Origin of the sequence: Actinacidiphila yanglinensis (assembly GCF_900107965.1) — a bacterium.
In the GTDB taxonomy this organism is placed as follows: domain Bacteria; phylum Actinomycetota; class Actinomycetes; order Streptomycetales; family Streptomycetaceae; genus Actinacidiphila; species Actinacidiphila yanglinensis.
The window spans coordinates 1-113,542 of the sequence record NZ_FNVU01000001.1 but is presented as its reverse complement, the minus strand read 5'-3'; the positions used below and the strand labels follow the sequence as shown (position 1 = coordinate 113,542).

The 113,542-nt window shown below is 72.9% G+C and carries 96 protein-coding genes and 3 tRNA genes (1 of these 99 cut by a window edge); 46 read left to right on the top strand and 53 right to left on the bottom strand.

What is annotated here, in order from left to right; genetic code table 11:
* The 3 genes from aceE to C4U44_RS00490 form a co-directional block, all read left to right on the top strand.
* Window positions 1–1,536 carry the 3' portion of a pyruvate dehydrogenase (acetyl-transferring), homodimeric type gene (gene aceE, locus C4U44_RS00500; RefSeq protein ID WP_103883541.1) on the top strand. It extends 1,212 nt beyond the left edge of the window, so the window shows 1,536 of its 2,748 coding nt (coding positions 1,213–2,748); its start codon lies off the left edge, out of view; the stop codon is at window positions 1,534–1,536.
* A gap of 348 nt (window positions 1,537–1,884) precedes the next feature.
* A complete protein-coding gene (locus C4U44_RS00495) occupies window positions 1,885–3,039 on the top strand; it encodes an alpha/beta hydrolase (RefSeq protein WP_235031776.1) in 1,155 nt (384 codons plus the stop codon).
* 93 nt (window positions 3,040–3,132) lie between these two features.
* Window positions 3,133–3,855: a DUF4429 domain-containing protein gene (locus C4U44_RS00490; RefSeq protein ID WP_103883540.1), complete on the top strand. Its 723-nt coding sequence runs from the start codon at window positions 3,133–3,135 to the stop codon at window positions 3,853–3,855.
* Between the two features lie 48 nt (window positions 3,856–3,903).
* Here C4U44_RS00490 and C4U44_RS00485 read toward each other — a convergent pair whose 3' ends face one another.
* Window positions 3,904–4,938, bottom strand: coding sequence for an aldo/keto reductase (locus C4U44_RS00485; protein ID WP_103883539.1), 1,035 nt, complete (start codon window positions 4,936–4,938; stop codon window positions 3,904–3,906).
* Window positions 4,938–5,402, bottom strand: a complete 465-nt coding sequence (locus tag C4U44_RS00480) for a MerR family transcriptional regulator (protein ID WP_103883538.1) — start codon at window positions 5,400–5,402, stop codon at window positions 4,938–4,940. The genes C4U44_RS00485 and C4U44_RS00480 overlap by 1 nt, the downstream gene beginning before the upstream one ends.
* A 353-nt stretch (window positions 5,403–5,755) precedes the next feature.
* Here C4U44_RS00480 and C4U44_RS00475 point away from each other — a divergent pair, with 353 nt between their 5' ends.
* The 7 genes from C4U44_RS00475 (at window position 5,756) to C4U44_RS00445 (ending at window position 12,376) form a co-directional block, all read left to right on the top strand.
* On the top strand, window positions 5,756–6,577 hold the full coding sequence (locus tag C4U44_RS00475) for a serine hydrolase domain-containing protein (protein ID WP_103883537.1): 822 nt from the start codon (window positions 5,756–5,758) through the stop codon (window positions 6,575–6,577).
* Window positions 6,574–7,281 carry a pirin family protein gene (locus C4U44_RS00470; RefSeq protein ID WP_103883536.1) on the top strand — a complete coding sequence of 236 codons (708 nt, stop codon included), beginning with the start codon at window positions 6,574–6,576 and terminating at the stop codon, window positions 7,279–7,281. Before C4U44_RS00475 ends, C4U44_RS00470 begins: the two co-directional genes overlap by 4 nt.
* Before the next feature lie 148 nt (window positions 7,282–7,429).
* Window positions 7,430–8,569, top strand: a complete 1,140-nt coding sequence (locus C4U44_RS00465) for a PucR family transcriptional regulator (protein WP_235031775.1) — start codon at window positions 7,430–7,432, stop codon at window positions 8,567–8,569.
* A 90-nt stretch (window positions 8,570–8,659) separates the two neighbouring features.
* Complete coding sequence (locus C4U44_RS00460) at window positions 8,660–9,655, top strand: ACP S-malonyltransferase (RefSeq protein WP_103884126.1); 996 nt, start codon at window positions 8,660–8,662, stop codon at window positions 9,653–9,655.
* Window positions 9,652–10,686, top strand: coding sequence for a ketoacyl-ACP synthase III (locus C4U44_RS00455; protein ID WP_103883534.1), 1,035 nt, complete (start codon window positions 9,652–9,654; stop codon window positions 10,684–10,686). Before C4U44_RS00460 ends, C4U44_RS00455 begins: the two co-directional genes overlap by 4 nt.
* A gap of 67 nt (window positions 10,687–10,753) precedes the next feature.
* Window positions 10,754–10,999 carry an acyl carrier protein gene (locus tag C4U44_RS00450; protein WP_103883533.1) on the top strand — a complete coding sequence of 82 codons (246 nt, stop codon included), beginning with the start codon at window positions 10,754–10,756 and terminating at the stop codon, window positions 10,997–10,999.
* Window positions 11,000–11,107: 108 nt separating this feature from the next.
* Window positions 11,108–12,376, top strand: a complete 1,269-nt coding sequence (locus C4U44_RS00445) for a beta-ketoacyl-[acyl-carrier-protein] synthase family protein (protein WP_103883532.1) — start codon at window positions 11,108–11,110, stop codon at window positions 12,374–12,376.
* A gap of 179 nt (window positions 12,377–12,555) precedes the next feature.
* Here C4U44_RS00445 and C4U44_RS00440 read toward each other — a convergent pair whose 3' ends face one another.
* Window positions 12,556–13,437, bottom strand: a complete 882-nt coding sequence (locus C4U44_RS00440) for an NAD(P)-dependent oxidoreductase (RefSeq protein WP_103883531.1) — start codon at window positions 13,435–13,437, stop codon at window positions 12,556–12,558.
* A 50-nt stretch (window positions 13,438–13,487) separates the two neighbouring features.
* On the bottom strand, window positions 13,488–13,982 hold the full coding sequence (locus C4U44_RS00435; RefSeq protein WP_103883530.1) for a DUF3145 domain-containing protein: 495 nt from the start codon (window positions 13,980–13,982) through the stop codon (window positions 13,488–13,490).
* A 258-nt stretch (window positions 13,983–14,240) separates the two neighbouring features.
* Between C4U44_RS00435 and C4U44_RS00430 the strand changes: the two genes are divergently transcribed.
* Complete coding sequence (locus C4U44_RS00430) at window positions 14,241–15,158, top strand: SGNH/GDSL hydrolase family protein (protein WP_103883529.1); 918 nt, start codon at window positions 14,241–14,243, stop codon at window positions 15,156–15,158.
* A gap of 50 nt (window positions 15,159–15,208) precedes the next feature.
* On the opposite strand, the gene C4U44_RS00425 is transcribed toward C4U44_RS00430, so the two are convergent.
* Window positions 15,209–17,701, bottom strand: a complete 2,493-nt coding sequence (locus tag C4U44_RS00425) for a glycoside hydrolase family 3 protein (protein ID WP_103883528.1) — start codon at window positions 17,699–17,701, stop codon at window positions 15,209–15,211.
* A gap of 118 nt (window positions 17,702–17,819) precedes the next feature.
* On the bottom strand, window positions 17,820–18,248 hold the full coding sequence (locus C4U44_RS00420) for an organic hydroperoxide resistance protein (RefSeq protein ID WP_103883527.1): 429 nt from the start codon (window positions 18,246–18,248) through the stop codon (window positions 17,820–17,822).
* 110 nt (window positions 18,249–18,358) lie between these two features.
* Here C4U44_RS00420 and C4U44_RS00415 point away from each other — a divergent pair, with 110 nt between their 5' ends.
* Both C4U44_RS00415 and C4U44_RS41030 read left to right on the top strand, forming a co-directional pair.
* A complete protein-coding gene (locus C4U44_RS00415) occupies window positions 18,359–18,778 on the top strand; it encodes a MarR family winged helix-turn-helix transcriptional regulator (protein ID WP_103883526.1) in 420 nt (139 codons plus the stop codon).
* Window positions 18,779–19,001: 223 nt separating this feature from the next.
* Window positions 19,002–19,265, top strand: a complete 264-nt coding sequence (locus tag C4U44_RS41030; protein WP_146088172.1) for a hypothetical protein — start codon at window positions 19,002–19,004, stop codon at window positions 19,263–19,265.
* Window positions 19,266–19,314: 49 nt separating this feature from the next.
* Here C4U44_RS41030 and C4U44_RS00405 read toward each other — a convergent pair whose 3' ends face one another.
* Complete coding sequence (locus C4U44_RS00405) at window positions 19,315–19,887, bottom strand: DUF1707 SHOCT-like domain-containing protein (RefSeq protein ID WP_103883524.1); 573 nt, start codon at window positions 19,885–19,887, stop codon at window positions 19,315–19,317.
* A gap of 20 nt (window positions 19,888–19,907) precedes the next feature.
* Window positions 19,908–20,573 carry an SCO2400 family protein gene (locus tag C4U44_RS00400; RefSeq protein ID WP_103883523.1) on the bottom strand — a complete coding sequence of 222 codons (666 nt, stop codon included), beginning with the start codon at window positions 20,571–20,573 and terminating at the stop codon, window positions 19,908–19,910.
* Window positions 20,574–20,911: 338 nt separating this feature from the next.
* Here C4U44_RS00400 and efeU point away from each other — a divergent pair, with 338 nt between their 5' ends.
* From efeU to efeB, 3 genes are all read left to right on the top strand, one after another.
* On the top strand, window positions 20,912–21,760 hold the full coding sequence (efeU, locus tag C4U44_RS00395; protein ID WP_103883522.1) for an iron uptake transporter permease EfeU: 849 nt from the start codon (window positions 20,912–20,914) through the stop codon (window positions 21,758–21,760).
* Window positions 21,761–21,902: 142 nt separating this feature from the next.
* Window positions 21,903–23,084 carry an iron uptake system protein EfeO gene (gene efeO / locus C4U44_RS00390; RefSeq protein ID WP_200823094.1) on the top strand — a complete coding sequence of 394 codons (1,182 nt, stop codon included), beginning with the start codon at window positions 21,903–21,905 and terminating at the stop codon, window positions 23,082–23,084.
* Between the two features lie 3 nt (window positions 23,085–23,087).
* Window positions 23,088–24,413 (top strand): iron uptake transporter deferrochelatase/peroxidase subunit, encoded by a 1,326-nt coding sequence (gene efeB / locus C4U44_RS00385; protein ID WP_322973521.1) that lies wholly within the window; start codon window positions 23,088–23,090, stop codon window positions 24,411–24,413.
* A 29-nt stretch (window positions 24,414–24,442) separates the two neighbouring features.
* On the opposite strand, the gene C4U44_RS00380 is transcribed toward efeB, so the two are convergent.
* Window positions 24,443–25,597 (bottom strand): helix-turn-helix domain-containing protein, encoded by a 1,155-nt coding sequence (locus C4U44_RS00380; RefSeq protein WP_103883521.1) that lies wholly within the window; start codon window positions 25,595–25,597, stop codon window positions 24,443–24,445.
* A gap of 346 nt (window positions 25,598–25,943) precedes the next feature.
* On the opposite strand from C4U44_RS00380, the gene C4U44_RS00375 reads away from it, so the two are divergent.
* The 3 genes from C4U44_RS00375 to C4U44_RS00365 all read left to right on the top strand — a co-directional run bounded on the left by C4U44_RS00375 (window position 25,944) and on the right by C4U44_RS00365 (window position 28,839).
* Window positions 25,944–26,942 carry an esterase/lipase family protein gene (locus C4U44_RS00375; RefSeq protein ID WP_103883520.1) on the top strand — a complete coding sequence of 333 codons (999 nt, stop codon included), beginning with the start codon at window positions 25,944–25,946 and terminating at the stop codon, window positions 26,940–26,942.
* Window positions 26,943–27,149: 207 nt separating this feature from the next.
* A complete protein-coding gene (locus C4U44_RS00370; RefSeq protein ID WP_103883519.1) occupies window positions 27,150–27,926 on the top strand; it encodes an SDR family NAD(P)-dependent oxidoreductase in 777 nt (258 codons plus the stop codon).
* Window positions 27,927–28,002: 76 nt separating this feature from the next.
* On the top strand, window positions 28,003–28,839 hold the full coding sequence (locus tag C4U44_RS00365; RefSeq protein ID WP_103883518.1) for a helix-turn-helix transcriptional regulator: 837 nt from the start codon (window positions 28,003–28,005) through the stop codon (window positions 28,837–28,839).
* A 7-nt stretch (window positions 28,840–28,846) separates the two neighbouring features.
* On the opposite strand, the gene C4U44_RS00360 is transcribed toward C4U44_RS00365, so the two are convergent.
* The 7 genes from C4U44_RS00360 to C4U44_RS00330 form a co-directional block, all read right to left on the bottom strand.
* Window positions 28,847–30,115: an ABC transporter substrate-binding protein gene (locus tag C4U44_RS00360; RefSeq protein ID WP_103883517.1), complete on the bottom strand. Its 1,269-nt coding sequence runs from the start codon at window positions 30,113–30,115 to the stop codon at window positions 28,847–28,849.
* Window positions 30,112–31,062, bottom strand: coding sequence for a hypothetical protein (locus tag C4U44_RS00355; protein ID WP_103883516.1), 951 nt, complete (start codon window positions 31,060–31,062; stop codon window positions 30,112–30,114). Before C4U44_RS00355 ends, C4U44_RS00360 begins: the two co-directional genes overlap by 4 nt.
* Window positions 31,059–32,771, bottom strand: a complete 1,713-nt coding sequence (locus C4U44_RS00350; protein ID WP_235031705.1) for a VWA domain-containing protein — start codon at window positions 32,769–32,771, stop codon at window positions 31,059–31,061. Before C4U44_RS00350 ends, C4U44_RS00355 begins: the two co-directional genes overlap by 4 nt.
* An 85-nt stretch (window positions 32,772–32,856) precedes the next feature.
* Window positions 32,857–35,523 (bottom strand): serine/threonine-protein kinase, encoded by a 2,667-nt coding sequence (locus tag C4U44_RS00345; protein ID WP_103883515.1) that lies wholly within the window; start codon window positions 35,521–35,523, stop codon window positions 32,857–32,859.
* On the bottom strand, window positions 35,520–37,598 hold the full coding sequence (locus C4U44_RS00340) for a serine protease (RefSeq protein WP_146088171.1): 2,079 nt from the start codon (window positions 37,596–37,598) through the stop codon (window positions 35,520–35,522). Before C4U44_RS00340 ends, C4U44_RS00345 begins: the two co-directional genes overlap by 4 nt.
* Before the next feature lie 153 nt (window positions 37,599–37,751).
* Entirely contained in the window at window positions 37,752–38,201 is a 450-nt protein-coding gene (locus C4U44_RS00335) for a nitroreductase family deazaflavin-dependent oxidoreductase (protein ID WP_103883513.1), read from the bottom strand.
* A gap of 131 nt (window positions 38,202–38,332) precedes the next feature.
* Entirely contained in the window at window positions 38,333–39,229 is an 897-nt protein-coding gene (locus tag C4U44_RS00330; RefSeq protein ID WP_103883512.1) for a class I SAM-dependent methyltransferase, read from the bottom strand.
* Between the two features lie 112 nt (window positions 39,230–39,341).
* Here C4U44_RS00330 and C4U44_RS00325 point away from each other — a divergent pair, with 112 nt between their 5' ends.
* Window positions 39,342–39,950 (top strand): TetR/AcrR family transcriptional regulator, encoded by a 609-nt coding sequence (locus C4U44_RS00325; RefSeq protein ID WP_103883511.1) that lies wholly within the window; start codon window positions 39,342–39,344, stop codon window positions 39,948–39,950.
* A gap of 168 nt (window positions 39,951–40,118) precedes the next feature.
* On the top strand, window positions 40,119–40,358 hold the full coding sequence (locus C4U44_RS00320; RefSeq protein ID WP_103883510.1) for a hypothetical protein: 240 nt from the start codon (window positions 40,119–40,121) through the stop codon (window positions 40,356–40,358).
* Window positions 40,359–40,627: 269 nt separating this feature from the next.
* On the opposite strand, the gene C4U44_RS00315 is transcribed toward C4U44_RS00320, so the two are convergent.
* The 3 genes from C4U44_RS00315 to C4U44_RS00305 all read right to left on the bottom strand — a co-directional run bounded on the left by C4U44_RS00315 (window position 40,628) and on the right by C4U44_RS00305 (window position 41,015).
* A tRNA-Ile gene (locus C4U44_RS00315) sits at window positions 40,628–40,701 on the bottom strand.
* Window positions 40,702–40,865: 164 nt separating this feature from the next.
* Window positions 40,866–40,938, bottom strand: a tRNA-Asn gene (locus C4U44_RS00310).
* A 4-nt stretch (window positions 40,939–40,942) separates the two neighbouring features.
* Window positions 40,943–41,015: transfer RNA gene (locus C4U44_RS00305), tRNA-Asn, on the bottom strand.
* Window positions 41,016–41,195: 180 nt separating this feature from the next.
* Here C4U44_RS00305 and C4U44_RS00300 point away from each other — a divergent pair.
* The 4 genes from C4U44_RS00300 (at window position 41,196) to C4U44_RS00285 (ending at window position 47,095) form a co-directional block, all read left to right on the top strand.
* Window positions 41,196–41,492 carry a YtxH domain-containing protein gene (locus tag C4U44_RS00300; protein ID WP_103883509.1) on the top strand — a complete coding sequence of 99 codons (297 nt, stop codon included), beginning with the start codon at window positions 41,196–41,198 and terminating at the stop codon, window positions 41,490–41,492.
* Window positions 41,493–41,630: 138 nt separating this feature from the next.
* Window positions 41,631–43,079, top strand: coding sequence for an FGGY family carbohydrate kinase (locus C4U44_RS00295; protein ID WP_103883508.1), 1,449 nt, complete (start codon window positions 41,631–41,633; stop codon window positions 43,077–43,079).
* 300 nt (window positions 43,080–43,379) lie between these two features.
* On the top strand, window positions 43,380–45,116 hold the full coding sequence (locus C4U44_RS00290; RefSeq protein ID WP_103883507.1) for an ABC transporter ATP-binding protein: 1,737 nt from the start codon (window positions 43,380–43,382) through the stop codon (window positions 45,114–45,116).
* Between the two features lie 62 nt (window positions 45,117–45,178).
* A complete protein-coding gene (locus tag C4U44_RS00285) occupies window positions 45,179–47,095 on the top strand; it encodes an ABC transporter ATP-binding protein (protein ID WP_103884122.1) in 1,917 nt (638 codons plus the stop codon).
* Between the two features lie 70 nt (window positions 47,096–47,165).
* Here C4U44_RS00285 and C4U44_RS00280 read toward each other — a convergent pair whose 3' ends face one another.
* Both C4U44_RS00280 and dnaG read right to left on the bottom strand, forming a co-directional pair.
* Entirely contained in the window at window positions 47,166–48,209 is a 1,044-nt protein-coding gene (locus C4U44_RS00280) for an RNA polymerase sigma factor (RefSeq protein ID WP_407642756.1), read from the bottom strand.
* Between the two features lie 203 nt (window positions 48,210–48,412).
* The gene (gene dnaG / locus C4U44_RS00275; RefSeq protein ID WP_103883505.1) at window positions 48,413–50,356 is read right to left on the bottom strand and encodes a DNA primase; all 1,944 of its coding nucleotides are present in this window, start codon (window positions 50,354–50,356) and stop codon (window positions 48,413–48,415) included.
* 229 nt (window positions 50,357–50,585) lie between these two features.
* On the opposite strand from dnaG, the gene C4U44_RS00270 reads away from it, so the two are divergent.
* On the top strand, window positions 50,586–52,532 hold the full coding sequence (locus C4U44_RS00270) for a glycoside hydrolase family 9 protein (protein WP_200823093.1): 1,947 nt from the start codon (window positions 50,586–50,588) through the stop codon (window positions 52,530–52,532).
* 24 nt (window positions 52,533–52,556) lie between these two features.
* On the opposite strand, the gene C4U44_RS00265 is transcribed toward C4U44_RS00270, so the two are convergent.
* The 3 genes from C4U44_RS00265 to C4U44_RS00255 form a co-directional block, all read right to left on the bottom strand.
* Window positions 52,557–53,000 carry a GNAT family N-acetyltransferase gene (locus tag C4U44_RS00265; RefSeq protein WP_103883504.1) on the bottom strand — a complete coding sequence of 148 codons (444 nt, stop codon included), beginning with the start codon at window positions 52,998–53,000 and terminating at the stop codon, window positions 52,557–52,559.
* Window positions 53,001–53,028: 28 nt separating this feature from the next.
* Window positions 53,029–54,291, bottom strand: a complete 1,263-nt coding sequence (locus tag C4U44_RS00260; RefSeq protein ID WP_103884120.1) for an NAD(P)/FAD-dependent oxidoreductase — start codon at window positions 54,289–54,291, stop codon at window positions 53,029–53,031.
* Window positions 54,292–54,636: 345 nt separating this feature from the next.
* Complete coding sequence (locus C4U44_RS00255; protein WP_103883503.1) at window positions 54,637–55,374, bottom strand: SDR family oxidoreductase; 738 nt, start codon at window positions 55,372–55,374, stop codon at window positions 54,637–54,639.
* A gap of 145 nt (window positions 55,375–55,519) precedes the next feature.
* Between C4U44_RS00255 and C4U44_RS00250 the strand changes: the two genes are divergently transcribed.
* Window positions 55,520–56,092 carry a TetR/AcrR family transcriptional regulator gene (locus tag C4U44_RS00250; RefSeq protein WP_103883502.1) on the top strand — a complete coding sequence of 191 codons (573 nt, stop codon included), beginning with the start codon at window positions 55,520–55,522 and terminating at the stop codon, window positions 56,090–56,092.
* A 174-nt stretch (window positions 56,093–56,266) separates the two neighbouring features.
* On the opposite strand, the gene C4U44_RS00245 is transcribed toward C4U44_RS00250, so the two are convergent.
* From C4U44_RS00245 to C4U44_RS00235, 3 genes are all read right to left on the bottom strand, one after another.
* Complete coding sequence (locus C4U44_RS00245; RefSeq protein WP_103883501.1) at window positions 56,267–57,523, bottom strand: deoxyguanosinetriphosphate triphosphohydrolase; 1,257 nt, start codon at window positions 57,521–57,523, stop codon at window positions 56,267–56,269.
* Window positions 57,524–57,629: 106 nt separating this feature from the next.
* On the bottom strand, window positions 57,630–58,460 hold the full coding sequence (locus C4U44_RS00240) for a sirohydrochlorin chelatase (RefSeq protein ID WP_103883500.1): 831 nt from the start codon (window positions 58,458–58,460) through the stop codon (window positions 57,630–57,632).
* A gap of 111 nt (window positions 58,461–58,571) precedes the next feature.
* The gene (locus tag C4U44_RS00235; RefSeq protein WP_103883499.1) at window positions 58,572–59,069 is read right to left on the bottom strand and encodes a winged helix-turn-helix transcriptional regulator; all 498 of its coding nucleotides are present in this window, start codon (window positions 59,067–59,069) and stop codon (window positions 58,572–58,574) included.
* A 133-nt stretch (window positions 59,070–59,202) separates the two neighbouring features.
* On the opposite strand from C4U44_RS00235, the gene C4U44_RS00230 reads away from it, so the two are divergent.
* A complete protein-coding gene (locus tag C4U44_RS00230) occupies window positions 59,203–60,654 on the top strand; it encodes an MFS transporter (RefSeq protein ID WP_200823092.1) in 1,452 nt (483 codons plus the stop codon).
* 168 nt (window positions 60,655–60,822) lie between these two features.
* On the opposite strand, the gene C4U44_RS00225 is transcribed toward C4U44_RS00230, so the two are convergent.
* Entirely contained in the window at window positions 60,823–61,827 is a 1,005-nt protein-coding gene (locus C4U44_RS00225) for an RNA polymerase subunit sigma-70 (protein ID WP_235031704.1), read from the bottom strand.
* Window positions 61,827–62,714 carry an alpha/beta hydrolase gene (locus tag C4U44_RS00220; protein WP_103883497.1) on the bottom strand — a complete coding sequence of 296 codons (888 nt, stop codon included), beginning with the start codon at window positions 62,712–62,714 and terminating at the stop codon, window positions 61,827–61,829. The genes C4U44_RS00225 and C4U44_RS00220 overlap by 1 nt, the downstream gene beginning before the upstream one ends.
* Before the next feature lie 239 nt (window positions 62,715–62,953).
* Here C4U44_RS00220 and C4U44_RS00215 point away from each other — a divergent pair, with 239 nt between their 5' ends.
* Together C4U44_RS00215 and C4U44_RS00210 are read left to right on the top strand one after the other, a co-directional pair.
* Entirely contained in the window at window positions 62,954–63,724 is a 771-nt protein-coding gene (locus C4U44_RS00215; protein ID WP_103883496.1) for a SanA/YdcF family protein, read from the top strand.
* 100 nt (window positions 63,725–63,824) lie between these two features.
* A complete protein-coding gene (locus tag C4U44_RS00210; protein ID WP_103883495.1) occupies window positions 63,825–64,307 on the top strand; it encodes an OsmC family protein in 483 nt (160 codons plus the stop codon).
* A gap of 35 nt (window positions 64,308–64,342) precedes the next feature.
* Here the strand turns inward: C4U44_RS00210 and C4U44_RS00205 are convergent, their stop codons facing one another.
* Complete coding sequence (locus tag C4U44_RS00205) at window positions 64,343–65,062, bottom strand: hypothetical protein (RefSeq protein ID WP_103883494.1); 720 nt, start codon at window positions 65,060–65,062, stop codon at window positions 64,343–64,345.
* Window positions 65,063–65,245: 183 nt separating this feature from the next.
* Between C4U44_RS00205 and nirB the strand changes: the two genes are divergently transcribed.
* Complete coding sequence (gene nirB, locus C4U44_RS00200; protein WP_103883493.1) at window positions 65,246–67,870, top strand: nitrite reductase large subunit NirB; 2,625 nt, start codon at window positions 65,246–65,248, stop codon at window positions 67,868–67,870.
* Window positions 67,867–68,199: a nitrite reductase small subunit NirD gene (nirD, locus tag C4U44_RS00195; RefSeq protein ID WP_103883492.1), complete on the top strand. Its 333-nt coding sequence runs from the start codon at window positions 67,867–67,869 to the stop codon at window positions 68,197–68,199. The genes nirB and nirD overlap by 4 nt, the downstream gene beginning before the upstream one ends.
* A gap of 26 nt (window positions 68,200–68,225) precedes the next feature.
* Here nirD and C4U44_RS00190 read toward each other — a convergent pair whose 3' ends face one another.
* Both C4U44_RS00190 and C4U44_RS00185 read right to left on the bottom strand, forming a co-directional pair.
* Window positions 68,226–69,644, bottom strand: a complete 1,419-nt coding sequence (locus C4U44_RS00190) for an endo-1,4-beta-xylanase (RefSeq protein ID WP_103883491.1) — start codon at window positions 69,642–69,644, stop codon at window positions 68,226–68,228.
* Window positions 69,645–69,972: 328 nt separating this feature from the next.
* Window positions 69,973–71,052, bottom strand: coding sequence for a LacI family DNA-binding transcriptional regulator (locus C4U44_RS00185; RefSeq protein ID WP_103883490.1), 1,080 nt, complete (start codon window positions 71,050–71,052; stop codon window positions 69,973–69,975).
* Between the two features lie 286 nt (window positions 71,053–71,338).
* Here C4U44_RS00185 and C4U44_RS00180 point away from each other — a divergent pair, with 286 nt between their 5' ends.
* Entirely contained in the window at window positions 71,339–72,076 is a 738-nt protein-coding gene (locus C4U44_RS00180) for a DUF4230 domain-containing protein (protein ID WP_103883489.1), read from the top strand.
* Here the strand turns inward: C4U44_RS00180 and C4U44_RS00175 are convergent.
* On the bottom strand, window positions 72,062–72,928 hold the full coding sequence (locus tag C4U44_RS00175) for a nitroreductase/quinone reductase family protein (protein ID WP_103883488.1): 867 nt from the start codon (window positions 72,926–72,928) through the stop codon (window positions 72,062–72,064). The genes C4U44_RS00180 and C4U44_RS00175 overlap by 15 nt on opposite strands.
* A 94-nt stretch (window positions 72,929–73,022) precedes the next feature.
* Here C4U44_RS00175 and C4U44_RS00170 point away from each other — a divergent pair, with 94 nt between their 5' ends.
* Window positions 73,023–73,559: a MarR family winged helix-turn-helix transcriptional regulator gene (locus tag C4U44_RS00170; protein ID WP_103883487.1), complete on the top strand. Its 537-nt coding sequence runs from the start codon at window positions 73,023–73,025 to the stop codon at window positions 73,557–73,559.
* A gap of 99 nt (window positions 73,560–73,658) precedes the next feature.
* On the opposite strand, the gene C4U44_RS00165 is transcribed toward C4U44_RS00170, so the two are convergent.
* Together C4U44_RS00165 and C4U44_RS00160 are read right to left on the bottom strand one after the other, a co-directional pair.
* Window positions 73,659–74,186, bottom strand: coding sequence for a MarR family winged helix-turn-helix transcriptional regulator (locus tag C4U44_RS00165; protein WP_235031703.1), 528 nt, complete (start codon window positions 74,184–74,186; stop codon window positions 73,659–73,661).
* Window positions 74,183–75,604: an MFS transporter gene (locus tag C4U44_RS00160; protein ID WP_103883486.1), complete on the bottom strand. Its 1,422-nt coding sequence runs from the start codon at window positions 75,602–75,604 to the stop codon at window positions 74,183–74,185. Before C4U44_RS00160 ends, C4U44_RS00165 begins: the two co-directional genes overlap by 4 nt.
* A 115-nt stretch (window positions 75,605–75,719) precedes the next feature.
* Between C4U44_RS00160 and dusB the strand changes: the two genes are divergently transcribed.
* Together dusB and ppdK are read left to right on the top strand one after the other, a co-directional pair.
* Window positions 75,720–76,919 (top strand): tRNA dihydrouridine synthase DusB, encoded by a 1,200-nt coding sequence (dusB, locus tag C4U44_RS00155; RefSeq protein WP_103883485.1) that lies wholly within the window; start codon window positions 75,720–75,722, stop codon window positions 76,917–76,919.
* 494 nt (window positions 76,920–77,413) lie between these two features.
* Window positions 77,414–80,176, top strand: a complete 2,763-nt coding sequence (gene ppdK, locus C4U44_RS00150) for a pyruvate, phosphate dikinase (RefSeq protein WP_235031769.1) — start codon at window positions 77,414–77,416, stop codon at window positions 80,174–80,176.
* Between the two features lie 379 nt (window positions 80,177–80,555).
* On the opposite strand, the gene C4U44_RS00145 is transcribed toward ppdK, so the two are convergent.
* From C4U44_RS00145 to C4U44_RS00135, 3 genes are read right to left on the bottom strand one after another with little or no spacing between them, the layout of a single operon-like run.
* Window positions 80,556–81,407, bottom strand: coding sequence for a helix-turn-helix domain-containing protein (locus C4U44_RS00145; RefSeq protein ID WP_103883483.1), 852 nt, complete (start codon window positions 81,405–81,407; stop codon window positions 80,556–80,558).
* A gap of 24 nt (window positions 81,408–81,431) precedes the next feature.
* Window positions 81,432–81,959 (bottom strand): DUF6879 family protein, encoded by a 528-nt coding sequence (locus tag C4U44_RS00140; protein WP_200823091.1) that lies wholly within the window; start codon window positions 81,957–81,959, stop codon window positions 81,432–81,434.
* On the bottom strand, window positions 81,940–82,191 hold the full coding sequence (locus tag C4U44_RS00135) for a hypothetical protein (RefSeq protein ID WP_103883481.1): 252 nt from the start codon (window positions 82,189–82,191) through the stop codon (window positions 81,940–81,942). Before C4U44_RS00135 ends, C4U44_RS00140 begins: the two co-directional genes overlap by 20 nt.
* A 222-nt stretch (window positions 82,192–82,413) precedes the next feature.
* Between C4U44_RS00135 and C4U44_RS00130 the strand changes: the two genes are divergently transcribed.
* Entirely contained in the window at window positions 82,414–82,707 is a 294-nt protein-coding gene (locus C4U44_RS00130; RefSeq protein WP_103883480.1) for a hypothetical protein, read from the top strand.
* 785 nt (window positions 82,708–83,492) lie between these two features.
* Window positions 83,493–84,080: a lamin tail domain-containing protein gene (locus C4U44_RS00125; RefSeq protein WP_235031702.1), complete on the top strand. Its 588-nt coding sequence runs from the start codon at window positions 83,493–83,495 to the stop codon at window positions 84,078–84,080.
* A gap of 97 nt (window positions 84,081–84,177) precedes the next feature.
* Here the strand turns inward: C4U44_RS00125 and C4U44_RS00120 are convergent, their stop codons facing one another.
* On the bottom strand, window positions 84,178–85,197 hold the full coding sequence (locus tag C4U44_RS00120) for a helix-turn-helix transcriptional regulator (RefSeq protein WP_103883478.1): 1,020 nt from the start codon (window positions 85,195–85,197) through the stop codon (window positions 84,178–84,180).
* 155 nt (window positions 85,198–85,352) lie between these two features.
* Here C4U44_RS00120 and C4U44_RS00115 point away from each other — a divergent pair, with 155 nt between their 5' ends.
* Window positions 85,353–86,783 carry an MFS transporter gene (locus C4U44_RS00115; protein ID WP_407642764.1) on the top strand — a complete coding sequence of 477 codons (1,431 nt, stop codon included), beginning with the start codon at window positions 85,353–85,355 and terminating at the stop codon, window positions 86,781–86,783.
* Window positions 86,784–86,952: 169 nt separating this feature from the next.
* Here the strand turns inward: C4U44_RS00115 and C4U44_RS00110 are convergent, their stop codons facing one another.
* Complete coding sequence (locus C4U44_RS00110; RefSeq protein WP_103883476.1) at window positions 86,953–87,915, bottom strand: NAD-dependent epimerase/dehydratase family protein; 963 nt, start codon at window positions 87,913–87,915, stop codon at window positions 86,953–86,955.
* Between the two features lie 155 nt (window positions 87,916–88,070).
* Window positions 88,071–92,444 (bottom strand): carboxypeptidase regulatory-like domain-containing protein, encoded by a 4,374-nt coding sequence (locus C4U44_RS00105; RefSeq protein WP_103883475.1) that lies wholly within the window; start codon window positions 92,442–92,444, stop codon window positions 88,071–88,073.
* Between the two features lie 155 nt (window positions 92,445–92,599).
* Here C4U44_RS00105 and C4U44_RS00100 point away from each other — a divergent pair, with 155 nt between their 5' ends.
* Entirely contained in the window at window positions 92,600–93,580 is a 981-nt protein-coding gene (locus C4U44_RS00100; RefSeq protein WP_160144956.1) for a helix-turn-helix domain-containing protein, read from the top strand.
* Window positions 93,581–93,650: 70 nt separating this feature from the next.
* Here the strand turns inward: C4U44_RS00100 and C4U44_RS00095 are convergent, their stop codons facing one another.
* The 3 genes from C4U44_RS00095 to C4U44_RS00085 are packed head-to-tail and all read right to left on the bottom strand — an operon-like array spanning window position 93,651 to window position 95,401.
* Window positions 93,651–94,439, bottom strand: coding sequence for a class I SAM-dependent methyltransferase (locus C4U44_RS00095; RefSeq protein WP_103883473.1), 789 nt, complete (start codon window positions 94,437–94,439; stop codon window positions 93,651–93,653).
* A gap of 4 nt (window positions 94,440–94,443) precedes the next feature.
* Window positions 94,444–94,929: a GNAT family N-acetyltransferase gene (locus tag C4U44_RS00090; protein WP_103883472.1), complete on the bottom strand. Its 486-nt coding sequence runs from the start codon at window positions 94,927–94,929 to the stop codon at window positions 94,444–94,446.
* 31 nt (window positions 94,930–94,960) lie between these two features.
* Window positions 94,961–95,401, bottom strand: coding sequence for a Fur family transcriptional regulator (locus C4U44_RS00085; protein ID WP_103883471.1), 441 nt, complete (start codon window positions 95,399–95,401; stop codon window positions 94,961–94,963).
* Window positions 95,402–95,623: 222 nt separating this feature from the next.
* On the opposite strand from C4U44_RS00085, the gene C4U44_RS00080 reads away from it, so the two are divergent.
* Window positions 95,624–97,006 carry a glycine--tRNA ligase gene (locus tag C4U44_RS00080; RefSeq protein ID WP_103883470.1) on the top strand — a complete coding sequence of 461 codons (1,383 nt, stop codon included), beginning with the start codon at window positions 95,624–95,626 and terminating at the stop codon, window positions 97,004–97,006.
* A 220-nt stretch (window positions 97,007–97,226) separates the two neighbouring features.
* Here C4U44_RS00080 and C4U44_RS00075 read toward each other — a convergent pair whose 3' ends face one another.
* On the bottom strand, window positions 97,227–98,636 hold the full coding sequence (locus C4U44_RS00075; protein ID WP_103883469.1) for an MFS transporter: 1,410 nt from the start codon (window positions 98,634–98,636) through the stop codon (window positions 97,227–97,229).
* Window positions 98,637–98,920: 284 nt separating this feature from the next.
* Between C4U44_RS00075 and C4U44_RS00070 the strand changes: the two genes are divergently transcribed.
* Window positions 98,921–99,685: an ArsR/SmtB family transcription factor gene (locus tag C4U44_RS00070; protein WP_103883468.1), complete on the top strand. Its 765-nt coding sequence runs from the start codon at window positions 98,921–98,923 to the stop codon at window positions 99,683–99,685.
* Window positions 99,686–99,709: 24 nt separating this feature from the next.
* On the opposite strand, the gene C4U44_RS00065 is transcribed toward C4U44_RS00070, so the two are convergent.
* From C4U44_RS00065 to leuA, 7 genes are all read right to left on the bottom strand, one after another.
* Complete coding sequence (locus C4U44_RS00065) at window positions 99,710–100,507, bottom strand: isoprenyl transferase (RefSeq protein WP_103883467.1); 798 nt, start codon at window positions 100,505–100,507, stop codon at window positions 99,710–99,712.
* A gap of 82 nt (window positions 100,508–100,589) precedes the next feature.
* Window positions 100,590–101,336 (bottom strand): DNA repair protein RecO, encoded by a 747-nt coding sequence (gene recO, locus C4U44_RS00060; RefSeq protein ID WP_103883466.1) that lies wholly within the window; start codon window positions 101,334–101,336, stop codon window positions 100,590–100,592.
* Between the two features lie 49 nt (window positions 101,337–101,385).
* The gene (locus tag C4U44_RS00055) at window positions 101,386–102,078 is read right to left on the bottom strand and encodes a response regulator (protein ID WP_103883465.1); all 693 of its coding nucleotides are present in this window, start codon (window positions 102,076–102,078) and stop codon (window positions 101,386–101,388) included.
* Window positions 102,075–103,454: a sensor histidine kinase gene (locus C4U44_RS00050; protein WP_407642755.1), complete on the bottom strand. Its 1,380-nt coding sequence runs from the start codon at window positions 103,452–103,454 to the stop codon at window positions 102,075–102,077. Before C4U44_RS00050 ends, C4U44_RS00055 begins: the two co-directional genes overlap by 4 nt.
* A gap of 334 nt (window positions 103,455–103,788) precedes the next feature.
* Window positions 103,789–104,490, bottom strand: coding sequence for a TerB family tellurite resistance protein (locus C4U44_RS00045; protein ID WP_103883464.1), 702 nt, complete (start codon window positions 104,488–104,490; stop codon window positions 103,789–103,791).
* Window positions 104,491–104,646: 156 nt separating this feature from the next.
* Window positions 104,647–105,345, bottom strand: a complete 699-nt coding sequence (locus C4U44_RS00040) for a hypothetical protein (RefSeq protein WP_103883463.1) — start codon at window positions 105,343–105,345, stop codon at window positions 104,647–104,649.
* 142 nt (window positions 105,346–105,487) lie between these two features.
* Window positions 105,488–107,260, bottom strand: a complete 1,773-nt coding sequence (gene leuA, locus C4U44_RS00035; RefSeq protein WP_103883462.1) for a 2-isopropylmalate synthase — start codon at window positions 107,258–107,260, stop codon at window positions 105,488–105,490.
* Between the two features lie 301 nt (window positions 107,261–107,561).
* On the opposite strand from leuA, the gene C4U44_RS00030 reads away from it, so the two are divergent.
* Together C4U44_RS00030 and C4U44_RS00025 are read left to right on the top strand one after the other, a co-directional pair.
* Entirely contained in the window at window positions 107,562–108,686 is a 1,125-nt protein-coding gene (locus C4U44_RS00030) for a M4 family metallopeptidase (protein ID WP_103883461.1), read from the top strand.
* A 5-nt stretch (window positions 108,687–108,691) separates the two neighbouring features.
* Window positions 108,692–108,955 carry a protealysin inhibitor emfourin gene (locus C4U44_RS00025; protein ID WP_103883460.1) on the top strand — a complete coding sequence of 88 codons (264 nt, stop codon included), beginning with the start codon at window positions 108,692–108,694 and terminating at the stop codon, window positions 108,953–108,955.
* Between the two features lie 8 nt (window positions 108,956–108,963).
* On the opposite strand, the gene C4U44_RS00020 is transcribed toward C4U44_RS00025, so the two are convergent.
* The gene (locus C4U44_RS00020; protein ID WP_103883459.1) at window positions 108,964–110,655 is read right to left on the bottom strand and encodes a serine/threonine-protein kinase; all 1,692 of its coding nucleotides are present in this window, start codon (window positions 110,653–110,655) and stop codon (window positions 108,964–108,966) included.
* A 282-nt stretch (window positions 110,656–110,937) separates the two neighbouring features.
* Between C4U44_RS00020 and C4U44_RS42215 the strand changes: the two genes are divergently transcribed.
* Together C4U44_RS42215 and C4U44_RS00005 are read left to right on the top strand one after the other, a co-directional pair.
* Complete coding sequence (locus C4U44_RS42215) at window positions 110,938–111,768, top strand: helix-turn-helix domain-containing protein (RefSeq protein ID WP_235031701.1); 831 nt, start codon at window positions 110,938–110,940, stop codon at window positions 111,766–111,768.
* Between the two features lie 314 nt (window positions 111,769–112,082).
* Window positions 112,083–113,525 carry an NF041680 family putative transposase gene (locus tag C4U44_RS00005; RefSeq protein ID WP_103884115.1) on the top strand — a complete coding sequence of 481 codons (1,443 nt, stop codon included), beginning with the start codon at window positions 112,083–112,085 and terminating at the stop codon, window positions 113,523–113,525.
* Window positions 113,526–113,542 lie beyond the last annotated feature (17 nt).

Below are 113,542 nucleotides of genomic sequence, written 5' to 3'. Positions count from 1 at the left end.
ACCATCAAGGGCTGGACGCTGGGGCCGAACTTCGAGGGCCGCAACGCGACCCACCAGATGAAGAAGCTCACCGTCGACGACCTGAAGCGCTTCCGGGACCGGCTGCACCTGCCGATCACCGACAAGCAGCTCGACGAGGGCTACCCGCCGTACTACCACCCGGGCCGGAACTCCGAGGAGATCCAGTACATGCACGACCACCGCAAGGCGTGCGGTGGCTACGTGCCGACCCGGATCGTCCGCGCCAAGCCGCTGCCGCTGCCCGACGACAAGGCGTACGCGGCCGCGAAGAAGGGCTCCGGACAGCAGTCGATCGCCACCACCATGGCGTTCGTGCGGGTGCTGAAGGACCTGATGCGGGACAAGGAGATCGGCAAGCGGTTCGTGCTGATCGCCCCCGACGAGTACCGCACCTTCGGCATGGACGCGTTCTTCCCGAGCGCGAAGATCTACAACCCGCTCGGCCAGCAGTACGAGTCGGTCGACCGCGAGCTGCTGCTCGCCTACAAGGAGTCGCCGACCGGCCAGATGCTGCACGACGGCATCTCCGAGGCCGGCTGCACCGCGTCGCTGATCGCCGCGGGCTCGGCGTACGCCACCCACGGCGAGCCGATGATCCCGGTCTACGTCTTCTACTCGATGTTCGGCTTCCAGCGCACCGGCGACCAGTTCTGGCAGATGGCCGACCAGCTCGCCCGCGGCTTCGTGCTCGGCGCGACGGCCGGCCGGACCACGCTGACCGGCGAGGGCCTCCAGCACGCCGACGGCCACTCCCAGCTGCTGGCCTCGACCAACCCGGCCTGCGTCGCCTACGACCCCGCGTACGGCTTCGAGATCGCGCACATCGTCAAGGACGGCCTGCGCCGGATGTACGGCGAGACCGCGGACGGCAAGCCGGGCGAGGACGTCTTCTACTACCTCACCGTCTACAACGAGCCGATCCAGCATCCGGCCGAGCCGGCCGACGCCGACGTCGAGGGCATCCTCAAGGGCGTGCACCGGTTCCGGCCGGGCACCGCCGGCGAGATCCCGGCGCAGATCCTCGCCTCGGGCGTCGCGGTGCCCTGGGCGCTGGAGGCGCAGCGCATCCTCGCCGAGCAGTGGAACGTCCGCGCCGACGTCTGGTCGGCCACCTCGTGGAACGAGCTGCGCCGCGAGGCCGTCGCGGTCGAGGAGCACAACCTGCTGCACCCCGAGGAGGAGCAGCGGGTGCCGTGGGTGACCCGCAAGCTGTCCGGCGCGCAGGGCCCGTTCGTGGCCGTGTCGGACTGGATGCGCTCGGTGCCGGACCAGATCGCCCGCTGGGTGCCGGGTCGGTACACGTCGCTGGGTGCGGACGGCTTCGGCTTCGCCGACACCCGAGGTGCGGCCCGCCGCTTCTTCCACATCGACGCGGAGTCGGTGGTGCTGGCGGTGCTCACCGAGCTGGCCGCCGAGGGCAAGGTGGACCGCTCCGCGCTCAAGCAGGCGGTGGACCGCTACCAGCTGCTGGACGCCTCCGCGGCCCACCCGGGCGCGGCGGGCGGCGACGCGTAGCCAGGACGGTGGTGCCGCGCGGCACCCACGGCACGGCACGGGCCGACCGGCCCGTGCCGTGCCGTAGTATCCCGGGCATCCCCATCTGACGCGAGGTCAGCCGCCTCTCCGCCCCGGGAATTCGGGACCCTGGACGGACCGACCGGGCAGGAGCGCGTGATTCCGCTTTCCGCACGTCCCGTCCCGTCCCCCGCCCGTCCGGACCGCGCGTTACCCGGCGCCCGCCCCGCAGGCCCGCCGCGCCCCCGCCGGGCGGTCGGCACCGTGCCCGCGCACCGCAGTCCGGCCGCGGCACCGGCTCCCGCCCGCGCCCCGGCCCGCCGGCCCCGTCCGGCCGTCGTACGTCCGCTGCTGGCCCTGGCCGTCGCCTTCGTGCTGCTGGCCACCACGGGCTGGACGGCGGCGCTGCGGCCGCACGCGGCGAAGGACGCCATGGCCGCCGCCCTCGCCGCCTGGGCCCGCGGCAGCGTGGGCGACCGCCGGCTGCCCGACCCGGGCGCGGCCCCCGCCACCGTCACGCGCTTCTTCGCCGCGCTGACCGCCCCCCAGCGGCTCGGCCTGGTCCGGCGCTACCCCCTGGTGGTGGGGAACCTCGACGGCGTGGACCCGGCGCTGCGCTACCGGGCCAACCGGTTCGCGCTGACCCGCCAGCGGACCTCCGACCTCGCCCGCGAGCGCAGCGACCAGCTCACCGCGGCCGGCCACGCCGACGCGACCGACCTCGCCGACCTGGACACGTCCCTGCTCTCCGGCGACCGGCAGATCCTCGCCTACGACCCGACCGGTGACGGCCGCGTCGCGGAGGTCCTCGGCGACCTGCGCACCGCGACCCGGATCGCCGTGGTGGTCCCGGGCGTCGGCACCGACCTGTCCAGCTTCGAGCGCGACGACGCCAAGGCGTACTCCGTGACCGACGGCATGGCCCGCGCGCTGTACGGGGCGGAGCTGGCGGCCCGGCCGGGGGCCCGCACCGCGGTGATCGCCTGGGCGGACTACGACACGCCGCACGGGCTCGGCCTGGAGGCGTCCACCGGCACCCTGGCCGCCCGCGGCGCGCTGCGGCTGGAGTCCCTGCTCGCCTCGCTGCCCCGCCGCCGCGACGTCGCGCTGTTCTGTCACTCGTACGGGTCCGTGCTGTGCGGGCTGGCCGCCCCGCACCTGCCGCCCGGCCGGGTGCGGGACATCGCCGTCATGGGCAGCCCGGGGATGCGCGCCGACGACGTCGCCGACCTGCGCACCACCGCGCACGTCTGGGCCGCCCGGGACGCCGGGGACTGGATCGCCGACGTGCCGCACGTGGAGTTCGCCGGGCTCGGCCACGGCCCCGATCCGATTTCCGGCGGCTTCGGCGCCCGGGTGGTCAGCGCCGCCGGCGCCGACGGCCACGCGGGCTATTTCGTACCCGGGACGACCAGTCTCGCCAATTTCGCGGACATCGCTCTCGGCGACTATTCAGCGGTCATCTGTCCCACGGGACACACCTGCACCAGCGGTCTTGTCTGAGCCGCCGACCGCCCCGAAAAGCCGCCGTCCTTTCGATGACGCGCGTAGCGGGTAAGGGGCGCAGTCGGCCGAACCACCCATAAGCTGAGCCTTATGGGTGAAGTGCTGGCCGGGAACAACGCCGTATGGGACTGCGAACCCGACGCCGTGGTGATCCGGTACAGCAGGGGCCTGCGCGGCTCGCGGCTGCTCCAGGCGCTCGGTGAGCGGCGCGTGCCGTACGAGGCGCTCGAGGACGTCGAGCTCGCCGACGGCCGCCCCGGCTCGCTGATCCTGCGCGCGGCGCCCCGGCCCGGCTCCGACCCGCTGATCGAGGCCGCCGACGGCCAGCTGCGGGAGAGCGCCGACCCCTACCGGCTGGTGCTGCCCGAGCAGAGCCGCGCGGACGCCGAGACCTTCCGCGACCTGCTGCGCGACGCGATCCGCAGCGCCGAGGTCACCGCGAAACCGGCCGGCCGCTTCCTCGTCCCGGCACCGGCGGTACCCCGCTCCTTCAAGGCCTACGACGCGAAGGCCACCTTCGACGGCCGCGCGGTGGGCTTCCACTGGTTCCGCACCGGCGCGTCCACCGCCAAATGGAACTCCGGCGACCGGACGTTCCCGGTCGAGGACCTCGCCGGCGTCGACTGGCACTCACCCGAACGGGTCAACGGGCACCTGCGGCTGCTGCTGCGCGAACCGGTCACCCCGCTGCCGCCCGCCGACCAGGACCCGGCCAGCGTGATCTTCGGCCTCGGCTACGGATCGGTGCACGAGTCCCTGCCCTTCGCCGCGGCGGTGCTCGCCGCGATCCGCACCGCCCGGGTCAGACCCTGACCCGGGCGGTGCGCCGCCTCACCCCGCTCGCCGGCCGCCGGCTCCCGGCTACTCCCGGGCCGCGGAGGTGCCGCTCATGTCGGGGTAGCGGTCCCCGGCCACGTTCGCGGCGATCGGCTCCAGCGACGCCAACTCGGCGTCGGTCAGGGTGATCCCGGCGGCCGCGGTGTTCTCGAGGACCCGCGTCGCCTTCCGGGTGCCGGGGATCGGCACGACCGCGACGCCGTGCACGTCGGCGCGCTGGTGCACCCAGGCCAGCGCGATCTGGCCGAGCGTCGCGCCGTGCGCCGCCGCCGCCTCGCGCACCGGGGCGAGCAGGTCCGCGTTGTGCTGCGCGTTGGCGCCGGTGAAGCGCGGCTGGTGGCGGCGGAAGTCGCCCTCGGACAGGTCGCTGCCGGCGTCCTGGAACAACCCGGTCAGGAAGCCGCGGCCGAGCGGCGAGTACGGCACGACGGCCACCCCGAGGTCGGCGGCGGCGCCGGCCACGGACAGCTCCACGTCCCGGCTGAACAGGGACCACTCCGACTGGACGGCCGCGATCGGGTGCACCGCGTGCGCCTCGCGCAGCTCCGCCCCGGTCACCTCCGACAGGCCCAGGTGGCGGACCTTGCCCGCGGCCACGAGGTCGGCCATCGCGCCCACCGACTCGGCGAGCGGCACCCCCGGGTCCCGGCGGTGCATGTAGTACAGGTCGATCACGTCGGTGCCCAGCCGCTTCAGGCTCGCGTCGATCGACTTCGCGATGTACGCCGGGTCGTTGCCGACGGCCCGGTACGACGGGTCCTCCGGCTTGCGGACGATCCCGAACTTCGTGGCCAGGGTGATCTCGTCCCGGTGCGCGTGGACGAAAGGCGCCAGGAACTCCTCGTTGGCGCCGTTGCCGTAGATGTCCGCGGTGTCGAAGAGGGTCACGCCGCGTTCGAGCGCGGCCTCCAGGGTGGCGCGGGCGGCGGCCTCGTCGGTGTCACCGTAGAACTCGCTCATGCCCATGCAGCCGAGGCCCTGGATTCCCACCACGGGTCCGTCGGTGCCCAGCCGCTCCGTGCCCAGCCGCCCCGCGCCGGCCTTTTCCCCGCCGTTCATCACGCTGTCCTCTCCGGCGCCCGGTGGGCGCATGCGTACGTACTGATCTTGTGGTCCAGCACCGTCAGGGTGTCCTGGAGTTCGGCGATCCTGTTCACCACGTCCACCCGGGTCGACTCCAGCAGCGCCTGCCGCGCGGCGAACGTCTGGTCGCCCGCGCGCACCAGTTCCGCGTACGTCACCATGTCCGCGACCGGCATCCCGGTCAGCCGCAGCTTCCCGACGAACGCGAGCCAGTCCAGGTCCTTGTTGCTGAACCGGCGCTGGCCGGTGTGCGAGCGGTCCACGTGCGGCATCAGCCCGATCCGCTCGTACCAGCGCAACGTGTGGGCGCTCAGGCCGGTGAAGTCCGCGACCTCGCTGATCGTGTACTGGTCCTGGCCGTCGGGACGCAGATGCGTCTCGCTGTCGGCGCAATTCACTGTGTTGCTGGGCTTGCTCTTCGCCACCTGCGCGACCGTCATGCCCCCACGCTAAGACCTTCGAGTGCGCTCGAAGCAAGCGGGACCGCCCGGGTTGCCCGGCTGAGGAAGCACCCGGACCTTGCGGCCCGTGGGTGGCTTGTCGCGCAGTTCTCCCCCAGCCTGGCGGCTGGGTGGTGCCCCCACGCGCCCCTGGGTATGTGCGGCTCCTTCCGCGGAAAGAAGGCCAACCCGCGCCCGTGGGTGGCTGCGGCTCTTTTCGCGGAAACAGGGCAATCGACCAGGGACGCGTGGGGGCACCCAGCCTCCAGGCTGGGGGAGAACTGCGCGAGCAACCGGCCACCGACAGGTGGTCCCTCGACCGACAGGACGGGGCACCCCGTAGGGTCGGCCCCATGGAGAGCCTCGCGACGATCGCTGAATGGCCGGTGCCCAACGCCTCCGCGGGCGTGGTCCGGGCGGACGGCACCGTGGCCGGAACCCACGGCGCCCTCCACCGGAGGTACCCCCTGGCATCGGTGACCAAGCCGCTCGCGGCCTACGTGGTGCTGGTGGCCTGGGAGGAGGGGGTGTTCGAGCTGGACGACCCGGCGGGCCCGGCCGGCTCGACCGTACGCCATCTGCTCGCCCACGCCTCGGGCCTCGCCTTCGACGCGCCCAGGCCGATGGCCGCGCCCGGCACCCGCCGGATCTACTCCAACGCCGGCTTCGAACTGCTCGGCGAGACGCTGGAGAAGGCGGCCGGGATGCCGTTCGCGGAGTACGCCCGCCAGGCACTGCTGGAGCCGCTGGGCATGGCGGACACCGCGCTGGACGGCTCGCCCGCGTACGGCGGCGTCTCCACCGTCGGGGACCTGCTGCGGTTCGCCGCGGAGTTGCAGGCGCCGCGGCTGCTGCACCCCTCCACCGTCGCGACCGCGACCTCCGTGGCGTTCCCGGGCCTGAAGGGCGTCCTGCCCGGGTACGGCCGGCAGGACCCGAACGACTGGGGCCTGGGCTTCGAGATCCGCGGCACGAAGTCGCCGCACTGGACCGGCGCGGGCTCCTCCCCCGCGACCTTCGGCCACTTCGGCCAGTCCGGCACCTTCCTGTGGGTCGACCCGGCCGCGGGCGCGGCCTGCGTGACGCTGACCGACCGCGCCTTCGGCGACTGGGCGCTGCCGCTGTGGCCGCGGCTGACCGACGCGGTCCTCGCCGAACTGCGGGCGGCCGGATGACCGTCGGGGACACGGTGTGGCGCGCGGAGCACCGCTACCCCGGCGGCGACCCGCCGGCCGGGGTCGAGACGCTGCACGCGTTCTCCTTCGCGGGCTTCTACGACCCGGCGAACGTACGGTTCGGGCTGCTGCTGGCGTGCAACGAGGAACGGCTCGCGCCCGGCGCGGGCTTCACCGAGCACGCCCACCGCGACACCGAGATCGTCAGCTGGGTGATCGAGGGCGAGCTGGAGCACCGCGACGCCGACGGCACCGCGACCCGGCTGCGCGCGGGCGACGCCCAACTGCTCAGCGCGGGCGGCGGTGTCCGCCATGTCGAGCGCAACCCCGGCGCCGGACCCGCCCGTTTCCTCCAGATGTGGCTGCATCCGGAACCGGCCGGCGGCCCGCCCGCGCACACCGTGGCGACCGGCGCCGCACCGTCCGGACCGGGCCTGCACCTGCTGGCGTCCGCCGCGCCGGACGCCCCGCTGCCGCTGCGCCAGCCGCACGCGGTGCTGTACCTGGCCCGCGGCACGGTGCCGCTGCCCGGCGCCCCCTTCCTCTACCTGCACGTGCTGCGCGGCACCGTCCGCGTCGGCGACGCCCGGCTGGGCCCGGGCGACGCCCTGCGCGCCGCCAACTCCCCCGCCCGGCAGGCGGAAGCGGCCGCCGACGCCGAGTACCTGGTGTGGCTGATGTCCGCCGAACCCGCGTACGGATAGCGGAAACGGACAACCCGCTCCGCGCGCGGCCGGGCCCATAAGGCAGGCTTGGACCGTGCCCCATCCCGCGCAGGACCCGCAGAACCCGCAGAACCGGCGACCGCCGCACCCGTCCGCGGAGCCGCCCCGCGGCGACCATGCCGCGACCCTGCGGCGGCTGGAGAAGTCGGCCGGACGGCTGGCCGCGCACGCCATCGCGCGGATGGACGAGCAACTTCCGTGGTACCGGGCGATGCCCCCGGAGAACCGCAGCTGGATCGGGCTGGTCGCGCAGGCGGGTATCGCCGCGTTCACCGAGTGGTTCCGCCACCCCGAGGCGCCGCAGGCGATCAGCACCGACGTGTTCGGCACCGCACCGCGCGAGTTGACCCGGGCGATCTCGCTGCGCCAGACCGTCGAGATGGTGCGCACCACCATCGAGGTCATGGAGTCGGCGATCGACGAGGTCGCGGCGCCGGGCGACGAGGGCGTGCTGCGCGAGGCGCTGCTGGTCTACGCCCGGGAGATCGCGTTCGCCACCGCCCAGGTCTACGCGCAGGCCGCCGAGGCGCGCGGCGCGTGGGACGCCCGGCTGGAGTCGCTGGTGGTCAACGCGGTGCTGTCCGGCGAGGCGGACGAGGGCGTGCTGTCGCGGGCCGCGGCGCTCGGTTGGAACTCGCCGGACAAGATCGTGGTGGTGCTCGGGACCGCGCCCAACGGCGACAGCGAGTTGACCGTGGAGGCGATCCGGCGGGCCTCCCGGCACGCGAAACTCCAGGTGCTCACCGGGGTGCTCGGCGAGCGGCTGGTGGTGATCGCCGGCGGCGACGACGATCCGATCCGGGTGGCGAAGGCGCTGATCGGGCCGTTCGCCCCGGGTCCGGTGGTGGCCGGCCCGGTCGTCGGCGACCTGCTGTCGGCGACCCGGTCCGCGCAGGCGGCGGCGGCCGGATTGAAGGCGTGCCGGGCCTGGCCGGACGCGCCACGCCCGGTACTCACGGACGATCTGCTACCTGAGCGTGCGATGGCGGGCGACCGCTATGCTCGGAGTCAACTGGTGGAGGAGATCTACAGGCCGCTGGAAGAGGCGGGCTCTGCGCTACTGGAGACTCTGAGTGTCTACCTGGAGCAGGCATCCTCGCTCGAAGGTGCCGCACGGATGTTGTTCGTGCACCCCAATACCGTGCGCTACCGGCTGCGACGTGTGACCGATGTCACCGGTTGGTCACCCTCCGACGTACGTTCGGCGTTCACCCTGCGCATCGCGCTGATCCTGGGACGACTCTCGAACGGCGACCGGCCGCGCTGACACCTTTGTTGGACACCCACAAATCGGCTGACAGTTCTTCGTCCTTGTCCCCACGGGCGGTGATACCCGCTCGCGAGAGAGAGTGTGAACGTGCTCGTACTCGTCGCTCCCGGCCAAGGCGCCCAGACGCCCGGCTTCCTGACTCCCTGGCTCGAACTGCCCGGCGCCGCCGACCGCCTTGCCGGCTGGTCCGAGGTGGTCGGCCTCGACCTGGTCCACTACGGCACCAAGGCGGACGCGGACGAGATCCGCGACACCAAGGTCGCACAGCCGCTGCTGGTCGCGGCCGGCCTGCTGTCGGCCGGTGAGCTCGGCCTGTTCGGCAACGGCGGCACCGGACGGCCCGACGCGGTCGCCGGGCACAGCGTCGGCGAGATCACCGCCGCGGTGCTGGCCGGTGTGCTCTCCGAACAGGACGCGCTGACCTTCGTGGCCGCCCGCGGCCGGGCGATGGCCGACGCGGCCGCGATCACCGAGACCGGCATGTCCGCGCTGCTCGGCGGTGACCAGGACACGGTGGTCGCCCACCTCAACGGTCTCGGCCTCAGCCCGGCGAACATCAACGGCGCCGGCCAGATCGTGGCGGCCGGCACCAAGGACCAGCTCGCCGCGCTCGCCGCCGACGCCCCGCAGGGCTCCCGGGTGCGCCCGCTGAGCGTGGCCGGTGCCTTCCACACCACGCACATGGCCCCCGCCGTGGCCACGCTGGAGGCGCTCGCGCAGACCCTGACCGTCGCGGACCCGTCCTTGCCGTATGTCTCGAACGCGGACGGGCAGACGGTGAACGAGGGCGCCGAGGTCGTGCGCAGGCTCGTCGCCCAGGTCTCGCATCCGGTGCGCTGGGACCTGTGCATGGAAACGTTCCGGCAGCTCGGGGTCACCGCGATCATCGAGGTGGCGCCGGGCGGCACGCTGGTCGGGCTGGCCAAGCGGGCGCTGTCCGGGGTCCGCACGCTGGCGCTGAAGACACCGGAGCACCTGGCGGCAGCCCGCGAGCTGGCCGCCGAGGCGGCGGGCGCGACGCCGGCCGCCCGACCGGAAGACTCCATCCCGCAGGACGCGACAGAGGAGCACCCGCAGCGATGACAGCGAAGATCAACCCCAGCAAGGGTGCCCCGCACGCGCGGATCGTCGGTGTGGGCGGCTACCGCCCGGTCCGGGTGGTCCCCAACGAGGTCATCCTCGAGCACATCGACTCCAGCGACGAGTGGATCAGGTCGCGCTCCGGGATCGCGTCCCGGCACTGGGCCGGTCCGGAGGAGACCGTCGCCGAGATGTCGATCGAGGCGGCCGGCAAGGCGATCGCCGACGCGGGCATCGACGCCTCCGACATCGACGCGGTCGTGGTCGCGACCGTCTCGCACTTCAAGCAGACCCCGGCGGTCGCCACCGAGATCGCGCACCGGATCGGCGCGGGCAAGCCGGCCGCGTTCGACATCTCGGCCGGCTGCGCGGGCTTCACCTACGGCCTGACCCTCGGCAAGGGCATGATCACCGACGGCACGGCCGGCCATGTCCTGGTGATCGGCGTGGAGCGGCTGAGCGACCTCACCGACAAGGAGGACCGGGCGACCGCGTTCCTCTTCGGCGACGGCGCGGGCGCCGTGGTGCTCGGCCCGTCGAAGGAAGCCGCCATAGGCCCGACGGTCTGGGGCTCGGAAGGCGACAAGTCGCAGACGATCACGCAGACCGTGGCCTGGGACGAGTTCCGGAGCGGCGACGTCTCGCAGCTCCCGGTGGACTCGAAGGGCGAGGTCAAGTTCCCGGCGATCACGCAGGAGGGCCAGGCGGTCTTCCGCTGGGCGGTGTACGAGATGGCACGGGTGGCCCAGGAGGCGCTGGACGCCGCCGGGATCACCTCGGCCGACCTGGACGCGTTCATCCCGCACCAGGCCAACATGCGGATCATCGACTCGATGATCAAGGCGCTCAAGCTGCCCGAGCACGTCGCGGTCGCACGCGACGTCGAGACCACCGGGAACACCTCGGCCGCGTCCATTCCGCTGGCGATGGAGCGGCTGCTCGCCTCCGGCGCGGCCAAGAGCGGCGACACCGCACTGATCATCGGTTTCGGGGCGGGGCTGGTCTACGCGGCCACGGTCGTTACTCTCCCCTAGTCACACCTCGCGGCGCCGCAGTCCCGCACGCCGCATCGACAGCGAAACATCAAGGAGCGCCGTACACATGGCCACCAAGGAAGAGATCGTCGCGGGTCTCGCCGACATCGTGAACGAGATCGCCGGCATCCCCACCGAGGACGTCCAGCTCGACAAGTCCTTCACCGACGACCTGGACGTCGACTCGCTGTCGATGGTCGAGGTCGTCGTGGCTGCCGAGGAGCAGTTCAGCGTGAAGATCCCGGACGACGACGTCAAGAACCTCAAGACGGTCGGCGACGCGGTCGACTACATCCTCAAGGCCCAGGCCTGAGCCGGTCTGACGGCGGCCTTACCACCCGCGACGGGTCCCGCGCGGACCTGTGAACACCCGGACGACGCGCCTGTCGCCCGCCCTTCTAGACGTGGAGAGACAATTCCTGTGAGCCCGACCAATCACACCGTGGTCGTCACCGGTATCGGAGCAACCACACCGCTGGGTGGCGACAGCGCGTCGACCTGGGACGCGCTGCTGGCCGGCCGTTCCGGCGTCCGGACGCTTCCGCAGGAGTGGGCGGCCGAACTGCCGGTACGCATCGGCGCGACGATCGCCGTCGAGCCCGGTGAGGTCCTGCCCCGCCCGCTGGCCCGCAAGCTCGACCGCAGCGCGCAGTTCGCGCTGATCGCGGCGCGCGAGGCATGGGCGGACGCCGGGTTCACCGCGAAGGCCGGCGAGGACCCCGCGATCGACCCGGAGCGGCTGGGCACGGTGATCGCCTCCGGCATCGGCGGTGTCACCACGCTGCTCGACCAGTACGACGTCCTGAAGAACCAGGGCGTGCGCAAGGTGTCCCCGCACACCGTGCCGATGCTGATGCCCAACAGCCCCGCGGCGAACGTCGGCATCGACGTCAACGCCCGTGCGGGCGTGCACACCCCGGTCAGCGCCTGCGCCTCCGGCGCGGAGGCCATCGGCTACGCGATCGAGATGATCCGCACCGGCCGCGCCGACGTGGTCGTCGCCGGCGGCACCGAGGCGGCCATCCACCCGCTGCCCATCGTCGCCTTCGGCAACATGATGGCGATGTCCAAGAACAACGACGACCCCGAGGGCGCCTCCCGGCCGTACGACGCGGGCCGCAACGGCTTCGTGCTCGGCGAGGGCGCCGGTGTGGTGGTCCTGGAGTCCGCGGAGCACGCCGCCGCACGCGGTGCGCGGGCGTACTGCGAGGCGGTCGGCCAGGGCATCTCCTCCGACGCGCACCACATCACCCAGCCGGAGCCGTCCGGACGGGGGATCGCCTCGGCGCTCCAGCACCTGATGGAGAACACCGACATCAAGCCGGCCGAGATCGTGCACGTCAACGCGCACGCCACCTCCACCCCGGCGGGCGACATCACCGAACTCAAGGCGCTGCGCCAGGTGTTCGGGGACGACGTCAACCACATGGCGATCTCCGCGACCAAGTCGATGACGGGGCACCTGCTCGGCGGCGCCGGGGGGATCGAGACGGTGGCGACCGTGCTCGCCCTCCACAACCGGCTCGCGCCGCCCACGATCAACCTGGTGAACCCGGATCCGGAGATGGACGCGGATGTGGTGCGCGGGGAGGCCCGCGCGTTGCCTGCCGGCACCATCGCGGCGCTCAACGACTCGTTCGGGTTCGGCGGGCACAACGTGGTCCTCGCGCTGCGTACGCTCCCCGCGTAAAGCGGTCCGCCCGGGCTGCCCGGCCCCGTGGTTGCCGGACCTTGCGGTCCATGGGTGGCTTGTGGGGGTACCTCCCAGGCGAAGCTCTGGCGGAGCAGTTCCCCGCGCCCCTGTTCGTGCGGCTCCCTCCGTGAAAAGAGGGTCACCGCCACGGGGCGCGGGGAACTGCGCGGGCGGGCCTACTCCTCCGGGAAGCTCGCGAAGTACGTGGCCGCCATGTCGTCGCCCCCGTGGCCCTGCGCAGCAGCCCGCCGGAAGCGCTCCACCCCCGCCGACGCGATGTCGAGGCGGACGCCTCCCCCCTCTCCCGCGGCGACGATCAGCCGGAGATCCTTCATCGCGCCCTCCACCGTGAAGGACGGCGAGAAGTCGCCGGACCGGATCGCCGCGGACTTCATCCGCACGTAGGGCACGTCCATCGCGCCGCCGTCGATCGCAGCGAAGAACAGGTCGGGGTCGACGCCGAGGCCCCGCGCGAGGGCCAGCACCTCGGCCGTGGCGCCGGTGAGCGCCAGCACCCAGCTGTTGACCACGAGCTTGAGCGCGCTCGCCGCGCCCTGCGTCCCGTCGTCGCTCACCCAGACCACATTGCGCCCGATCGCCTCGAAGACCGGACCGGCCAGCGCCTTCGCGGAGCGGGGACCCGCGCCCAGCACGGTGAGTTGCCCGCTCTCGGCGGGCCCGCGGGTGCCCAGCACGGGCGCGTCGAGGAAGAGCAGGCCGTACGCGGCGGCGACGTCGGCCAGTTCGCGCTGCGCGTCCGGCCCGACCGTGCTGCTCTGCATCCACACCGCCCCCTGCTTCAGGGCGGATCCGGCGCTCTGCATCACGTCGCGGACCGCGGGGCCGTCCAGCAGCATGGTGAGCACCACGTCGGCGCCCCGCACGGCTTCGGCCGGATCGGCGGCGACCTGGATCCCCGCCTCGGCGAGCGGCCGGGCCCGGGCGATCGTACGGTTCCACGCGCGGACCTCGTGTCCGGCGGCGGCGAGGTTGCGGGCCATACCGGCGCCCATGATGCCGGTGCCCAGGACTGCGACGATGAGTTTCTGCGATGCCATGCCGGCAGGCTATTGCCCCGCGGCGCCGGCGGCATGGCGGCGTGCGGCGGTCAGACCACCTGGTGCAGCCAGCGGACGGGTGCGCCCTCGCCCGCGTAGCGGAACGGCTCCAACTCGTCGTCCCACGGCTTGCCGAGCAGCCGGGAGAGCTCGTCCTCCAGATCGGCCTCGCCCGTGCGGGCGCGCTGCATCGCGGCGCGCAGCCGGTCCTCGGGGATGAGGATGTCGCCGTGCATGCCGATGACGGCGTGGAAGATGCCGAGTTCGGGGGTCGCGCTGTAGCGCTCCCCCTCCGCGCTCGCGCACGGTTCGGCGGTCACCTCGAAGCGCAGCAACTGCCATCCGCGCAGCGCGGACGCCAGCTTCGAGGCGGTGCCGGGCTCCCCCTGCCAGGAGAACTCGGCACGCCAGGTCCCCGGGGCGGCGGGCTGCCGGACCCAGTCGAGATTCACACGCACGCCGAGGACGCCCGCGACGGCCCACTCCACATGTGGGCACAACGCGCGCGGTGCGGCGTGCACGTACAGAACACCACGTGTCGTCACCGGTACCTCCAGTGTGGGACGAGGTTCGCCTTCCCCAGCGGCCTCACCCTCGAACTGGTAGAACCCGGGGCAACGTGAGACATTCTGCACTATTGACCTGAATCAGGACAACTTTCGTCACCCTCGCCTGCCGGCCGCCGACCTCCCGTCAGTTCGCTTCGCCTGTCAGGGAAAAAGCTACCGTGCGGCGTCTTCCGGGGAGTGGCGTACCGTCGGGCCGGCGGCAGATGTCACCCACTCGTCGGAGGGGAGCACCGGATGCGGAAGCTGTCGCGACACGCACTCGCACTCGCTGTGACGGCCGTTCTGCTGGGCGGATGCTCGGCCGGTGGCGGCGCACCGGACGGCGGCCGGCGGACGCCCACCGCACACACATCGCAATCCGGTTCCGCCGCCCCCTCCCGAGGCACCCCGCGCAAGGCCGCGCCGGCCCGGCCGTGGAACGTCCACCCCGGCACGATCGCCGCGATCGGCGACTCCATCACCCGCGGCTTCGACGCCTGCCACCCGCTGTCGGACTGCCCGGACGTGTCGTGGGCGACCGGCGGGCGGCAGCGGGTCGACAGTCTCAGCGTCCGGCTGAGCGCGTCCGGCAGCTGGAACCTGGCCCAGTCCGGTGCCCACGTCGCCGACCTGCCCGCGCAGGCGCGCGCCGCGGCCGCGCACCACCCCTCGATGGTCACCGTGCTGATCGGGGCGAACGACGCGTGTGCCGCCGACACCGGCACGATGACGTCGGTGGCCCGGTTCCGCGCCTCCTTCGACAGCACGCTGTCCTACCTGCACCGCACGCTGCCCACCACCCAGGTACTGGTGGCGAGCATCCCCGACCTGCGCCGGCTGTGGTCGGTGGGGAGGACCAACCCGCTGGGCCGCCAGGTGTGGAAGCTCGGCCTGTGCCCGACCATGCTGGACGACCCGACGTCCGACAGCCCGGCCGCCACCCAGCGGCGCAGCGCGGTGCGCGCCCGCGTGCAGGCGTACAACACGGTGCTCGGCCAGGTCTGCGCGACCTACCAGCGCTGCCGGTACGACGACGGAGCGGTGTTCGCCTACCCCTTCGGCACCGGCGACCTCAGCGACTGGGACTGGTTCCACCCCAACGAGCAGGGGCAGTCCCAACTGGCGAGGATCATGGCGGCCGTGGCGACCCGGCCCGCCACGGCGACCGGGTAGCGGGTAGCGGGTAGGGGCAACGGGCGGGCAGGTCAGCCGGGTCAGCGGGGTCAGCGGGAGAAGGTCGCGGTCAGGAGGGGCGCGGCGGCGGAGCGGGCCGCGTCGAGGGTGAAGGGACCCGGCTCCGGGCGCCATCCGCCCGCTGCCTCGTCCCAGAACTCGACGGCCCGCGCGGGCAGGTCCAGCACGGCCTCGGCGCTCCCCCCGGCCTGGGCGACCACCGTCGCGAACCCGGCAAGCCGGCGATCGCCGCCGGGCGGGGTCAGATAGACCTGGACGACCTCGCGGCCGGCCCGGTCCCCGGTGTTGCGCACGGCGACCCGGACGCTCGCCGGCGACCCCGCCACGCGGGAGGGCAGCACCTCCAGCGCGGTGTACTCCCAGTCGGTGTAGCCCAGTCCGTGCCCGAAGGGGTAGGCCGGGGCGGGTCCGGTCCGGGCCGCCCAGGCCCGGTAGCCAACGGACAGGCCCTCGTCGTAGGGCAGTTCGCCGTCCTGCGGGGTGACCCGGGTGACGGGGGCGTCGGCCAGCCGGGCCGGCCAGGTGGTGGGCAGCCGGCCGCCCGGCTCCTGGGCGCCCAGCAGGACGTCGGCCAGCGCAGCCCCGGCCTCCTGTCCGGGGAACCACGCGAGCAGCACCGCGGCCACATCCTCGCGCCACGGCATCTCCACCGGGGCACCGGCGTTCACCACCACCACGGTGCGCGGGTTGACCGCGGCCACGCGGGCCACCAGTTCGTCCTGCCGACCCGGCAGCAGCAGGTCCGCTCGGTCGAACCCCTCGGACTCGACCCGCTCGGTCGTGCCGACCACCACCACCGCGCTCGTCGCCGCGGCGGCCGCCGCCACCGCCTCCGCCAGCAACTCCTCCGGGTCCCGCTCCGGTTCGCCGTGCAGCAGCGCGAACCCGACCGCCTGGATGGGGAGTTCGGCCAGCTCCGGCGGCAGCTCGTAGCGCAGGCACACCCCAACCGGTTGCTCCACGGCCAGTTCCACCACGCCGCGCTCCACCGGCTGCCCGAAGAACGCCTCGAACGGGTCCTCGTGCGCGTCGGCCTGGACCCCGTCGAACAGCACCCGCCCGTCGACCTCCAGCCGGAACCCGCCGGTGCCGCGCGTGCCGAACCGGTGCGCGCCCGCCACCGATGGCACGAACTCGCCCCGCACCTCGACCGCGCGCAGGTCGCCGTAGACCACGCCGTCGGGCAGGTCGCCCAGCCACTGCACCTGCCCGCTGGGCAACGGCTCGGCGCCCAACTCCCGGTCCTGCTCGCCCAGGGCCACCGCGTGCAGCGCGAACCCGCCCCCGGCGGCGCCCAGTTCCTCGCTGGGGTCGGCGCCCTGCGCGTACACCAGCGGTTCCTGCCGGGGCAGCGCGGCGCGCAACCCGTCCAGCGGCGAGACGACGTGGTCGGGGAAGACCTGCGCCGAACCGCCGCCGAGCACCCGGGCGTCGCGCGCCGCCGCACCGATCAGGGCGATCCCGCCGCCGCGCGGGTCGAGCGGCAGCACCGGGCGGCCGTCGCGCGGCTCGTTGCGCAGCAGCACGCAGCCGCGCACGGCGACCTCACGTGCCAGTGCCGCGCCGTCCGCGGCCGTGTCCGCCGCCGTGTCCGCCGCCGTCTCCTCGGTGGCGTCCGCCCGCGCCGCGGAACCGTCCGGCGCCGCAGCACCCGCCAGCACCCCGGCCCGGGCCGCCAGCCGCAGCACCCGCCGGGCCGCCTCGTCGACCAGTCCCTCGTCCACCTCGCCGGCCCGTACCGCCGCGACCAGGGCCTCGCCGTAGACCGTGCGCGGCCCCGGCATCGCGAGGTCCAGCCCACCGGTGATCGCGCCCACCGTGGAGCGCGCCGCGAGCCAGTCGGAGACCACCACCCCGTCGAAGCCCCACTCCTCCCGCAGCACGCCGCGCAGCAGCTCCCGGTGCTCGGTCATGGTCGCGCCGTTCACCGCGTTGTACGCCGCCATCACCCCCCACGGCCGCGCGTCGCGCACGATGGCCTCGAACGGCGCCAGGTACAGCTCGCGCAGGGCGCGCTGCCCGACCAGGTTGTCCACGGTGAACCGCTGGGTCTCCGCGTCGTTGGCCACGAAGTGCTTCACCGTGACCCCGACGCCGCCGTCCTGCACGCCCCGCACGTACGCCGTCCCGATCTCCGCGGTCAGGTACGGGTCCTCGCTGTACGCCTCGAAGTGCCGCCCGCCCAGCGGGCTCCGGTGCAGGTTCACGGTGGGGGCGAGCAGCACGTGCACGCCCTTGCGCCGGGCCTCCCGTGCCAGCAGCCGCCCCACCCGCCGGGCCAGCTCCGGGTCCCACGACGCCGCCAGCGCGGTCGGGCTCGGCAGGGCCACCGACGGGTCGACGGACGTCCAGCGCCGCCCGCGCACCCCGATCGGGCCGTCGGACATCACCAGTTCGCCCAGGCCGATCCCCGGCACCGCGGCCAGCGCCCACATGTCCGCGCCGGCCAGCAGCCCCGCCTTCCCCTCCAACCCGAGCTTCCCCAGCGCCTCCGCGACCGCCTGCTCGACCTGATCCGCCATCCCCGCGTCCCTCCGCCGGCTCCGCCGCAACCGGCCCAGTATCACCGTCCCGCCGCCGGGGAGACAGGAGGCGGACGGCAAGAGCGGGACGGCGGGCGGGCGGCGGACTGGCCCGCGGTCAGATCACGGTGAGGCGCACCTCGATGTTCCCGCGCGTCGCGTTGGAGTACGGGCACACCTGGTGGGCCTTCTCGACCAGCCCCCGCGCGGCGGCCTCGTCCACGCCCGGGATCGACACGGCCAGCTCGACAGTGAGGCCGAAGCCGCCCTCGCCGTTCCTGCCGATGCCCACCTTCGCGGTCACCCGCGACCCCGTGATGTCGACCTTCTCCCGGCGCGCCACCACACCGAGGGCGCTCTGGAAGCACGCGCTGAACCCGGCCGCGAACAGCTGCTCCGGGTTCGTCCCCGCACCGTTCCCACCCATCTCCTTGGGCGGGTTCACCACGACGTCGAGCTTGCCGTCGTCGCTGGCGACCCGGCCGTCGCGGCCGTTCTCCGCGGTGGCCGTGGCCGTGTACAGGACGTCTATCGGCTGGATGGGCATGAAGGGTTCCTCCTGCGGAACGTCGCACCTCTGCGGCCGGAATGTTTCCTTGCCTAATCAACCATGTGCTTGATGTTTCAGCTTGTCAAGGAAACCGGTAGCCTCGGCGCATGACCCGCCGCATGGACCCGCTGACCGCCGAGGTGGTCGACCTCTTCGGCACGGTCGTGGCGCGCTACCACCAGGAGTACGACGCCGCCGCGGCCGTGCACCACCTGACCGGCGCCCAGGCCCGGGTGCTCGCCCTGCTGGCGCCCGGCCCGCTGCCGATGCGCCGGATCGCCGAGCGGCTGAAGTGCGAGCCGTCCAACATCACCGGCATCGTGGACCGGCTGGAGGCCCAGGGCCTCGCCGAGCGCCGCACCGATCCGGCCGACCGCCGGGTCAAGCTCGCGGCGGCCACGGAGGAGGGCAGCGTCACGGCCGAACGGCTGCGGGACTCCCTGGAGTTCGCCCGCGAGCCGCTGGCGGCGCTGTCGGAGGAGGAGCGCGGCATGCTGAGGGACCTGCTCGCCCGCATGGTCCCGTAGCCGAGTCACAGGACGGCCCCGAGGCGCGGTGCCCTTCCGGCCGATCACGGACGGATGCGAGGATCTGCGGATGGTGCGCGTAGGCGAGTTCTTCCTTGCGAGCAACGATGCGTCCGCTCGGCGGGTGGGCCCCGGCAGGGATCACGACTTCCCGGCCGTGCCGTGCGACGACATCTACCCGGATGACGCGGTTCGGAGCTGGGAAGCTCGGCTGACGGGCGCCGTGAGCACACCCCGAGCCGTGGTGCCCATGGCCAACGACGGATTCACCGTGTTCGCCGTCCCGGAGCAACTGTGCACGGCTCTGGCCACTGCGGGAGAAGACCGGCTCCGAGCTGCGGCTCTCGCGTGGGCCGAGGCCGCCTCCGAACCGGACGACGAGATCCCACCGGACCACGCGGTGGACCTCGTCGAACGCGTGTCGGCCCTGGCCGGCAGTCGTGCGGAGAAGCACCTCGACCTGTACTGCTGGTACTTCGCACCCTGATCCCGCCGCAGCGGCCCGTCGCGACGGTGATCGCCGGACAGGACAGACGCTAGCCCGCCCGCCTCGTGGTCACCGCGCCCCACAGCGCGAGGCCCTCGACCCTGATCCGCGGCGCGCCCGGCACCCCCGGGCCGCTCGCCCTGCGCCCGAACAGGCCCAGCAGGCCCATCCCGTGGACATACACCTCGGCGTCCTGGGGGACCACGATCTTCGCGCGGCCCCACATCGCGAACACCCGGATCCGGGTCTCGGGCCCGGTGAACCGCGCCTCGCTGAGGTCGATCACCCCGCCGCCCCACAGGCACAGCGCCGTCATCGAACGCGGCACCGCCCAGGTTCCCCTGCGGGCGAAGCCGCCGAACACCGCGACCGCCAGCCGGGATCCCGGCCCCGCGCGCCCGGCGGGTGGCCGCGGGCCGCCGCCCGCGGGCAGGTCCCGGGTGAGGACGTCCAGTTGGCCGTAGCGCTTCGCGCCGTAGGCCGCGCTGATCCGCTCGTCGAGTTCCGCGAAGTCGATCCGCCCCTCGGCGGCGGCCTCGCGCAGCGCCTCCGCGACCTGTTCCCGGTCGCGGTCGGAGGGCCGCATCTCCTCCCGGCGGGCGCGCGCGGGAAGTTCCGTCATGCGTCCGATCGTCTCACGGACTACCCGCACCACCAGAGGACCTTCTGGCACGTCGCCGACGGCGACGGGCTGCCCGTCGGCGGCCGGCTGGTGCTCGGCGTGCTGGAGGGGGTGTGCGTCGGCGGCTTCGAGCTGGTGGTGTGGTGGACCGTGGGCGCCGAGGTGTGCGGGGAGCCCGACGTCGTCGGCGACGCGGAGTGCGACCCGCCGGGCGAGTCGGTCGACGAGGCGCTGGAGTGCCCGCCGTCGCCGGACGAGGGCTGCTCGGGGCCGGTCGCCTCGGGTGAGGTGTCGCCGGAGGTGGGCGCGGGCGGGTTGTGGTCGAGCGGGGTGGACGGGGAGCCGCCACCGGCGGAGCCGCCGGACAGCGCGGCGACGGAGAGCATCGCCGCGGCGCCGACCACCGCGATCGCGCCGATCCCGTAGACCGTGGCCCGGTGCCTGCCCTGCCGGGCCCGCCGGGTAGCCCGCCCGCGCTCCGCGAGCCGGCGCGCGGCCCGCCCGCCGCCGGCCGGCCCCTCGCCGTACGGCAGCTCGCCGCCGGCGTCGTCCGGGTGGTCGGTGACCGGCGGGAGTTGGCCGGTTTCGGACGCTGCGGGCAGCCCGAGCCGATCGGCCGGCGTGCCGCATCCGGGGCACGAGTAGGCGCCGTTGAGATGACGTCGACACGCGTAGCAGAAGTCCATGGCGGAAGGGACACTAGGGGACCGCTGTGTCGGGAGGGAACCCTCCCTCTCCGCTTGCCGTGGCTTTGCCCGGAAACTCCGCCGCGGCGTGGGGGCGCCGCGCCCTCGCGGAGCCGCGCCCGGGACAGGTCCGGGCGATCACGGACAACCGGCCCGCACCGGGTGACCCGCCCCACATCGGGCCCGGTTTGTTGGAGATTGCGGGTACACACGCCTTGACGGGTACCCGGCCGGGTCCGTAGTAATTAGGGTGACCTAAGCTAGGACAGCCTCTCCTTAACCTGTCCACAGCTTTCCACAGCTCCGCGCCACGCCCGCCGGCACCGACAAGGAACCTCATGCTCCCCACGTTCGTGATCGGACTCCGCGAAGGTCTCGAAGCGGCCCTCATCGTGGGCATCATCGCCTCCTTCCTCGGTCAGCAGGGCAGGCGCGACGCCCTGAAGAAGGTGTGGCTGGGCGTGGGCATCGCGGTGGCGATCTGCGTCGCGGTCGCCGTGGCCCTGCAGGTCTTCTCCAGCGACCTGCCGACCCGCCAGCAGGAGCAGTTGGAGACGGTGGTCGGCGTGATCGCCGTCGTGATGGTCAGCTACATGGTGCTGTGGATGCGCCGCCACTCCCGGGACCTGCGCAAGGACCTGGAGGGCGCGGCCGGTCGCGCGCTGTCCGAGGGCTCGGCGTCGGCGCTGGTGATGATGGCCTTCCTCGCGGTGCTGCGCGAGGGGTTCGAGACGTCGGTGTTCCTGCTCGCCACCTTCAACGAGAGCAACAACCCCTGGTACGGGGGCACCGGCGCCGTCCTGGGCGTCCTGGTCGCGGCCGTCGTCGGCTACGGCATCTATCGCGGCGGCGTGCGGATCAACCTCTCCCGCTTCTTCCGGATCACCGGCATCGTGCTGATCCTGGTCGCCGCCGGACTGGTCTCCACCGCGATCATGACCGCGTACGAAGGCGGCTGGATCGACCGGAACAACCAGGCGCTCGACCTGTCCTGGCTGGTCCACCCGGGCACCCCGACCTCCTCGGTGGTCACCGGCGTCCTCGGCATCCAGCCCTTCCCGAGCTGGGCGATGATCACCGGCTGGCTGGTCTACACGATCCCCATGCTCGCGGTCGTGCTGTGGCCGGCCCGCCGCAAGAACTCCCCCGCCAAGCAGCGCTCGGCCGAGCCCGTGAACGCCGGCTGACCCGCCGCACGCCGTACGGGCCCCCGCCGGCCCGTACCCGTGCACCCCGTACCACCGCGTGCGACCCGCCTCGCCGCGAAGAACACCGCGCCACCCTCCCGTCCTTCGCCGTGCCCCGCGCGGCATCCTCCAAGGAGCCCCCGTGAATCCCCGTGCCACCCACCGCCGTGTACTGGCCTGTGCCGCGACCGTGATCGCGGCGGGCCTGCTGCTCTCCGCCTGCGGCGGCGACAAGGGAGACAGCAGCGGTTCCGCCGGCGACAAGGCGAAGGCGGCGGGCGCCAAGACGTCGAAGGTCACGATCACCGTCACCGACAAGGGCTGCGCGCCCAGCCCCGCCAAGGCGCCGGCCGGCACGGTGAAGTTCACCGTCTCCAACAAGAACTCGGCCAAGGTCACCGAGGCCGAGCTGCAGGACAGCGGCAAGATGCTCGGCGAGAAGGAGAACCTGACCCCGGGCCTGTCCGGTGACTTCACCCTCAACCTGGACAAGGGCACGTACTCGGTCTACTGCCCGGGCGCGGACACCAACCGCTCCGCCTTCACCGTCACCGGCGCCACCAGGAAGACGTGGAAGGACGACCCGCAACTGGTCGCCGCCACCCAGCAGTACGGCACCTGGATCGACGGCGAGGTCAAGCAGCTCGTCACCACCACCGCCACCTTCACCGCCGCGGTCAAGGCCGGCAAGCTCGACGAGGCGAAGACCCTCTACGGCAAGGCCCGCGTGCACTACGAGCGGATCGAGCCGACCGCGGAGATCTGGGGCGACCTGGACGGCCGGATCGACGGGCGCGCCGACGACGCCGCCACCCCGGCGGACTTCACCGGCTTCCACCGCATCGAGCAGGCGATCTGGCAGCAGAAGTCGCTGGCCGGCATGAGCAAGCTCGCCGACCAGCTCAACGCGGACGTCAAGAGCCTCAACGACCAGGTGCCCACCGTCGAGTACCAGCCCGCGGTGATCGCCAACGGCGCCACCGACCTGGTCAACGAGATCCAGTCCTCGAAGATCACCGGCGAGGAGGAGCGGTACTCGCACATCGACCTGCTCGACTTCGACGGCAACCTGGCCGGAGCCAACGAGGCGGTCGACGTGCTGATGCCGACGCTGAAGCAGAAGGACCCGGCGCTGGCGGCCCAGCTCACCCAGCGCTACCAGGCCACCGCGGCGGCCCTGAAGAAGTACGCGGCCACGCCCGGCTACGAGGACAGCGGCTACGTGGACTACAGCAAGGTCACCGACGCCCAGCGGCGTACGCTGTCCCAGACCGTGGACGCCTACGCGGAGTCCGTCTCCCAGATCGCCGGAAAGATCTCCTGACCAGTGACTGACAACACCCCGGACGCACCGGACATCACGCCAGGACCCGAGGAGCGGCGGCCCGAGCAGGCCGCCGCCGTGAGCAGGCGACGGCTGCTGGGCGCGGTCGGTGCCGGCGCCGCGGTGGCCGGGGCCGCGGTCGGCGTGGGCGGCACCGTGCTGGCCCGCGGCGGCTCGTCCGACGCGGGCGGCAGCGGGTCCGGCGGCACCGCGAAGGCCCAGATCGTGGCCTTCCGCGACAGCCACCAGGCCGGTATCGCCACCCCGTCGCAGGACCGGCTGTGCTTCGCCACCTTCGACGTCACGCCGGGGACGACGAAGGACGACCTGGCGGAGCTGCTGAAGACGTGGACGGCCGCCGCCGAGGCCATGGCGCTCGGCAAGCAGGTTCCCGGGGACGCCGGCGACCTCAACACCCCGCCGGACGACACCGGCGAGGCGGTCGGCCTGGCGCCCGGCAATCTCACGATCACCATCGGGTACGGCCCGTCGCTCTTCGACGGCCGCTTCGGCCTGGCCGGGCGCCGTCCCTCCGCGCTCAAGGTGCTCCCGCACCTGCCGAAGGACAACCTGGACCCGGACAACTCCGGCGGCGACCTGTGCGTGCAGGCGTGCGCGGACGACCCGCAGGTGGCCTTCCACGCGGTACGCAACCTGCGCCGGCTCGCGTTCGGCACGCTGGTGCCGCGCTGGATGGAGCTCGGCTTCGGCCGCACCTCCTCCACCACGCCGCAACAGGCCACCCCGCGCAACCTGATGGGCTTCAAGGACGGCACCCGCAACATCGACGGGACCGACGCGGCCCTGATGGGGCAGCACGTCTGGATCGGCGAGGAGGAGCCGCAGCGCTGGGCGCGCGGCGGCTCGTACCTGGTCAGCCGGAAGATCCAGATGCGGCTCGAGCAGTGGGACCGGGACCGGCTGGGCGACCAGCAGGACGTGTTCGGCCGCTTCAAGTCCACCGGGGCGCCGCTGACCGGGAAGACCGAGTTCGATGCCCCCGACTTCCACGCCAAGAGCGGCGGGGAGTACGTCATCCCGACCGGCGCGCACATCCGGCTGGCCGCGCACGAGAACAACAACGGGCTGCGCATCCTGCGGCGCGGCTACTCCTACACCGACGGGATCGACCCGGAGACCGGGGACCTGCTGGGCGGGCTGTTCTTCATCGCGTTCATGAAGAGCCCGGACCAGTTCGTCACCCTCCAGCGCATCCTCGGCCGGCACGACCTGCTCAACGAGTACATCCAGCACATCGGCAGCGGCGTCTTCGTCACGCCGCCCGGCCTGGCCGCCGGCCAGGACTGGTCCGGCCAGCTGTTCGGCTGACCGCCTGAACGGGCCCGCACCGGGCCCGTTCAGCGGCCGGTCAGCGGCCGGAAGGCCAGCACCCGGCCGCGCAGGGCGACTTCGAGCTCGAAGCGGGCGTCGGGGTCCGCCAGGGCGGGACCGAAGAGGTGCTGGACCTGGTGCAGCCGGCGGCGGGCGGTCTGCGGGTGGATGCCCAGCCGCGCGGCCACATCGGGCGCGCTGCCGCGGTTGGTCTGGAGCCAGGCCAGCAGGGTCTCGGCGAGCCGCTCACCGCGTTTGGGGGTGAGCGCGGACAGCGGGCGCAGCCGCCGCTCGGCGATCAGCCGGACCAGCGCCGGGTCGCCGAGCAGCATCAGCTCCGGCAGGCAGCGGTCGCAGTCGACGGGGCCGCCGCGCTGCCCGTCCGGCAGGCACGCCAGGATCGCCCGGGCCCAACGCAGCGAGTCCGCGGACAGCCCGATCCCGACGGTCGGCCCGATCACCGCGGTCCGCTCGTGCAGCACCCGCTGCACCTGCCCGTCGCGCAGGTAGAGCGCGGGCTCGGGCACCAGCAGGTACGGTTCGGCGCCGTCGGCGTCGGCGAGCACCAGGTCGGGCAGCCGGGCCCGGCCCGGCGGCGCCCCGGCCAGGGGCGGCCCGAGCGCCACGCACGCCACCGCGGCCGGGATCGGCCAGTCCGCGGCGGCGGCCGCCTCGCGGACCGCGCCTGCCGGGGCACCGCCGGCCAGCAGGTCGAGCAGCCGGTGGCGGCGCCGGCCGAGGGTACCGGCCTCGTCGGCCCTCGCCTCGGCGTAGCCGCGCACGGCGGCGGACGCGAGTTCGTCGAGGTAGGCGAAGATCGCCTCGGCCAGGACGACCATCCGATCCGCCCCGAGTCCCGCGCGGCGCGCCACCCGGGCGTAACGGCGCCAGGCGACCCGGCCGCCGACCCGGTAGGCGGCCTGCAGCGCGTCGAGGCTGCGGCCCTCGGCCAACTCGCCGCGGCCCAGGGCGCGGTGCACCCGCAGCCGTTCCTCGCTGAAAGGGCCCTCGCCGGTGCCCGCCTCCAGCAGGTCGGCGAATTCCTCCAGGGCGCTCTCCACACCCTGCTGGATTCCGGCGCCGAAATTCCCGGCGAGCGGTCGGGCGAATTCCGGCACCTGCCGCCGTATCTCGCCGATGATCTCGGCGGCCAGCGAGGAACGCTCCTTTCCGACCTCCATGGCGAATCGCGGCGGAAAACGCGTCCACGGTCCGTCCACCGGTCACCTCCGTCGGGCCGGGGCGCAGTCCCGGCCGCGCCCGGGGCGGCCGATCCGGCCGACGCGGGTGGCCCACAGGGGAGTATGCGGCGATGTTACCGGTGAGTCAACAGGCGTGACACGGACGGCGGTTCCACTACCGCCGATGACCGTTCCGCATTGCCCGCGCACCGGTTCCTGGCATCTCCGCACGCGTTTTCCGCAGCGGCCCGGCGGGGTCATTGACCGGCACAACGACCCTTCCTAGCATCGCCGATCGCCGCACTCCCGGAATTCCCATTCCCCGAACAAGGGACGGTACCGCCCCATGAAACGCACCCTTCTGCGCGTCTGCGCGACGGCCGCCGCCGCGCTCGGCCTGACCCTGGCCGGCGCCCAGGGCTCCTTCGCCTCCCCCGCCGCCGCCCCCGGCGATTCCTCCGCCGCGACAACCGCCGCGTCACCCTCGCTCGCGCTGCCGGTGAACTACCACTTCAGCACCGGATTCGTGGCCGGCTTCCTGACCCCGAACAAGGCCCCCACCGGCGCGAACAACTGGTCCTGCCGGCCGAGCGCCGCGCACCCGTATCCCGTGGTGCTGGTGCACGGCACCTTCGAGAACATGAACGACAACTGGGGCGGCGCCTCCCCGCTGCTGGCGGACAACGGCTACTGCGTCTTCGCGTTCGACTACGGCGGCTCGTCGGCGTCCGCCGCGATCCAGGGCACCGGCCCGGCCGAGGACGGCGCCGCCCGGCTGAGCGCGTTCGTCGACCAGGTGCTGGCTGCGACGGGCGCGGGCAAGGTCGACCTGGTCGGGCACTCCCAGGGCGGCATGATGCCCCGGTACTACCTGAAGTACCTCGGCGGCGCCGCGAAGACCGACAAGCTGATCGCGCTGTCCCCCAGCAACAACGGCACCACGCTGGACGGCCTGACCTCGTTCGCCGACCAGCTCGGCCTGCTGGAGCCGGCCAACCAGTTCCTGGTCGGCCCGGCCTGCCCGGCCTGCGTCGAGCAGGAACTCGGCTCGGACTTCCTCGCCTCGCTGAACAGCGGCGGCGAGACCGTCCCCGGCGTGACCTACACCGTGATCACCACGACCGGCGACGAGGTGGTCACGCCGTACACCAATGCGCTGCTGCCCGCGGCGTCCAACGTCACGGACATCACCGTGCAGGACCAGTGCGGGCTCGACGCCAGTGACCACCTGGAGATCGCGTACGACCCGATCGCGCTGACGGACGTGCTCAACGCGCTCGACCCGGCGCACCCGCGGCCGGTGCCGTGCGAGGTGGTCCTCCCGGTGACGGGGCCGCTGCTGTAGGGCCAGGGATGCCGGGCGCCCGGCCCCGGGCCCGGCGCTCGCTCGGCGCCCGCACCGCGCCCGCCCGCTCAGCCAGGGATTCCGGATCCCTGGTTGAAGCGGGTCTTCATCCGGTCCGCGAAGGCGCGCAGTCTTGGTGGCGAAGGCGGAGACCACCGGCCGTACGCAGCGCACGGCCCACCGCCCACCCGCTCAGGAGGAGCCGTCATGACCCAGCCGACCGAGTCCCGCGACCGCATCGCCCTGGTCACCGGAGCCAACCGCGGACTGGGCCGCAGCAGCGTGCTGCGGCTCGCCGCGGAAGGCGTCGACGCGATCATCACCTACCGCTCGCACCCGGAGGAGGCCCAGGACGTCGTCGACGAGATCACCGCGCTCGGCCGCACCGCGCGCGCCCTTCAGCTCGACACGTCCCGGGTGGAGGACTTCCCCGGCTTCGTCGACGAGGTGCGGCGGGCGCTGAAGGAGGGCTGGGGGCGCGAGGACTTCGACTACCTCGTCAACAACGCCGGCCACGCCGCCGCGGCGTCCATCGCGCAGACCACCGTCGAGGACTTCGACGCGCTGTTCGCGGTGCACGTGCGCGGGGTGTACTTCCTCACCCAGGCGCTCGCGCCGCTGATCGCCGACGGCGGCCGGATCCTCAACACCTCCACCGGGCTGACCCGCTTCTCCCGCCCGGGAATGGCGGCGTACGCCTCGATGAAGGGCGCGGTCGAGGTCTTCACCCGCTACCTGGCGATGGAACTGGGCGAGCGCGGGATCACCGCGAACACCGTCGCCCCCGGGCCGATCGCCACCGACTTCGGCGGTGGCTACCTGCGCGACAACGAGGAGATGCGCGCCCGGCTCGGCGCGGACACCGCCCTGGGCCGGGTCGGCGAGCCGGACGACATCGGCGGCGTGGTCGCCTCGCTGCTGTCGGAGCACACCGGCTGGATCAACGGGCAGCGCGTCGAGGCGTCCGGCGGCACCCTGCTGTAGCGGCCGCACCGCCGGGAGGGCCGGGCGGCCGCTGCGCCGGAAGCGGCCGCCGGGCGCGGAGAGGGAGACTTGCACCATGGACCGAGAACAACTGGCGGACTTCCTGCGCACCAGGCGCGAGGCGCTGCAACCCGAGGACGTCGGGCTGTCGCGCGGGCAGCGGCGCAGGACCCGGGGTCTGCGCCGCGAGGAGGTCGCCGCGCTGAGCGGGATGTCCGCGGACTACTACGGCCGGATCGAGCAGGCCCGCGGCCCGCAGCCGTCGGAGCAGATGCTCGCCGCGATCGCCCGCGGCCTGCACCTGTCGCTCGACGAGCGCGACCACCTCTTCCGGATGGGCGGCCACGGCACCCCGCAGCGCGGCCTGCGCTCGGACCACGTCAGCCCGGGCATGATGCGGGTGGTGGACCGGCTCGCGGACACCCCGGCGCAGGTGATGTCGCTGCTCGGCGAGACCCTGCTGCAGACGGCTCCCTCGATGGCGCTGGTCGGCGACCAGACCCGGTTCACCGGCCATGCCCGCTCCATGGTGTACCGCTGGTTCACCGACCCGGCCGCCCGGCTGGTCTACCCGGAGCCGGACCACCCGCAGCACAGCCGCTTCTTCACCGCCGGCCTGCGCGAGGCGTACACGGAGCTGGGACCGGACTCGCCGGCCGGTGAGATCGTGGACGCGCTGGCGCCGCACCCGGAGTTCGCCGCGCTGTGGAGCGCCCACGAGGTGGGGGTGCGCCGGGTCGACGTCAAGCGCATGCTGCACCCCGAGGTGGGCCTGCTCGAACTGCACTGCCAGACCCTGCTCGACCCGGAGCAGGCCCAGACGCTGCTGGTGTACACCGCCACGCCGGGCTCGGAGTCGTACGACAAGCTCCAGTTGCTGTCGTCCCTCGGCACCCGGGCGGCCAACATCTGACGTCCGATCAGTTGCTGCCGCAGACCGAAGGGAGCCAGTGCAGCGTCTTCGCCTGCTTCGTGCGGACCCCGTCCAGCGTCGCCAACTGCTGGTTCAGCGTGGCGGGGTCGGCCAGGTAATTGGTGGCGGCCAGCTGGAAATCGTCCCGCATCACCGCGGGCATCGCGTCCGACGCGTCGTAGCAGCGTTCGACGCCGGACGCCCTCAGGGTGTCGGCGACGCTCTTGGTGACCGGATCCGTGACATAGACGGACGGCTCGACCTGGCGGTCCGCGGAGAAACCGGACTGCGCCAGGCCCCACTTCGCCTGAACGTCCTTCCGGGCCAGGTAGCGGAGGAACGCCCGTGCCTGGGAGGTGTCGTGGAGCATCGCGGCGAGGTCGGCGGAGACCTCCCACTCCTGCTGGTCGGTGCGCGCGCCGGGGATGAGGGTGCTGGAGGGGGTGAATGCGGACCCGGCGGTCTCGGACCACCTCTCGCCGGTACGTATGAAGGACGACTGGTGCTCCAGGGTGCATTTCGAGTTCTGGGACGCCTTCGCGTACGGCGTCGTCAGTGAGCGGCGCACGTACTGCTCCTGGCCCGCGCCGACCATCGCACCCCAGGTCTGCCAGGCCCGCTTGACCCGCTGGTCCGTCCAGCTGAGCTTGCCAGTGGCCCAATCCTGGTAGACCTTGTCACCCGACTGCTGGAGCAGGATGTCCTCGATCCAGTCGGTGCCCGGCCAGCCGGAGGTGGCACCCGAGACCATGCCCACGCACCAGGAAGCGGGATCCTTCGCCGCCGCGGTGCGTTGGGCGGCGGTCATGTCCTTCGGATACCACACCGAGCTCTTCAGGTCGGTCTTGATCGGCAGCCAGTAGTGGTGGGCGGTCTTGCCGTCGGGCCCGAGAGCCTCCTCCGCCCAGGGCTGGTAGAAATCCCCCGCCTCGAACAGTCCGTCCAGCGAGGTGAGTTGGTCTTGCGACGCGTACGTCGCGAGCTCGCCGGGGCCGGGCAGCACCGCGATGTCGGGCGCCGTGCCCGTCTCGACGTCGGCGGCGAGCACCTGGCTCTCGGCCGAACTGCCCTCGTAGAGCACGTGGATGTGCTCCTTGGCCTCGAAGGGCTTGATGACGTTCTCGCGGAACAGCGTCTCGTCGCCTCCGGTCCAGTTCGCCAGCAACGTCAGCGAGCCGTTCGAGCCGACCGCCCGCACCACCACCACGCCCGCCAAGGCCAGCACCGCCAGGCACACCCCGATGACGGCGTACGACCTGCCGCTTGGCCGCCTCATCGGGACGCCTTGAGGCGGTACTCGTTCATCCGCGGCACCAGGGCCCACACCGTCAACACCATCAGGATGACCCCTCCGGCCACTATCCAACCGGCCGCCGCGGCGCGGAAGCCGGTGTCCGCCATCCGCCGGGCGACCGTTGCCCCGGCGTGACTGATCGTGTGGCTCGACCCGTGCCGGCGATCCAGCGCCCTGCGCGCGTGGAAGAGGCCGGTGTGGGTCTGCCAGGTGAAGACGCCCAGGACCGCCGACCCGCCCAGCAACAGGACTCCGGACGCGAGGAGTTGGCGGTTCCATCGGCTGCCGAACCGGTCCCGGAGGTACCAGTGCGTCTCGGCCAGCGCGGCGAGGAGCAGGACGACCAGCAGCACGGTCAGGCTCCAGGCCACGCGCAGCAGCCACCCGAAGGTCTCCTGGCGGCGCACCACCTTCAGCTGCTCCTGCTGGAGCGCCTTCAGCCGTCCCATCACCGTCGAATCGGACGCCTCGGCCTTCTTGGCGTCCGTCGTGCCCAAGATACTGTCCGCGGCAGCCATGTGAAAGGCGTGCTCGAGGGAACCCTCGGGGACCTGCCCGGCGTAGTTGACGGAGTCGGTGTACGACGTGATCAGACCCTGCAGCGTGTGGATGTGCTGCTGGCCGGTCAGCCCGGTGACGTTCTCGGACGCGGCCCGGGTGAGACTCAGGGTGGCGACGGCGATCTTGGTGGAGAAACCGCTGGTGCCAGCCCGGTCCGACGCGGCGTCCGTCACGGCGTTCTGCTGGGCACTCACCAGTGCCTCCCGTGCGGTGTCCACATCGCGCACGCCGGCCGCGGAGGAGGACCCGAGCGACACCGCGCCCTTGTGCACCCCCTCGTAGGAGACCAGCAGTGCCACGGTGGCGGCCAGGACGAGGGCGACCAGCAGCCACAACCGGTTCCGCAGCTCGCGCGAGGTGCTGCTCATGGCGCCTCGACTCTGGGCGCGAGGAGGTGCCGGCAGTTGGGGCAGAACTTGGCGGTCGAGGGGACCCGGACGTGGCAGTTCGGGCAGTCGGTCAGCCCTGCCACCGGCTGCACCGTCACCCCTCCGGCAGGCCGGCCGTCCGCCGTGGGGCCCTGCGTGGTGTGCGTGGACATGGTGATCAGGTACTCGAAGTCGATCTGCTGCACGCCGTCGCGCAGCACCACGTGCCCGGCGGCCGGGTCCCGGATCTCCACGATCCTCTGGAGTTCCGCCAGTTGGGTCTGCGCGCCCAGCTCGTGGGCGAGCGAGACCGCGACGCCGAGCAAGGTGACCGCCTCGTTGCGCCGCCCCAGGCGGAAGGCGTCCGCGGCCAGCGCCACGGTGTCGCCGAGCTGCCTGTGCTTCGCGAAGTGGTCGACCTCCTCGTTGGCGGTACGCGCCAGCACCGGGTCGTCGGTCCACTGCACCACGCACGGCTGGGCCGGGGGCAGCCGCACCGAGAGGGAGCCGGGGGAAACCGAACCGGCGGGGGAGCCGGGGGGAGCGCCGGGCACCGCCACCTCGACGAGCGCCGCCTGGAGGTCCTCGCCCAGCTCGCGTCCGGCCGGATCCACGGTCAGGCAGAGCTGGTACCTGCGCACCTCGTTGCCCCAGGCCCGGGTGGTGAAGGCGATCGCCCGGCCGTCCTCGGTCTGCGGCGGGTTCCCCTCGGTGGGGAACATCTGGCGCAGGTAGCGCAGCCGGGTGCCGGGGGAGATCAGCACCCTGATCTCCAGCTCGGGCAGCGACTTGGCAAGCAGCCCGGTGATCAAGTCGTCGTATGCCGAGGGTAGTTCGGACTCCTCGCGGACCGCGTAGGCGCTCCCGTGCAGGCGGCTGGTGACCCTCACCAGCAGCCGCGCGTCCCACTCCCGGCCGATGCCCCAGGCGTCGCACACGAAGCGGCCCTGCCAGGTGTCGAGCACGCCGGCCAGCGGATTGCGGTCGTCATGCTCGTTCCTGCCGTCGGTGAGCATCAGGACGTGCGGGATGGGCGCGCCCTGCTCGGCGAGCAACTCCCCCGCCAGGCTGAGCCAGTTGCCGACACAGGTGCCGCCCCCGGCCATCATGGCGTACACCGCCCGCTCGGCCTCGGCCCGGGTCTGCGCGGAGGCCGGGCGCATCGGTCCGGACGGCGGGTAGACGGTCTCGGCCCGGTGGGTGCCCTTGACCACCGCGAACGGGGTGCCGTCGGGCAGTGCCTTCAGCGCGGTCACGGCGGCCTGCCGGGCGGCACGAATCTTCTTCTCGGGTGCCTTCATGGAGGCGGAGCAGTCCACGACCAGCACTTCGGCGAGCGACGGTGCCGGTGCGGCCCCGCCGGGGTCGGCGCCCTCGATCCCGGAAACGCCTTCCACCCGTACGGTCAGGATGGCGTGCAGGTCCTGCGCCCCGCCCCCGGCCGGCAGGTACATCCGCTGGCTGACCGCGAGCCCGACGACGGGCGGGTGCGCGGCGACAGGGGCGGCGGAGGAACCCGCGGACGGGGCCGACCCGGCGGAAGCGGTCGGCGCGGGCGCACCCGTACCGTCGCCCGGGCCGGACCCCGCTGCCCGGCCGGGAACCGAACTCCCGCCTCCGGGCACACCGTTGCGCGGGTTCGGCAGCCCGTTCCCGAACCCGGGGGCGCCCCCGCCGCCGTCTGCGTTCCTGTTCCCGTGGGTCTCCACTGCTTCCTGCCGCTCCTCACCGTTCGCTCGCCGGTTCGCTCCCCCGCTTCACCGCTCCGCCGGTACCCGCCTCGGCGCGCCGCCCTCAGAAACTGCTCTCCGGCCGGATCGCGTAGGCCCGGTCCAGCAGGTCGCCGCGCTCCACCGTGTCCTGGCCCTGGTCGGCCAGGTCGTGCAGCGACTCGTGCAGCAGCGCCGCCAGCCGGCCCCCGGTCGAGGCACCGTCGAAGAGTTCGCCGGGCGGCAGCGGCGGGAACGGCCGTTCCAGCCAGGCCCGGTGCGGCCGGGGTACCGGCCGGCGCGCGCCGAGACGCAGCAGCTCGACGAGCCGGTTCCGCAGCCTCGTCACGGGGCCGCGGGCACGGCCGGGCGCTCTCGCCGCCCCGGACGGCGGTGCGGCCGCACGGCGGCGGGAGTACTCGTGCTCCCGTATCTCCGCGACCAGACGGTCCCTGGCGCCTCCGGGAGGGCGGTCGGCCACGCGCACGGTGGCGTCGCGCAGATCGGCCGCGGCGGGGTCGGCACCCGGCAGCCGCCCGGCGAGCACGCGTATCGCCGCCGTCCGCGCCGTGTCGTAGTGCCGCGAGGTGGAGGGGACCTGGTCCAGGACCCGGACGGCCTCCGTGCGGTGGCCGTCCCGCAGCAGGCCGCGGACCAGGCCGAAGGCGGCGCTGCCCTGGGCGCGGTCCCGCTCCCAGACCGCTTGGTAGTAGTCGCGGACGTCCTTCTCCGGGTCGTGCAGCCACTCGGCGCAGTAGCCGAGCGCGAGCTTGGGCGCCCACTCCCCGGGGACGATGTCGTAGACCGCTTCGAAGTACCCCTGGGCGGAGCGCACATCGCCGGCCATCAGCTTCAACAGGCCGCGGTGCCATGCCAGTCGCCAGTCGTAGTCGGCGACGTCCCGCCCCATCAGCTGCTCCGCCTCGGCCAGCCACACCGCGGCCTGGGTGGCCGCCGACTCGTCGCCGCGCCGCAGGAATCCCCGGCACAGCCACAGCGCGACCTCGACGGTCCGCAGCGGCGGATCGGTGCGTACCCGGTCCGCCACCCGCTCGGGCACCGCCGCGCCCAGCCGGCCCAGGAAGACCACGGCCCGGTCCTCCGGGTCGGGGATCGGCACCGGCAGCGCGCGGGCCACCTCCTGCGGGCCGGGCGCCTCGAACCCCAACTGCGGCGCGTCCCCGATGGTGTGCTCGGGCCGCCCGGTCCAGTACCCGGTGTCCGGGGGCTCGCCGAGGACCGCGCCGAAGAGCACCGCGGTCGGCTCGAACCGGGTGGAGCGCTCCGGGTGCCGCTGCTGCCGGCTCAGCGCGCGATGCTCGCGCAGCACCTCCCACAGCTGCCGGGACATCTGCGCCGCCGAGGTGAAGCGGGCGGCCGGATCGGCGTGCGTGGCACGGGCGATCAGCCGCTCGAAGGAGCGCTTGGCGAGCCCGGCGGCCGGCACCGCCTTCCCGTACAGCTCGCTCAGGGTGCGGCCGACCGTGAACAGGTCGCTGTCGACGTGGAACCCGCGCCTGCTCAACTCGGAGGCCGGTGGGGCGAATCCGCGGGTGTACGACAGCCGGGTGGTGCGGTCGTCCATGCGGCGGACCGCACCGAGGTCGATCAGCTTGATCTGCCGGCCGTAGTGGATGACGTTCGCGGGCTTCATGTCGCAGTAGAGCAGCCCCTGGTCGTGGAGGTACTCCAGGGCGCCGAGGATCTTGCAGCCGTACGTCACCACGTGGTCGAGCGCGAACGGCTCGCCGAACAGCTCCTCCAGCTCCTCGGCGCCCTCCCGCATCAGCAGGTTCAGCGGGCGGCCGGCGATGTACTCCATCACGATGTAGTCGGTCGACTCGTCCTCACCCGGGGCGAGGTGTTTGCGGGAGGAGATGACGCTCACCACGTCGCGGTGGTGCAGCGAGGCGAGCGACCGCATCTCCTCGACGGCGCGCAGCCGGGCGATCGCGTCACGGTTGTTGATCTGGGCCTTGAGCACCACCCGCTGGTCCCGCAACTCGGTGTCCTCGGCGAGGTACACCCAGCTGGTGCCGCCCGGCGAGAGGTAGCCGAGCACGCGGTAGGTCTGCGTGCTGGCCTCGCCGATCTCGTCCCCGACGCGCAGTTGGGGACGGAAGGAGAACGGCGTGCCGCATTCCGGGCAGAAGCCGTGGTCGGGCGGCGGGCCGCCGCCGTAGGACAGGCCGATGGTGCCGGGGCACTGCGGAACGCCGCAGGGCCGGCCGCCGGCGGGTGGCGGGGCGGGGACCCGGGCGATGCTGGAGAGCGGGGGCGCGGGGACGTCGGGGAGCGGGACCAGGCCGTCGCTGTCGAGCGTGCCGAGGTTCGGGGCCGCGGGGTCCGGGGCGAGGTCCGGGAGCTGCATGTCCTGCGTCGAGTGGGGGGTGCCGGGCTCGGCCGGGCGGGGGACGGTGCGCTGGTCGCGACCGCGGGCGCGGGAGCGGGTTCCGTCGCGGCGGCTGCGGCTCGGGCGGCTGTCGCCGTCGGGGTCAGGGGAGTTGGCGGAGTCTCCGGCGTTGCCGGGGGCGCTGGAACCGCCGGGGCCGTCTTCGGCCCGGTCCGTGCCGGGGCGCTGACCGGGGATGCCGGCCCCGGGGGCGGTGGGCGGGGCGGGGGCGGGCACCGGCGGGGGCGCGGTCGCGGCCGCCCCGGAGCCCTCGGGCGGTCTGCGCAGGCAGGTGTCGCAGAAGCCGGTGGAGGTGAGGGTGCCCTGGCAGCCGGGGCGCGGGCAGCGGACGGGTGTCATGGCTGGATCGCGTCTCCCTCCTGGTCCGGACCGGACGCGTGGTCAGGGTCGGATGCGTGGTCAGGGCTGGCCCCGGACACGTGGTTCGGGTCCGGACCGGACGCGCGGTCCGGGTCGGGACTGGCCGCGTGGTCCCACTTCGGGCCGGCCGCGTGGTCCGGCTCCGGCTCCTTGCCGGACTCCGTCTCCTCGTCCGGGTGTCGGGCGGAAGCCGGGTCCTGGTCCTGCCGCTGGGCCGGGACCTCACCCGGATCCGTGGAGGGCCTCGGGGTCCCGTCCTTGCTTTCGTCCCCCGGCGGATGCCGGCTGCTCCAGCGTTCGATGAAGTCGGCGTAGGCGCGCATCGCGATCTCCGCGGCCTCCAGGTCGCACGGCCGCGCGTGCAGCAGGTCGTACGCGGCCAGGTAGAGGTCCTCCGCGGCCAGGTCCTCGCTGTCCAGGGCCTCCTGGTGGAGCACCTGGTAGGAGTCGAGCCGGCCGATCAGCTCGTCCCGCCGCTCGATCAACGGGCCCAGCCGGTCGACCGCCTCCTTGATCCGCCGCTCCGCCCGGTCGGCCACCCGCTCGAACCGGCCCAGGTCGGGGTCCTGGCCGAGCCCGGCGACCACACCCGCCGTACCCGCCACGGTGGTGCGTACCGCGTGCGCCTTGACCAGCGCCTCCAGCGCCCGGTCGCAGTCCGCGGCCACCTCGGCCATCGCCTCGTGCAGGGCCGTGGCGAGCGCACCGGTGACGGCGTTCAGCCTGCCCACCAGCAGCGCCTGCCGCTGCTGGCTCGGCTCGATCACCAACTGGCTCTGCGCGCGGGCGTAGTGGGCCCCGTCGTGGCGGAAGACCAGCAGCATGCGGTCGCCCCGGGTGCGCAGCAGCGCGAGCAGGTCCAGGAGGCTGTCGGGGTCCGCGGCCTGGTCGACCCCCACCACGACGAGGGTGAGCGTCGCGGGGGCCGCGAGGATGCGCCGCACCGGCAGGTCGGGGCCGCCGCCGTCGATGGCCTCGGGTCCCTCGGGGAGCACGCCCAGCCGGTCGGCGACCCGGTCGGCGATCCACAGGGTGTGGCGGCCGGTGGCGTCCACGGCGAGGTCCAGCCCGCCGGGCGGCGGGTCGGTCTGCGGGCTGACGCGGACCGGCCCGCGCAGTTCGCGGTCGGCGAGGAGGAGGGCGCGGCGCAGGGTGGCCGCCCGCACGGAGTCGTCGTCGCGGACCTGGCTGATCTTGACCTGGCGGCCGTCGCGGCCGGGGCGTGGGGACCGTACCGGACCGGCCGGGGACGGAGGAGCCGCCGGGACGGCCGGACCGCCGGCGGGGGCCGAGGGCGCCGCGGGACGCGGCGGGGGGACGGCGCTGCGGGGGCGGTCGCCGCGGAGCCAGTCCGCCAGGCGGCGCGCGAAGTCCGGGTGGAAGACGGCCGGTTCGCCCTCGCGGGCCACCCGCAGCCGCTCGTCGACGGCCGCCCAGCCGCGGGTCCAGCCGGCGGCTCGCGACAGGTGGTGCGCGACGGTCTCGGCGGGGCTCATGTACGGGCCGGCGTGGTCGCCGTCCCTGTCGGGGTTCGTGCCCGGGTCCGCGGGCAGCGCCACTCCGACCAGTTCGCCGGTGGTCGCGTCGGTCACCCCCGCGCCGTGGAACCCCGCGGAGGCCGGTTCGGCCACGGCGAGCCGGACCCGCCCGTCCGGGCTGCCCGCCACCCGTTCGGTGCCCGCGGCCAGCCAGTCGCCGGGTCCGTCCACGGCCGGGAAGCCGTACATCCGCACGCTACGGTGCGGGACCGACAGCCGGCGCAGCGTGCTCGCGGCGCCCGCGGGCCCGGACCTGTCCAGCCGTAACAGCGCCACGCCGCCCGCGTCGGGCGCGCAGACCTGGTCGGCGACCGCGCGCTGCGACGCGCAACCGGTCCCGACGAACTCCGCCGTGACGTACTCCCCTTCGACGACGGCACCCGCGTGCGTCAGCACCCACTCCGGGTCGACCAGCACCCCGGCTCCCGCGATCGTCCCGTCGCCCCGCCGGATACGCACCGCCCATGTGGGCGCCGCCAAGGAGTTCCCGCCGCCGACTCCCCCTTCGGCCTCCATACCCGGCATTCTACGCCTGACGACCCATCATGTCCGCCCGGTCGCCGAACGAGCGCTCCCCACGGCACGGCCGCCCCCCCTCACCGGCGGCTCCTTCCCGCCCCAACAGCCCCTTCTCTCAGGGGAGTCGGTGCCCGCCTTTTCACCCTTTCATCATGCTTCGGTTCGGGTCGAGGCACGGAAGACGGAGCAGCGCGGCGCGGCGGCGGCGAAGCCCTCCGGGGTGCCGGACGCGACCAGGCCGTTGCGGAGGAACGCGCCGACGCCGCGGGGGTTCTGACCGGGGAACTCCCGCAGGATCGGCCCGCGTTGCGCTGCGGGCACCTCGACCAGGTCGACCTCCCGGCGACGGCGGCCGCGGGTGAGGACGCCGTGACCTGCCGCGCGGGCGTTCCTGACCCAGTCGGACCCGGGATAGGCCTGCACGAGGTAGTGCACGCCGTCGACGACCACCGGAGCCACCGGAGTGGTGCGGGGCAGGCCGGTGGTGCGGCCGGGCACGGTCAGCAGGTGCATGGGACCGACGGGGAGCCCGAGCCGGTTGAGGAGGATGACGACGCGGTTGCGTGCGCGCTGCCGAGCGGAGAGGGTGCGGCGGGACATGGCCTGCTCCAGACGTCGTGCCACCCGGCCCGGCCGGGAGCGGTGGAGGGGGTGCGCTGACGTTCACGGGCGGGGGTGCACGTGCAGGTACGGGTCACGCGGCGGGGGCGGGTCACGCAGCGCGGGCCGGGTCATGCGGCGGGCGCGGAGCGGACCGCGCCGACGGTCCACAGGGGCGCGCGCAGCGTCACCCGCCCGGAGTCCTCGAACTCGCCCAGGTTCTCCGCCACTTGCGTGCGGACCCGGTCGACGTCGTCACGTGGGGCGGCGCGCAGGTTGTAGTGCATCGGGCCCATGGCGAGGACGAACTCCGTTGCCTGCGCGGGGTCGTGGCCGAGCACCATGGGCACGGTGAGCGGCGTGGTGGAGATGCCGGCGAAGCCCGCCCGGCCGAGCAACCGCTCGATCAGCCGGGGGTCGGCGAGCGAGTCGGGGCCCGGCGCCTTCTCCCCCGCCGCGGCGTCCGCCGCGGTTTCCGTCCCGCCGTCCGTCGCCGGGGCGTGCCGCCGCATCAACTCCCAGAGCGGGGCCAGCGCGCGGACGAAGTCGTCCTCGGGCCCCAGGTTCCTCGGCGTCACGAACGCCAGCCGCCCGCCCGGGCTCAGGGCGCGGGCGATGTTGCCGAAGGCGGCGACGGGGTCCTCGAAGTACATGATCCCGCCACGGCTGATCGCGACGTCGAACCCGCCCGGCGCGAAGGGATGCACCTGCGCGTCGCCCTCCAGGTGCGTCACGTTGTCGACCCCCTGCTCCAGAGCCGCCATCCGCGCCCGCGCCACCATCGGCGCGGACAGGTCGATCCCGACCGCCTCGCCGTGGACGGCCCGGCGGGCTGCCAGCCGCGTGGTCCGGCCGGTGCCGCACCCGACGTCGAGCACCCAGTCGGCCCCGCCGATGGCGGCGGCCTCGAACAGGGGCGCGTTCATCGCCTCGTTCACCTCGTCGTACCGGGTGCGGTTGTCGGCCCAGTGGTGGCCTTCGTAGCCGTTCCACGCCTCGGCCTGGTGCGCGTTCGCAGCCTTCTGCATGACACCCCTCCCGCGGGCGCTCCGGCAGGCACGAGCGCGTGCCCCGCCCCGCACCCCGAACTAATTCTTACGTCGATGTCAAAGTTAACAGCGACGGGTAAAGTTGACAACCATGTCTGAGATCAAGCCGGCGTCGCCCCCGCGCCGCCGACGGCGCGCCGACGCCGAACGCAGCAGCGCCGCCATCCTGGACGCCGCGATCCGCCTCCTCGGCGAGCGCGCGGAGGCGAGCATGGACGACATCGCCGAGGCCGCCGGGGTGACCCGGCAGACCGTCTACGCGCACTACTCCTCCCGCGAGATCCTGCTCGGCGCCGTCCTCGAGCGCGCCACCGAGAGCGCGCTCACGGCCCTCGACGCCGCGGAACTCGACCGGGGCAGCGCCCCTGAGGCGCTCCTCCGCTTCCTGGACGCCAGTTGGCAGTCCTTCGAGCTCCTCTCCCTCCCCCTGGGCCGCCGGGACGCGGCCCCCTCGCCCGAGGAGGACGAGGCCCGGCACGCACCCGTCCTGGAACGCCTGCTCCGCCTCGTCCGCCGCGGGCAGGAGGCGGGCGACTTCGACGCCGACGCCTCCCCGACCTGGCTGCTCGCCGCCACCGTCGCTCTCGGCCACGCGGCCGCCGAACAGGTCGCCGCGGGCACGATGACACCCCCCGAGGCCCACGCCGCCCTCACCCGCGCCACCCTCCGCCTCTACGGCGCCGCGCCGCACAACCGCTGAGCCGGAGAGGGGGAGAGGGGGCGCGGAAGGTCGGGACGGCGGCCCCGTTGCCCCGGACGAGGCCCAGCCGCATCCGCGTTCGCGGCCACTGCGGGACCCCGGCGCAGGACGCCTTCGCCGTCAGAGCCGGGCTCCCTGTGGCCGCTGGCGGCCGGGCACCATTGGCGCATGGAAGAGGATCTCCCGACCGTGACGGTGCGCCTGTGGCGTGCGGACGCCGTCGTGTTGTTCGACTGGCTGACGAGCACGGACCTGGACTCTGTGCCGATCACCCACCCGGCCCAGAAACAGGCCCTGGCCGATCTGCTGTCGCGTCTGGAGTGGGCCGCCGACTCCGATGTGACCGGGTCGACCGCCGAGGAGATCGACGCGGCGCGGCAGGAAGTCGCCCGGGACATGGGCTGGTAGTCCTTCGCCTCGGGGCCGGGCGGGTGAAGACGGGGTGCCGGGGCGGCGTGGCGGACGGGGGTGGGGGGATCGGCGTGGGCGAGTGCGGGAACGCTTCCGCCGATCGGGGCGGGCGACGTATGCCACGGGGGCGCTCGGGACTCCGGGGAGGCCGCTGCGCGTCATGGGACCCCGATGGGCCCTCTCGCTGCGCCATGAGGACGACCTCTGCGGCGCGACGCGGCTGCCGCGCCGGGCGGGGGCCCCATACTCGCCCCTGGAAGGCACGGTGGGGCGGGTGGGACTCGAACCCACGACCGACGGATTATGAGTCCGCTGCTCTAACCGGCTGAGCTACCGCCCCGTACGGCGTGCCGTGCGCGCCGTCTGCCGCAGCATAGCCGCTCATACGATCTGTCGCCCTCGCGGGTGTACAGACGCATCGTCAGGTGGACGAGGCGACGTCGGAGCGGGGACACGGCGGGATCCGGGAGACGAAAAAGGACCCCGGAGGGCCCTGATCCTGCGCTCCCCCGACTGGACTCGAACCAGTAACCTGCCGGTTAACAGCCGGCTGCTCTGCCAATTGAGCTACAGGGGATCAGCTCCCCCGACTGGACTCGAACCAGTAACCTGCCGGTTAACAGCCGGCTGCTCTGCCAATTGAGCTACAGGGGATCGCTCCGCGTGCACCGAATGCACCTGCCGGGGTCCTCCCGAAAGGCGCGCACTCGGTGCGACACATACATTAGCGCAAGCAGGGGGGTGCTCCGCCAACCGCTTGCAGGGGGTTGCCCCTGGCGACACAGGGTAGGCGCGCAACTGTCCGGCAGAACCGGAGTAAGGAAGGGTGGAGCCATGCGCTACCGGCTGACGTTCATCACCGGGGCCCTGGTCGGCTTCGTACTCGGCGCCCGCGCCGGGCGGGAGCGGTACGAGCAGATCGCCGCCACCGCCAGGAAGGTCGCGCAGAACCCGGCGGTGCGGAACACCGCGGAATCCGCGGTGCAGCAGGGACGCAGCGCCGCGGGCAAGGCGAAGGACACCGTGACGTCCAAGGTCGGGGACAAGATGCCCGACGCGCTCGCCGGAAAGATGCGGTCCGGGCGCAACGGGAACACCCCCGACAGCGACTGGGGACCCTCGAACACCTGATCATCACGCTAGTCCCTCCCGTCCCGTACGCCTCTCGCGCCGCCCGCGCCTCCCCCTCCCCGCCGCACCTCCTCCGTAGGGGGTCGTGATCGCCGGGGTGGGGCGCACCGGGCCCGCCCGTACGGCATCATCGGCGGCATGGGGAAAGTCGCGGGCATAGACAGCTCGAGCACGGGCACCACGATCGTCGTGTGCGACACGGACACCGGAGCCGTGTTGCGGCAGGGCCATGCCCCGCACCCCTTGGAGGACGGGGACAAGCCCACCGAGGTCGACCCGGAGACGTGGCTGCTCTCGCTGGGCGAGGCCGCGACCGGCGGGGTGCTGGAGGGCGTGCAGGCGATCGGTATCGCGGGCCAGCAGCACGGCCTGCTGCCGCTGGACGCCGGCGGGGTGATGGTGCGCCCGCCGCTGCTGCGCGGCGACAAGCGCGCCCAGGTGCAGGCCGCGGAGCTGGTGGAGGAGCTGGGCGGCCCGGCGGGCTGGGCCGAGGCGGTCGGCGCGGTGCCGCAGGCGTCCCATCCGGTGGCGAAGCTGCGCTGGCTGGCCCAGCACGAGCCGGCCGCGGCCCAGCGCGTCGCCGAGGTGATGCTCCCGCACGACTGGCTGGTGTGGCAGCTGCTCGGCCGCCCCTCGCGGCGGACCACCGACCGCGGCGACGTGTCGGGCACCGGCTACTGGTCGGCGGCCACCGGCGAGTACCGCACCGACCTGGTGGAACGTGCTCTCGGTCACAGCGTGCGGCTTCCCGACGTGCTCGCCCCCGCCGAACCCGCCGGCCAGACGCCCGAGGGCCTGCTGATCTCGGCCGGCACCGGCGACACCATGGCCGCCGCGCTCGGTCTGGGCCTGGCACCGGGCGACGCGGTGGTCTCCCTGGGCGCGGCCGGCACCGTCTTCGCCGTGCACCACGAGGCCCTGAAGGACCCGACCGGCACCCTCACCTCGTACGCCGACGCGACCGGCCGGCACCTTCCGCTGCTCCAGGTCCGCAACGCCGTCCGCACCCTGCGCGGCGCGGCCGACCTGCTCGGCACCGACCTCGCGGGCCTGTCCGAGCTGGCGCTGCGCTCGACGCCGGGCGCGTACGGGCTGGTGCTGCTGCCCTACCTGGAGGGCGAGCGCACCCCCGACCTGCCGCACACCGCCGGCACCCTCAGCGGGCTCCGGCGCGACTCCATGAAGCCGGAACACCTGGCGCGGGCGGCGTTCGAGGGGATGCTGTGCGCGCTCTGCGACGCGCTGGAGGTGCTGCGGAACAAGGGCGTCGAGGTCCGCCGGGTGTTCCTGCTGGGTGCGGCCGCGGAGCTGCCCGCCGTCCAGCAGATCGCGCCGCCGCTGTTCGGCGCGCAGGTGGTGGTGCCGCAGGCCGGCGAGTACGCCGCGCTGGGCGCCGCCCGGCAGGCCGCGTGGTCGCTCGGCGCGGTGCTCGGGTCGCAGACCCAAGGGGAGCCGCCGCAATGGGCACTTGAGGGTGCCCGGCTCTTCGAACCCGGCGACGACGCGGCGGTGGGCACCGCGGTCCGCCAGCAGTACACGTCCGTACGCGAGCACACCCACCCGGGCGCCTTCGACCCGCTGCGGTAGTCCGGGCCCCGCGCCGCGGTCGTCCCGGCCGCACACGGAGTTCGTCCGGGCCTCGCGCACGCTTCGCCCGACGCGCTGCCGCCCGCCCGGGCGGCAGCCCCTCCGGTGAATTCCGCGCACCTGTGCACCACCCTTATTCCGGTGCGCCACCGGCATGCCGGAAGGTAGTGTGGCGCGCCGCGAAACGCTGCCGGCGTTCCCGGCTCAACCCCGCCGCACCGTCCCGGCGTCACTATGAGCAGACGTCCAAGCCACCCCCCTGCCGGCAGAGCCATCTCACCGAGGTCCGAGGTAACCAGTGTGCTGATCCGACTCCTTCGGTCCCACCTGGGACCGTACAAACGCCCCATCGCGTTGCTGGTGCTGCTCCAGCTGCTGTCGACGATAGGTGCGCTGTACCTGCCCACCCTCAACGCCGACATCATCGACAACGGCGTGGTCAAGGGCGACACCGGATACATCGTCGGGCTCGGCGGGGTCATGCTCGGCGTGACCGTCGTGCAGATGACGTGCGCGATCGGCGCCGTCTTCTACGGCGCGCGCACCGCGATGGCCGTCGGTCGCGACATCCGCCGGTCCGTCTTCACCCAGGTGCAGAGCTTCTCCGCCCGCGAGGTGGGCCACTTCGGGGCGCCCTCGCTGATCACCCGCACCACCAACGACGTCCAGCAGGTCCAGATGCTGGTGCTGATGAGCTTCACCCTGGTGGTGACCGCGCCCATCATGTGCGTCGGCGGCATCATCATGGCGCTCGGCCAGGACGTGCCGCTGTCGTCGCTGCTGCTCGTGGTGGTGCCGGTGCTCGGCGTCGCGGTCAGCCTGATCGTCCGCCGGATGCGCCCGCTGTTCCGCACCATGCAGAAGCGCGTCGACGTGGTCAACCGGGTGCTGCGCGAGCAGATCACCGGCATCCGCGTGATCCGCGCCTTCGTCAAGGACGACTACGAGCAGCGCCGCTTCGGCTCCGCCAACGACGAGCTGACCGCGGTGTCGCTGTCCACCGGCCGGCTGATGGCCCTGATGTTCCCGACCGTGATGGCGATCGTGAACGTCTCCAGCGTGGCGGTGCTGTGGTTCGGCGCGCACCGGATCGCCAGCGGCGGGATGCAGGTCGGCGCGCTGACCGCGTTCCTCAGCTACCTGATGCAGATCCTCATGTCGGTGATGATGGCCACCTTCATGTTCATGATGATCCCGCGCGCCGAGGTGTGCGCCGAGCGGATCGAGGAGGTGCTCGGCACCGACTCCAGTGTGGTGCCCCCGACCGCGCCGGTCACCGCCCTGCGCCGGCACGGCCACCTGGAGCTGCGCGGCGCCTCCTTCGCCTACCCGGGCGCCGAGGCGGCCGTGCTGCGCGGCGTCGACCTGGAGGCCCGGCCCGGCCAGACCACCGCGGTGATCGGCTCCACCGGCAGCGGCAAGTCCACCCTGCTCGGCCTGATCCCGCGGCTGTACGACCCGACCGCCGGCCGCGTGCTGGTCGACGGGGAGGACGTCTCCGAGGTCGATCCGGCCCTGCTCGCCGAGACCGTCGGCCTGGTGCCGCAGAAGCCGTACCTCTTCTCCGGCACCGTCGCGACGAACCTGCGCTACGGCCGACCGGACGCCACCGACGACGAGTTGTGGCACGCGCTGCGGGTCGCCCAGGCCGAGGACTTCGTCCGGAAGCTGGAGGGCGGCCTGGACGCGCCGATCGCCCAGGGCGGCGGCAACGTCTCCGGCGGCCAACGGCAGCGGCTGGCGATCGCCCGCTGCCTGGTGCGGCGCCCGGAGATCTACCTCTTCGACGACTCCTTCTCCGCGCTGGACTACGCCACCGACGCGGCGCTGCGCCGGGCGCTGGCCGCCGAGACCGCCGAGGCCACCGTGGTGATCGTCGCCCAGCGGGTGTCCACCATCCGCGACGCGGACCGCATCATCGTCCTCGACGAGGGCCGGGTGGTCGGCACCGGCACGCACAGCGAACTCATGCAGGACAACGAGACGTACCGGGAGATCGTGTTGTCGCAGCTCACCGAGCAGGAGGCGGCGGCATGAGCGGGGCCGGCGCGGGCGCGGACCCGCTGAAGAAGGCGGCGCCCCGGCGTGGACCCGCACCGATGCCCGGCCCCGGCCGCTTCATGGGCGGCGGGCCGATCGAGCGGTCCATGGACTTCAAGGGCTCACTGAAGCGGCTGATCGGGCTGATGCGCCCGGACCGGCTGTGGATGTACCTCGTGCTGACGCTCGGCACCGCGAGCGTCGCGCTGACCGTGACCGGCCCGCGCATCCTCGGCCACGCCACCGACCTGATCTTCGCCGGCGTGATCGGCAAGCAGGTGCACGGCGGGACCAAGCAGCAGGCGCTGGCGGAACTGCGCGCGCACGGCAACAGCAAGGTCGCCGACCTGCTGTCGGGGATCGACTTCACCCCCGGCCAGGGCATGGACTTCGACGCGATCAGGAACATCCTGCTGCTCGCGCTGTGCGTGTACCTGGGCGCGGCGGTGCTCAGCGTGCTGCAGATGCGCACCGCGACGAAGGTGATCAACCGCGCGGTGTACCGGCTGCGCAAGGACATAGAGGACAAGCTGTCCCGGCTGCCGCTGTCGTACTTCGACCAGCAGCCCCGCGGCGAGGTGCTCAGCCGCGCCACGAACGACATCGACAACATCGGCCAGACGATGCAGCAGACCATGGGCCAGCTGGTGAACTCGCTGCTGACCATCGTCGGCGTGCTGGCGATGATGTTCTGGATCTCCTGGCTGCTGGCGCTGGTCGCGCTCGTCACCGTGCCGGTGACGCTGCTGGTCGCCACCCGGGTCGGCAAGCGGGCGCAGCCGCAGTTCGTGCAGCAGTGGAAGACCACCGGCCAGCTGAACGCGCACATCGAGGAGATGTACACCGGGCACTCCCTGGTGAAGGTCTTCGGCCGGGCGAAGGAGTCCGAGGCGCTCTTCGAGGAGCAGAACGACGCGCTGTTCCGGTCCGGTTTCCGGGCGCAGTTCATCTCCGGCATGATCCAGCCGCTGATGATGTTCATCGGCAACCTCAACTACGTGCTGGTGGCCGTGATCGGCGGGCTGCGGGTCGCGTCGGGCTCGCTGTCCATCGGCGACGTGCAGGCGTTCATCCAGTACTCGCGGCAGTTCAGCCAGCCGCTCACGCAGGTCGCCAGCATGTCGAACCTGATCCAGTCCGGGGTGGCCTCGGCCGAGCGGGTCTTCGAACTCCTCGACGCCGACGAGCAGTCCGGCGAGCCGCAGGCGCCGGCCCGCCCGCTGGAGCTGCGCGGCCGGGTCTCGCTGGAGAACGTCGGCTTCCGCTACCTGCCGGACCAGCCCCTGATCGACGGCCTGTCACTGAAGGTGGAGCCCGGGCACACCGTCGCGATCGTCGGGCCGACCGGCGCGGGCAAGACCACGCTGGTGAACCTGCTGATGCGGTTCTACGAGGTCTCCGCCGGCCGGATCACGCTGGACGGCACGGACATCGCCGCGATGTCCCGGCAGGAGCTGCGCGCCGCGATCGGCATGGTGCTCCAGGACACCTGGCTGTTCGGCGGGACCATCGCGGAGAACATCGGATACGGGCACGAGGGCGCCGGCCGCGAGCAGATCGAGGCGGCGGCCAGGGCCGCACACGCCGACCGCTTCATCCGCACCCTGCCCGACGGCTACGACACGGTCATCGACGACGAGGGCACCGGGGTCAGCGCCGGCGAGAAGCAACTCATCACCATCGCCCGGGCGTTCCTGTCCGACCCGGTGATCCTCGTCCTCGACGAGGCGACCAGTTCCGTCGACACCCGCACCGAGGTCCTCATCCAGCGCGCGATGGCCAAGCTGAGCCACGGCCGGACCAGCTTCGTCATCGCGCACCGGCTGTCCACGATCCGCGACGCCGACGTCATCCTCGTGATGGAGTCCGGGTCGATCGTCGAACAGGGCACCCACGACGAGCTGCTGGCCGCCGACGGCGCCTACGCCCGGCTGTACTCCGCGCAGTTCGCCCAGGCCGTGGCCGAGGTCGACTGACCGCGCGGCCGTTCCCCGCCGGTCACACACCCGGCGGGGAACGGCCGGAATGCGGCGGGTGAGCGCCGGATCAGTCGAGGTAGCCGCGGAGTTGCTCGGCGTAGGTGTGGTCGCGCAGCTTGCCGAGGGTCTTGGACTCGATCTGGCGGATGCGCTCGCGGGTGACCCCGAAGATGCTGCCGATCTCCTCCAGGGTGCGGGGGCGGCCGTCGGTGAGGCCGTAGCGGAGCTGGACCACCTTGCGTTCGCGCTCGCCGAGGGTGGACAGCACCGCTTCGAGGTGCTCGCGCAGCAGGAGGAAGGCGGCGGACTCCACCGGGGAGGTCGCGTCGCTGTCCTCGATGAGGTCGCCGAAGGAGACCTCCCCGGAGGAGTCCGCCTCGCCGACCGGCGCGTGCAGGGACACCGGCTCCTGGGCGAGCCGCAGCACCTCGCCGATCCGCTCCTGCGGGAGGTCCAGCTGGGCGGCGACCTGGCCCATGGTCGGCTCGCAGCCGTGCTCCTGGAGCAGGCTGCGCTGCACCCGCACCACGCGGTTGATCAGCTCGACGACGTGCACCGGCACCCGGATCGTCCGGGCCTGGTCGGCCAGCGCGCGCGACATCGCCTGGCGGATCCACCAGGTCGCGTAGGTGGAGAACTTGTAGCCGCGGGCGTAGTCGAACTTCTCCACCGCGCGGATCAGGCCGAGGTTGCCCTCCTGGACCAGGTCGAGCATGGTCAGGCCGCGACCGATGTAACGTTTCGCCACCGAGACCACCAGCCGCAGGTTCGCCTCGATCAGCCGGCGTTTGGCCATCCGGCCGAGGACCACCAGCCGGTCCAGGTCGACCGCGAGCTGCGAGTCCAGATCGGGGAAGGCGGCCAGCCGCTCCTCCGCGAACAGGCCCGCCTCGACCCGCCGCGCCAGCTCGACCTCGTCCTGCGCGGTGAGCAGCGGGATACGGCCGATCTCCCGCAGGTACTGGCGGAAGAGGTCGGCGGACGGGCCCGCGGAGGCGTCCGCGCGGTACGGGCGCGGCTCGTCCGCCGGGGGCTCCAGCGCGACCACCTCGGCCACGGCAGGGGGTATCGGCACATCGGGCGTGATCGGGATCTGAGCGTGTGTCCGCACGGAAGCGACCTCCGCGGTGAGCGCGTCGTCGGGCTCAAAAGAGGGCTCGGCACCGGCACCCAGTGTGACCTACGGCACGCCCCCGCCACGAGGGTCGTGCGGACCCTTTTTCACGCCACGTCACCGCGCGTGCTTCACCCGTGACGGGGCGGGGCGATGCCTGCCGGGTCGGGGCCGGGGACCCGGAAGCCCGGGCCGCGCCCTCAGAGCGCCGCCGCCCCCTGGACGCGGAGACGCTGGGCGTACTGCTGGAGGGCCCACAGCTCGTTCGCCGCGGCCGCCGCCTCCGGAGAGTCCGAGGGGACGCCCTGGGCGGCCAGACGCGCGCTCGTGGCGTGCACCTGGGTGACCCTGCGGTCGACCGCCAGCAGCCGCACCCGCACCAGCACCTCGCTCGCATAGATCTCGGGCACCTTGTGCATGACCGGTTCGACGGCGAGTTCGGTGACCATGCCGCGCACGGTGTCGTCGGGCGCGGCGTCCCGCACCCGCAGCAGGTAGTCCCCGTCGGCGTACTCCGCGCCACCCGCATCCGTGATGGCGCGGCGCACCGCGGCGTACGGCGGCCCGGTGAACTCGTCCTCGCCGTAGGCGTCGAAGGCCGGCGAGACCAGGGCGGGGAACTGCAGGGCGAGCTTGAGGAGTTCGCGCTCCACCCGGTGGGCGGGGCTGCGCAGGTCCAGACGCGGGCCGCGCGGCCCGGCCGGCGCGGCACTGTCCGCCCCGCGCTCCTGACGGCCCGCCGACCCGCCGGCGAACGCCCCGCGCGGCCCACCGCGCCCCTGCTCGGGACCGCCACCGCCCGCGGCGCGGGCCCGGGCCATCGCCCGCACCCGGCGGATCATGCTCTGCTCCTCCGCCTGCGTGGAGATTCCCGCCATCCCCACCAGCCGGATCGCGTAACGGTCGCGCAGCGCCTGGTTCTTGATCGCGGCGACCACCGGCACGGCGGCGTCGACGGCGGCGACCCGGCCCTCGTCGGTGTCGAGGTTGTAGCGGGCCACGATCGAGCGCAGCGCGAACGCGAACAGCGGGGTACGGCCGTCGATCAGCCGCTGCACGGCGGGATCGCCCTCGGCGAGCCGGAGTTCGCACGGGTCCATGCCGCCCGGCGTGATCGCGATCGAGGTCTCGGCGGCGAACTTCTGGTCGTCCTCGAACGCGCGCAGCGCCGCCTTCTGCCCGGCCTCGTCGCCGTCGAAGGTGAAGACCACCTCGGCCGTGGAGTTGTCCATCAGCAGCCGGCGCAGGATCTTGATGTGCTCCCCCGCGAAGGCGGTGCCGCAGGTGGCGATCGCGGTGGTCACCCCGGCGAGGTGACAGGCCATCACGTCGGTGTAGCCCTCGACCACCACCGCGCGGCCGGTCCTGGCGATCTCCTTCTTGGCGAGGTCGATCCCGTACAGCACCTGGGACTTGCGGTAGAGCGGCGTCTCGGGCGTGTTGAGGTACTTCGGGCCCTGGTCGTCGTCGCGCAGCTTCCGGGCGCCGAAGCCGATCACCTCGCCGGTGATGTCCCGGATCGGCCAGATCAGCCGGCCCCGGAAGCGGTCGATCGCACCGCCCCGGCGGCTCTCGGAGGCCAGCCCCGAGGTGATCAACTCGCGGTCGGTGAAGCCCTTCCCGCGCAGGTACCGCACCAGGTGGTCCCAGCCGGCCGGCGCGTACCCCACCCCGAAGTGCTCGGCCGCGCTCTGGTCGAAGCCGCGCCCGGCGAGGAACTTCCGCCCGATCTCGGCCTCGGCGGACCCGAGTTGCTCGACGTAGAACGCCGCGGCCGCACGGTGGGCCTCCACCAGCCGGATGCGCTCGCCCTGCTGCCGCCCGGGGACGGCACTGCCCTCCTCGTACCGCAGCGTGATCCCGGCGCGCGCGGCCAGCCGCTCCACGGCCTCGGTGAACGTGAGGTGGTCGACCTTCATCACGAAGCCGAGGGTGTCTCCGCCCTCCCCGCAACCGAAGCAGTGGTAGAGACCTTTGGACGGGCTGACCTGGAAGGAGGGGGACTTCTCGTCGTGGAAGGGGCAGAGGCCCTTGAGGTTGCCACCGCCCGCGTTCTTGAGCTGGAGGTAGTCGGAGACGACGGCGTCGATCGGAACGGCGTCGCGCACCGCCCGCACGTCGTCGTCCCTGATCCGGCCTGCCACGCACGCAGTCTACGGCTCGGCGGGGACAGGTCCGCCGGTGCGGGGTGGGCGGGCCGGGCCGAAGGGGAAAGAGCAGGGGTCGGGGGACGCCGGGAGAAGGGGCCCGTTCGGTGCATTGACCTCGGGGCGGGGCGGGACTAGCTTCCTCCATGGTCGTTAGGAACCTTTCCTATTGCGATGGCCCGGACCCGTCCGCGCGCACGCACGCGCAGCGAGGAGACGCCGCCGTATGCCCTCCGTCAGAGTGGGGACCGCCCGACACGCGATGTGGAGCCGCGCCGCGCTCGCCGCGGCGAGCGGGCTGACCGCGGCGGGAGTGCTCGCCGCGCTGTCGCTGACCGGGGGCACCGCGCAGGCCGCGGCGGCCACCCGCGGGCTGGTCCGGGTGAACCAGGTCGGGTACGCGGCGGGCGGTACCCAGGAGGCGTTCCTGCTCGCCGAGGCCCCGGTGAAGAGCGCGACCTGGCGGCTGGTCGGCGCGGGCGGGCGGACCGTCGCGTCGGGCCGGGCCGGCGCGGACCTGGGCCGGTGGAACGCCGCCTACCCCGCGGTGTACCCGATCGACTTCGGCGCGTTCCGCACGCCCGGCCGCTACCACCTGGTGGTCGGCGGCGGCGCCACCGCCACGTCCCCCGACTTCACCCTCGGCACCCCGAAGGCGGTCTTCGGCAAGCCCGCCGCCGACACCACCGCGTTCTTCCGGGCGCAGCGCGACGGAGCCGGCACCGTCCCCGGGCAGCTCGGCCGCGCGCCCGCCCACCTCAACGACGCGCACGCCTCCGTCTACGCCTGGCCCACCTTCACCGACCCCGACGAGAGCGACGCGATCGAGGCCGCCCCGAAGCGGATCGGCGGGCCGGTGGACGTCTCCGGCGGCTGGTTCGACGCCGGCGACTACCTGAAGTTCACCGAGACCACCTCCTACGCGGTGGCCGCGATGGAGATCGCCGCCCGGGACGGCGGCGGCGGGGCCGCCTCCTCGCCGGCCGCCGAGGCCCGGTACGGCCTGGACTGGCTGGACAAGATGTGGGACGGCCGCACCAGGACCCTCTACATCCAGGTCGGCCTGGGCTCGGGGACCGCCGACGGCAGCGTGGTCGGCGACCACGACGTGTGGCGGCTGCCGCAGCTGGACGACAGCGACAACGCGCACCCGTTCCTGAAGAACCGCCCGGTCTTCGAGGCCGCGCCGCCCGGGTCGCGGATCAGCCCCAACCAGGCCGGCCGGCTCGCCGCGGACTTCGCGCTCGCCGCACAGAGCTGCGCGCGCACCGACCCGGCCAGGGCCCGCGGCTACCTGGCGACGGCGGCGCAGATCTACGGCCTGGCCGACACCCACCCCGGCGCCCTCGTCACCACGGTGCCCTCCGGCTACTACCCCGAGACCAGCTGGCAGGACGACCTCGCCTTCGGTGGCGCGGAACTCGCCCTCGCCGCCCAGCAATTGCACGATCCGCGGGCCGGCGCCTGGCTGGCGCAGGGCACGAAGTGGGCCAAGGGGCACCAGAGCGAGGCCGGCGGCGACACGCTCAACATGTACGACACCAGCGCGCTCGCCGACCTCGACCTCGCCCGGGCGATCAGGGCGGCCGGGCCCACCGGTGGCCTCGCCGCGACCGCGCGGCAGCTCACCGGCTACGTCCGGGGCCAGCTCGCCACCGGCCGGGCCCGCGCGCAGGCCGACCCCTTCCACGCCGGCGCCGTCTACGACGACTTCGACGCCGACTCGCACACCCTGGGCCTGGCCGCCACCGCGCGGCTGTACGCCGCGGCGACCGGCGACCACTCCTTCGACCGGTTCGCGGTCCGGCAACTCGACTGGGTGCTGGGCGCGAACCCCTGGGGGTCGTCGTTCGTCGTCGGCGAGGGCACGACCTTCCCGCAGTGCACGGCCGGTGAGCTCGGCAACCTCGCCGGCAGCCTGGACGGCAAACGGCCGCTGGAGGTCGGCGCGATCGTCAACGGGCCCAACGGGTCGGGCCAGTTCGAGGGTGGTCTGGGCGACTACCTGGACGGGATGCGGGCCTGCCCGCCCAGCGGCGAGCCCTTCGCGGCGTTCACCGGGCACGGCAGCACCTACGCGGACGACGTCCGCTCCTGGCAGAGCAGCGAGCCCGCGCTCGACATGGACGCGTCCGGCCTGCTCGCGTTCACGCTGTCCGCCGGGCGCGCGTAGCCCGCGCGGGTACGGCCGCCCCGGCTACCGGTCGAGGTCCTTCGTCACGAAGACGTAGTGCGGGCCGCTCGGTTCGAGGACGAACTCGGAGCCGGTGGCGGTGAAACCGAAGTGCTCGTAGAAGCCGCGCGCGGAGGTGCGGCCGTTGCACCAGACGATCTGGGCGCCGCGGGAGGCGGCTTCGCGCAGGCCGGCGCGGAGGGCGGCCGCGCCGTACCCGGTGCCGCGCACGTGGGACGCGCTGCCCATGCCGCGGAAGCGGTACGCGGGGGCGGCCTCGCCCGGCAGCCGGTCGGGGAAGAAGGTGACGCAGCCCTGGACGGTGCCCGCGTCGTCGTACGCGGCTATGTGGAAGACGTCGCCGCGCGAGTCCTCCGGATAGACGGCGGCCTCGCGCGGCATGCCGGTCCGCAGCACCTCCCACCGCAGTGCGAAGATCTCCTCGACGGGTACGACGGCGGTGCGCATTCCGTACTTCCTCCGCTTTCGCTCCTGGTCAGTCCAGGAACGAGGCTAGCGGCACCGTGGGGTCGGACAGTGCCTCGGGGTCGACCGGGCGGCCGTCGCGGATGAGGTTCTGGATGGGTTCGGTGACATCCCACACGTTCACGTTCATCCCCGCGAGCACCCGGCCCTCGCTCAGCCAGAACGCGATGAACTGCCGCTTGCCGACGTCGCCGCGGCACACCACCTGGTCGTACGACCCGGGTACGGCGTTCCCGGAGAACTCCATGCCGAGGTCGTACTGGTCGGAGAAGAAGTACGGCACCCGGTCGTAGCTGACGTCCTGGCCGAGCATGGCGCGCGCGGCGGCGGGGCCGCCGTTCAGCGCGTTCGCCCAGTGCTCGACCCGCAGCCGGCCCCCGATCAGCGGGTGCACCGCGTTGGCGACGTCACCGGCCGCGTAGATGTCCGGGTCGGAGGTGCGCAGCGAGGCGTCGACGGCGATGCCGCCGCCCTCGGCGCGGGAGGCCAGCGCCAGCCCCGCGGTCTCGGCGAGCGCGGTGCGGGGCGCGGCGCCGATCGCGGCGAGCACGTCGTGCGCCGGGTGCTCGGTGCCGTCGTCGGTGACGGCGGCCAGCACCATGCCGTCCTGGCCGGTGATCTCGGTGAGGCGGCTGCCGAAGTGGAAGCGCACCCCGTGCTCGATGTGCATGTCGGTGAAGACCGAGCCGATCTCGGGGCCGAGCACCCGGTGCAGCGCGGTCGGCTCGGATTCCACGACGGTGACCTCGGCGCCGTACCCGCGTGCCGCGGCGGCCACTTCCAGGCCGATCCAGCCGGCGCCGGCGATCACCAGGTGGCCGTTCTCCCGGCCCAGGCTGGTCAGCACGTGCTTCAGCCGCTCGGAGTGCGCGAGGCGGCGCAGGTGGTGGACGCCGACCAGGTCGGTGCCCGGAATGTCCAGGCGGCGCGGCTCCGCGCCCGTCGCCAGCAGGAGTTTGTCGTACTGGAGCACGGTGCCGTCGCCCAGGGTGACGGTGTGCGCGGCACGGTCGAGGTTCACCACCGGCTGGCCGAGGTGGAGTTCGACGTCGTGCTCGGCGTACCAGGCGGCCGGCTCCACGAAGACGGAGTCCCGCTCCTCGGTGCCGTTGAGGAAGCCCTTGGACAGCGCCGGACGTTCGTACGGGTGCTCGCGCTCGTCGCCGATCAGTATCACCCGGCCGGTGAAACCCTCGGCGCGCAGCGTCTCCGCGGCCTTCGCCCCGGCCAGGCCGGCTCCGACGATCACGAAGGTCTGGTGCGCGTCGACCACAGTGTGCCTCCCCAGCGGGTTGTCCAGTGCCCTGCTGAGCGTCCCGCACGGCGGCCCGGACGGGAAGAGTGCCGCGCCGGTCCGTCCCACCATGATCCTTGCACGGGTGGGGGCGGGACCCTCCCGGGTGCCCCCGTATCGAACCGTGGTCGGCGCCGAGATCGATCATGGTCCGGCGGTAGCGGTCCGAAGGGCGTTGACGCGGTTCTCGTGCTCACGACGTGGAGTTCGCCGGCGGCGAGGGTCTGCACCACGAACGTCACCGTGGACGGCAGTTCGCCGGTGAGCGGTTCGCGGAACTTCGGCGATCGTTTGCCGACTGGGGACGGTTTCGGCTCGCCGCTGTCAGGCTTGCACGGTAGGGCGGACGACGATCTCGCTGACGTCGACGCCGCCGGGTTGTTCGATGGCGTAGCCGATGGCGGAGGCGATCGCCGAGGGCGGCATGGCGATCTCGTCCCGCTGCTGGGTCATCGCGGCCGCGGCTTCAGGGCTGGCTCCCTTGCCGACGCCTTCGGTATGGGTGAAGCCGGGGGAGACGAGCGTGACGCGCAGGTCGGGTCCCGACTCCTGGCGCAGGCCCTCGGTAAGCACCTTCACCGCCGTTTTGGTGGCCGCGTAGACCGCCTGCGGGGTTTTGACGACGTAGGCCGCAGTGGAGCCGACGTTGACGAAGTGGCCGAAGCACTGCCGGCGGAAGACGGGAAGAGCCGCCCCGATGCCGTTGAGCAGGCCGGTGATGTGGGTGGCGACCATGGCGTCCCAGTCGTCCTGGCGCAGGTCGTCGAACGGCGAGACGGCCATCGTGCCTGCGTTGGAGACGAGGACGTCGAGTCGGCCGTACTGGTTGAGGGCCGTGTCCGTCAGGCGCTGGAGGTCCGCGCGGCGCGTGACGTCGACGTTGACGCCGGTGGCGGTGCCGCCCTTCGCCGTGATGCCGTCCACGACGGCGTTCAGTCGGTCCTCGCGCCGGGCTCCGAGCACGAGCCGGGCGCCCTTTTCGGCGAGGTAGGCCGCGGTCGCCTCTCCGATGCCGCTGCTGGCACCTGTGATCGCGATGACTTTGCCCTGGATGCCCGGCATGATCGGCTTCCTTTCGTGTGGTGCGCGCAGGTCAGCACGCTGACCTACAGTGAAACCGGAGGCTTCCCCAGTTAGCCCCAGCGTAAGTGGGGGCGCATCCGGTTATCAAGTTCGGAGGGCTTCGAAGAGGGGATGGCGAGCACTGATGACCGACGGAACGCTTCGGCCGCTGCGGGCTGACGCACGGCGGAACAGGGAGAAGATCCTTACGGCCGCTGTACGCATCTTCACGACGGAGGGGCTGGATGCCCACCTGGAACACATCGCCAAGGAGGCAGGCGTGGGGAGTGCGACCCTGTACCGCAACTTCCCCACCCGGGAGTCCCTGATCGAGGCGGTCTACCGCAACGAGGTGGCCCACCTGTGCGATGCCGCTCCCGCTCTGCTCACGCAGAAGCCGCCGGCCGAGGCCCTGCGCGCGTGGACGCGCCTCTTCCTGGACTACGTCACCGCCAAGTACGGCATGATCGACGCCCTGCGCGCCATCGCCGCGACGGGGAGCAATCCTTATGGTCACAGCCGGGAGATGATCCAGGCCGCCATCACCTCACTCATGGACGCTTGTACGGCCGCGGGGGCGATCCGCACTGATATCCAGCCCACCGACATCGGCGCTGCCCTGGAAGGCATCGCCCTCACCTCGGCGGGTGCTGAACACCGACAGCAAGCGGAGCGCCTGCTCGACCTCACCCTGGACGGCCTCACGGTCCGCCCGTGACGACTCGTGCGAGGGTCCGCTCCACCACCGCAGGGCCTCGGGCGGTCCTTCCTCGCTGCCGTCGTTCTCGTCCGGCTCGGGCCCGTCGGGGTCGCGCAGCGGGCGCAGGGTGCCGGCGGCCCGGACGCCGGCAGTGGAGCCGTAGCGGCCGAGCAGGTTGGGCACCCTGGAGGGTCAGGGCAACGTGCGCGCACGGCGCGTGGCCGCCTCGTCCGTGAGGGACGCGATCTGGTCGATGACGGCGCGCCGTCGCCCCGCGTCGTCGGACGCGCCCTCGAACATCGCGCGGAACATCGGGTCCAGCCCGTGCGGAGCACTCCCGAGCAACGCCTCGGCCAGCTCGCTGATGACGACCCGCTGCTCGGCGCGCCGCCGCGCCTGGGCAGCGCGCTGCATGACGTACCGGTCCGCCACCGCCTTGAGCACCGCGCACTCCATCCGCTGCGCGCGCGGGACGACCAGCTCGGCGCCGTAACGGGTGAGGCGCGCCGCGCCGTACCGCTCCCTCGTCGCGGATTCCGCGGCAAGGCAGAAGCGCCCGATCAGCTGGGACGCCGCGTCCTTGAGCCGGGCCTGGCCGAGCGCGGAGTCGTCGTGGCGGTGCGGCCACCAGGGCTGCGCGAGGAGGCGGTCGAGGGCCTCGGCGAGTTCCTCGGACGGGGTGTCCGGCGGGACGTAGCGGCCCTGCGCGCAGGCGAAGACCTCGTCGCGGTCGGGCCCGGCCCGCAGCGCGCGGGGGTCGATGTGCCCGGCCTGCAGGCCGTCCTCGACGTCGTGCACGGAGTACGCCACGTCGTCGGCCCAGTCCATGACCTGCGCCTCGAAGCAGGTACGGCCCTGCGGCGCGCCCTCGCGCAGCCAGCGGAAGACGGGCAGGTCGTCCGCGTAGACGCCGAACTTGCGGGACCCGGGGTCGGTGGGGTGGGCGCCGCGCGGCCAGGGGTACTTGGTCGCGGCGTCGAGGGCGGCGCGGGTGAGGTTGAGGCCGACGCTGACCAGCGCGGTCTCCCCGGTGGCGGGCTCGGTGACGCGGGTGAACCGCTTCGGCTCGATCCGGGTCAGCAGCCGCAGGCTCTGCGCGTTGCCCTCGAAGCCGCCGCAATCCGTGGCGAACTCGTCGAGCACCATCTCGCCGTTGTGCCCGAAGGGCGGGTGGCCGAGATCGTGCGCCAGGCAGGCGGTCTCCACCAGGTCCGGGTCGCAGCCGAGCGCCGCGCCCAGCTCCCGGCCGACCTGCGCGCACTCCAGGGAGTGGGTGAGCCGGGTGCGCGGGCTGGTGTCGGTCCCGGCGGCGCCGCCCGTCCCCGGGTCGACGACCTGCGTCTTCCCGGCCAGCCGGCGCAGCGCGGCCGAGTGCAGCACCCGCGCCCGGTCCCGCTGGAAGGCGGTGCGCCCGGGCCGCTTGTCCGGCTCGGGTACGTAACGCGCCATGTCGGCCCCGGTGTACGTGCCTGGCTGGTTTCCGTCCACAGCCCCGACGGTAACCGGCCGAGGTGACAAGCGGCCCCTCCCGCGTCTCCGCCAGGGGTACGCGGGGTCACGCGGGTGCGCCGACGGCCGCGCCCGCCCGTAAGGTCGCGCGCGCCTCGTCGTAGCGGCACAGCACCAGTTCGGCCATCGCCTCGTGGGCGCCGAGCGGCGCGGACACGATCCAGGGCGCCGCGTCCGCGCACTGCGCGGCGAACCGGCCCGGCGCGGTGAAGCACGACGCGACCGCGATCCGGCGCAGGCCGCGCCCGGCCAGCGCGGCCACCGCCCGCGGCACGGTGGGGTCCGCGGCGGAGGCGTACGCGGGCAGCACCGGCACGCCGCCGAGCCGGGCGGAGAGCAGGGCCGCCGTCCGCTCGGTGTCGCGGGCCGACTCCGGGTCGCGCGAGCCCGCGGCGGCCAGCACCACCGCCTGCCCGGCGGACGTCCATCCCGCGGCGAGCAGGCGTTCGTGCAGGGCGCGGGCGAGCAGCGGATGCGGGCCGAGTGCGCCGGCGACCACCCCGCGCAGGTGCGCGGCGCCGACGAGGGCCTGCGGCAGATCGTGCTTGACGTGGTGGCCGCGGCCGAGCAGCAGCGGCACGACGACGACCTCGCCGGTCAGCTCCGCCAGCACCTCGCCCACCAGCGGGCGGTTCAACTCGACGTAGCCGACCCGGACGTCCGTGCCCGGGCGCAACGCCCTCACCCCGGCTGCGAGTTCGGACAGCACCCGGGCGGCGCGCGGGTCACGGCTGCCGTGGCCGACGGCGACCAGCGCGGGAGGGCGGCGGGCCACCGCTGTGCCGCCGCGGCGGGTACGGTCCCGTTCGCCGCGGGGGTCGTACGGGCTCGTCGCGTCGCCCACGTCCGTCACGTCCGTCCGGTCGCCGCTCGTCATACCCGCGATCCTGCGCACCGGCCGTGTCCCCGCGGTTGCGGCGGCATGCCGGCGGGTGACGGTCCGCTCACCGGGCCGCGGCGCGTCGTGTGAGGGGCCGGCCGCCATGGGTCAGGGGCGGGCGCCGGGGCCGGCGGGGGCGGCTTCGTCGAAGCTGCGCCGGGCCTCTTCGACCCGGCCGAGGTTGTCCACCGACCAGTCGGCGAGCGCGGCGAAGAGCGGGGCGAGGCTGCGGCCGAGGTCGGTGATCTCGTACTCGACGCGGGGCGGGACCTCGGGGTGGTAGGTGCGCACCACCAGGCCGTCCCGCTCCATCTGCCGCAGCCGCTGGGTGAGCACCTTGGGGGTGATGGTGCCGATCAGGCGCTGGAGTTCGACGAAGCGCTGCCGCCCGTACTCGTTGAGCGACCACAGGATCGGCGTGGTCCAGCGGCTGAAGACGATGTCGACCACCGGGCCGATCGGGCACGCCTCCTCCGGGGTGAGCCGCCGCCCCGGGGCGCGCCGCGGGTGGGCGAGAGGCCGCTCCGCGGGCGGCTGCGGGTCGAGCGGCGCCACCGCGTCGCCGGTTCGCGTCGCCCGCGCCGCGGTGTCCGGTACCGCCGTCATCGGCCCTCCCAGGGAAGTCACTTTCTTCTAGGTACCTACTTTACTTCGGATGCTAGCTTCCCGAAAGAGGGCGCCGCCGAGGGTGCGGCCCCCTCCACTCCCGCTGCCTTTCTCCCAGCTCAGGAGACCTGTCATGCCGCAACGCCCCCGTCTGATCCTGGCGTTCCTCAGCATCGCCGCGTTCATGACCTTCCTCGACGTGTCGATCGTCAACGTGGCCCTGCCCACCATCGAGGCGAAGCTCGCCATCCCCACCACCCAACTCCCCTACGTCGTCACGACCTACGGCATGCTGCTCGGCGGTTTCGTGCTGCTGTGCGGCCGGCTCGCCGACACCTACGGCCGGCGCCGTACCCTCCGGATCGGCCTGACCCTCTTCGCCCTCGCGTCCCTCGTCGCGGGGCTGGCGCAGAACGCGGTCATGCTCATCACCGCGCGCGGCGCGCAGGGCCTGGGCGCCGCGCTCATCGCCACCTCGGCGCTGAGCCTGCTCACCAGCAACTTCGCCGAGGGGCCGGCCCGTACCAAGGCGCTCGGGGTGTGGGGCGCGCTCAGCGGTCTCGCGTCCGTCGCCGGTGTCACCCTCGGCGGGGTGCTCACCGACGGGCCCGGGTGGCGGTGGATCTTCTTCATCAACGTGCCCATCGGGCTGGCCGGTGCGCTCGTCGCGCCGCTCGTGGTGGACGAGAGCCGGGGGGCCGGGCGGGGCGCCTCGTTCGACGTGCCCGGCGCCCTGCTGCTCACCTCCGGGCTGGTCGTCCTCATCTTCACCCTCGGCCGGACCGTCGACGATTCCGGCGTGCCGGCCGCGCTGGTCACCGGCGGCTTCGTGCTGGCCGCGCTGCTGCTGGCGGGGTTCCTGCTCGTCGAGCGGCGGGCGGCGGCGCCGCTGATCCCGCTGGGCGTCTTCCGCCGCCCGTCACTGCGGGCCGCGAACATCACCGCGGTGCTGCTGCTCGGCAACGTGGTGACGCTCTTCTTCTTCGCCAGCCTCTTCATGCAACAGGCCCTGGGGTACTCCCCGATGCGGACCGGCCTGGCGTACGTGCCGCTCGCGGTCGTGGTGGCCGTGGGCGCGGGCACCGCCTCGCAACTCGTCACCCGCTTCGCGGCGAGGCCGGTCCTGCTGGCCGGGCTCGCGCTGGTCCTCGGCGGCATGCTGCTGCTGTGGCGGGCGCCCGCGGACTCCTCGTACCCGACGGACATCCTTCCCGCCTTCCTGATCGCCGGGTTGGGGCTCGGCACGGCTTTCGTGCCGCTCCAGGTAGTGGCGTTCGCGGGGGTCGAGGAGGGTGAGGCGGGGCTGGCCGCGGGGCTGATCAACACCAGCCAGGAAGTGGGGGGCGCGCTCGGGCTGGCCGTCGCGGCGACGTTCGCGTTCCGCGATCTGGATCGGCTGACGCGGCACGCGCACGGGGTGCCCTCGTTGGTCCGTGAGGCCCGGGTGCAGGTCTTCCACGATGCGTTTCTGGTGGGAGCGGGGTTGGTTGCCGCCGGGCTCGCGGTGGCCCTCGCGTTCCTGCCCCGGCGGCCTCCCGTTCTCCCGGTCGCGGGGGAGGCGCGGGCGACGGCGGAGGTGGGCTAGGCGCTGCGTGCGGCTCCACCCGGGGCGCCCGGGGCCCACCACGACGCACCGCAAGGCGGGCGGCAAGGGCAAGGAGCACCCACCCAGGGGCGCGGGGAACTGCGCGGGCAACCACGACGCACCCCCACGACACCCAACCACCGCAAGGGGCACCGTGGAAGTGGAGGCCTAGGCCGGGTGGAGAGAGGGGAGCGCGGAGGTGAGGAGGAGGGAGGGCTGGGCGAAGACGGTGATGCGGGTGACGCGGGGGGAGGGGGGCGCGGAGGCGGTGAGGTGGAGGATGCCGTACGCGCGGTGCACCGTGCCGCCGCCTCGGAGGTACGCCCCGGCAGCAGGCCCCCCGTTGACACGTACGGGCAGGAACTTCCAGTCCCCCGGCGCACCGAGCCCCGCCGTGGCGTGCTCGGCGGCCGCGGCCCCGCGGAACCACGCGGGCGACGGCGGCAACTCCAGCACCACGTCCTCGCTGAGCAGCGCCCGCAACCCCGCCGCGTCCGCCCGCGCGAACGCCTCGGTGTAACGGTCGAGTAGCGCACGCACCTCGGGCTCCTCGGGCTCGCTGACCTGATCCGCGACGGGCGCCACCTCTTCGAGCCTTGCCCGGGCCCGTTGGAGGCTGCTCTTGACCGCCGCGACGGTGCTGCCGAGCATCTCGGCGACATCCGCGGCGGGGAAGAGGAGCACATCCCGCAGCAGCAGCACCGCACGCTGCTTCGGCGGGAGGTACTGGACGCTCGCGACGAAGGCGAGCCGGATGCTCTCCCGCGAGACGGCGACCGCCTCGGGATCGGTGGGCTCCCCGATCACCAGGGCGTCCGGCAGCGGCTGCAGCCATCCGTCCGAGCGGCCGGTCGCAGCGCCGAGTCCCGCCGGGAGCAGCCGGCGGGACCGGTGGCCCAGGGCGGACAGGCACGCGTTCGTGGCGATCCGGTACAGCCAGGTCCGGGTCGACGAGCGGCCCTCGAACCTCCGGTAGGACCGCCAGGCGCGCAGGTACGTCTCCTGGACCAGGTCCTCCGCGTCGTCCACCGAGCCGAGCAACCGGTAGCAGTGCGCGAGCAGTTCCCGCCGGAACGGCCCGGCCAGCGCGGCGAACTCGGCGTCCGTCCGGCCGATCTCCTCCCCTATGGAGACGGCGGGCATCAGCGTCGTCCCGTCCGTCAGCGCCCCCATCACAGCCCCAGCAGGGGACGCAGCCAGGCGGCGAGGCGGCCGATCGCGTCGTCCGCCTCCGGCGCGCGCCCGGCCATCATCTGGAAGGTGTGCTGCATCTCCGGGAAGACGTCGAGCCGGACCTCCACCCCGGCCTTCTCCGCGTGCTCGGCGAGCCGCCGGCTGTCGTCGAGCAGCACCTCGTGGGCGCCGACCTGGACGAACACCGGCCCGAAACCGGTGATATCGGCGTGGAGCGCGTTCGCGTGCGGATCGCGCGGATCGGCGCCCGCGAGGTACCCGGCCGCGAGTTGCCCCACCCACGGCTGGTTGAACAGCGCCTCCACCTCGCGGTTGGTCTCCATCGTCGCGCCGACGACCTCCATGTCCACCCAGGGCGACAGCGCGAGCGTCGCGGCGGGCAGCGGGAGTCCGGCCTCCCGCGCGCGGAGCTGGGCGCCGAACAGCGGGCCGGCGCCCGCCGAGTCGCCCGCCAGCGCGATGTGCCCGGCGCTCACCCCCTCGTCGAGCAGCGCCCGGTAGCCGGCGAAGGCGCGGTCCACGGGGACCGGGTAGGCGCCCTCGGGCAGCAACGGGTAACCGACGAGCAGCGCCCGGACCCCGGTCGCCTTCGCGAGGTGGGCGAACATCTTGCGGTGGGTGTGGATCGAACCGGAGACGAAACCGCCGCCGTGCACGCACAGCAGTACCCGGTCCGTCGCGCAGCCGTGCGGCACCGCCCACAGGGCCGGCTGCCCGGCGACGGCGGTCTCCAGGTAGTCGACCCCGCCCGGTTCCGCGGTCAGCACGTCCCATTGCCGCTGGTCGTGGATCGGCTCGTCCGCTCCCGGCCCGGCCAGCCACGTCCGGTACAGCTTCGCCACGGCGCCCGACTGCGTACTCGGCATCGTGCTCGTCCCTCCTCAGGAGTCCCCGCGGGGTGCGGGGTCTTACGGAAGGACAGACCCGGCCGGGCGGCAAAAGGAATCGGTTCCGGGACGACGACCTCATGGACGACGACTTCATGGGGGGCGCCCCGCGCGGGAGTTCACCGCAACCGGGCGGACCCGGAACACGTCCTTCAGCGTGTACGGGGGACCATGATCGGTGGCGGGCGCGGTACCCGCCCGCGGGCGAGGGGGCGCGGATGCGCGAGTGGACCAGACAGCTGCGCACCCGGGCGGCCCGGCCCGGCCCGCCCGGATTCCCCCGGCTGCCCGACCTGGAGGGGCCGCGCCTGCGGCTCCTGCCGGGCACCCGCCGCGCCCAACGCCGCCTGCTGCGCTGGGCGGTGGCGCTGTGCGTGCTGGCGCTGCTGCCGACGACCTGGCTGCGGCTCACCCAGGACAGCCGGGTGCGTTCCGAGCAGGACGTGCCGAGCGAGCCCGTCGCCATGGTCTTCGGCGCCGGGCTGATCGACGGCACCCCGTCGCCGTACCTCGCCCACCGTCTCGACGCGGCGGTCCGGCTCTACGACGACGGGAAGGTGCGGGTGATCCTCGCCACCGGCGACAACAGCCGGACGTCGTACAACGAGCCCGGTGCGATGCGCGCCTACCTGGTCGCGCACGGCGTGCCCGACTCCCATGTGGTGCTCGACTACGCCGGGTTCGACACCTGGGACTCCTGCGACCGCGCCAGGCGGATCTTCGGCGTGGACCAGGCGGTGCTGGTCAGCCAGAGCTTCCACATCGACCGGGCGCTGGCCCTCTGCAAGGCGGCCGGGATCGACGCGTACGGCGTCGGCGTCGACGAGAAGCACGACGCCACCTGGTTCGCGAGCGGGACCCGGGAACTGCTGGCCGCGGACAAGGCGGCGCTCGACATCGCGGTGAAGCCGAACCCGCACTTCCTCGGCCGTCGCGAGCCCGGGGTGACCCGCGCGCTGGCCGCCCCACCCGTGGCGCGGCAACCGTAGGAACCGCGGAACCGTACGAGCCGAGCGCGGCGGTACGGAGCGCTCCGGTAAAGTGACCGTTACGGCCTCCGGTGGCCGCCACCGACCCAGGGAGTACGCCATGCCCTCCGCCCGGCAGCACACCTACCGGACCGAACTCGTCTGGACCGGCAACCTCGGCACCGGCACCGACACCTACCGCTCCTACCGGCGCACCCATGAGGTCACCGTGCCCGGTGCGCCGGTGATCGCCGGGTCCGCCGACCCGCACTTCCGCGGCGACGCCGACCGGTGGAACCCCGAGCAGATGCTGCTCGCCTCGCTCTCGCAGTGCCACCTGCTGTCCTACCTGCACGTGTGCGCGGTCAACGGCGTGGTGGTGACCGGCTACACCGACCGGGCCGAAGGCACCATGGGCGAGACGCCGGACGGCGGCGGCCACTTCACCGAGGCGGTGCTCCGCCCGGCCGTCGAGGTCGCCTCCCCCGACATGGCGGAGAAGGCACTCGCCCTGCACGCGCGGGCCCACGACCTGTGCTTCATCGCGAACTCGGTGAACTTCCCGGTCCGGCACGAGGCGACGGTGAGCGTCAGCGGGGAGTAGCGGGAGCGGGTCCTCCCCGTCACGACTCCTCGCACCTACCGGTCGCGCCCCGGCTCCTCGGTGCCGTCCGCAGGGTCCGCACGGTCCGCCTCGCCCGCACCATCGGCACCGCCGCCGGCGTCCGCGCGGCCGTCGGGTTCCGCGTCCCGCATCGGGCTGCCCGAGCTGATCGTCATGTGCCCGATGGAGCTGCGGGGCCTCCGATGTCCGCCCGGCCCCGGCTCCCGGTACCCCCTGCCGGGGTCGCCCGGTGTCCGGTGCGGGACCTGCCACAGCCGGGTGACGCCCGCGGCGGCGGCCACGATCGGTGCCCCGTCGAGTTCCGCCCGGAACTCCTCGACGCCCGCCGCCCGCCACGACCCGGAGAACACCACCGGGCCGCCCGGCGGCAGCGGGCCGATCCACAGCTGCGCGTCCCACTCCCCCGGCGAGCCGCCCCCGGTGCGCTGCGAGACGCCCAGCAGCTGCGGCCCGTCGCGCCTCACCGGCGGGCGCTGCCCCGGCAGCGGGCGCCGCCCGGGAAGCTCGCCGGCCCGGCCGTTCGCCGCGTACCGCACCTCCAGGCGCAGTGCGCCGTCACCGTCCCAGACCGTCGAGGGCACCCTCCTGCCGTCCACCATCCGCATGGGTTCCCGCGGTTCGCGCTGCATCACCCGCAGGGTGCACTCGAACCCGCCGGAGTAGACGCGCAGCGCCCCCACCCAGCCGCCGGCGTCCGCCGTCCCGAACAGCACCACGTCGCCCGGCGCGCTCACGGGCAACTCCCCCTCGTTTCCCATCCGTCCACGATGGCAGGCGGGGCTCGCGGCGGTGAGGGGCTTTCCCGCCTCGCCCGGGCCCGGGGCTCACACCCGGGCCCGGGCGGCGATGAGCGCAGCGTTGCCACCGGGAAATCGCGGGGATGCCCTCGGGAAACAGCGCCGCCGCACGCTGGCGGCATGGAGAACCGAACCGACACCGTACCCGGGAGCGTCGAGCGCCCCGCGGGGCGAGCGGGCGCGCGCCGCCCCACCATCGTGCTGGTCGGCCACGGCATGGTCGGCCAGCGTTTCCTGGAGGCGCTGACCGACCGGGGGCTCACCACGAGCGCCCGGGTGGTGGTGCTGTGCGAGGAGCCGCGCGCGGCCTACGACCGCGTCCACCTGACCTCGTACTTCTCCGAGGGCGCCGCGCCGGAGGACCTCTGCCTGGTGGAGGACGGCTTCATGGCGCGGCACGGCATCGAGCTGCGGCTCGGCGACCCCGCGGTGGCGGTGGACCGGGGCGCCCGCACGGTGACGGCCCGTTCGGGACTGGTCGTCGGGTACGACACGCTGGTGCTGGCCACCGGCTCGTACCCGTTCGTGCCGCCGGTGCCGGGCCGGGACGCCGAGGGCTGCTTCGTGTACCGCACCGTCGAGGACCTGCTGGCCATCGAGGCGTACGCGGCGGGGGCGCGGACCGGCGCGGTGGTCGGCGGCGGGCTGCTCGGGCTGGAGGCGGCGGGCGCGCTGAAGGGCCTGGGACTGGCCACGCACGTCGTGGAGTTCGCGCCGCGGCTGATGCCGGTGCAGGTCGACGAGGGCGGCGGGCGGGCGCTGCGCCGCCGTGTCGAGACGCTGGACGTGTCGGTGCACACCGGGGTGGGCACGCAGGGGGTCGTCACCGGCCCGGACGGCCGGGTGCGCGGGATGGCGCTGTCGGACGGTTCGACGCTCGCCGCCGATCTGGTGGTCTTCTCCGCGGGCGTGCGGCCGCGCGACGAGCTGGCGCGGGAGTGCGGGCTGCCGGTCGGCGAGCGCGGCGGCATCGTGGTCGACGCGTCGTGCCGTACCGCCGACCCGTCGGTGTACGCGATCGGCGAGTGCGCGCTGGCGTCCGACGGCCGGGTGTACGGCCTGGTCGGGCCCGGGTACGAGATGGCCGAGACCGCCGCACGCCGGATCGCGGGCGAGGCGGGCGCGTTCACCGGCGCCGACCTGTCGACGAAGCTGAAACTGCTCGGCGTGGACGTGGCGAGCTTCGGGGACGCGCACGGCGCGGCCGAGGGCTGCCTCGACGTGGTCTACTCCGACCCGCGCGCCGGGGTGTACCGCAAGCTGGTGGTCGCGGAGGACGGCACCCTGCTCGGCGGCGTGCTGGTCGGCGACACCGAGTCCTACGCCCTGCTGCGCCCGCTGACCGGCACGGTGCCCCCGGTCGCCGCCGAGCACCTGGTGCTCCCTGCGGGCGCCGGCGCGCCCGTGACCCTGGGGGTGTCGGCGCTGCCGGACGACGCCGTGGTGTGCAGCTGCCACAACGTGACGAAGGGCGCGGTGCGCGACGCGGTCGGCACGCACTCCTGCACGACGGTGCCCGAGGTGAAGAAGTGCACCAAGGCCGGTACCGGGTGCGGGAGTTGCGTGAAGGTGCTGGGCCGGATCGTGTCCGCGGAGCTGGCCGCCAACGGCATCGCGGTCGACACCGGGATGTGCCGGTGCTTCCCGCAGACCCGCACCGAGCTGTACGAGATCGTGCGGGCCCTGCGGATCACCTCCTACCGGCACCTGCTGGACGGCTACGGGCGGGAGGCGGCGCGCGGCGGCGAGGGCTGCGAGGAGTGCAAGCCCGCGGTCGCCTCGATCCTGGCCTCGCTGGCACCGGCGATCGGGGTGAGCGGGCACGTCCTGGACGGCGAGCAGGGCGCGTTGCAGGACACCAACGACCGGTTCCTGGCCAACATGCAGAAGAACGGGTCGTACTCGATCGTGCCGCGGGTGCCCGGCGGAGAGATCACCCCGGAGAAGCTGATCGTGATCGGCGAGGTGGCCCGGGACTTCGGCCTCTACACGAAGATCACCGGCGGCCAGCGGATCGACCTGTTCGGTGCCCGCGTGGAGCAACTGCCGCTGATCTGGACCCGGCTGGTGGACGCGGGCTTCGAGTCGGGGCACGCCTACGGCAAGGCGCTGCGGACCGTGAAGTCCTGCGTCGGGCAGAGCTGGTGCCGCTTCGGGGTGCAGGACAGCGTGCGGATGGCGATCGACCTGGAGCTGCGCTACCGGGGGCTGCGCTCCCCGCACAAGCTGAAGTCGGCGGTGTCGGGGTGCGCCCGGGAGTGCGCGGAGGCGCAGTCCAAGGACTTCGGGGTGATCGCCACCGCGTCCGGCTGGAACCTGTACGTCGGCGGCAACGGCGGCGCCACCCCGCGCCACGCCGACCTGCTCGCCAAGGACCTGTCGGACGCCGAACTGGTACGGCTGATCGACCGGTTCCTGATGTTCTACATCCGCACCGCGGACCGGCTGGAGCGCACCAGCGTGTGGCTGGAGCGGATCCCGGGCGGCCTGGACCATGTGCGGGACGTGGTCGTGCACGACTCGCTGGGCATCTGCGCGGAGTTGGAGGCACTGATGGCCGAACACGTGGCGCACTACCGCGACGAGTGGGCGGAGACCGTCAACGACCCGGAGCGGCTGAGCCGGTTCGTGTCGTTCGTGAACGCGCCCGACACCCCCGACCCGACCGTGCGCTTCGTGCCCGAACGCGGCCAGATCAAGCCCGAACCGGCGCTGCTGACCCTGAGTGCGACGGTGACGGCATGAGCGCCACGGTCGAACTCCACGGCCCCGAGGGCTGGTTCGCGGTCTGCCCGGTCGACGTACTGGAACCGGGCCGCGGGGTGGCGGTGCTGCTGCCCGACGGCGGCCAGGCCGCGCTCTTCCGCGACCGGACGGGCCGGCTGTACGCGATCGGCAACGTCGACCCGTTCACCGGTGCGGGGGTGCTGAGCCACGGCCTGCTCGGGTCGGCGCCCGGCGACCGCCCGTACGTCGCCTCCCCGCTGCTCAAGCAGCGGTTCGACCTGGCGGACGGGCGGTGCCTGGACGACGACGAGGTGTCCGTGGCCAGCTATCCGGTGCGGGTCGGCTGACAGTTCGGGTCAGCTGATGGTGCGGGTCAACTGACGGTGCACGCCGTGCCGTTGAGCGTGGCGCCGGACGGTTTCGGGTCGGAGCCGGACCAGTTGGCGTTGAAGCCGAAGGTCGCGCTGCCGCCCGCCGCGAGGGTCCCGTTGTAGGACAGGTTCTTCGCGGTCAGCGTGCTGCCGTTCTGGGTGACGGTGGCGTTCCACGCCTGGGTGACGGTCCTGCTGCCGCCGGGGTAGGTCAGCACGACCGTCCAGCCGTTGACCGCCGACGCGCTGGTGACGGTGATGTTCGCGGTCACCCCGGTGCTCCACTCGTTGGTGGCGTAGCCGACCGTGCAGGCTCCGCCGCCACCGGGGGGCGTGGTGGGCGGGCTGGTCGGCGGGGTGGTCGACCCGCTGCCGCCCAGAGCGGTCTGGATCGCGTAGTAGGCCGGCTTGGGCTGGTAGTTCTCGTCGTACGGCGTGGCCGCGCCCTGGCCGGGGAAGGTGCTCGGGACCCACGAGGTGGCGTCGTTGAAGCCCCACACCGTGATGCCCTGGCAGCGCGAGACGCCCAGGCAGTCGTCGACGACCTTGGTGTAGTCGCTCGCCTGCTGCTGCAGGTTGGCCGCGGTGGCGGGGGTGTTCATCCGCACGTCGAGCTCGGTGACCGCCACGTCGACGCCGAGGTCGGCGAAGCGCTGCAGGTTCGCCTCGAAGTCCGAGGGGATCTGGCCGAGGATGAAGTGTGCCTGGAAGCCGACGCCGTCGATCGGCACGCCTTGCTGCTTCAGCGACTTGACCAGGTTGTACATCGCGTTGCTCTTGGCGTTCTCGCCCTCGATGTTGTAGTCGTTGATGTAGAGCTTGGCGGCCGGGTCGGCGGCGTGCGCGGCGGTGAGGGCGTCGGCGATGTAGGACTGGCCGATCTGGTTGTACCAGATGTCCGAGCGGTAAGTGCCGTCCTCGTTGAACGGCTCGTTGACCACGTCCCAGTGGATGACCTTGCCCTTGTAGTGCGTGACCTCGTCGGTGACGTGCTTGATCATGAGGTCGTGCACCTGGGTGTTGGTGAAACTGCCGGACGTCAGCCAGTTCGGCAACTGGCTGTGCCAGACCAGGTTGTGGCCGCGCACCTGCATACCGTGCTGCTGCGCGAAGCTCACGATCTGGTCGCCGGGGCCCCAGTTGTACGTGCCCTGGGTCGGCTCGACGGTGTCCCACTTCATCTCGTTGCCGGGGGTCACCTCGTCGAACTGCGTGCTCGCGATGGACGCCGAGGTGCCGGTCAGCTCGTTGGCCATCAGGGCGGTGCCCATGTAGATGCCCTTGGCCTCGGCCAGGGTACGCAGGGGGGTGTCCGCGGCGTGGGCGGACGGCATGGCGACCGCGACCAGCGCGGCCGTGACGGCGAGCAGGGCGACGCCCGACCCGCCGACGGCGGATCTCAGGGTGCGCTTCGAGAACATCGGGGGGTACCTCTCTCCAAGTGGGGGTTTGGACAGGGTTGCTGCGTCCCCGGGACGGGCGCGACGACGCCGTGACGGCGCCATGGCGGCCGAAAGTTTCGGGGACGATTCCGATCTGCGCGCAGACCCTACGACCGCCCCTGCCGGGCGTCAACACTCGGGACGGTCATCGCAGGTGGGAGGGGCGGGAGCGCTCCCATGAAGCGGCCCGCGGAACCCGCTTCGGGGGTCCGTCGCGCCGGCCGATACCCCCCGCGCGACCCCTGCTCCGGCGGCGCCCGCCGTCGCTCGGGCGCGCGGTCGGCCGGGCCGCAGGTCGGGCCGACGCTCAGGCGCCCGCCGCGGGCCGGCCGGCGGCGCGGGGCCGCGCGCTGCTCGCCCGCTCGACCAGCCGCGTCGCCAGGTCCACCCGCAGGGTGCTCGGCTGCTTGCCCCGGCTCAGGTCGAGCACCAGCCGGGCCGCCGCCTCGGCCATCTCGTTCAGCGGCTGCCGGACCGTGGTCAGCGGCGGGCTGATCCAGCGGGCCAGCGGCAGGTCGTCGAAGCCGACCACGCTCACGTCCTCCGGGATGCGCAGACCCAGCTCGCGGGCGGCCTCGTACAGGCCGAGGGCCTGCAGGTCGTTACCGGTGAAGACGGCGGTGGGGCGGTCGGCGGGGCGCAGCAGTTCCAGGCCCACCGCGTAGCCGGCCTCGTGGTGGAAGTCGCCGGACCGCACCAGGTCCGGGTCGTAGTCCACCCCGGCGGTCTCCAGGGCGGCGCGGTAGCCGTCGATCCTGGCCCGGCTGCACATCATGCCGCCGGGGCCGGCGATCACACCGATCCGGCGGTGGCCCAGTTCCAGCAGGTGGCGGGTGGCGGCCAGGCCGCCCTGCCAGTTGGTGGCGCCGATCGCGGGCACGTCCTCGCCCGGGTCGCCGGCCGGGTCCATCACCACGAACGGGATGTCCCGGCTGGTGAGTTGGGCGCGCTGCGCCGGGTCGAGGCCGGACAGCACCAGGATCACCCCGGTGGGGCGGCGGGCCAGCACGCCGTCCACCCAGGTCTGGCCGGGGCTGAGCCGTCCCGCGGACTCGGACAGCACCACGTTCAGGCTCTCCTGGCGGGCCACGTTCTCCACCCCGCGGATCACCTCCATCGCCCAGGAGCTGTCCAGCTCGTGGAAGACCAGGTCGATCAGCGGCGCGGGCTGGACGCTGCCGCGCCGCCGCTGGTAGCCGTGCCGGCGCAGCAGGTCCTCGACCCGACTGCGGGTGGCCGGCGCGACATCGCCCCGGCCGTTGAGGACCTTCGAAACAGTCGGAGCGGACACGCCCGCGGCCCGCGCGATCTCGGCAAGCGTCGCCGTGCCGTCACCGGGGGTACCCGGCTGGTCGTCACGGGGTGGTTGCACGCTGGTGGCACTCATGGCAGCGATCGTAGCCCGCCCGGGGGCCGAGGGCAGCGCCCCGCCCACCGCGTACTCGCCGCCGACCCGAGCCGTAACCTTCGGATGGCCAGGCGAAACATTCGGACATCGGACCCGATTCCGCGGCCTCCCCGGCCCTCCGCACCGCCCGCCCGGCCGCACCCCGGATGCCGTCCGCCACCCGTCCGCGATCAACGCCCTTGCCAGTTGGGGGTGTTGACCTTCGAACGCCGCCATGACCCCGCGGGCCGGGGGTAGCCGATCCGTTGACGAGAGGAGGTGTGTCATGGAGACGCAGCAGGTCGGGGTGGTACGCGTCACACCGTGGTGGGCACGGATCGTGATCGGGGTGGTGGTGCTGGGACTGCTGTTCTTCCTGCTCGGCAGAGCGGATCTGCTGCCCGGCATCCCCAACCCGTTCGAGGAGACGACCCACGACCGGACCGGACCGGTGGTGCTGAAGTCGATCCAGGACATGAACCGGTTCGAGGGCGCCAGCGGCAACTTCCAGGTCGTGGTGGACCTCGACAAGGACGCGAAGTTCCTGCCCGACGCGGTGCGCGGCAAGCGCACGCTGTACGTGGGCGCGGGCAGCGTGGACGCGTACGTCGACCTCGGCAAGGTCGCCGACGGCGCGGTGACGGTGTCCGACAACCGGCGGACGGCGTCGATCCGGCTGCCGCACGCCGCGCTGGAACGGGCCTCGCTCGACCCCAAGCACTCCTACGTGGTCTCGCAGCAGCGCGGCCTCTTCGACCGGATCGGCGACTTCTTCAGCGGCAATCCGGGGAACCTCCAGCAGCTCAACGAGCTGGCGGCGACGAAGATCCAGACGGCGGCCAAGCAGACCGAGCTGGCCCAGCGCGCGGAGACCAACACCCGCACCATGCTGACGCGGATGCTGACCTCGCTGGGGTTCACCAAGGTGACCGTGGCCTTCGGCCCCGCACCCAAGGCGACCGGCCCGTCCGCGTCGCTCAGCGGGTCGGCGACCCCGTCGGCGAGCGGGTCAGGAAAGTCCTGACCCACCGGGCACGTTGCCGGCCTCCTCGCCCAGCAGGGCGGGCAGCAGATACCGCTCCTCGTAGGCGAAGTGCGTCTCCGCGTCGGCGGCCAGGGCTTCGAGGCGGGGGCGCACCGCACCGGGTTCGGCGCCCTGCTCCAGCAGGGCGCGCAACTCCTCCAGCGCGCCGGCGACCTGACGGTGCTCCTCGCGCAACCGGGCGAGCACCGGGGCGAGTCGGGGGAAGGCGGCGTCGAAGGCGGGCAGCACCATGTCCTCGGCGCCGTGGTGCGCGCCCAGGGCGTCGCAGAACGCCAGGCAGTGGACGGCGAGTTCGCCGCCGGCCGCGGGCCCGCCGTCCCGGAGGGCGGCGAGCTGGGCGCGCATCGTGGCGTGCACGCTGCGGAGCTGGTGCGCGAGGGCCCGGTTGCGGCCGTCGTCCGGCACGGCGAGGTCCAGCGGCAGCAGCGCCACCACGGGGATGACCCGGGTGGTGCGGGCCTCGTACTCCCCGTAGGCGGGCACCGCGGCGGCCTGCCGGGCCCAGGCGAGGTCGCGTTCGGCCGCGGCCAGCGGGCGGGCGCGGACGGTCAGGGTGCGGACGCCGCCGGCGCCGTCCCCGATCTCGACGACGGCCTGGGGATGGGCGAGCAGGTTGTGGTACCAGCCGGGATGCCGGCCGGCCCCCGCGTTGGAGGCGAAGACGTGCAGGGCCCCGCCCTCCCTGGCGTATCCGACGGGAGTCGTACGGCGCAGGGCGCTGCGCGCGCCCAGTGTGGTGAGCAGCAGGAGGTCGGCGCCCTCGAACCTGCCGCCGACCCTGCCCGCGTTCGCCCGGAACTCCGTGATGATCCGCTCGGTCCACCCGGTCATGGGGACACCCCTCTCCGATACGCTCGGACCACGGAAAGACTTCGCTTTGCAAGCAAAGCATCTTTGAGAACAAAGCTATGGGAGGCGGTCTGCCATGTCAACGACGGAGGGCCCCGGCCGCGGCGACCCGGACGCGGCCGAGCCCGCCGCTTCCGCCGACCCCGGCGCCGCCGGCTCCCCCGCCGACGGCCTCTCCGTGGACGACGGCATCCGCACCCTGCTGCGCCTCATGCCGCGCATGGTCGGCCGGGCCAAGCGGATCAGGATCCCCGAGGAGCTGAGCGGCTTCTCGCTCGCCCCCCGGCACCTCTCGCTCTTCTCCTACCTGCTCTTCGACGGCCCGCTGTCGGTGAACGATCTCGCCGCCCGGCTGGAGGTCGCCCCGGCGACGGTGAGCCTGATGGTCAGCGACCTCGCCAAGCAGGGCGTCCTGCGCCGCGACGCCGACCCGGACGACCGCCGGCGCGCCGTCGTGTCCATCGACCCCGCCCACCACCCGGCCATCAGCACCTGGCTGGCCCGCGGCGCGACCGCCTGGCGCCAGGCCCTCGCCCCGCTCACCCCGGCCGAACGCCGCACGTTCGTCACCACGTTGCAGACCTACGAGTCCGCGCTCGCCGAGGACGGCTGAGGCAGCCGGCGCCCGACCGGCAGCGGCGGGAGGCGTGTACGCCCCCCGCCGCTGATCACGCGCCGCCTGCCGCGGCGCCGTGCCGCGCTCCCGCGTGCCCTACTCCCCCGCGCCCGCGCCGTCCTCCGCACCGGCTTCGAGCAGCGCCGCGACGATCCGGTCCAGGGCGGCGAGGTCCTCCGGCGGCAGGGCCGCCAGCGCGGGCGGCGGGGTGCCGAGGATCGCGTTGGCCCGGTCGGCGGTGGCCCGGCCGGCCGCCGTGACCGAGACGATCTTGCAGCGGCGGTCGGTGGGGTGCTGGTGCCGCTCGACCAGGCCCCGTTTCTCCAGGTCGTCGACCACCAGCGTCAGATACGGGCGGTCGGAGGACAGCCGGGCGGCGAGCTCGCTCATCGACGACGGCTGCGCGGCGATCCTGCGCAGCGCCTTCGCCCGGAAGAAGCTCATGCCGAGGGCCTCCACGATCTTCTTCCGGCTCTCGTTCTGCTCCAGGACCAGCGCGCCCAGGTTGCGCCAGACCCGCTCCGGCGTACCGTCCGCGGCCGCGCCCTGCGCTGCCGCTCCCCGGGCCGCCGCCGCGCCTTCGGACGCCGCCGTGTCCACAGCCGCCCCGTTCATCGTGCTCATGACGTGCTCACCGCCACCTTGTCCCTGTCCGCCTCGGGCACCATCAGTGCCGCCGCCGTGCGTTCCGCCGTCCCGCGCGCCCGGCGTCCGGTGGTGAGGACACCGAGCACCAGGACCGCGGCCCCGCACCCGGTGATGATCCACCACGCGCCGGCGTGCAGACCCGCGGCGAGCGCCGCGCCGAGCACGGCGACGCCCAGCGACTGCCCGACCTGGCGGCTGGTGGAGGCGACCGCGGCGGCCACACCGGCCTGGGCGCGGGGCATCCCGGAGACCGCGGTGTTGGTGATCGGCGCGTTGATCAGGCCGAAACCGATGCCGAACAGGACGTAGGACGTGAACAGTTTGACGTTGTCGGACTCGGCGTCCAGTCCGGCGAACAGCACGCCGCTCGCCGTCATCGCCAGCCCGGCGAGCACCAGCGGCAGCCGCGGGCCGCGGGCGCCGACGAGCCGTCCGGACAGCGGCGCGAAGACCAGGCACATCAGCGCCATCGGCACCATGTACAGGCCGGCCTTGAGCGCGGACAGGCCCCGGTCGTTCTGCAGGTAGAGGGTGTTGAGGAACAGGAAGCCGCCGAGCGCGGCGAAGCCGCAGACCGCTATCACGGTGGCGCCGCTGAACGGGACGCTGCGGAAGAAGCGCACGTCGATCAGGGGGTCGGTGCGGCGCTGCTCGTAGCGGGCCAGCCCGACGACCGAGGCCGCGGCGACCACGAAGCTGCCCACGATCAGCGGTGAGCCCCAACCCGCCCCGGCGCCCTCGATGATCCCGTAGGTGAGACTGCCGAGCAGCAGGATCACCAGCACCTGGCCGACCGGGTCGATCCGGCGCGGCCTGGGGGCGCGCGAGTCGGGCACGAACCGCGCGGTCAGCACCAGCGCGGCCACGCCCACCGGCAGGTTGATCCAGAAGATGGAGCGCCAGCCGACCGACTCCACCAGCGCGCCGCCGATGATCGGTCCGGCCGCCATGCTGATGCCGACCACGCCGCCCCACACGCCGATCGCCTTGGCGCGCTCCTTGGCGTCGTCGAAGGTGTTGGTGATGATCGACATCGCGACCGGGTTGAGCATCGAGCCGCCGACCGCCTGCACCATGCGGAAGGCGACCAGCCAGCCGAGTCCGGGCGCGAGGCTGCACAGCGCCGATCCGAGGGTGAACACCACCAGGCCGACCTGGAAGACCCGCTTGCGCCCGATCCGGTCCGCGGTGGACCCGGCCAGCAGCAGCAGCGAGGCGATCACCACCAGGTAGGCGTCGATCGTCCACTGCAGGCCGGAGAGCGAGGCGTGGAAGTCCTTCTGCATCGACGGCAGCGCGACGTTCAGGATCGTGTTGTCCAAGCTGACGATCAGCAGACTCATGCAGCAGATCGCGAGGATCAGCATCCGCCGCCGGTAGCTCGGTCCTGGCATGTGCGTGCACCCTCCACCTGTTGTACGAGTAGAACCGTTACTACCGTACAACCAAAATCCGCGCTGCCGTACAACCCCTTTCGGTCGCCGCCCCGTGATACGGGACAATGGCCGCATGACCGTTGACGCCACCCTGGCCCCGCCCGCGACGGGCACCTCCGCCCCGCCCGCGACCGGCGCGCTCCGGATCGGCCCGCACACCGTGTGGCCGCCGGTCGTCCTCGCGCCCATGGCGGGCATCACCAACGCGCCCTTCCGCACGCTGTGCCGCGAGTTCTCCGGCGGCAAGGGGCTGTTCGTCAGCGAGATGATCACCACCCGGGCGCTGGTCGAGCGCAACGACAAGACCATGCAGCTCATCCACTTCGACGCCACCGAGACCCCGCGCTCCATTCAGCTCTACGGGGTCGACCCGGCCACCGTCGGCAAGGCGGTGCGGATGATCGTGGACGAGGACCTGGCCGACCACGTCGACCTCAACTTCGGCTGCCCCGTGCCCAAGGTCACCCGCAAGGGCGGCGGCTCGGCCCTGCCCTTCAAGCGCAACCTGCTGCGCGCGATCCTGCGCGAGGCGGTCGGCAGCGCGGGCGACCTGCCGGTCACCATCAAGATGCGCAAGGGCATCGACGACGACCACCTCACCTACCTCGACGCCGGGCGGATCGCCGTCGAGGAGGGCGTGACCGCGGTCGCGCTGCACGGCCGCACCGCCGCGCAGCACTACGGCGGCACCGCCGACTGGGACGCCATCGCCCGGCTCAAGGAGCACGTCCCGGAGATCCCCGTCCTGGGCAACGGCGACATCTGGTGCGCCGAGGACGCGGTGCGGATGATGCGGGAGACCGGCTGCGACGGCGTCGTGGTCGGGCGCGGCTGCCTCGGGCGCCCCTGGCTCTTCGGCGACCTGGTCGCCGCACTCGGCTCCGGTGCCCCCGGCGAGGGCGGCGCACCCGCCGCGCCCCGCTTCGGCGAGGTCGCGGCCGTGATGCGGCGGCACGCCGAACTCCTCGGGCTGTGGCTCGGCGACGAGGCGCGCGGCGTGGTCGACTTCCGCAAGCACGTGCCCTGGTACACCAAGGGGTTCTCGGTCGGCTCCGACGTCCGGCGCGCGCTGGCGATGGCCTCGTCGCTCGCGGAGCTCTCCGAGCTGCTGGAGTCGCTCGACCAGAGCCAGCCGTGGCCGGCGCACGCGGACGGCCCGCGCGGGCGCACCGCCCCGGGCAAGCGCGTGGTGCTGCCGGACGGCTGGCTGGACGATCCCTACGCCTGCGCGGCCCTCTCGGAGGACGCGGAGTCCGCCACGTCCGGCGGCTGAGGTTCCCTGCGGGGCTTTCCACGGTGCCGAGCCCCGGCAGGGGCGAGGGGAACCGCCGCGGTGGCGCGGGTCGCCACCGGCCCGAAAGGGGCGGTGGCGGTCGTGTCCGGGCCACCGGCCGGGGCCGGTTGCTCGCGCAGTTCCTCGCACCCCCGATACGTACCGTTTGTACGCCCGACGCATGAGAAGCGGGGCGCCGGAACACGTGATCCTCGCCACGTCTGATACCTCGTACGCTCAGATGAGCGCACATTCGAGCATCACACTTCTCGAATGCACGGCACTGAGTGCCACCCCCGTTGCGTACACCCCGCCATGACTCTCGTCACCCTGCGTGCGCACCACGCCCGCTCCGGCTCGCGCTGCGGCGTCGTCCGTTCGACTCGTGAACGGAAGGCGGCGGCGCGGCGTCCAGCCGTCCTCTTTGGATCTGACGGCAGACGAGCGGTTACACCCGTGTGTCGAGGTCATGGACGTACTGGAACACCTTCGAGATGGGTACGCTCCCCGCCGTCAGGGCATCCAGGACGCGAGGAGTCAACGGACCCGTGTCGACACGCGAGAAGAAGCTCAAGTACGTCTACGACTTCACAGAGGGCAACAAGGACCTCAAGGATCTGCTCGGCGGGAAGGGTGCGAACCTCGCCGAGATGACCAACCTCGGCCTGCCCGTCCCTCCGGGCTTCACCATCAGCACCGAGGCGTGCAAGGTCTATCTGGAGTCGGGCAGGGAACCGGCCGCGCTCCGCGACGAGGTGAGTGCGCACCTCGACGCGCTGGAGCAGCGGATGGGCCGCACGCTCGGCCAGCAGGACGACCCGCTGCTGGTGTCGGTGCGGTCCGGCGCGAAGTTCTCGATGCCCGGGATGATGGACACCGTCCTGAACATCGGGCTGTCCGACGCGTCGGTGGCGGGGCTGGCCGCGCAGTCCGGCGGCGACGAGCGGTTCGCCTGGGACTCCTACCGGCGCCTGGTCCAGATGTTCGGGAACACCGTGCTCGGGGTGGACGGCGACCTCTTCGAGGAGGCACTGGAGGCCGCCAAGCGCGCCAAGGGCGCCGACAGCGACCTCGGGCTGGACGCCGCCGACCTGCGCAAGCTGGTCGGCGAGTACAAGGCCATCGTGGCCGAGCAGGCCGGGCGGGACTTCCCGCAGGAGCCGCGCGAGCAGATGGACCTGGCGATCCGGGCCGTCTTCGACTCCTGGAACACCGAGCGCGCCAAGCTCTACCGCCGCCAGGAGCGCATCCCCGGCGACCTGGGCACCGCCGTCAACATCTGCTCGATGGTCTTCGGCAACCTCGGCCCCGACTCCGGCACCGGGGTGGCCTTCACCCGCGACCCGGCCAGCGGCCACCAGGGCGTCTACGGCGACTACCTCCAGAACGCCCAGGGCGAGGACGTGGTGGCCGGCATCCGCAACACCGTGCCGCTCGCCGAGCTGGAGACGATCGACAAGGCGTCGTACGACCAGCTGATGAAGATCATGGAGACGCTGGAGACGCACTACAAGGACCTGTGCGACATCGAGTTCACCATCGAGCGCGGGCACCTGTGGATGCTCCAGACCCGGGTCGGCAAGCGGACCGCGGCCGCCGCCTTCCGGATCGCCACGCAACTGGTGGACCAGGGACTGATCGACGAGGCCGAGGCGCTGCAACGGGTGAACGGGGCGCAGCTCGGCCAGCTGATGTTCCCGCGGTTCGAGGACTCGGTGGACGACGCCGCCGGCTACCAGCGGATCGGCTGGGGCATCGCGGCCTCGCCGGGCGCGGCCGTCGGGAAGGCGGTCTTCGACTCGTACACCGCCGTGAAGTGGTCCCGGTCCGGCGAGCGGGTCATCCTGATCCGCCGCGAGACCAACCCCGATGACCTCAACGGCATGATCGCCGCCGAGGGCATCCTCACCTCGCGCGGCGGCAAGACCTCGCACGCGGCCGTGGTGGCGCGCGGGATGGGCAAGACCTGCGTGTGCGGGGCGGAGGAGCTGGAGGTCGACACCAAGCGGCGACGGCTGACCGCGCCCGGTGGCGTGGTGATAGAGGAGGGCGACCTCATCTCGATCGACGGGTCCACCGGGAAGGTGTACGTCGGGGAGGTGCCGGTGGTGCCGTCGCCGGTGGTCGAGTACTTCGAGGGCCGGATGCACGCCGGCGCCGACGAGGCCGACGAGCTCGTGCAGGCGGTGCACCGGATCATGGCGTACGCCGACCGGGTGCGCCGGCTGCGGGTGCGGGCGAACGCGGACAACGCCGAGGACGCCGCGCGGGCCCGCCGGTTCGGCGCCCAGGGCATCGGGCTGTGCCGCACCGAGCACATGTTCCTGGGCGAGCGGCGGGAGTTGGTGGAGCGGCTGGTGCTGGCCGACACCGACACCGAGCGGGACGACGCGCTGAACGCGCTGCTCCCGCTGCAGAAGGCCGACTTCGTGGAGCTGTTCGAGGCGATGGACGGCCTGCCCGTCACCGTACGGCTGCTGGACCCGCCGCTGCACGAGTTCCTGCCGGACATCACGGAGTTGTCGGTGCGCGTCGCGCTCGCCGAGTCCCGCAAGGACGCGAACGAGAACGACCTGCGGCTGCTGCAGGCCGTGCACAAGCTGCACGAGCAGAACCCGATGCTGGGGCTGCGCGGGGTGCGGCTCGGCCTGGTCATCCCCGGTCTGTTCGCCATGCAGGTACGGGCGATCGCGGAGGCCGCCGCGCAACGCCGGGCGGCGAAGGGCGATCCGCGCGCGGAGATCATGATCCCGCTGGTCGGCACCGTGCAGGAGCTGGAGATCGTCCGGGATGAGGCCGACACCGTCATCGCGGAGGTGGAGGCCGCCACCGGCACCACCCTCAAGCTCGCCATCGGCACCATGATCGAGCTGCCGCGGGCGGCGCTGACCGCCGGTCAGATCGCGGAGGCCGCCGAGTTCTTCTCGTTCGGCACCAACGACCTCACCCAGACGGTGTGGGGCTTCTCCCGCGACGACGTCGAGGCGTCCTTCTTCACCGCCTACCTGGAGAAGGGCATCTTCGGCGTCTCCCCGTTCGAGACGATCGACGTCGACGGGGTCGGCGCGCTGGTCCGCTCCGCGGCCGAGGCGGGCCGCGCGGTGCGCCCCGACCTCAAGCTCGGCATCTGCGGCGAGCACGGCGGCGACCCGGAGTCGGTGCACTTCTTCCACCGCGTCGGCCTCGACTACGTCTCCTGCTCACCGTTCCGCATCCCGGTCGCCCGCCTTGAGGCGGGGCGGGCGGCGGCCCGTTGACCAACTGAACCGGGGCCGGGTCCGGCCCGCCGGCGGCGGCCCTTGCCCTGGGGCCACAACCCTCACCGACCGGCACCCCTGGACCCGGCCCCACCCCACCGGGGGCGGCGCTTCGTGCGGAAGCGCCGCCCCCGGGCCTTGACCAGTGTGTATGTCATCGCACAGCCTCCACGGGGCACAACGCCGAGGGCGGCCTCTACCGCCGCGGCCGTCGCTGCCGGGCTTGAGCACCTGCGACCGGTCCTTGACCCACGCTTGCATCTCGGACCGCCGGTCACCGAACGTCGGCGTCGCAGGCCGCCTCGGCAGCGGGATCAGCTCGGCGGCATCAGTAGCGACATCAGTCGGCCGCTGTACCGGCTTTGCTCATGCCCGGGCGTCACCGCAGGGCCTCGACAGCCCGCACGATCAACTCCCGGGCGCCCGCACCGTACACCGCCATGCCGCGCAGTTCCTCGAACGCACGCAGGTAGAGGCTGATCTCGCTGGGCTGAGTGATATTCACCTGAGCCGAGAGCAACTCGACGGAGACAAGGGCCTGGTCGTACACGTTGAACGTCTCCGCCGCCCAGAGCAGCCGGCTCGGCGTCGCCATGGGGATGATGCCCAGCGAGACCGCCGGCAGCGCGCCGGCTGCGAGCAGGTGCCCGAGCTGCGCCGCCATCGCGTCGGCGTCGCCGAGTTGGTAGCGCAGCACCGCCTCCTCGATGAGGAGAACGAAGCGGTGCCCGGCCTGATGGATGATGCGTGACCGTCCGAGGCGCGCCGCGGCCGCCTCGGGGCCATCGTCCGGAAGGCCAAGGAAACGGGCGTTGGTGCCGAGCAGCGCTCGCGCGTACCCCTCGGTCTGGAGCAGGCCGGGGACGAGGGTGGTGGAGTAGACCCGAAACGTCTCGGTGGACTGGTACAGCTTCAGGTAGCTGTCCTGGAGCTGCCGCAACCCGTTGCGGGCCTGGCGCTTCCACTCGGTGTACAGGGATTCGGCGTGCAGTGAGGCCGCGATCAGGTCGCTTGCCTGGTCCTCAGCGCTCGTGGCGCGGCACCACAGCCGGATGTCGGTGGGCGACGGCGGCGTGCGGGCGTTCTCGATCCTGCTGGTCTTGGCGTGATGCCAGTTGCACCGGTAGGCCAGCTCAGCGACCGTCAGATCGGCGGAGCGGCGCAGGTTGCGGAGTCGTCGTGCGACGTCCTCGCGGGCCGCCTGCGCGGATGTCGACGGGGATGTGGGCATGGGTCGCCTACCGGTGCTCTCTGCCTAGCGGATCTTGTACTGGTCGTGCGGAATGGCTCGCTCCCACACGGCCTCGAAGGCGTCGCCGCACTGCTTGACCACCGCAGGATCGTTGGTCAGTTCCATGTCGGGATCTGCCCAGTTGCCGTCTCCGGTGAAGTGGTTGAACAGGACGGACTCGCCGTCGAAGACCCACAGATCGCTACCGGGGACGAGCAGCGAGGCGGCGCGCCGGCGCGGCAGCCACCGAACATGCTCGCCAGCAGCCAGGTTGACAGAGGTACCGGCGTGCTCGTACCGGATGTACTCGGTGGTGGGCTCGGAGACGATCCGGGCCCGGCGGACGGACACGCCTCGATCCCGGGCCCGGGAGATCAGGTCGACCCACGGAGACCAGTAGGCCGAGGTGGGGTCCGCGTCGCGCTCTCCGGTGCGCTGCCAGTGCACGAAGTCTTCAGCCTCGTCACCGACGCCGTACACGTCACGCATCTCCAGGTGCACCGCTGAGCTGCGAGCCGCGTCCATGAGGGCCCTAAAGTCGATCTGCGGCATCGCACGCCTCCCTCAGCAGCGGGATCAGGTGGGCGGGGAATCGGATGACGGTCTCGTGGGCGGGAATGCCTTTCGCGTGGCCGGGCGCCGTGTTCTCGATGGCCTGCTGACGGGTGGCCTCATCCGCGGTGTAGCTCTGCAACACGATGTCTCGGGTCTCCTTGTCCACCCATGCGGTGGGGGACCCGTTCTGTCCGGTCTCCGGGTCGATGCCGATGAACAGTAATTCCATGGCGGTGATCTCCCTCGGTTCGGTGCGCCGTTGTGCGTCACCATCGAGCCGGCCCGGGGAGCTCGTCAATACCGCCTGCCTCCTATGCGCCCTGGCGAGTGCTGTTGGTGCACATCGGCGCACATCGCTCACGCTGCTGCACACCGCGCTCGTAGCTTCGGCAGAGGAAAGCCCCGCGACCGCGCCGCAGTCCGGGTGTGGCCACGCCGTGAGGGGCGCAGGATGCCGCAGTCTACGACCAGCCGGATCACCGTCCGGTCTCTGCTGGAGCAGAGGCTACGCACCCCGCGCGTGCCCACGTTGGAGAGCGCCTGCGCCGCACTCGCCGCCCGCCCCCTCGACGACACCCTCGACGAGCTCGACGAGGTGCTGTCCGGACCCGTGTCCGGCGAGGCCGGGTGGCGGCTGCAGGTGCTCGTCTCCGCTCTCTACCACCACGCGGGCGCGTCGCTCCAACTGACCGAAGAGCTGCGGGCCCTCATCCGTGCCGCTGAAGCGAGAACCAGCAAGGAGTGATCCCCATGTCCTGTGGAAACGAGAACTGCCGCAAGGGCGGCTGCACCACCGACCCCAAGCCCGCCACACCCCGCCCCGCCGCATGATGACCGTCACGCGCGAGGGCTGCATCTACCGCGACACCAGCAGCGGCGGCGCACCCCTCACCCTGGTGGCCAGCGCGGCCGCGCAGGACGCCAAGCAGCTCGCCGCCTACCAGGCGTACCTGGCCCACCCGCGGGGGCAACGCGGCCCGTATTCGGCGTCTGCCACTGCTGCGGGCAGCCCGTGCACGCCGGCGACGAGCGGCGTGTCACGGTCAATCAGGGCAGTGGCGTATCGCCTGATCTGCTGCTGCACCATTCCCTGTGCAAGGCGCCGTAAGTGCGTCGGCACAACTGACAACCGCGACCTGCTCGCCGCGGCGGCCCCCGGTGTGCCGATCTGCGGCCCGCCCAAGGCCCGCCGCTGGCGGCGGTGCCCTGCGGCACGTGACAGCGGCACTGGCCCGTTACCGGCGGCGGGTGACGGAGTCGCTCGGATGTTCGGGACCGCGCGGGGGTGCCGACGCTGTCCGGCGGCCTGGGAGTTGAGGTTTCCGGCGGTAGCCGCGGCGCGGCACGCCCGGGCGGTCCGATCGGTGATCTCTACAGACAAGAGTTACTGACATGTCCGGATTTTGTAACGCGAGGCGGTCTTTCGTCACGGAGAGCCGCAGTCCGGTCACAGTGATGTTGCCCGGGACACCCCCGGGCATTCGCACCAACCATTCCGGTCCCGTACCGGAACCGCACGAAGGGGGACATATGTCCCGTATTGCCACCCGTATGACCGCCGCGGCGCTCGGCGCCGGCGCGCTGCTGGCCGCCGCCGCCCTGCCGGCCGCCGCGCACGACGGCCGGCAGCAGCAGCCGTCGCACCAGGTGTCGTGGCACCAGCCGTCCTGGCAGCACCAGCCGGTGCGGAGCCAGCCGCTGCGCTACGAGCCCTCGCGGAACCGGCCGTCGCGCCACGAGCCGTCGCGGAACCGTGAGCGGACCTCGGTGGTCCTGGGCGCGGTCCAGAGCGACAGCCCCGGTCGCGACGACCGCTCCGCCAGGTCGCTGAACGCGGAATGGATCACCGTCAGCAACACCGGCCGCTCCGCGGTCAACCTCAGCGGATGGACGCTCTCCTCGAGCGAGCACCACGCCTACCGCTTCGGGCACCTCGTCCTGGGCGCCCACAAGTCGGTCCGGGTGCACTCGGGTTACGGCCGCAACACCAGCCGTGACGTGTACCAGGGCAGCCGCACCTACGTGTGGGGCAACTACTCCGACACGGCGACCCTGCGGGACAGCCGCGGGCACCTGGTCGACACCGAGTCGTGGGGGTACCGCGGCGGCCGCCGCTGATCCCCGGGACGTCCAGGCGCCCCGTCGTCCACTCCAGGGCGGCGGGGCGTCGCCATGCCCGGGAACGCGGGCGACGGGACGCGGGGACGCGGGCCGCTCAGACCGCCAGCGGCCGGCGGCGGCGCTCCTCGTCCTCGACGGCCAGCGCGTGCAGCCGGTCCAGCCGTTCACGGGTGACCGCGTCGGCCGGAACGTACGTGGTCAGCCGCGGCCCCGCCTGCGGGCCGAGCCACAGGTGGGTGAAGTCGAAGGCGAGCACGCCGACGTCGCGGTTGAGGTAGCGCTTGACGTGGCTGTCCGGCTGGACCAGCACCTCGTGCCGCTCCCACATCTCGCAGAACTCGGGCGACCCCTGCTGGAGCCGCTTGAGCAACGCCTTCCAGGCGGGCTCGGCCAGGTGCTGGGCCATGGAGGCACGGAACTTCGCGGCCATCAGCCGGATGTTCTCCTCGCGGTCCAGCATCCGCTCGCGCCACTCGGGGTCGGTGAAGGCGAGCCACATGAGGTTGCGGTCCTCGGGCGGCATCAGGTCGAGGTCGGTGACGAGCCGCCCGTAGGTGCGGTTGTGGGCGATGATGTCGTACCGGCTGTTGAAGACGGCCGCGGGGAGCGGTTCGAGCTGGTCGAGCATGGCGCGCACGCTCGGGGACATCCCCGGGCAGTCCAGGTCCGGGTGCGGGTCGGGGGCGCCGGCGAGCGTGAACAGGTGGCGCCGCTCGATCCGGTCCAGCATCAGCGCGCGGGCGATGGCGTCGGCGACCTGCCCGGACACCTGGATCTCCCGGGCCTGTTCCAGCCACGTGTACCAGGTCACCCCGACCGCGGCGAGCTGCGCGACCTCCTCGCGGCGCAGCCCCGGCGTCCGACGGCGGCGCCCCGGCGGCAGCCCGACCTGCTCGGGCGAGATCCGCTCGCGGCGGCTGCGCAGGAAGGACGCCAGCTCGTGGCGGCGGCTCTCGGCGGCGGCCCCGGCGTCCACCGGCTCGCGGCCGTCACCGAGGTCGACGGTGACGCGGCCGGCGGCGCCGCCCGCGGTGGCGGTGGCGGCGCGGCCCGGAGCGGCGGCGGCCCCGCCGGGGGTGGCGGCGCGCGCGGCGCCTGGCACGATCGCTGTCATTCACCCAGGGTGCCGTACTCCGCAGGCCATTGCCAGGTGCTCGGTATACCTGGATAAACGCTCTCTGGTACCACCCTGAGGAGAGGTCCATCGTTGGCTGGGTGACCGAACCAGTGGACCGCACGCTGCCCTCCCGGGCCCAGGTACTGCCCCGGGTGACCCGCATCGACCTCCGTACCCCCGAGGGCGCCACCCCTGCCCCGAACCCCGGCCTGAGCACCCTCGGGCTGCTGACCGTGCTGCTGGGCGCCGCCCTGCCCATGGTCGACTTCTTCATCGTCAACGTCGCCCTGCCCACCATCGACCGCGACCTGGACGCCGGCTCCGCGGTGCTGGAGATGGTGGTCTCCGGCTACGGCGTCGCGTACGCCGTCCTGCTCGTGCTCGGCGGCCGGCTCGGCGACATGTTCGGACGCCGCAACCTCTTCCTGTGGGGCCTGGCCCTCTTCGCGCTGACCTCGCTCGCCTGCGGTGTCGCGCCGGACGCGTGGAGCCTGGTGGGCGCGCGAGTGGCCCAGGGCGCGGCGGCGGCGCTGCTGCTGCCGCAGGCACTGGCCACCATCCAGTCGGCGACCTCCGGCAGCAGCCGCGGCAAGGCGCTCAGCTACTACGGCGCGACCGCGGGCATCGCCAGCGTGGTCGGGCAGGTGCTCGGCGGCGTGCTGGTCTCCGCGGACATCGCGGGCAGCGGCTGGCGGGCGATCTTCCTGGTGAACGTGCCGGTGGCCGCCGTCGCCTTCTTCCTTACGCTGCGCTCGGTCCCGGAGACCAGGTCGGCGAACCCGGCCCGGATCGACCGCGCCGGCACCGTCCTGCTGGCGGTGACGCTGGTCGCGCTGCTGCTGCCGCTGACCGAGGGCCGCGCGGCGGGCTGGCCGGCGTGGGCGTGGGCGCTGCTCGCACTGTCGCCGTTCACCGCGGCCGCGTTCGTCACGGTGGAGGTGCGCGGCGAGCGCCGCGGCGGCAACCCGCTGCTGCCGCCGTCGCTGGTCCGCGTGCACAGCGTGCGCAGCGGCCTGATGCTGATCGTGCCGTTCTGCCTGGGCTTCGGCGGCTTCATGTTCGTGCTGGCGGTGGCCATGCAGGACGGGCTGCACTTCAGCGCGCTGGAGGCGGGCGCGGCCCTCGCCCCGCTGTGCGCGGCGTTCTTCGCCTCCTCGCTGCTCGGCCCGCGCGCGGTCGCGAAGTGGGGGCGCGGCACGGTGACGGCCGGGTCGCTGGTCCAGGGAGCGGGCCTGCTGGTGCTGGCCGGCACGTTCTTCTGGGGCTGGCCGCACCTGGGCGTGTGGGCGCTGGCGCCGGGCATGGCGGTGGCCGGCTTCGGGCAGGGCTTCGTGCTGCCGGTGGTGATCCGGATCGTGCTCAGCGAGGTACCCACGGCTCAGGCCGGGGTCGGCAGCGGCGCGATGGCCACCACCCAGCAGTCCGCGCTGGCGCTGGGCGTCGCGACCCTGGGCACCCTGTTCCTGAGCCTGTCGTCGTCGATCGGCGTGCGGGACGCGCTGGTGTGGGCGCTGCTCGCCCAACTCGCGGCGGTGGCGGCGACGGTCGCGCTGAGCCTGCTGCTGCCGCGCAAGGTGGTGTGAGGCCGGTGGCGTGCGAGGCGGCGGGGTGAGGCGCGGTCGCACGGCCGGCGCGCGCACCCCGCCCGAGGAGCGGACGCCGGGACGCGCCGGACACGGCGAGGGGGTGACCGGGTACGCCAGCCACCGCCCCGCGTGCGACCGTGAGATGCCCCGGCACCGGCTTCGCGCCTCAGGAGGAGGCCGCAGCGAGCACCGCGGCCTCCTCCTCGGGAGTGAAGCCGTGGCGGAGCGGGGGTTCGCCGCGCCCGCGGTCCCAGGCGCGGACGTCGGCGACGGTGGTGGCCAGCGGGGTCGCGGGCAGGCCGGCGGCCCGGGCGCGGGACGGATCGCGTTGCTGGGTCGGCCAGTTGGGGCGGATCAGCGGGAACATCACCGGCACCGGTGGGGTCTCCGGCGGCACCGGCACGAGGGTGACCTCGGTGCCGGCGGCGCGGGCGCACGTGGCGATGAGGCCGCCCAGGGTGGTCGGCTCGGCGGGGCCCACCGCGTGGAAGGCGCCGGAGCGTTCGTCGGCGAGCAGCCGCAGCACCAGCGCGGCCAGGTCGCGGGAGTCCACCAGTTGCAGCGGCTGGGCCGGGTCGCCCGGCACCGCGACCCGTCCGCCGCGTGCGGCGCGCCGGATCCAGTAGGTGAGGCCGCTGGAGGTGTCGTGGGGCCCGGCGACCTTCCCGGGGCGCACGATCGTGGCCCGGCTGCCGTAGCGCGCGGTGACGTCGTCCTCGCAGGCGACCTTGAGCGGGCCGTACGTCTCCTCGCTCAGCTCCTCGGTGTCGCGGACGGCGGCGCGGCGCGGGGTGTCCTCGTCGGAGCCGGGCGCCACGCCCTCGCGCCGGTAGACGGCGTGGCTGGAGATGAACAGGTAGCGGCCGACCCGGTCGTCGAGCACGTCCATCGCCTGCCCGACGTGCCGCGGCACGTAGCCGCTGACGTCGACCACCGCGTCCCAACCGCCCCCGCGCAGAGCCGCGTAGTCCCCGCTGTCCCGGTCCCCCACCAGCCGGGGCACGCCCGGGAACAGCGCTGGCCCGGTCCTCCCCCGGCCGAACAACGTCACGTCCGCCCCGGAGCCCAGGGCGCTCTCCACGATGGCCCGACCCACGAACGAGGTCCCGCCGAGTACGAGTAGGCGCATGGTCGCCGACCCTATCCGCCCGCCCGGGCGCGGGGACGGCCGGACGGCGGCGCCGCGCACCGGACATGGCACGGGTGCCGTGCCGGGTGGAAGTCCCGGCACGGCACCCGCAGGTGTCACCTCGCGGTGTCACCCGGCAGCGTCACGAGGCGCTGTCATCCGGTGGAGCTGTGCACGTGGGCGGTCAGGTAGTCCTGCGTCTTCGCCACGGTGAAGGCGCTGTTCGCGTTGAGCGCGAAGTCGACCGCGGTGGTCCCTCCCTTCGTGATCTTCGCGATCTTCAGCAGCGGGGTGTACCCGTCCTTGGCGGCGATGATCTCCAGCGGGTTGAACCCCTTGTCCAGCCACAGCTGGTAGGCACCGTGCCCGTCGGTCTTCAGGGTGTACGTCTGCGGTCCGCACCTGCCGGTACCGGTGTCGTACATGGTGCAGATCGCGACGGTGGCGCCGCCGAGGGGCGTGCCGCCGCTGTCGGTCACCGTCCCGGTCACCTTGCCCCAGGTCTTGGGCGGGGTGACCTGCATGGTCACGACGACCGGCTGCGCGCTGCCGTACGGCGAGTCGGTGTCGATGACCAGGTTCCCCTGGAAGGTGCCGGGTTGGGACACCGTCGAGGAGTCGGTGGTGACCTGCACGGCCACGGTCTGGCCGGGCGCCACGTCGAACCCGGTGGTGCTCTCCGACAGCCAGGAGACGTCGCTCCCGCACTGGTCGTAGCCGGGCAGGTTCTCCGCGACCGGGACAGGGCCGGCGGGACCGGAGCCGCCGATCTTGTAGATGCCGCACGCGGCGCCGCCGCGGTAGGTCGCGCTGTTGGAGTTGGGCAGGTCCGTCCACGCGTCGGTGTCGGGGTCGTAGGCGAAGCCCTGGTTGGTGACGTCCTTACCGTCGTTGACGATGCCGCCCATGACCTCCAGCTGGCCGTTCGCCGAGGCGGTCGAGGCGCCCCACACGTCGGTGGGCAGGTCGGACCCCTTCGTCCAGCCGGAGGCGCCCGGGGTGTAGGTGTAGGTGCTGGCGAGCGTGCTGCCGCCGATACCGCCGGCGCACACCACCTTCGCGTCGACACCCGCGCACGCCGTGAAGGCGACGGAGGCCGGGTAGTCCGGCTCCGCGCTCCAGGAGTCGCTGCCCGGGTCGTAGCTGTAGACGGCGGAGGTGGCGGGCAGGCACTGCCCGGAGGTGCAGCCGGCGATGACGTACAGCTTGCCGTCGACCACCGCGGTCCCGCCCGCCGCGGCACCGGTCGGCAGGTCGGCGACCCGCGTCCAGGTGTCCGTGGCCGGGTGGTAGGCGTAGGTGTGGGTGCTGTCGTCGCTCAGCACGTTCCACCCGCCGGCGACGTAGAGCGTGTCGCCGACGAACGCCGCGGAGGAGGCCTCCAGGGGTTCGGGCAGCGGCGCGATCGCGCTCCAGGAGCCGACCGCCGGGTCGTAGACGTAGGCGTCCTGCGTGTCGTAGTCGCCGTTGAAGCCGCCCGCCACGTAGATCTTCCCGCCGTGGTCGGCGACCGCCTCGTCCATCACCGCCTCGGGGTAGTCGGCGACCGAGGTCCAGGGTCCCGCCGCCGCGGCGGCCGAGTCCCGCAGCACCGGGCCGGCCGTGGCCGGACCGGACGCCGTCGAACCGGACGTCGCGGTCGGGGCCGCGATACTGGCCTTCGTCTTCAGCACCATGGCCGGCGCTCCCGAGGGGATGGTGGCCCCGGGTGCGGCGCCCATGGCGGTGAATCCCGCGTCGTCCTCGTCGATGCTCACGTGCACCGGCGCGGAGCCGTCGTTGCCGAAGGTCACGCTCTTCGACTTGGCGGCGCCGAGCTCCTGACTGGTCGACACGCTCTGCTGCGCGACGGTCAGATGGCCGGCGTCGAGGGCGAAGTTGCGGTGCCGGACGCCGTCGGCCGGCACGTTGACGCTCGCCTGGGTGGACGTGTACTTGCCGTCGGCGACCGTGAACGGGGTGCCGCCGGTGTGCGAGCTGAACAGCCAGTAGTAGCCGTCGCCCAGACCCGCGTCGTCCGGGGTGGCGACGGTCACGCCGGCCTGGGTGGCGTCGCTGCCGCTGGTGACCTTGGCGCCGTTCAGCGCGTCACCGGTGTTGGCGTCGGTCACGGTGCCGGCCACCAGGCCGCCGGTCTGCGGCGCGCAGGTGCGGCTGCCGACCAGGACGTCGTCGAGTTCCCAGCGCCGGCTCCAGGAGCCGGTGAAGTGGAAGCGCACCCGCACGTCGGACTGCCCGGCGGCCTGCGGGATCGGGACGTCGATGTGCCCGGGGTTGACGGAGTAGGGCTGGAAGACGGTGGACCAGGTGGTGCCGCCGTCCAGGCTGAGGTCGACGCTGCCGGTCTGGTCGGGGAAGCCGATGTAGGTGCTGTCGAAGCCGATCTCCGGGCTGGTCCTGCCGGTCAGGTCGATCACCGGGGAGACCAGCGAGGTGTCCTGCTTGCCGTCCTCGCCGTAGTAGTTCGAGTCGACGTCGGCGAAGTACTGGTCACCACCCGGAGGTGCGTCCCAGCCGCCCACGTTGTCGAAGCCCCAGGTCTGGCCGTTGCCGACGCCGTCGGTCACGGTCCAGCCGTCGTGCGTGGTGGTGCCGGACCAGCCGGTGAACGCCTCGGTGGTGCCGGCCTCCTCGTAGGCGTAGCCGGGTGCGGTGCAGGTGCTCGCGTCGACCTTCAGCGCGAGGTCCTTCGACACGTCGGCGTCGTCCACGGCCACGGTGGCGTCCTGGCCGGAGTAGCCGGGCAGGTCGGCCGAGGCGACGTGCAGCGTGTAGTCCTCGCCCGCGGGCAGGGTCACCGAGTAGTGGCCGGTGTACGGGTCGGAGTAGACCGGGCCGTTCGGGTAGCCGTCGATGGTGATCTTCGCCCGCATCGGCCAGCCGTGGCCCGAACCGTCGGTGACCGTACCGGACACCGTGTGGGTGGGCTCGGCGGTCATCGCGACGTTCTCGGTCGCGACGCTGTCGGCGGTGACCGAGATGTCCGTGACGCCCTTGTCGCCGTAGCCGTACTTGGTCGCGGTCAGGTCGTAACTGCCCGGCGGGACGGCCATGTCGTAGTCGCCGTCGGCGTCGGTCGTCGCGACGTAACCGCCCTCCTGGACGGCCACCTTGACGCCGGACAGCGGCTTGCCGGTGCCCGCGTCGGTCACCTGGCCCTTGATGTCGCCGTGCGGGCCGGTGGTCAGCGCGCCCACCCCGTGCGGCGTGCCGAGACCGGTCGGGCCGTCCCAGCCGGTGCCGGACTGGCACAGCTCGCTCGGCGTGCAGGCGCCGTTCGAGCCCTGGGTGACGTCGTTGAGGTCGCTGGCCCGGTTCGGGTCGTCGTACGGGTAGTTCGCCGGGTTCGTGCCCGGGACCGGCGTGCCGGCCAGGGCGTACATCGAGGCGACCAGCGGCGCGGACAGGCTGGTGCCGCCGAAGACGTCCCAGCCGCTGTCGGTGTCGCTGTTGTAGATCGCCAGCCCCGTGCTGGGGTCGGCGACCGCGGAGATGTCGGTGTCCGCGCGGGTGTCGCAGGCCGAGATGCCGCTCTGCCGGCCCGGCTTGGTCACGTCCACGGAGCAACCGCTGCCGGCGCCGTCCCACGCCGACTCCGCCCAGCCGCGCGCGCTGCCGGAGACCCGCTGGAGCGAGGTGCCGCCGACGGACACGACGTACTGCGAGGTGGACGGGTAGATGGTGCCGGCCTCGTAGCCGTTGTCACCGCTGGACGCGGTGTACACGATGCCCGGGTGGTCGAAGTACTGCTCGTCGGCGGCGTTCTCGGTGCCGTCCTCGCTGCCGCCCCAGCTCATCGAGATGTACTTCGCGCCCATCGTGCGCGCGGTCTCGACCGCGGTCGGCAGGCTGTCGCCGTTGGCGTCGGTGTCCGCCTCCACGAACAGGATGTGGCAGGCCGGGCAGGCCGCCGACACCGCGTCGAGGTCGAGGGATATCTCCGACGGCCAGTCGTCGCCGGCCGGCGGCGCGGGGGGATAGTCGGTGCCGCCGTTCTGGTCGACCTTGGTGAAGCAGCCGTTCGCCGTGGTGCACGCGGGCAGCCCGAACTGCGCCCGGTAGACGGCGAGATCGGACTCGGCCTTGGGGTCGTCGAAGGCGTCGACGATGGCCACCGTCGGCGACGCCGTCGTGGACGGCAGGTCATAGGCGGACTGGATGTCGCTCGGCCCGTAGCCGGCCGGTGCGGCGTCCGTGCCGACCGCCTTCGGCTCCACCACGCCGGTGCGCTTCAGCGCCTGACAGGAGAACGCGCGGGCACCCTTGGCCGTTCCGCACGCCGCGGCGTAACCGGTGCCCTGCGAACCCGCCGTGGCGGACGTCTTCTGCTGCGCCGGCGAGGACTTCGGGGTCGCCGCACCCGCCGTCCGGTGCTGCGCGGAGGTCGCCTTCGAGGCCGTCGCGGCCGGCGACGTGGACGGTGCGGGCGCGGCGCGGGCGGTCCCCGCGGCGGCCACGGACATGCCGGCGGCGACAACTCCGGCGGTCAGGAGGGTGATGAGTCTTCGTGACAGGGACGTGTGCTTCATCGATGTCTCCCCTTGGGGCTGTACACGCACAGTGGGGCAGAAGTGCGCCTCGCGAGTCGTGTGATATGAGACGGTGTCGTAGTTGTGCCAGACCTGACAAGTACCGGATGACTTCGGGTTCAAGACAGATGTCACAAACACGCCAAGGAGTTTTCATGTGGGAAACCGTCGGGATACCCGAGACCGAGGCGCAGGTGTACGAGGCGCTGATCTCGCGTGGTCACAGCACTGCTGACGTGCTGTCGAGCAGGGTGAACATCACCACGGCCAGGACCACGCGGGCGCTCGCCAGCCTGATCCAGCGCGGTCTGGTGACCCGCGCTCCCGGCCGGCCCGCCCGCTACTCCGCGGTGGAACCGTCACTCGCCGGATCGGTGCTGATCGCCAAGCGCGAGCACGAACTCCGCCGGCTCCAGCAGCATCTGAACAAGCTGGACGAGGCGTTCCACGCCGAGAAGTCGGCGAACCGGCTCGACGACCACATCGAGGTGATCAGGGGCGCGCCGAAGATCTGGCGCACCTTCGTGCGCGTGCAGCGCCGCGCGCAGCAGGAGGTCCGGGCGTTCGACAAGCCGCCGTACTTCGTCGCCGCGGGCGAGCACGGGGACGAGGGCCCCAACCTGGAGGAGCGGCGGTTCCTGGAGGCGGGCACCATCGGCTACCGCGTGGTCTACGACCAGGAGTCGGTGGCCATTCCCGGCCGGCTGGAGAACATCTGGGAGGGCATCAAACGCGGTGAACGCGCCAAGGTCGGCACCTCGTTGCCGGTGAAGCTGGTGATGTGCGACGACACCCTGGCGATCATCAGCTCGGCCGCGGACTACCACAACGGCGTCGCCTACCTCATCCGCCCGTCCTCGCTGCTGGATATGACCGCCGCGCTCTTCGAGGCCGTCTGGAGCCGCGCGGTACCGCTCAACAGGTCCGGGCCGACGGGGAGTCAGGCGACGATGAGCTCGCGGGACCGGCAACTGCTGGGGCTGCTCGCCAGCGGCGCCACCGACGAGGTGATCGCCCGCACCTTCGGCTGGAGCATCCGCACGGTGCAGCGGCACATCCACGAGCTGATGCAGCAGGTGGGCGCCCGGACCCGCTTCCAGATCGGCATGGAGGCGGCCCGCCGCGGCTGGCTGTAGCGGGTGTGCGGACAGGGGTACGCGCCCAAGGGGGTTGGCGCCCGCGGCGGTTGCGGGCCGCGGGTGCGCCCTACGCGGAGCCGGCCGGGCGGCGGGCGACGGTGACGATCTCGCGGCTGCCGGCGCCGACCGGGCCGCACTCCCAGTCGCCGTACTGCGCCTCGATCTCGTAACCGGCCTCGGCCAGAAGCGAGTTGAGCGCGGGCAGCTCCAGGAACCGCAGCACGGCCCGGTCCACGCGCAGCACCCGGCCGTCCGGCGTGGCGGTGGTGCCGTGGAAGGCGACGGCGCCGCCGGCCACGGAGTCCACCTCGTGCCAGACCCGCAGCGGGCGGCCGTCCACGCCGGTGATGTCGGCGGCGTTCGCGGGGTTCCACTCCTGCCACGCCCGCGCCTGCGGATGCCGGGTCTCGAACGCGAACCGCCCGCCGGGGCGCAGCGCGGCGCGCACCGCCGCCAGCGAGGCGCGGATCTCCTCGTCCGCGACCAGGAACTGGAAGGCGTGCCCGGTCATCACCGCCAGGTCGAACTCGCCGTCCCAGCGCGCGTCCGCCGCGGTCCCCTCGACCCACTCCACGTCGGTACGGCGCCGGGCCCGGGCCAGCGCGTCGGTGTCCGGATCCAGCCCGACCAGCCGCCCCCGGTGGCCGTCGGCGCGCAGGCGGTGCAGCATCGCGCCCGTCCCGCACCCGACGTCCAGCACCGATCCGGCCCCGGCGAGCAGCCCGGCGTAGAAGCGGTCACCCGGGTAGCGGTCCGGGTCCCACGGATTGAGCAGGTCGTAGAGCGCGGCGGCATCGATCCCGGCCCCGGACGGGTCGGGCTCCACGGCGCGCTCGGGAGGCGGCTCGGAGGTCATCGCGTCACGACCCCGTCCGCTCCGGGGCGGCCTCTCCGGTCAGGCGGAGGTCCACCCACTCCACGTCGTCGCCCGGCAGCAGATAGCGGTCGAACGCGGTGAAGCCGCGGCGCAGGGCGAAGCGGAGACCGTCCTCGTTGGCCGTCCACACCACCGTCTCGATGACCTCGGCGCCCAGCTCCCGCGCCTGGGCCAGCCCCCTGGTGTACAGCAGCGTGCCGAAGCCCCGGCGCCGGAAGTCGGGCAGGATCCGGGCGATCACCGTGGCGACCGCGGGGCCCGGCCCCTCCTTCGGCGGTCGCACCGTGGTGCACCCCACCAGGGTGCCCGGGCCGTCCCCCAGGTACGCGACCTCCAGCCGGTTGCGGCCGGCCCGCTCGCGCACCTCGGCCGCGGACAGCGGGGCCGAGGGAATGATCGTGTTGTGGACGTGCCGCCAGTCGGCCAGGGCGGCGTCGTCGTCCGGCGGTGCGATGCGTAGCTGCGCCATCAGCGCAGCAAAGCGGTCCGGCGCGTGCCCGTCAAACGGGATTCGCGGCGGGCGCGGGAGCCGCCGTGGTGACGCACTCCGCGCAGGTGCCGACGATCTCCACGGTGTGGGCGACGTCCACGAAGCCGTGGTCGGCCGCGATCGACTCGGCCCACTTCTCCACGGCCGGTCCCTCGACCTCGACCGCCTTGCCGCAGGCGCGGCAGACCAGGTGGTGGTGGTGCCCGCCGCCGGAGCAGCGGCGGTAGACGGACTCGCCCTCCCCGGTGCGCAGCACGTCGACCTCGCCGGCGTCGGCGAGGGACTGCAGCGTGCGGTAGACCGTGGTCAGCCCGACCGAGTCGCCGCGGTGCTTGAGCAGGTCGTGCAGGTCCTGCGCACTGCGGAACTCGTCGACCTCGTCCAGTGCCGCCGCCACCGCGGCCCGCTGGCGGGTGGAGCGGCCGCGCACGGGCTGCTTGGTGCTGCTCACCGGTTGCCTCCTTCTCGGTCGCACCCCTCCGGGTCGCCCATTGTGCCAGTCCGGACCCGATCGCCATGGCCCGCGTAAGTGGAAACCATTGTCAATTATTGCGCGTTCTCCCCCCGACCGGACCACGGCTGCCGCCTGAGAAGGGGAACGGATTTGATATGCGCCCCGCACCCGCCGGTAATCTGGAACGACTGAACCCCTCGTCGCACTGAAGAGAGCACCGTGGCCGCCGACAAGATCGACACCATCGTCAGCCTGAGCAAGCGCCGTGGCTTCGTTTTCCCGAGCAGTGAGATCTACGGCGGCTCCAAGGCCGCCTGGGACTACGGGCCGCTGGGCGTGGAGCTCAAGGAGAACATCAAGCGCCAGTGGTGGCGTGCCATGGTGATTTCGCGCGACGACGTGGTGGGACTCGACTCGTCGGTGATCCTGGCCCCCGAGGTGTGGGTCGCCTCCGGCCACGTGGCCACCTTCTCCGACCCGCTCACCGAGTGCACCTCCTGCCACAAGCGCTACCGCGCGGACCACCTGGAGGAGGCGTACGAGGCGAAGCACGGCAAGCCGCCGGCCAACGGCCTCGCCGACATCAACTGCCCGCACTGCGGTACCAAGGGCGCCTTCACCGAGCCCAAGCAGTTCTCCGGCATGCTCCAGACCCACCTCGGCCCGACCCAGGACGCCGGCTCGGTGGCGTACCTGCGGCCGGAGACCGCGCAGGGCATCTTCGTGAACTTCGCCCAGGTGCAGACCACCGCGCGCAAGAAGCCGCCGTTCGGCATCGCCCAGATGGGCAAGTCGTTCCGCAACGAGATCACGCCCGGCAACTTCATCTTCCGTACCCGCGAGTTCGAGCAGATGGAGATGGAGTTCTTCGTCAAGCCCGGCGAGGACGAGAAGTGGCACGAGTTCTGGATGCAGGAGCGGTGGAACTGGTACACCGGCCTGGGCCTGCGCGAGGAGAACATGCGCTGGCTGGAGCACCCGAAGGAGAAGCGCTCGCACTACTCGACGCGCACCGTCGACATCGAGTACCGCTTCCAGTTCGGCGGCCAGGAGTTCAGCGAGCTGGAGGGCATCGCCAACCGCACCGACTACGACCTGTCCTCGCACTCGAAGGGCTCCGGCCAGGACCTGAGGTACTTCGACCAGGAGGCCGGCGAGCACTGGTTCCCGTACGTGATCGAGCCGGCGGCGGGCGTGAACCGCGCCATGCTCGCGTTCATGCTCGACGCCTACAACGAGGACGAGGCGCCCAACGCCAAGGGCGTCATGGAGAAGCGCACCGTCATGCGGCTCGACCCGCGCCTGGCGCCCGTCAAGGTCGCGGTGCTGCCGCTGTCCCGCAACGCCCAGCTCTCCCCCAAGGCGAAGAGCCTGGCCACCGCGCTGCGCGCGCACTGGAACATCGAGTTCGACGACGCCGGGGCGATCGGCCGCCGCTACCGCCGCCAGGACGAGATCGGCACGCCCTTCTGCGTCACCGTCGACTTCGACACCCTCGACGACAACGCGGTCACGGTGCGTGAGCGTGACTCGATGAAGCAGGAGAGGGTCTCTCTGGACCAGGTCGAGGCGTACCTCGGCTCCCGCCTCCTGGGCTGCTAGCTCCTCCGGAGGTGGGGCCGGATTTCCCCGCCGTAGTGGTTGAGCATGCGTGACCGGCCGCGCCACCGTCGTGGCCGTTCGCGCAGTTCCCCGCGCCCCTGGTTTGTGCGGCTCCCTCCGCGAAAAGAGGGCCACAAACCAAGGGGCGCGGGGAACGGCGCGAGCAACCACAGCCGGACCGCGAGGTCCCGTGGCCCACAGGACGGGGCACCCGGGCGGGTCAGGGCACCGTGCGGACGGCGCAGAACGCGGCGGCGAGGAAGCAGCCCGCGGCGATGACGGAGCCGAGCCGCATCCCGTGGGAGAAGGAACCGCCGGGCGCGACGAGGGCCCCGAGAACGGCGACGCCCATCGCACTGCCCACCTGCCGCGCCGCGTTGAGCACGCCCGCGGCGACCCCGGCGTGCCGGGCGGGCGCCGCGTCGACGGCCGTGGCGACCGCCGCCGGCATCGTGAAGGCCGTACCGAAGCCGGTGAGGGCCAGTGGCAGGACCAGCAGCGGGTAGGGCGTGGAGCGCCCCGCCACGAGCAGCGCCGTGAAGCCGGCAGCACCCACCAGAAGCCCCGCGACCATCGGCACGCGCGGCCCGATCCGCGCGGTGGTGCGCCCGCCCAGGAACGCCGCGAGCGCGACCATCGCGGTCTGCGGCAGCATCGCGAGACCGGCCGCGAGCACGCCGAAGTGCCGGTACTGCTGGAAGTAGAAGCTCACCACGAACAGCTCGCCGTAGAAACCGGTGTTGAGCAGCAGTCCCACCACCGCGGCGCCGGAGAACGCGGGCCGCCGGAACAGGCCCGGCGGCAGCATCGGATCCGCCGCGTGCCGCTCGATCACGACGAACGCCGCCACCGCCACCGGCAGCACCGCGAACGCGGCCAGCGCCGCGGGCGACCCCCATCCCGCGTGCCCGCCCTCGATGACGCCGTACGCCGCCGCGCTCAGCGACAGCGCCGCCGCCAGCTGCCCGGACAGGTCGAGGCGGGTGGTGCGGGCCGGGCGCGGGCCGGCCACGTGGCGAGCGGTCAGCAGCAGGCCGAGCACCCCGATCGGCACGTTCACGAAGAACGCCGAGCGCCAGCCGAGGCCCGCGACCATCAGCCCGCCGAGCACCGGCCCGGCCGCCGCGGCGAGGCCGCTGACGCCACCCCACACACCGATCGCCCGGGCCCGCCGCGCCCGGTCCGGGTACGACGCGTTGATCAGGGCGAGCGACGTCGGCACCACGAGCGCAGCGCCGAGCCCCTGGAGCAGCCGCATCGCCACCAGCACCGGCAGGCTCGGCGCCAGCCCGCAGCCGACGGAGGTGGCCGTGAAGAACGCCAGGCCGGCCTGGAAGACGCCCTTGCTGCCCAGCCGGTCGCCGATCGATCCGGCCGACAGCAGCATGCCGGCGAAGACCACCGTGTAGCCGTCGGCGACCCACTGCACGCCGGACAGGTCGGCGCCGGTGTGGAAGTCCCGTCCGATCGGCGGCAGCGCGACCGTGACGATGGTGACGTCGAGCATCACCATGAAGAAGCCCGTGCACAGCGCCAGCAGCGGCACCGGGGAGGCGGGCGGGCCCGGGGCCGCCGCCTCCCGGGACGGTCCGAACCGGTCGTCCGGATTACCCTCGAAACGTTGCCGCATCGAATCCACGCGTGTTTCTGGCCGCATCGTCGAAAAACCTCCCCACGGAATTCCGGTCCTTTCCGATTTCCAGGGTAGGCCGCGGAAGCTTCGCCCAGGACCGAAGTGTGACGCGCCCACCACCCGCTCCTGAACAGGGCAGTTGGCCGTCCATCGGGCACGCCGTCCACCGCCTTCGCAGGTCCGGGGGACGGAGGTAGCATGGCGGTGAGGAGAATGCGTCACAGGTCGCGGGACGGACCGTGGAGACAATTGGAGAAATTCCGGAAAGGCGGGCGGTCAGGATGCGGGAACTCTCGGGAGACGCGAATTTCGCCGTTCCGGCCGCGCTCATCGGCGACCGGACGCGGGCGCGGATGCTGCTGGCGCTGCTCGACCGCAGGTCCCTGCCGATGTCGATGCTCGCCACCGAGGCCGGGGTGGCGCAGTCGACCGCGAGCGCGCACCTCGCGCGGCTCGTCGACGGCGGGCTGCTCAGCGTGGAGCGCAGCGGGCGGCACCGGTTCTACCGCCTGGCGTCGGCCGACGTGGCGCACGCGCTGGAGTCGCTGGCCCGGCTGTCGGCGCCCTTCACCCCGAACTCGCTGCGCTCCTCCACCCGCGCCCACGCGCTGCGGGCCGCCCGGTCCTGCTACGACCACACCGCCGGGCACCTCGGCGTCGCCGTCATGGGCCGGCTGATCGAGGAGGGCGGGCTCTCCGGCGGTGACGGGCGCTTCCACCCGGAGGACGCGGTGCACGACCGGCCGGCCGCCCCCGGCCGCGACCTGGCCTACGAGGTCACGGCCGAGGGCTGGCGGCTGCTCGGCTCGATCGGCGTGGAGCGCCCGCGGACCAGCCGCCCCCTGGTGCGGTACTGCGTGGACTGGACCGAGCAGCGCCACCACCTCGCGGGGGCGGTCGGCGCGGCCCTGCTGGACCGTTTCCTCGCCCGGAAGTGGGTGGAGCGCAGGCCGGACAGCCGCGCGCTGCGGGTGCTCCCGGCCGGCGAGGACGGCTTCCGCGACTGGCTGGCCATCGATCCGCGGGACCCGGCGCCCGCGGCCTGACCCGGGTAGCGGGCGGCCGTCCCGTTACGGCTGGGCGGTGCCGAAGCGGCGGTCGCGCTGGGCGTACTCCAGGCAGGCCCGCCACAGGTCGCGGCGGTCGAAGTCCGGCCACAGCACGTCCTGGAAGACCATCTCGGCGTAGCTGCTCTGCCAGATCAGGTAGTTGGAGGTGCGCTGCTCGCCGCTGGGCCGCAGGAACACGTCGACGTCGGGCATGTCCGGGTAGTACAGGTATTTCGCGAAGGTCTTCTCGTTGACCTTGGAGGGGTCGAGCCTCCCCTCGGCGACGTCCCGGGCGAGCGCCTGCGCGGCGTCGGCGATCTCGGCGCGGCCGCCGTAGTTGACGCAGAAGTACAGCGTCATGGCGTCGTTGCCGACGGTCTGCTCCTGGGCGACCTGGAGTTCCTGGACCACCGACTTCCACATCTTCGGCATCCGGCCCACCCAGCGGATGCGGATGCCGAGTTCGTCCATCTCGTCGCGGCGGCGGCGGATCACGTCGCGGTTGAAGTTCATCAGGAAGCGCACCTCGTCCGGCGAGCGCTTCCAGTTCTCGGTGGAGAACGCGTACAGGGACAGGTTCTTGACCCCGAGTTCCAGGCAGCCCTTCAGCACGTCCAGCACGACGCCCTCGCCGACCTTGTGCCCCTCGGTGCGCGGCAGCCCGCGCTCGGTGGCCCACCGTCCGTTGCCGTCCATCACGATGGCGACGTGCTTGGGCACCAGTTCCCCGGGGATCTTCGGCGGGACGGCACCGGAGGGGTGCGGGTCAGGGGTGCGGTAGGTGTTCCGGTTACGGGCGAGGATCCCGCGTCGTGCCATGGTCGTACGTCTCCCGACAGGTCGTGGCGTGTCTGGTGCGGCGCTGGTGCAGGTCGGCGATCGGTGGGCGCGGTGCGATGCCTCACTTCTCCACGAAGCGCAGCGACCGCAGTCCGCGCTCCAGGTGCCACTGGAGGTAGGCCGCCACCAGCCCGCTGCCCTCGCGGCAGTGGCGCGGCTCGCAGGCGTCCGCGGTCTCCCAGTCGCCGCCCAGCAGCGCGCCGAGCAGTTCCAGTGACTCTCGTGAGGGTACGACGCTTCCCGGCACCCGGCACTCGCCGCAGACGACTCCTCCCGCTCCGACCGAAAAGAACCGGTTCGGCCCGGCCATCCCGCACCGGGCGCAGTCGTCGAAACTGGGCGCGTAGCCGTTCACGGCCAGGGAGCGCAGCAGGAAGGCGTCCAGCACCAGCCGCGGCTCGTGCTCGCCCGCGGCCAGCGTCCGCAGCGCGCCGACCAGCAGCAGGTACTGCTGCACCGCGGGCTCGCCCTCGTGGTCGGTGAAGCGCTCGGCGGTCTCCAGCATCGCGGTGCCCGCGGTGTAGCGCTCGTAGTCCGTGACGATGGCGCCGCCGTACGGAGCGATGGTCTCGCCCTGGGTGCACAGCGGCAGGCCGCGGCCGACGAGCTCCCCACCCCGGGTGAAGAACTGCACGTCGACGTGGCTGAAGGGTTCCAGCCGGGCGCCGAACTTCGACTTGGTGCGCCGCACCCCGCGGGCCACCGCGCGCACCCGGCCGTGCCGCCGGGTCAGCAGGGTGATGATCCGGTCCGCCTCGCCCAGTTTCTGGGTGCGCAGCACGATGCCGTCGTCGCGGAACAGACTCATGCCGCCCATTCTCGCCTACGGCGGCGCCGGCCGGGGGAACGATTCTCCGTCAGCCGTCGGTGCCCGGCGCGACCAGGCCCGACTCGTAGGCGGAGATCACCAGTTGGGCGCGGTCGCGGGCGCCCAGCTTGCCCATGATCCGGCTGACGTGGGTCTTCGCGGTGAGCGGGCTCAGCCCGAGGGCGGCGCCGACCTCGCCGTTGTTCAGGCCGCGCGCGACCAGCGTGAGCACCTCCCGCTCCCGGTCCGAGAGCGCGGCCAGCCCGGCCGGGGCGGGCACGCCGAGCCGGGGCCGGTCCGGCAGCCGCAGTACCCGGGCGATCAGCCGCGCGGTCGGGCCGGGCGACAGCAGCGCGTCGCCCGCCGCCACGGTACGGATCGCGTCGAGGAGTTCGGCGGGCCGGGTGTCCTTGACCAGGAAGCCGGAGGCGCCCGCACGCAGCGCCGACACCACGTGATCGTCATCGTCGTACGTGGTCAGGACCAGCACCCGCACGCCGGCGAGGTCGTCGTCGGAGGCGATCCGGCGGGTCGCCTCGATGCCGTCGAGCTCGGGCATGCGGAGGTCCATCACCACCACGTCCGCGCGGGCCTCGTGCGCCCTCGCGACCGCCTCCAGGCCGTTGGCCGCCTCGCCGACGACCACCATGTCCGGCGCGGACTCCACGAGCATCGCGAACGCGGCCCGTACCAGGGTCTGGTCGTCGGCGAGCAGCACCCGGATCGGGTCGGACGCGGTCATGCCGGTTCTCCCTTGCGTGCGGGCGGCGCCGGTACGTGCGGGGGCCCGCCGGCGAGAGCGGCTTCCGGTTCCGCTCCCGGCTCCGGCGGCGCGGGCGGCACGAGCGGGAGTTCCGCGTGGACGGCGAACCCCGGACCGTCCGGGCGGGGCCCCGCGGTGAAGGTGCCGCCGACGCTGCGGGCCCGCTCGCGCATGCCCACGATGCCGAAGCCCTCCGTGCGTCCGGCGCCGCGCGCCTTGCCCGCATGCGGCCCGTCGTCCTCGACGCGCAGCCGCAGGGTGTCGCCCTCGCGCCGGATCTCGACCTCGATCCGGGGCCCGGCCGCGCCGCCGTGCCGGACGGCGTTGGTCAGCGACTCCTGCACGATCCGGTAGGCCGCCGCCTGGACCGCGGGCCCGACCCCGTGGCGGGCGTCCGCGGGGCGGTCCTGAGCGGGCGGCGCGGGCCGCTCGGGCGACTCGGGCGACTCGGGCGACTCGGGCGCGAGGTCGAGGGACAGGCAGACCCGCGCGCCGGCCGCCTCCGCCGCGCCGGCCAGCGCCGGGATGCCGGCGAGGTCGGGCAGCGGGCCGCCGCTGTCGGCGCGCAGCACCCGCAGCGTCGTCCGCAGCTCCAGCCGGGCCTCGCGGCAGGTGTCCGCGATGGCGTCGAGGGCGGACGCGACGGCGGTCCGGTCCAGCCGGTCGGGGTCGGCGACGAGTATGTGCGCGGCCACCGATGTCTGCACGCCGATCAGCGTGATGGAGTGCGCGAGCAGGTCGTGCAGGTCGCGGGCGATCCGCAGCCGCTCCTCGGCGACCCGGCGGGCGGCCTCCTCCTCCCGGGTGCGTTCGGCCCGCTCGGCCCGCTCGGTGATCGCGCCGACGTAGGCACGGTGCACCCGGACCACCTCGCCGGCCACCGGCACCGCCACGATCCACCCCGCGCTCTGCACCATCGTCGCGACCGCGTCCTGCTTGCCGGCCATGGAGATGATCGTGATCATCGTGCCGAGCACCAGCGGCACGGTCACCACGGTGCGCAGCCGCGGCCCGGCCACGGCCAGCGCGTACAGGGCGACGACGCTCGACGGGATCGGGGCGACGTGGATGTACTGCAGGTAGTGGTAGACGGCGACGAAGCCGACCATGCCCAGCAGGCACACCATCGGCGCCCGCCGGCGCCACACCAGCATCAGAGCGCTGCCGGTGAGCAGCATCCAGCCGAGCACGTCCGGCCGGTGGCTGTTGCCCGCCTCGGGCAGCAGGGCGGCGACGAACGACTGCTCGACCAGGACGAGCACGGCGAGCGCCACGTCGTTCCGGGAGACCTTCGGGCGGGGGATGCCGGAGGTTCCTGCCGTGAGGGCGCGCGGGAGCGCGGAGCTGAGGTGCACGCGGACATCCTCCGTGAAAGGGGCAGCGTGTCCCAGCCTGCCTGCCGCGCGGCGGTGCACTCGTCGGGCCCGCGGCCGAGAACGCGCTACTCCCCGGGGCCGACCGGCGAGGGCCGGTACTCCCCGGGGAGTAGCGGAGCGGAGCGGCGGGGGCACGGTACGGGCCCGTACGGACGCGGGACGCGGCGGCGTACGGGCAGCGGACCCCACCACCCCCGGCCGGCAGCGGCCGGGAGGGCGCGGGCACCGGGCAGCGGACCAGAAGGCGGCGGCCCGGCTCACGCGACCGGCGGGCGGACCGCGGTGGCGGCCGGCCGGCAGCGCGGGCCCGCGCTCACGCGGCCGTCGCGGCCGCCTTCAGCAGGCGGTCGATGTGGTCGGTGTGCAGCGAGAGGCAGCGGCCGATGGCCTCCAGCACGTCCCGCTCGGCGGGCAGGTACGGCCCGTCGGCGAGCGCGATGCGCGCGCCTTCGAGCAGCACCCGCTCGCGGCCCTGGGGTTCGAGGTGGTCGGACAGCGGCTCCAGGGCTTCGTGCAGCTCGATCGACAGCCAGCTGCCGCAGCCGTCGACGGCCTCGGCGAAGGAGTCGGGGCCGAGCTCGTCGGAGCGGCGGAACCTGCCCTCGTCCGCGACGATCGCCGCGAGCAGGCCGAGCAACTGGTCCTCGGTGCAGTCGCTGAAGCCCGCCGCGCGGACCGCACCGACCGCGGCCTCGCGGGTGGACTTGGCGGTGGCGCCGCCCGCGGTGAGCACCGCCAGCGCGATGGTGTGCACCGCGTCGCGCAGCATCGCCGAGAAGCGGGTGGTGGTCGGGCAGAGCAGCACCTCGGAGCCGTACTGCCGGTGGCACGCGGTGCACTCGATGACGGTGCCGGCCGGCCCGCGGGCGAGCAGCGGCACGCTGAGCACCGTCAGCCGGCGGGTGCCGGTTCTGCGGTGGTAGGCGCGGTCGCCGCCGCACTCGGGGCAGTAGAACTCGCCGTCGTCCTCGGTGTGCCAGGCCGTGCGCACACCCCAGATAGGCCCCAGTTTCATCGCACCCTCCGGCCGTCCTCGTCCCGGTACGCATCCGCAACGGCCCGAACGTGCGCAGCGGCCACGGTGCCGTACAGCGTGATGTTAGCCACAGCGGACAGGTCCAGTCAGTACCGCGTACGAGGGCAATTCACCTGGGCGGGTGTTTCCGGCCGATCACCCGTGCACCACGAGCGACGCGATCGCGTCGTCCCAGTCGGCGCCCAGGTAGGGCTGATCGCCGACCCAGGTACGGGTCTGGCCCTCGTACCCGGGCCCGCTCCAGCCCTGGACCACCGCGCAGCCGCCGCGGTCGCGGAACGACGAGATCGCGTGGTCCCAGCTCCCGCCGAGGCTGCCGCCGATGTCGAAGACCGCCGCCCCGCCGGCGTCGCAGGGCCCGTCGGCGCTGCGCACGTCGGTGGAGCCGCCCGCGTAGCCGGGGCCGGTGTACCAGGTCATCAGCAGGGTGCCCGTGCGGGCCGCGCGGGTCTCGGCGGCGGCCCCGCAGCGGGCGACCGGGGCGTCGGTGCCGTGCAGGGTGAGCACGCAGTGGGTGTGCGGGAGCACCGCGGCGACCTGCGCGAGGGCGGCGGACGCAGCGGACGCAGCGGACACAGGGGGCCCAGAGGACACAGGGGGGACGGTGGAGGACGCCGCCGGGAGGGGGGACACCGGGAGGGCGGTCACCGGGAGGGGGGACACCGGGAGGGCGGTCACCGGCATGGGCAGGGCCGGGTCGACGGCGCGGGCGGCGGCGGGACCGGCCGCCGCGCCGCCCAGCAGGGCCGCCGCCGCGGTGGCCGCGAGGACCGCCGCGACGGGGCGTCCGGACCGGGGGAGAGCACGGGGAGAAGAAAGGGACTTCAGGGACATGTCCGACACCGTAGGAACGCGGCGGCCGGAAGCTCATCGCGGACAGCCGCGGCCCGCGGGAAATCACCCGGGTGCGTGAGTACCGGCCGCCCGTTGACGGTGACCCGGAAGGGGGCCGGCACTCACGCGGGTTGACGGGTGATCAGCGGCCCGCGCGGTTGACGGCGGAGACCACGGCCTTGAGCGAGGCGCGGGTGGTGTTGGCGTCGATGCCGATCCCCCACATCACCCGGCCGTCGATGGCGCACTCGATGTAGGAGGCGGCCTGCGCGGACGCGCCCTCGCTGAGCGTGTGCTCGGAGTAGTCCAGCAGCCGCGCGTCGATCCCGACCGAGGCCAGCGCGTCGAAGAACGCCGAGATCGGGCCGTTGCCGGTGCCGGTCAGCGTGGTCGGCACGCCGTCCACCTCGGCACCGACGGTCAGCGCGTCGGCGCCGTCGCTGGAGGAGGAGGTCTGGGCGGAGCGCAGCGCGATTCGGCCCCATGCGTGGTCCGGGGTGGGCAGGTACTCGTCCTGGAAGATCGACCAGATCTGGCCGGGGGTGACCTCGCCGCCGTCGGCGTCGGTCTTCGCCTGGATGATCTTCGAGAACTCGATCTGCATCCGCCGCGGCAGGTCCAGCTTGTGGTCGTTCTTCAGCACGTAGGCGATGCCGCCCTTGCCGGACTGCGAGTTGACCCGGATCACGGCCTCGTAGGAGCGGCCGACGTCCTTGGGGTCGATCGGCAGGTAGGGCACCGCCCACTCGATCTCGTCGACGGTCCGGCCCTGGGCGGCGGCGTCGGCCGCCATCGCCTCGAAGCCCTTCTTGATGGCGTCCTGGTGGGAGCCGGAGAAGGACGTGTAGACGAGGTCGCCCGCGTACGGGTGGCGCGGGTGGATCTCCATCTGGTTGCAGTACTCGGCGGTGCGACGGATCTCGTCGATCTGCGAGAAGTCGATCTGCGGGTCGATGCCCTGGCTGAACAGGTTCATCCCCAGGGTGACCAGGTCCACGTTGCCGGTCCGCTCGCCCTGCCCGAACAGGCAGCCCTCGATCCGGTCCGCGCCGGCCATCAGTGCCAGCTCCGCGGCGGCCACCGCGGTCCCGCGGTCGTTGTGCGGGTGCACCGACAGGCACACGTACGCGCGCCGCGACAGGTTCCGCGACATCCACTCGAACCGGTCCGCGTGCGTGGAGGGGGTGGAGCGCTCGACCGTGGCGGGCAGGTTGAGGATGATCTCGCGGCCCTCCTCGGGCTGCCAGACGTCCATCACGCCCTCGCAGACCTCGAGCGCGAAGTCCAGCTCGGTGTCGGTGAAGATCTCCGGGCTGTACTGGTAGCCGAAGACCGTCTCCTCGCCCAGGATCTTGTCGGCGTACTCCAGCACCAGCCGGGTGCCGTCCACCGCGATCTGCCGTACCTGGTCGCGGGTGCCGCGGAAGACCACCCGGCGGAAGACCGGCGCGGTCGCGTTGTACAGGTGGACGGTCGCCCTGCGCGCGCCGACCAGCGACTGCACGGTGCGCTCGATCAGCTCCTCGCGGGACTGGGTCAGGACGGAGATCGTCACGTCCTCGGGGATCGCGTCCTGCTCGATGATGGAGCGCACGAAGTCGAAGTCGGTCTGCCCGGAGGCGGGGAAGCCGACCTCGATCTCCTTGTAGCCCATCCGCACCAGCAGGTCGAACATCTCGCGCTTGCGGGCCGGGGACATCGGGTCGATCAGTGCCTGGTTGCCGTCCCGCAGGTCGGTGGACAGCCACCGCGGCGCCTTGGTGACGCGGGCCCCGGGCCAGGTGCGGTCGGGGATGTCGACCTGCTCGTACCGGCCGTACTTGTGGATCGGCATCGCGGTCGGTCGCTGCGCGACGGTCGCGGCGGTGATGGGCGTGGCACGGCCGACACGGTTCCGGCTGGGCTGGGGGTTCATCGGGGTGTGCTCTCCTCGGGGTCCGCTCGGGGCGGCCGACGGCTGGGGCAACGCCGAAACTCCGCGGGGAGGGGGTCGGCCTACGACTACAGGCCCTCGCCGCGGCAGCTAAGAAGAAGCAGCCCGAAACGCATGCCCATGACCTTAACCGAACCCCGGCGGGAAGACGCAGCCGGTGCGTACTTCCTCTCAGCATGCAAGACGACCGGGGCGTCCACCGCGCGCTCCGCGATTACCCCCTTTTCGTGGCGGCCGCCGGAAACCGGTGACAGAGAGTGGGGAAAGCTGTCACATTGCGCATATGGGAGTTTTCTGCACGATCGTGCCGCCGCACATCCTGGACCGCCTCGCCCGGTCCGACGACCCGGAGCTGTCCGGGACCGCCCGCCACACCCTGGAGCACGACGCCCGCCAGCGGACCCGGCGGGGCCTGCACGCGGCGATCGGCCCGACCGCGGCGCCGCGCGCCGGAACCGGGCCGGCCGAGCCCGCGAAGGGGGCCGACCAGCCGCAGCGCACCATCTACGACGCGCAGCACAAGGACGACCTGCCGGGGCACGAGATCCGCGCCGAGGGCGCGAAGGCGTCGACGGACGCCAGCGTCAACCGCGCGTACGACGGGCTCGGTGCGACCTTCGCAACCTATCTCACGGCGTACGCCCGGCACTCCATCGACGGCCGCGGGCTGCCGCTGAACGCGAGCGTGCACTACCTGAAGGGGTACAACAACGCCTTCTGGAACGGCGAGCAGATGGTGTTCGGCGACGGCGACGGCCGGATCTTCCTCGACTTCACCCTTCCCGTCGACGTCATCGGCCACGAACTGACCCACGGCGTCACGCAGTTCACCGCGAACCTCGACTACCAGGGCCAGTCCGGCGCGCTCAACGAGTCGGTCTCCGACGTGTTCGGCAGCCTGATCAAGCAGTTCACGCTCCAGCAGACCGCCGAACAGGCCGACTGGCTGATCGGCGCGGGCCTGCTCGCCCCCGGCATCCACGGTGTGGCGCTGCGCTCCATGAAGGCTCCCGGCACCGCCTACGACGACCCGCACCTCGGCAAGGACCCGCAGCCGGGCACCATGGACGGTTACGTCTCCGGCTCCGACGACAACGGCGGGGTGCACATCAACTCCGGCATCCCCAATCACGCGTTCTACCTCACCGCGGCCGCGCTCGGCGGGCATGCATGGAAGCAGGCGGGGCAGATCTGGTACGACACCCTCACCGGTGGCTCGCTCGCCTCGAACGCGGACTTCGCCGGCTTCGCCGCGGCCACGCTCGCGGCGGCGAAGGCGCGTTACGGTGAAGGTGCGCAGTACCAGGCGGTGCGGGCCGCGTGGTCGACGGTGGGCGTCACCACCGCGGCCGCCGGCAGCGCCGAACTTCCGCGCCAGCAGCCCGGCGAGCAGACCCAGGAGGCCTGAGTCCCGTGCGCATCGAGGTGGTCCGCTCCGGTGGGTTCGCCGCCATCCCGCGGCGGGCCACCCTCGACACCGCGGGGCGCTCCGACGCCGCCCTGCTCGAATCCCTCGCCCGGTCGGCGCTGGACTCCCCCGGCCCCGCGCGCCCGCCCGTCCCCGACGGCTTCGGCTACGTCCTGACCGTCGACGGCCGCGAGGTCCGCTGCGCCGACCCCGGACTCACCCCGGCGCAGCGGGAGTTGATCACGCACGTGCTCCACGAGGGGGCGTAGCGGGCCGGTCAGAGCTTCTTCGTGCAGAAGGAGACGTGCTCGAACCTGTCACGCTGCCAGTCCGGGTCGTAGGTGTCGCAGTCCTTCGGCGGGTCGACCATGGTGACCTTCCCGTAGTAGTTCATCGCCTTGTTCCCGCTGCCCTTCAGGGACTTGCGCATCCTCATCAGGAAGCAGGGCTTCGTGATCCAGTGCGCGGTGTCGCTCTTGTCGTACTCCTGCGCCACGCAGTCGCCGACCTTGGCCTTGGCGATGTCCCCCGAGTAGAGGGGGCCGACGGAAGCCGCCAGCAGGATCACCAGTGCGGCGATCGCCGCCAGGGCGGCCAGCCAGGCGGTCAGGACGGCGGTGATCCGTGCCGGGCGGGGCCACGGGCGGCGGGTGATCTTCGACCCGGGCGTGCCGATGCCCGCGATCACCGAGCCGGTACGGGCGGACCGGCCCGCGCCGCGGTAGACGATCAGCAGGGTGCCCTTGACCGGCGAGGAGATCGCGATGTCGCCGTGCACCGAGGTGGTCTCGAACAGGGTGTCGTTGACGGCTACGTCGTCGCCGATCCGCTTGTTCCAGCGGAGGACCGTGGTCCGCCGCGCACCGGCCCGCTCCCCCGGCAGCCAGGGCACCAGCACCGGCGTGTAGCCGCCCTTCTTGGCCCCCTTCTCCGCCTGGATCGTCCGCAGCGGCTCGACGCGGGTGGGCGGGCCCGGGTCGTGCAGATGCTCGGTGACGGCGGTCGGCGGCCCGGGCGGCACCGGCGGGCGCGGCGGCAACGGCGGCGGAGGGGTCACCGGGCCGGTCGGCGGATCGGCCGGGGTGCGGGTGGTCAGCACCGCGGTCTCCGCGGCCTGCCGGCTGATCATCTCGCCCACGTCCGGCGGCAGCCGCAGACCGCCCGAACCCGCCAACGCGGCGCACAGGTCCAGGACTTCGGCGACCTCGGGCCGGTCCTCGGGGTCCTTCTCCAGGCCCGCGGCGACCAGGGTGGTGAGGTCGGCGGAGAGCCCGGAGAGATCGGGGTCCCCGTGCACGACCCGGTAGATGACGGCCTCGGTCGGTCCGTCCCCGAACGGGCCCCGCCCGAGGGCGCTGTAGGCCAGCACCGCGGCGAGGCAGAACACGTCGCCGGCCGGTGTGGCCTCCGCCCCGCGGATCTGCTCGGGAGCCATGAAGGCGGGCGTGCCGATCACTCCCGCGTGGGTGAGGTGCGAGGTGGCGTCGAGCGCGCGGGCGATGCCGAAGTCGATGACCCGCGGCCCGTCGTCGGCGACGATGACGTTCCCCGGTTTGAGGTCCCGGTGGACCACGCCGCACGCATGGATGGCCTTCAACCCCTCGGCGAGTCCCGCGCCGAGCGCCGCGACCGTGTCGTCGGGCAACGGGCCGCAGGCGGAGACCGCTTCGCGCAGCGAGGGTCCGGCGATGTAGGAGGTGACCAGCCACGGCGGCACCGCATCCGTGTCGGCGTCCACCACCTGCGCGGTGTAGAACCCGCCGACTCGGCGGGCCGCCTCCACCTCCCGGGCGAACCGGAGCCGGAACTGCCGGTCCTCCGCCAACTCCGCCCGGACCAGCTTCACCGCCACGGTCCGCCCGCCCGGCGAGCGCCCGAGGAACACCTGCCCCATCCCCCCACCGCCGAGACGCGCGAGCAGACGGTACGGCCCGACCTCGTGCGGGTCGGCGGTCAACAACTCTCTCATCGGCGATGCGACCCCCGTTGCGGCGACGTGCGGGCTGCCACGCCGGATTCTCGCAGCAACTCCCCTACCGCTGAACCGACATCGAAGAACGCCGCCCTGGTTCCCGTGAGACGTCAGTCCATGGCAGTGGCGAGCCCCGCCCCGGCGTGCGCCCCCTGGCCGCGCCCGGCGTACGCGAGGGAGAGGCGAGCGGGTCCCGCGCAACCGAATCACCGTTCCGGGTGATCATTCGGACGAGCTGACCATTTGTACGGCATCCCGTGATTACTTGGCCGCGATGACGTGACCTTGTATCCGGCCGAAGAGGCGATGTTCATGGGAATCGAAGGCACCGGCAGCATGCGGGTGTTCGGCGCGGTGGTCCGCGCGGTCCGGGAGGCGGCCGGAAAGGACATCCAGCAACTCGCGGACCACGTCGGGTACTCCCGCACGATGATCACCCGGGTCGAACTCGGTGACCGGATGCCGCCGCCCACCTTCGTGGAGAAGGCGACGGTCTTCCTCAACGCGGGCGAGGTGCTGGCCAAGGCGGCGGAGAAACTGGACCGCACGGAACACCCGGCCTGGTTCGAGGGGTACGTGGACCTGGAGAAGGTCTGCGTCAGCCTGTACACCTACAGCACGCTGGTTCTCCACGGCCTCCTTCAGACCGAGGCGTACGCACGTGCGGTGCTCGACGCCCGTTGTCCGGTGCTCGAACCCGACGAGATTGAACGCCGGGTGGAGGCCCGTCTCGCCCGGCAGGCGCTGCTCACCCGTACCCCGCCACCGCAACTCTCCTTCGTGATTGAGGAGTCGGTGCTACGCCGTTCTCCGGCTGGTCCCGATGCGCAGAAGAAGCAATTGGAACATCTACTGACCTTGTTCTTTATCTTCCGGCCGCGTCGTAGGGCGGGGTCGGAAGATTCCAGACGGCGTCTGACCGGTGGACGATCTTTCGAAGTTCGCGGGCGCTTCGTGGTGATAGGGCCTGCATCACGGTGTCGAGGAGGGCTCGGGCTTCGAGAGGGTTGCCACAGCAGTACCAGTGCACGTTGCCCCACTCGTAGTCGTGCCACAGGGTGCGCTCGGGCTGGTGGACGTAGTCCTTCCACAGACTCACAGCCGCGCTGACGTCGCCTGGCTGCAGATAGTTGCGGGTGTGCTCAAGGCGGATGATCTCGGAGACCGCACGCGAAGACAGGCCGTCGATGACCGGCCTTGTACCGGTGGTCTGGTGGCTGCCGGGGGCGCCGGCACGGATGTGTCCTGGCCGTCTACGCGGCATGGACCTTTCGGTTCGTCGTCATGCGGTACATGGTGCCACGGTCTCGAATGGCGTCTCGAACGGATTCGCTCACCTGAGGATTCGCCGGACGTGGGGACGACCTTCGTCTGATCATGTGCTCCGACCAAGGTGCAACGTGACCGAGACGAAGGCCGTGAGAGTGAGTCTGCTGCCTGACTCTGTCCGGAGGGAGGCGTTCGCGGAAGCGTCACGCTTCCGGGGCGAGTTCTACGAGTGTCTGACCGCCCGGCGCGACGAGTTGTTCGAGTTGGCTGACGCGGTGCTGTGTGCGGACGGTGCGGTGAAGTCCCCGGTGGACTTGACTCTGCTGCCCGAGCACCGGCGTGGGCACGGAGCGATGTATGGCGGCTTGAACCACGGCCGGCTCGACACCAACCGGCTGCGGACGGTGCTGGCCGGCCTGCCGCTGCCGCGCTTCGACGGCGGCCGCATGGTCCTGGCGGTCGATGTGTCGCCGTGGCTCCGCTCGGACGCGCCATGCTCGGCGGACCGCCTGTTCTGTCACGTTTACGGCCGTGCGAAGACCGCCTCGCAGTTCATTCCGGGCTGGCCCTACTCCTTCGTGGCCGTGCTGGAGCCGGGCGCCACGTCGTGGACCGCGATCCTGGATGCGGTCCGGCTCGGTCCGGCCGATGACGCGACCGCTGTCACCGCAGCCCAGCTCCGAGGGGTCATTGAACGACTCATCGCCGCCGGCCAGTGGCAGGCCGGGAACCCGGACATCGTGATCGTCAGCGATGCCGGCTACGACGTCACCCGCCTGGCCTGGGTCTTGCGCGACCTGCCCGTCGAGCTGGTCGGCCGAGTCCGCTCCGACCGCGTCATGCGCCTGCCGAAGCCGACCCGCCAACCGGGGACGAACGGCCGGCCGCCCAAGCACGGCCCGGAATTCCGGTTCACCAAGCCGGAGACCTGGCCCGAGCCCGCGATCACCACGGTCGCCGACACCACCAACTACGGCAAGGCCGAGACCCAGGCATGGGACCGGGTCCACCCCCGGCTGACCCACCGCTCCTCATGGCTCGACCACGACGGCGAACTACCTCTGGTCGAGGGCACGTTGATGCGGCTGAAGGTCGAGCACCTGTCGAAGGAACGGGACGCTCCACCACTGTGGTTATGGTCCTCCAAGACCGGTGCCACCCCCGACGATGTGAACCGCTTCTGGCAGGCATTCCTCCGCCGCTTCGACCTGGAGCACACCTTCCGCTTCGCGAAGCAGACCCTCGGATGGACCACCCCGAAACTCCGCACCCCCGAGGCCGCGGACCGCTGGACCTGGATCCTGATCGTCGCTCACACCCAGCTCCGGCTCGCCCGGCCCCTCGCCGCGGACCTCCGCCGGCCCTGGGAGAAACCCGCCGCCTCCGGCCGGCTCACCCCGGCCCGGGTCCGCCGGGGGTTCAGGAACATCCGCGCTCATCTCGCCTGCCCGGCCCGTGTTCCCAAACCCCGAGGGGCCGGTCCTGGACGGCCACCCGGCGCCAAGAACAAGCACCGGGCACCCCGCTACGACGTCGGCAAAACCGTCAAACGCCCCGACACCCTCAAAGCCATCGGCAAGCCCGGAAGATCTTGGTAGATAAAGAACAAGCAGAG

Bases quoted from the DNA above. Each gene is read 5' to 3' on its own strand.
- C4U44_RS00125 (WP_235031702.1), top strand. From the start codon at position 83,493: ATGTCCCGTATTGCCACCCGTATGACCGCCGCGGCGCTCGGCGCCGGC.
- C4U44_RS00430 (WP_103883529.1), top strand. From the start codon at position 14,241: ATGCGGAAGCTGTCGCGACACGCACTCGCACTCGCTGTGACGGCCGTT.
- C4U44_RS00250 (WP_103883502.1), top strand. From the start codon at position 55,520: ATGACCGACGGAACGCTTCGGCCGCTGCGGGCTGACGCACGGCGGAAC.
- C4U44_RS00325 (WP_103883511.1), top strand. From the start codon at position 39,342: ATGTCTGAGATCAAGCCGGCGTCGCCCCCGCGCCGCCGACGGCGCGCC.
- C4U44_RS00240 (WP_103883500.1), bottom strand. From the start codon at position 58,460: ATGACGAGCGGCGACCGGACGGACGTGACGGACGTGGGCGACGCGACG.
- C4U44_RS00100 (WP_160144956.1), top strand. From the start codon at position 92,600: ATGTGGGAAACCGTCGGGATACCCGAGACCGAGGCGCAGGTGTACGAG.
- C4U44_RS00440 (WP_103883531.1), bottom strand. From the start codon at position 13,437: ATGGCATCGCAGAAACTCATCGTCGCAGTCCTGGGCACCGGCATCATG.
- C4U44_RS00470 (WP_103883536.1), top strand. From the start codon at position 6,574: ATGACCGTCGGGGACACGGTGTGGCGCGCGGAGCACCGCTACCCCGGC.
- dusB (WP_103883485.1), top strand. From the start codon at position 75,720: ATGACCGTTGACGCCACCCTGGCCCCGCCCGCGACGGGCACCTCCGCC.
- nirB (WP_103883493.1), top strand. From the start codon at position 65,246: ATGGAGAACCGAACCGACACCGTACCCGGGAGCGTCGAGCGCCCCGCG.
- C4U44_RS00270 (WP_200823093.1), top strand. From the start codon at position 50,586: ATGCCCTCCGTCAGAGTGGGGACCGCCCGACACGCGATGTGGAGCCGC.
- C4U44_RS00320 (WP_103883510.1), top strand. From the start codon at position 40,119: ATGGAAGAGGATCTCCCGACCGTGACGGTGCGCCTGTGGCGTGCGGAC.
- C4U44_RS00225 (WP_235031704.1), bottom strand. From the start codon at position 61,827: ATGGGGGCGCTGACGGACGGGACGACGCTGATGCCCGCCGTCTCCATA.
- efeU (WP_103883522.1), top strand. From the start codon at position 20,912: ATGCTCCCCACGTTCGTGATCGGACTCCGCGAAGGTCTCGAAGCGGCC.
- C4U44_RS00370 (WP_103883519.1), top strand. From the start codon at position 27,150: ATGACCCAGCCGACCGAGTCCCGCGACCGCATCGCCCTGGTCACCGGA.
- C4U44_RS00215 (WP_103883496.1), top strand. From the start codon at position 62,954: ATGCGCGAGTGGACCAGACAGCTGCGCACCCGGGCGGCCCGGCCCGGC.
- C4U44_RS00360 (WP_103883517.1), bottom strand. From the start codon at position 30,115: ATGAGGCGGCCAAGCGGCAGGTCGTACGCCGTCATCGGGGTGTGCCTG.
- C4U44_RS00020 (WP_103883459.1), bottom strand. From the start codon at position 110,655: ATGAGAGAGTTGTTGACCGCCGACCCGCACGAGGTCGGGCCGTACCGT.
- C4U44_RS00210 (WP_103883495.1), top strand. From the start codon at position 63,825: ATGCCCTCCGCCCGGCAGCACACCTACCGGACCGAACTCGTCTGGACC.
- C4U44_RS00475 (WP_103883537.1), top strand. From the start codon at position 5,756: ATGGAGAGCCTCGCGACGATCGCTGAATGGCCGGTGCCCAACGCCTCC.
- C4U44_RS00405 (WP_103883524.1), bottom strand. From the start codon at position 19,887: ATGACGGAACTTCCCGCGCGCGCCCGCCGGGAGGAGATGCGGCCCTCC.
- C4U44_RS00365 (WP_103883518.1), top strand. From the start codon at position 28,003: ATGGACCGAGAACAACTGGCGGACTTCCTGCGCACCAGGCGCGAGGCG.
- C4U44_RS00235 (WP_103883499.1), bottom strand. From the start codon at position 59,069: ATGACGGCGGTACCGGACACCGCGGCGCGGGCGACGCGAACCGGCGAC.
- C4U44_RS00055 (WP_103883465.1), bottom strand. From the start codon at position 102,078: ATGACCGCGTCCGACCCGATCCGGGTGCTGCTCGCCGACGACCAGACC.
- C4U44_RS00160 (WP_103883486.1), bottom strand. From the start codon at position 75,604: ATGCCAGGACCGAGCTACCGGCGGCGGATGCTGATCCTCGCGATCTGC.
- C4U44_RS00345 (WP_103883515.1), bottom strand. From the start codon at position 35,523: ATGACACCCGTCCGCTGCCCGCGCCCCGGCTGCCAGGGCACCCTCACC.
- C4U44_RS00165 (WP_235031703.1), bottom strand. From the start codon at position 74,186: ATGAGCACGATGAACGGGGCGGCTGTGGACACGGCGGCGTCCGAAGGC.
- C4U44_RS00485 (WP_103883539.1), bottom strand. From the start codon at position 4,938: ATGAACGGCGGGGAAAAGGCCGGCGCGGGGCGGCTGGGCACGGAGCGG.
- C4U44_RS00420 (WP_103883527.1), bottom strand. From the start codon at position 18,248: ATGCCCATCCAGCCGATAGACGTCCTGTACACGGCCACGGCCACCGCG.
- C4U44_RS00170 (WP_103883487.1), top strand. From the start codon at position 73,023: ATGTCAACGACGGAGGGCCCCGGCCGCGGCGACCCGGACGCGGCCGAG.
- C4U44_RS00145 (WP_103883483.1), bottom strand. From the start codon at position 81,407: ATGCCCACATCCCCGTCGACATCCGCGCAGGCGGCCCGCGAGGACGTC.
- C4U44_RS00295 (WP_103883508.1), top strand. From the start codon at position 41,631: ATGGGGAAAGTCGCGGGCATAGACAGCTCGAGCACGGGCACCACGATC.
- C4U44_RS00105 (WP_103883475.1), bottom strand. From the start codon at position 92,444: ATGAAGCACACGTCCCTGTCACGAAGACTCATCACCCTCCTGACCGCC.
- C4U44_RS00045 (WP_103883464.1), bottom strand. From the start codon at position 104,490: ATGAAACTGGGGCCTATCTGGGGTGTGCGCACGGCCTGGCACACCGAG.
- C4U44_RS00220 (WP_103883497.1), bottom strand. From the start codon at position 62,714: ATGCCGAGTACGCAGTCGGGCGCCGTGGCGAAGCTGTACCGGACGTGG.
- C4U44_RS00355 (WP_103883516.1), bottom strand. From the start codon at position 31,062: ATGAGCAGCACCTCGCGCGAGCTGCGGAACCGGTTGTGGCTGCTGGTC.
- C4U44_RS00130 (WP_103883480.1), top strand. From the start codon at position 82,414: ATGCCGCAGTCTACGACCAGCCGGATCACCGTCCGGTCTCTGCTGGAG.
- C4U44_RS00490 (WP_103883540.1), top strand. From the start codon at position 3,133: ATGGGTGAAGTGCTGGCCGGGAACAACGCCGTATGGGACTGCGAACCC.
- C4U44_RS00185 (WP_103883490.1), bottom strand. From the start codon at position 71,052: ATGAGTGCCACCAGCGTGCAACCACCCCGTGACGACCAGCCGGGTACC.
- C4U44_RS00230 (WP_200823092.1), top strand. From the start codon at position 59,203: ATGCCGCAACGCCCCCGTCTGATCCTGGCGTTCCTCAGCATCGCCGCG.
- C4U44_RS00095 (WP_103883473.1), bottom strand. From the start codon at position 94,439: ATGACCTCCGAGCCGCCTCCCGAGCGCGCCGTGGAGCCCGACCCGTCC.
- C4U44_RS00265 (WP_103883504.1), bottom strand. From the start codon at position 53,000: ATGCGCACCGCCGTCGTACCCGTCGAGGAGATCTTCGCACTGCGGTGG.
- C4U44_RS00455 (WP_103883534.1), top strand. From the start codon at position 9,652: ATGACAGCGAAGATCAACCCCAGCAAGGGTGCCCCGCACGCGCGGATC.
- C4U44_RS00110 (WP_103883476.1), bottom strand. From the start codon at position 87,915: ATGCGCCTACTCGTACTCGGCGGGACCTCGTTCGTGGGTCGGGCCATC.
- C4U44_RS00030 (WP_103883461.1), top strand. From the start codon at position 107,562: ATGGGAGTTTTCTGCACGATCGTGCCGCCGCACATCCTGGACCGCCTC.
- C4U44_RS00255 (WP_103883503.1), bottom strand. From the start codon at position 55,374: ATGCCGGGCATCCAGGGCAAAGTCATCGCGATCACAGGTGCCAGCAGC.
- C4U44_RS00480 (WP_103883538.1), bottom strand. From the start codon at position 5,402: ATGACGGTCGCGCAGGTGGCGAAGAGCAAGCCCAGCAACACAGTGAAT.
- C4U44_RS00175 (WP_103883488.1), bottom strand. From the start codon at position 72,928: ATGACCGGGTGGACCGAGCGGATCATCACGGAGTTCCGGGCGAACGCG.
- ppdK (WP_235031769.1), top strand. From the start codon at position 77,414: ATGGGTACGCTCCCCGCCGTCAGGGCATCCAGGACGCGAGGAGTCAAC.
- C4U44_RS00140 (WP_200823091.1), bottom strand. From the start codon at position 81,959: ATGCCGCAGATCGACTTTAGGGCCCTCATGGACGCGGCTCGCAGCTCA.
- C4U44_RS00340 (WP_146088171.1), bottom strand. From the start codon at position 37,598: ATGGAGGCCGAAGGGGGAGTCGGCGGCGGGAACTCCTTGGCGGCGCCC.
- C4U44_RS00190 (WP_103883491.1), bottom strand. From the start codon at position 69,644: ATGTTCTCGAAGCGCACCCTGAGATCCGCCGTCGGCGGGTCGGGCGTC.
- leuA (WP_103883462.1), bottom strand. From the start codon at position 107,260: ATGAACCCCCAGCCCAGCCGGAACCGTGTCGGCCGTGCCACGCCCATC.
- C4U44_RS00245 (WP_103883501.1), bottom strand. From the start codon at position 57,523: ATGGCGCGTTACGTACCCGAGCCGGACAAGCGGCCCGGGCGCACCGCC.
- C4U44_RS00040 (WP_103883463.1), bottom strand. From the start codon at position 105,345: ATGTCCCTGAAGTCCCTTTCTTCTCCCCGTGCTCTCCCCCGGTCCGGA.
- C4U44_RS00335 (WP_103883513.1), bottom strand. From the start codon at position 38,201: ATGTCCCGCCGCACCCTCTCCGCTCGGCAGCGCGCACGCAACCGCGTC.
- C4U44_RS00425 (WP_103883528.1), bottom strand. From the start codon at position 17,701: ATGGCGGATCAGGTCGAGCAGGCGGTCGCGGAGGCGCTGGGGAAGCTC.
- nirD (WP_103883492.1), top strand. From the start codon at position 67,867: ATGAGCGCCACGGTCGAACTCCACGGCCCCGAGGGCTGGTTCGCGGTC.
- C4U44_RS00380 (WP_103883521.1), bottom strand. From the start codon at position 25,597: ATGGAGGTCGGAAAGGAGCGTTCCTCGCTGGCCGCCGAGATCATCGGC.
- C4U44_RS00330 (WP_103883512.1), bottom strand. From the start codon at position 39,229: ATGCAGAAGGCTGCGAACGCGCACCAGGCCGAGGCGTGGAACGGCTAC.
- C4U44_RS00375 (WP_103883520.1), top strand. From the start codon at position 25,944: ATGAAACGCACCCTTCTGCGCGTCTGCGCGACGGCCGCCGCCGCGCTC.
- C4U44_RS00400 (WP_103883523.1), bottom strand. From the start codon at position 20,573: ATGGACTTCTGCTACGCGTGTCGACGTCATCTCAACGGCGCCTACTCG.
- C4U44_RS00135 (WP_103883481.1), bottom strand. From the start codon at position 82,191: ATGGAATTACTGTTCATCGGCATCGACCCGGAGACCGGACAGAACGGG.
- C4U44_RS00415 (WP_103883526.1), top strand. From the start codon at position 18,359: ATGACCCGCCGCATGGACCCGCTGACCGCCGAGGTGGTCGACCTCTTC.
- C4U44_RS00285 (WP_103884122.1), top strand. From the start codon at position 45,179: ATGCCCGGCCCCGGCCGCTTCATGGGCGGCGGGCCGATCGAGCGGTCC.
- C4U44_RS00120 (WP_103883478.1), bottom strand. From the start codon at position 85,197: ATGACAGCGATCGTGCCAGGCGCCGCGCGCGCCGCCACCCCCGGCGGG.
- recO (WP_103883466.1), bottom strand. From the start codon at position 101,336: ATGAGTCTGTTCCGCGACGACGGCATCGTGCTGCGCACCCAGAAACTG.
- C4U44_RS00065 (WP_103883467.1), bottom strand. From the start codon at position 100,507: ATGGCACGACGCGGGATCCTCGCCCGTAACCGGAACACCTACCGCACC.
- C4U44_RS00090 (WP_103883472.1), bottom strand. From the start codon at position 94,929: ATGGCGCAGCTACGCATCGCACCGCCGGACGACGACGCCGCCCTGGCC.
- C4U44_RS00300 (WP_103883509.1), top strand. From the start codon at position 41,196: ATGCGCTACCGGCTGACGTTCATCACCGGGGCCCTGGTCGGCTTCGTA.
- C4U44_RS00070 (WP_103883468.1), top strand. From the start codon at position 98,921: ATGCGGGAACTCTCGGGAGACGCGAATTTCGCCGTTCCGGCCGCGCTC.
- C4U44_RS00180 (WP_103883489.1), top strand. From the start codon at position 71,339: ATGGAGACGCAGCAGGTCGGGGTGGTACGCGTCACACCGTGGTGGGCA.
- C4U44_RS00450 (WP_103883533.1), top strand. From the start codon at position 10,754: ATGGCCACCAAGGAAGAGATCGTCGCGGGTCTCGCCGACATCGTGAAC.
- C4U44_RS00075 (WP_103883469.1), bottom strand. From the start codon at position 98,636: ATGCGGCAACGTTTCGAGGGTAATCCGGACGACCGGTTCGGACCGTCC.